Source organism: Micromonospora sp. NPDC048930, from assembly GCF_043197935.1.
In the GTDB taxonomy this organism is placed as follows: Bacteria; Actinomycetota; Actinomycetes; order Mycobacteriales; family Micromonosporaceae; genus Micromonospora.
The window spans coordinates 1-110,873 of the sequence record NZ_JBICUB010000011.1 but is presented as its reverse complement, the minus strand read 5'-3'; the positions used below and the strand labels follow the sequence as shown (position 1 = coordinate 110,873).

Genomic DNA, 110,873 nt, shown 5'->3' with positions numbered 1-110,873 from the left:
ACCTGCCGTACGAGATCTACCTGACCACCTTCCGCAAGTTCGAGTACGGCGAGGCCGCCGCGGCGGGGGTCGTGGTGGTGATCGGCACCATCGTCGTCGCCACCTTCGCGCTGCGGGTGATCTCCAGCCTGTTCCGGATGGAGGACACGCGATGACCACCCTGACCCGAGGCGCCTCCCGGCGGCGGCCGACCAGCCCGACCCGGCGGACGAGCGGCCCCACGGGGCTGGCCTGGACCCTGCTGGCCTGGTTGGCCGGGCTGCTGTTCTTCCTGCCGGTGCTCTGGATGGTGCTCACCGGCTTCAAGCGCGAGGTCGACGCCGCCAGCAACCCGCCGTCCTGGTTCTTCACCCCGGTGCTCGACGGCTACCGGCAGGTCTTCGACCGGGACCTCACGCCGTACCTGCTCAACTCCCTGATGGCCAGCCTACTGTCCACCCTGCTGGTGCTGCTGCTGGCCACCCCGGCCGCGTACGCGCTGTCGATCCGGCCGGTGGCCAAGTGGCGTGACGTGCTCTTCTTCTTCATCAGCACCAAGATGCTGCCCGCGGTCGCCGCGCTGCTGCCGATCTACCTGCTGGTCAAGGAGCTCGGCATGCTGGACAACGTCTGGACCATGGTCGTCCTCTACACCGCGATGAACCTCCCGCTCGCGGTCTGGATGATGCGGTCGTTCCTGCTGGAGGTCCCGTCCGCGCTGATCGAGGCGGCGGCGATGGACGGCGCGAGCCTGACCGTGACGATCCGGCGGGTCCTGCTGCCGATCGTCGCGCCCGGCCTGGCCGCCACGGCCCTGATCTGCTTCATCTTCAGCTGGAACGAGTTCTTCTTCGCGGTCAACCTCACCGCGACCCGGGCCGGCACCTCGCCGATCTTCCTGGTCGGCTTCATCACCTCCGAAGGGCTCTTCCTCGCCCGGCTCTGCGCGGCGGCGACCATCGTGTCGCTGCCGGTCGTGCTGGCCGGCTGGATCGCCCAGAAGCAACTCGTCCGAGGACTCTCCATGGGGGCGGTCAAATGAAGGCAGCGGTCATCGTCACGCCGGGTCAGATCTCAGTGGAGTCCCTGCCCGACCCCGCACCCGGGCCGCGCGAGGTGGTCGTCGAGGTCGCCGGCTGCGGGATCTGCGGCACCGACCTGCACATCATGGACGGCGAGTTCGCGCCCGCGTACCCGATCGTGCCGGGCCACGAGTTCGCCGGCACGGTGGTCGCGACGGGGTCCGACGTCACCGAGGTGCGGGTCGGCGACCCGGTGGCCGTCGACCCGTCGCTGCACTGCGGGGAGTGCTACCAGTGCCGGCGCGGCCGGGGCAACCTCTGCGAACGCTGGGCGGCCATCGGGGTCACCGTCTCCGGCGGCGCGGCCGAGTACGCGGTCGCGCCGGTGCGGAACTGCTTCCCGCTGCCGGAGTCCGTCGCGCCGGCCGACGCCGCGCTGATCGAGCCGCTCTCCTGCGCGGTACGCGGCTTCGACGTGCTGCCCCGCCGGCTCGGCGACCACTACCTGATCTACGGCGCCGGCACGATGGGGCTGATGATGCTGGAACTGGCGAAGCGTTGCGGCGCGGCGAGCGTGAGCGTGGTGGACCCGAATCCGGAGCGGCTGGCCACCGCGGTGACGCTGGGCTGCACGGCCAGCGGCGCGAGCGCGGACGACCTGACCCGCCCCCGCGGCTGGGACGTGGTCATCGACTGCACGGGCGTCCGGGCGGCGATCGACGACGGGCTCGGCCGGGTCGCCCCGGCCGGGACGTTCCTCCAGTTCGGGGTCGCCGAGTACCGCACCCGGGCGACCGTGGAGCCGTACCGGATCTACAACCAGGAGATCACCGTCACCGGGTCGATGGCGGTGCTGCACAGCTTCGAACGGGCGGGCGAGCTGTTCGCCGCGGGCGTGCTGGATCCGGAGGTGTTCATCAGCGACCGCTTCCCGCTCGACCGGTACGCCGAGGCGATGGCCCAGTTCCGGGCGGGCGTCGGCCGGAAGATCCAGATCGCGGGCTGACGAGGGTGGCCTGGTGGTCGCCGGCAAATCGGTGGTTAACCGGATAAATGTTCGCCTGCTGACTACGGTGGGGTGCGCAAGCGGTCAGCGGAAGCGGTCCGGTTCGGGTGGTCCGACGGTCCGCCGCACGGGCTGGCCGGGCAGGGCCGACCGCAGGAGGCGAATCCGGTGACGATGGAAGCAGAGCGCACCCTGCAGGACGAGGAACTCGCCCGGCTGGGTGACCTCGCCGCCCAGCTCCGGGTGGACTCGATCCGCTGCAGCACCAAGGCCGGAACCGGCCACCCGACCTCCAGCCTCTCCGCCGCCGACCTGATGGCGGTGCTGATCTCCCGGCACCTGCGCTACGACTGGCGGAACCCGCGCAACCCCGCCAACGACCACCTGATCTTCTCCAAGGGCCACGCCTCGCCCCTGCTCTACGCGGTCTTCAAGGCGGTCGGCGCGATCAGCGAGCAGGAGCTGATGGACACCTACCGTCAGTCCGGGTCGCGCCTGCAGGGACACCCCACCCCGGCCCTGCCCTGGGTGGACGTGGCGACCGGGTCGCTCGGCCAGGGACTGCCGGTCGGCGTGGGCATCGCGCTGGCCGGGCGGTACCTCGACCAGCGGCCGTACCACGTCTGGGTGCTCTGCGGCGACAGCGAGACCGCCGAGGGCTCCATCTGGGAGGCCCTGGACAAGGCCGGCCACTACGGGCTGCGCAACCTCACCGCGATCGTGGACGTGAACCGGTTGGGCCAGCGGGGGGCGACCGAACTGGAGTGGGACCTGGACACCTACCGCCGGCGGGTCGAGGCGTTCGGCTGCCACCCGCTGGTCGTCGACGGCCACGACCTGACCGCGATCGACGAGGCGTTCGCCCGGGCCCGGCAGGCGACCGGCCCCACGGTCGTGCTGGCCCGGACCGTCAAGGGCAAGGGGGTGCCCGAGGTCGAGAACAAGCCGGACTGGCACGGCAAGGCGCTCAAGGAGGACATGGCCGAACGGGCCGTCCAGGCCCTCGGCGGGGTCCGGCAGATCCGCGTCACCGGGCCGCACCCCGGCAGCTTCTCGCCCCCGGCCGCCCCCACCGTCGAGCCGCCGCAACTGCCCCGGTACGAGAAGGGGGCGAAGGTGGCCACCCGGAACGCGTACGGGGACGCGCTGCGCGCGCTCGGCGCCCGGCCGGACGTGGTGGCCCTCGACGGCGAGGTCAGCGACTCCACCCGCGCCGACAAGTTCGGCGAGGCGTACCCGGACCGGTTCTTCGAGATGTTCATCTCCGAGCAGCAACTGATCGCCGCCGCGGTGGGCCTGCAGGTACGCGGCTACCGGCCCTTCGCGGCGACCTTCGCCGCGTTCCTGTCCCGCGCGTACGACTTCATTCGCATGGCGGGCATCTCCCGGGCCGACATCGCCCTCTCCGGCTCGCACGCCGGCGTGGAGATCGGCCCGGACGGTCCCTCGCAGATGGGGCTGGAGGACCTGGCCGCGCTGCGGGCCGTGCAGGGGTCGACCGTCCTCTATCCCAGCGACGCCGTCTCCTGCGCCGCCCTCGTCGCGCAGATGGTCGACCGCAAGGGCGTCAGCTACCTGCGCACCACCCGCGGCAAGTACCCGGTGCTCTACGACAACGGGGAGGACTTCCCGGTCGGCGGCAGCAAGGTGGTCCGGGCCGGCGGCGACGTCGCGCTGATCGGCGCCGGGGTGACCGTGCACAACTGCCTCGCCGCCGCCGACGAGCTGGCGCGCGAGGGCATCGACGCCCGGGTCATCGACCTCTACTCGGTCAAGCCGGTCGACCGGCAGCGCCTGCTCGACGCGGTCCGGGACACCGGTGGTCGGCTGGTGGTGGTCGAGGACCACTACCCGGAGGGCGGGTTGGGCGCGGCCGTGCTCGAATCGCTGGCCGACCTCGCCGACCCGGTGCGGGTCAGCCACCTGGCCGTACGCGGGCTGCCCGGCTCCGGCACGCCCACCCAGCAGATGGACCGGGCGGGCATCGGGGTCAACGCCATCGTCTCGGCGGCCCGCGCCCTGGCCTGACCGCCGACCGTTTCACCCCCACGCGCGCGGGTACCCGCAGGTCCGGTCCGAGAGGGGGTCCCAGGTGAACTACACGGAGTTCATCCAGTCGGTGGCGTCGAAACCGAAGATGTCCCCGGCGCAGGCCGAGCCGATCACCCGCGCCACGCTCCAGACGCTGACCGAACGGATCACCGGCGGACAGGCGCGGGACCTCGCGTCGCAGCTTCCCCAGGAGCTGAAGGCGTCTGTCAGCATGGCCGGGGTGAATCCCGAGCCGTTCGGGCTGCCGGAGTTCCTCGAGCGGGTGCAGGCCCGGGCGGCGGTGGATCTCCAGGCGGCGACCGACGGCGCCCGTGCCGTGTTCGACACCCTGCGGGAGAAGATCAGCGCGAAGGAGTACGGGGACGTCGTCGACCAGCTGCCGCAGGACTTCTGGCAGCTCACCGGGCCGGCGTCCAGCCGGCTCGAGACCCGGCGGGTCGGCACGTAGTCCGCCCGGTCACCGCTGCAACCGGATCTCGGCCGGTTCGCGGTCGCTGCGGAGCCCCTTCCAGGACGGGTGCCGCAGCCGGCGGTCCGGGGTCCAGGACCGGAAGGTCACGTCCCCGACCAGCACCGGGTCGACCCAGACGGCGTGGCGGGCGTGCTCGCGCGGTACCGGCGCGCCGAAGGGCGGGTCCCGCCGGGCCAGCGGCGCCAGCCGTTGCTGGAGGTCGCGCAGCACCGTCTGGGTGAAGCCGGTGCCGACGTGCCCGATGTAGACCAGCCGGTCCTGCGGGTCGTACATGCCGAGCAACAGGGAGCCGATGGTGCCGGCCCGCCGGCCGGCGCCGGGCTTCCAGCCGCCCACGATGACCTCGACGGTGTCGTTGAGCGGCACCTTGACCCACGACGACGCGCGGCGACCCGGCTGGTACGTCCCGTCGAGCTGCTTGGCGACGACCCCTTCCAGGCCGAGTTCCGCCGCCGCCGTGGCCAGGTCCCGGCCGGCCTCGCCGGTCCAGTAGGGCGGCGTCTCGACGCTCTCGCCGCTGAGCCCCAGCTCCTCCAGCGCCGCACGGCGATCCGTGTACGGCAGCGACGTGGTGTCCCGGCCGTCCAGGTACAGCAGGTCGAACAGGTACAGCCGGACCGGAGTCGCGGTGACCAGCGCGGCGGCCGGGGCCCGGACGTGCATCCGGCGCTGCAGCGCCGCGAAGCTGGGCCGGCCCTCGCCGTCGAGGGCCACGATCTCCCCGTCGAGCACCGCCCGCCGCCCGGCCAGGAGCTGCGCCAGCTCCGTCAGCTCCGGGTACGCCCGGGTGACGTCCCGATCGTTGCGGCTGAGCAGCCGCAGCCCGGCGTCGACGTAGGCGACCGCGCGGACGCCGTCCCACTTGAACTCGTATCCCCAGCCGGACCCGGTCGGCAGCGCGCCGCTGGAGGCGAGCATCGGCGGTACGAGCTTGGGCATCCTGGCGGCCACACCCCGATCCTGGCCGTCGTCGCCCGGGGTGACGCCGATTTCCGCCCTTTTGCCCGCCCCGGCGGGTGCGATCGTTTGTCCGGGTCACCGGTGGGTAGCCACGCTGTCTCCGGGACGGGAAGGACGGAGCATGGCCGAGCTGGAGTTCTTCGAGAAGGTGGCCGCACGGGCTGGCGTCCCGGCGGAGACCGCACGATCCCTCACCGAGGCCACCCTGCGGACGCTCGCCGAGCGGATCAGCGGCGGCGAGGCGGCCGACCTGGCCGATCACGTGGCGCACCAGCTGCGCCCGCTGCTGACCCGGGCCCGCCCGGAGGAACCCGAGGCGTTCGGGTACGACGAGTTCCTGCGGCGGGTGGCGGAGCGCGCCGGGCAGGCGCCGGACCTCGCCGAGCGGGGCGCGCGGGCCGTGCTCCAGACGCTGCACCGCGTGGTGGGGGAGCGGGAGTTCGCACACGCGATGGCGCAGCTGCCGAAGGAGATCGGCGCGCTGGCCCAACCGGTGCCCCGCTCGGCCTGACCGGCTCCGGTGCCCTTCGGACGGCGCTCTCCGGATGGCGGTGAACGGGCAGGGAGGCGGCGGATGGCTGACGTGATCCAGGAGTTTCTCGACCGGCTGGGCCGGAACGAGGTCTCGACCACCGAGTTTCTGCCGCCCGCGGTACACGGCACGGTCCGTCTCGACATCGAGTGCGACAGCCGGACCGAGCAGTGGTTCGTCACGATGCAGAAGGGGAAGGTGCTCGTCGCGCGCGCGGGCAGAGAGCCGGAGGCGGTGATGCGGGGGAGCCGACCGGCGTTCGATCGGTTGGCCAGCGGTGCGGAAACCTTCGTGTCCCTGCTGTTCCGGAACGACGTCGTCGTCGAGGGGAACATTCAGTTGGTGGACCGCTTCTCGCGCCTCTTCCCCAGCCCCAGTTCCGCGCAGCATCCTCGCGAGTTCGCCCGCAGGGAGCGGCAGAGGCGTGAACGGTAGAACCGTCAGCATCCTGGACGGGAACATGTTCATCGTCACCGACGAGCGGGGCGACGTCGGTCCCTCGCCGGCCTTTCCGACCGGGCTTTTCTACTTCGACACCCGCTTCCTGTCGGTCTGGGGTCTCAGCCTCAACGGGCAGCGCCTGAATGCCCTGTCGAGGGACGAGGTGCAGTACTTCGAGACGCACTTCTTCCTCGTGCCCGGGGAGCCGACGCACTATATCGACGCGAAGGTGTCGGTCATCCGGGAGCAGGCGATCTCCGCCGACTTCACCGAGTCGCTGACCGTCCTGAATCACGACATCAAGCCGGCCCGCTTCACGTTGCGGCTTGACGTGAGCAGTGATTTCGCCGACCTGTTCGAGATCAAGGATGTTCGGCGGAAGAGTGGGTCGACGTCGGTGCACAAAGAAGACCGCCGCCTGCGCCTCTGCTACGAGCGAGAGAGGTTCCGGCGCGAGACGGTCGTTTCCAGCAGCGCGCCGGCACGGGTCGACGACGGTGGGATGTGCTTCGACATTCAGCTGGAGCCGCGGGGGGCGTGGCGCGCCGAGCTGCGTGTGCAGCCCATCATCCACGGGGCCCAGGGCGAGGTGGGAGGAGGCGTCTGGGGTGCCCACCGGAGGAGGCGGGTCGACCAGCAGTTGCGGCGGGGTCTGGAGCGCTGGCTCACGCGGGTACCACAGCTGGCCTGTGACTATGAGCCACTCCAGACGGCGTACGAGCGCAGCGTCGTCGATCTGGCCGCCATGCGGTTCACGACGTTGTCCGGTGGAATGCCCGTCCCCTGCGCCGGTCTGCCCTGGTTCATGACCATCTTCGGGCGGGACAGCATCTTCATCAGCCTGCAGGCGTTGCCGTTCGCGCCGCAGTTGGCTCCGCCCGTGCTGCGCCTGCTGGCCGCCCTGCAGGGCAGCCGGCTCAACGACTACCGGGAGGAGGAACCCGGGAAGATCCCGCATGAACTCCGGTACGGGGAAGCCGCCGCGTTCCAGGAGCAGCCACACAGCCCCTACTACGGGTCGGCGGACGCGACCCCGCTGTTCGTGATCCTGCTCGACGAGTACGAGCGGTGGACCGGGGACGCCAAACTGGTGCGGTTTCTCGAGCACGACGCCCGAGAGGCGTTGGACTGGATCGACGAGTACGGCGACCTGCTCGGCAACGGTTACCTCTCCTACTGGCGACGCAACAAGATCAACGGCCTGGAGAACCAGTGCTGGAAGGACTCCTGGGACTCGATCTCGTACCACGACGGCCGCCTGCCCCGCCCGCCGCGCGCCACCTGCGAGTTGCAGGGCTACGCCTACGACGCGAAGATCCGCGGCGCTCGTCTGGCCCGCCAGTTCTGGAACGACCCGGCCTACGCCGAGCGGCTCGAACGGGAAGCCGCCGAGCTCAAGGAGCGGTTCAACCGCGACTTCTGGATCCCGGACAAGGAGTACTACGCGCTGGCCCTCGACCCCGACGGCAAGCCCGTCGACGCCCTCGCCTCCAACATGGGCCACCTGCTGTGGAGCGGCATCGTCGAACCCGCTCGCGCGAAGAAGGTCGCCCAACACCTGATGAGCCCCGCCATGTTCTCCGGTTGGGGCGTGCGTACCCTCGCCGACACCGAAGCCCGCTACAACCCCGTCGGCTACCACGTCGGCACCGTCTGGCCGTTCGACAACTCCATCATCGCCTGGGGGCTGTGGCGCTACGGCTTCCGCGACGAGGCGGCCCGCATCGCCGAGGGCGTCATCCAGGCGTCAGCGGAGTTCCAGGGCCGCCTCCCCGAGGCGTTCGGTGGCTACGACCGCGCCCTGACCAACTACCCGGTCGAGTATCCGACCGCGTGCAGCCCGCAAGGCTGGTCGGCCGGGGCGACCCTGCTGTTCCTCCGCACCATGCTCGGCCTCGAACCCCACGAGAACCACCTCGCGAGCGACCCCGTCCTGCCGCCCTCCATCCAGCGCATCGAACTGCTGGACATCCCCGGCCGCTGGGGACGAGCCAACGCCTTCGGCCTCCGCACCGGTGGTACGAGACGACGACTGCCAACCAGTTGACGCGACGCGGCCGCCATGAGGTGGTCTCGCGGGAGCGGGTCGCGTTCGGCTGACGCGGCGCCGGCGGTCGGACGGCCGCCGACGCCACCATCGGCTCAGCCGGGCAGGTGCAGGAACGACCACTGGTGGCCGTCGAGGTCCCGGAACCCGCGCATGTACATGAACCCGAGGTCCTGCCCCCGGCCCAGCGACGTGCCGCCCGCGACGACCGCCCGGTCGACCAGGTCGTCCACCTGCTCGCGCCGGTCGACGCCGAGGCCGACGATCACCTCGCGGCTGGTCGCGGTGTCGCAGACCTCGGCCCCGGCGAAGGCGGCGAAAGCCGCCGGGGTGTGCAGGATCAGGTGGGTGGCCCCGCCGAGGGTGAGTTGGGCGCTCTCGCCGCCGGTCTGCCGTGGCCCCGCCGTGAAGCCCAGGGCGGTGAAGAATTCGATCGCCCGGTCCAGGTCCCGCACCGGCAGGTTGACGAAGGTCGCGGTGCTCATCGGGCCACCTCCGAGGTCTCCAGGAACTCCTTGAGGACGGCCAGCCGGTCCCGCCAGTACGCCTTGAGCCGGTCGGCCTCGGCGGCGTCGGTGAGCTTCTCGTGCAGCACGGCCACCCGCGCCTTCGTCCCGCTCACCGGGGTGAAGCCGACCGCGATCCGGCTCGGCCCGCCGGCCCAGTCGGCCCGGAAGGTCTTCGGCGCGGTGGCCGTACGGACCCGGATCGCCACGTCGGGGAGCCACCGCCGGCGCAGCGTCTCGTCGGCGAACGCGGCGAAGAGCGTGGTGACCGGTACGGCCACCGTCCGGCTGCCGGTGGCCTCGAAGCCGCCGCCGCGCCGCTGGCCGGGGGCCCGCAGCCCGCGCGCCTGCTCGTACCCGACGGTGATGGTCTGCGCCCACCAGCCGGGCACCTCGTGCGCGGTGACCAGCCGGCGGGCGATCTCGGTGTGGGTCCGTTCGGCCGCGCCCCAGGCGTCGAGCCGGGCGAACCACTCCGCCCAGTCGTGGCCGGTGCGCTCACGCAGCAGCGCGGCGGAGATCCGGTCGAGTTGGCTGCGGGCGGGGCCGGCCGGGGCGGCGGGGGCGGTGCTTTCGGCGGCGGGTGCCGGGGTTTCGACGGCGGCCTTGGCGAGCAGTTGCCGGCGGGCGGTCGTGTAGCTCTCGCCGGTGCGGGCCATCCGGGTCCGCACCCGGGACTTGAACGACTTGTGACTCGTCATCACATGCTCCCTGTCGGCGGCGCGGTCGCGGGGACTCACGCTCCCGTCGACCCCGCCGTGGGCATGTGGCGTGTCGGTGGGCCAGTCGGCACCGCGTCCCGAGGGCTCGGGGGCCCCCTTTGCCTCCGCGGGACCGGTGGCGTGAGCACCGGGATGGAGGTGGGGCGCGGGACTGCGCCGCGCCCAGTCTACGCCCGGATCCGCCGCCGGTGGGGGAGGTCAGCTCACCGGCCGGGCTCGGCCGTCTGCTCCCACATCGACTTCATCTCGTCGAACGCCTGCTCCATGATCTGCACCATGGCCCGGCGGGCCCGCTCGCCGTCGCGGTGCTGGAGCGCCTGGGCCACCTCGGCGTGCAGCTGCAACGCCTGCTGGTCGGGGTGGTGCGGCATCAGGTGGTAGTGGTGCCGGCCGGTGAGCACCTCGGCGACCAGTTCCTGGAGCTTCACGAACATCTCGTTGCCGGAGGCGGCCAGGACCCGCCGGTGGAAGTCGATGTCCAGGCGGAGGAACCGGTCCTCGTCGCCGGCCTCGCCGGCGGCCCACATCTTCGCGGCGATGCCGACCAGGTCGCTGGCCTCGTCGGGGGAGATCCGGCTCGCCGCCAGCCAGGCCGCGTGCGGCTCGATCGCGGTCCGCAGCTCGGTGATCGAACGCAGCTGCGCCATCCGCCCGGCGGAGGCGAGCCGCCAGCGGATCACCTGCGGATCGAAGACGTTCCACGCCGCGGCGGGCCGGATCAGCACGCCGACCCGGCGACGCGTCTCGATGAAGCCCATCGACGCGAGCACCCGCAGGACCTCGCGGATCACCGACCGGGAGACGGCGTACCGGTCCACCAGCTCGTCGATGTTGAGCACCGAGCCGGCGGCCAGCTCGCCGCCGCAGATGGCGGTGCCGAGATGGTCGAGGACGCGGGCGTGCAGCCCCGCCTCGGCGGGGCCGGACTGGGCGGGTGCGACCCCCGGGGAGGACTGATCCACGCGCTGGATCATATCAGTTAGGGATCACCCCTTGAATAAGTCAGATCTTTCGGCCTAGCATCCGGTCGTTAAGCGGACGTTACAGCGTTGTGGCGCTCTTCCCCCGGGGCGGCGACCACGAGAAAAGGAGAGATGACGTGCGACGTCGATCGATAATCGGTACGTCTCTGGCCGTGGTGGTCGCCATGGGCCTGGCCGCCTGCGGCGGCGGTGGCGACGACAGCGGCGCCTCCAAGACCGTCCACGTGACCCTGGCGAACCACGTGTGGACGGAGAACATCAAGAAGGCCCTGCCCGAGTTCGAGAAGCAGACCGGGCTCAAGGTCGAGATCACCCAGCTCGGCGAGGACCAGCTCTCCGACCAGTACAACGTCAAGCTCAACGCCGGGTCGTCCGACCTCGACGTGATGATGTACCGGCCCCTGCAGGAGGGGAAGCTCTTCGCCAAGAACAAGTACCTGGCCGACCTGTCCGACCAGGTCAAGTCCAGCAAGGACTGGGACTTCTCCGACTTCCAGTCCGGCCCGGTGGAGGCCACCACGTACGAGGGCAAGCCGGTGGGCGTCCCGATCATCACCGAGCAGGAGGTCCTGTACTACCGCAAGGACCTGCTCGCCAAGGCCGGCCTGAGCGCCCCGCCGAAGACCCTAGACGAGCTCAAGGCCGCCGCCGCCAAGATCAAGGCGACCACCCCCGGCGTCGCGGGCTTCGTCGCCCGGACCGGCAAGTCGCCGGCGGTCACCCAGTTCTCCAGCTTCCTCTACAGCTTCGGCGGTGACTTCGTCGACGGCAGCGGCAAGGCGACCGTCAACAGCGACGCCGCCAAGCAGGCGTACGCCTTCTACGGCGGGCTGATCAAGGACAGCGGCCCGGCCAACGTCAGCACCGACATGAGCTGGCCCGAGGCGATGGCCATCTTCACCCAGGGCAAGGCCGCCTTCTACACCGAGGCCAACTCGCTCTACAAGAACGCCACCGACCCGGCCAAGTCCAAGGTGTCCGACACCGTCGGCTTCGCGCCGTTCCCGGCCGGCCCGGCCGGCTCCAAGCCGTACAACATCCCCTCGTGGGCGCTGGGCATCAACGACGCCTCGAAGAACAAGAGCAACGCCTGGAAGTTCATCGAGTGGGCCACCGGCAAGGAGCAGACCCTGGCGCAGCAGAAGGCCGGCGTGCCGAGCGCCCGCACCTCGGTCTGGGCCAACCCGGAGGGCACCGCGAACTACCCGAAGGACCTGGTTGAGGCCATCAACGCCAGCACCCAGGGCGGCGTCGCCCACGACCGGCCCGTGGTGGTGAAGGTCGGCCAGGCCCGCGAGATCGTCGGCCAGCCGATCGTCGACGCGATCACCGGCAAGGACTCGGCGGCCGCGGCCGACACGGCCAACGACGCCTTCCAGAAGTTCCTGGACGACGAGGCCAAGTAAGCCGCGCGCGGGTGGTGGGGCGGACTGCCCCACCACCCGCGTACCCCTGTCGGTCCGCCTACCCCGGAGTTCTCATGGCAACCGTCACCACCCCCAGCCGCGCGCCCGGCGGCGCCGGCGTCATGCCCGACACGCCCGGCTGGGCGCGCTGGGCCAACGACCACCGCAAGTGGCTCTTCGCGGCCCCCGCGATGGCCTTCGTGGCCGCGCTGATCGTGATCCCGCTCGGCTGGACCGTCTGGCTCAGCCTCACCGACGCCGAGGGATCCGTCCGCGCCGAGAGCGAGTTCGTGGGCTTCCAGAACTACCTCGACGTGCTCTCGGACACCGACCGGTTCTGGCCGGCGGTCGGCCGCACCGCCGCCTTCACCGTGGTCGCGCTGGCCTTCGAGGTGGTCCTCGGCATGGCCATCGCGCTGTTGCTGTGGCGGCCGTTCAAGGGCCAGAAGTGGGTCCGGGTCGCCATCCTCATGCCGCTGGTCGCCACCCCGGTCGCGGTCGGCATGATGTGGCGGCTCATCTTCGACCCGAACATCGGCCTGGCCAACCAGGTGCTCGGCTGGGTCGGCATCGGCCCGCAGCCCTGGCTCGCCGGTCAGCACTCCGCCCTGCCCACCACGATCTTCATCGACGTGTGGCAGTGGACGCCGATGGTGGTGCTGATCCTGCTCGCCGGCCTGACCTCGCTCTCCGAGGAGCCCCAGGAGGCGGCGCGGATCGACGGCGCCAGCACCTGGCAGCGGTTCCGGCACGTCACCCTGCCCCTGCTGATGCCCACGGTCATCGTGGCGATCCTGCTGCGCGGCATCGACGCGCTGAAGACCTTCGACATCCTCTACGCCACCAAGGGCAAGGGCGGCGGTTCCTACCACGAGGTGGAGACCCTCAACGTGTACGCCTACGGGCTGAGCTTCGACTACAACGAGTACGGCGTCTCCTCCACCGTCCTCATCCTCTTCTTCCTGATCATCATCGGGTCGATGTGGGCCCTGACCGCGCGGCGCAAGGAGGCCAAGCGATGAAGGCCAGTCCCGCGTACCGGCTGTTCCGGGTGGTCGCGCTCGTCGTCGTGGTGTTGTCGCTGATCACGCCGCTGCTCTGGATGATCGCCGCGTCGTTCAAGACCAACGTCGACATCTACGACACCGGCAAGGCGCTGATCTTCTCGCCCACCCTGGACAACTACGCCAACGTCCTCAAGCAGTCGCACTACGTCCAGTTCATCGGCAACAGCCTCTGGGTGGCCTTCGCCGCCACCGTGCTGTCGCTGATCCTCGGCGTGCCGGCGGCGTACTCGATGAGCCGGTTCAACATGAAGAAGTCGGCCCTGGTGGTGCTGATGGCCCGGGTCATCCCCGGCGTCTCGCTGCTGGTGCCCTGGTACTACGTCTTCTCGAACCTGCAGATGGTCGGCGGCTTCACCGTGCTGATCCTCAGCCACATGTTCGTCTCGCTGCCGCTGATCGTCTACATCATGATGGGCTTCTTCGACGGCCTGCCCGAGGAGTTGGAGGAGGCGGCGCTGGTCGACGGGCTCACCCACATCGGCGCGTTCCGCCGGATCACCCTGCCGCTGTCCGTGCCGGGCATCGCGACCGCCGGGATCCTGTCCTTCATCTTCTCCTGGAACAACTTCATGTTCGCCCTGGTGCTCTCCGGCGCGGACACCAAGACCCTGCCCGTGGCGATCTTCGACTTCGTCGGATACGCCAGCATCGACTGGGGCGGCCTGATGGCTGCGGCCACCGTGGTCACCCTGCCGATCATGGTGATCGCCCTGTTCGTGCAGAAGTACGTGGTCTCCGGCCTCACCGCCGGTGCGACGAAGGGCTGAGCACCATGACCACCATCGCGCGTGTCGAGACCTTCCTCGTCGCCCCCCGCTGGCTCTTCGTCCGGGTTGAGACCGAGAGCGGGATCGTCGGCTGGGGCGAGGCCACCTGCGAGGGCCGCTCCGAGACCGTCCGCGCCGCCGTCGACCAGCTCGCCGAACTGCTGATCGGCCGGGACGCGCTGCGCATCGAGGACCACTGGCAGGTGGTGACCAAAGGGTCCTTCTACCGGGGCGGGCCGATTCTGGCCAGCGCCGTGGCCGGCCTCGACCAGGCGCTCTGGGACATCGCCGGCAAGCACTACGGCGCCCCGGTGCACCAGCTGCTCGGTGGCCCGGTCCGCGACCGGATCCGGGTGTACGGCTGGGTCGGCGGCGACGAGCCGAACGAGGTCCGCGACCACATCGCCGCCCAGGTCGAGGCGGGACTGACCGCGGTCAAGATGAACGCCTCCGGCCGGATGAGCCCGATCGCCTCGGTCGCCGAGCTGGACGGCGTGGTGGCCCGGGTGGCCGCCGCCCGCGAGGTGCTCGGCGAGCACCGGGACGTGGCCATCGACTTCCACGGCCGGTTCACCCTGGCCAACGCCCGCCGGGTGGCCCCGCTGCTGGAGCCGTTCCGGCCGTTCTTCCTCGAGGAGCCGGTCGTCCCGGAGAACTCCCACCTGATCGGCGACTTCGTCCGCTCCACCACCACCCCGGTCTCCACCGGGGAGCGGCTCTACAGCCGGCAGGAGTTCCTGCCGGTGTTCCAGGCCGGCATCGCGGTGGCGCAGCCGGACCTGTCGCACGCCGGCGGCATCACCGAGGTCCGCAAGATCGCCGCGCTGGCCGAGGTGTACGACGTCCAGCTCGCCCCGCACTGCCCGCTCGGCCCGATCGCCCTCGCGGCCTGCCTCCAGGTCGGCTTCGCCACGCCGAACTACCTGATCCAGGAGCAGAGCATCGGCATCCACTACAACCTCGGCGCCGAGGTGCTCGACTACTGCCTCGACAAGAAGCCGCTGACCTTCGTGGACGGACACGTCGAGCGGCTCACCGCGCCCGGCCTGGGCATCGACATCGACGAGCAGGCGGTGCGGGCGGCGGACAAGCGCGGCCACGCCTGGCGCAGCCCGATGTTCCGGCACCCCGACGGCTCCTACGCGGAATGGTGATCCCGATGACCCTCGACCTCACCGCCGAACTCGCCGCCACCCGCCTGCTGGCGGTCATCCGCGGCACCGACACGGCCGCCGCCGTGGCCACCGGCACCGCCCTGCTCGCCGAGGGCGTACGGGTGGTCGAGGTGGCCCTGACCACGCCCGGCGCGTGCGACGCCATCGCTGCCATCCGGGCCGCCGCGCCGCCCGGCGCCCTGGTCGGCGCCGGCACGGTGCTCACCCCGGACGACGTCGCCGACGTGGCCGCGGCCGGCGCCCAGTTCGTCGTCACCCCGGCGGTCGTCGACTCCATCGGCGCGGCGGCCGGCCGCGGGCTGCCGGTGGCCGCCGGGGCGTTCACCCCCACCGAGGCGTACGCCGCCGTCCGCGCCGGCGCCGCCGCGGTGAAGCTCTTCCCGGCGTCGGTGGGCGGGCCGGCGTACCTCAAGGCGCTGCGCGACCCCTTCCCGGACATCCCGTTCGTCGCGGTCGGCGGGGTCGGCCTGGCCGAGCTGCCCGGCTACCTCGCCGCCGGCGCGATCGCCGTCGGCGTGGGCGGCCCGCTGGTCGGCGACGCGGCCTCCGGCGGGGACCTGGACGCTCTGCGCGAGCGGGCCCGGGCCTACCTCGCCGCCGTCGCATGACCGGCGTGGACCTGCTCACCCTCGGCGAGGCCCTGGTCTCGCTGCGCTCGGCCGGCCCGCTCACGGCCGGCGGCCCGCTCACCCCGCACCTGGCCGGCGCGGAGTCCAACGTGGCGATCGGCGTGGCCCGGCTCGGTCACCGCGCCGCCTTCGCCGGCCGGGTCAGCGCGGACGAGCTGGGCGGCTTCCTGCTGCGCCAGCTGCGCGCCGAGGGGGTGAACGTCGACCACGTGGTGCGCGACCCGGAGCGACCCGCCGGGCTGATGTTCCTGGAGCGGCGGACCGCCGACCTGACCCGGGTGATCTACCAGCGGGCCGGCTCGGCCGGGTCGGCGCTGACCGTCGACGACCTGCGGCCCGCCCTGGCCGCCGGCACCCGGGTGCTGCACCTGACCGGGATCACCCCGGCGCTGTCCGACAGCGCCCGCGCGGCCGCCGGGTGGGCCGCGGAGACCGCCGCCCGGGCCGGGGCGCTGGTCTGCCTCGACGTCAACCACCGGGCGAAGCTGTGGCGCCGGGACGACGCCCGCGCGGTGCTCACCCCGCTCGCCGGCCACGCCTCGGTCGTGGTGGCCTCCGAGGACGAACTGGACCTGGTCGGCGAACCCGGCGCCGACGAGCGGACCGTGGTGGCCGGGCTGCTGGCCCGGGGCGTGTCGACCGTGCTGGTGAAGCTCGGCGGCGACGGCGCCCGCGCGTACACCCGGGACGGCTGCGTGGCGGCGGCGGCGCTGCCCGTGACGGCGGTGGACACCGTCGGCGCGGGGGATGCCTTCACCGCCGGCTACCTCTCCGGCCACCTGGACGGCCTCGACCTGGCCGGGCGGCTGCGCCGCGCGGTGACCCTCGGCGCGTTCGCCGTCGCCGGCCACGGCGACTGGGAGCCCCTGCCGCGCCGGGACGAGCTGTCCCTCCTGGACGGGCTGCAATCCGGCAGCACCCTCCGCTGAAACCACCCCGAGAAAGGCACCCGCGTGAAGATCGTCGCAGCGGACGTCATCGTCTCCAGCCCCGACCGCAACTTCGTCACCCTCAAGATCACCACGGACGAGGGGATCACCGGACTGGGGGACGGCACCCTCAACGGGCGTGAACTCTCCGTCGCGTCCTACCTGGCCGACCACGTCGTCCCCCTGCTGATCGGGCGGGACCCGCACCGCATCGAGGACACCTGGCAGTTCCTCTACCGGTCGGCGTACTGGCGGCGCGGGCCGGTCACCATGGCCGCCATCGCGGCCGTCGACGTCGCCCTGTGGGACATCAAGGCCAAGGCCGCCGGGATGCCGCTCTACCAGCTCCTCGGTGGCGCCTCCCGGACCGGGATCATGGCCTACGGGCACGCCTCCGGGCGGGACCTGCCGGAGCTGTTCGACTCGATCCGCCGCCACCTCGAACTGGGCTTCCGCTCCATCCGGGTGCAGACCTCCGTGCCGGGCATCAACGCCGTCTACGGCGTCGCCGCCCAGCCCAGCGTCGACGGCAAGCGCTACGACTACGAGCCGGCCCAGCGCACCCCGCTGCCCGCCGAGGAGGACTGGGACACCCGCTCCTACCTGCGCCACCTGCCCGGCGTCTTCGAGGCGGTCCGCAACGAGTTCGGCCCCGAGCTGCCGCTGCTGCACGACGGGCACCACCGGATGACCCCCATCCAGGCCGCGAAGCTCGGCAAGGCGCTCGAACCGTACGACCTGTTCTGGCTGGAGGACTGCACCCCGGCGGAGAACCAGGACGCGCTGCGGCTGGTCCGCCAGCACACCACCACCCCGCTGGCCATCGGCGAGATCTTCAACACCGTCTGGGACTACCAGACGCTGATCCGGGAACAGCTCATCGACTACGTCCGGTCCGCCGTCACCCACACCGGGGGCATCACGGCCATGCGGAAGCTGCTCGACTTCGCCGCCCAGTACCAGATCAAGTCCGGCATCCACGGCCCCACCGACATCTCGCCGGTCGGCATGGCCGCCGCGCTGCACCTGGACCTGGCGATCCACAACTTCGGCATCCAGGAGTACATGCAGCACGGCCCGCTGACCAACGAGGTGTTCCGGCAGTCGTTCAGCTTCACCGACGGCTACCTGCACCCGGGGGAGCAGCCCGGCCTCGGGGTGGAACTGGACGAGGAGGCCGCCGCCCGGTTCCCGTACCAGCCGGCGTACCTGCCGTTCAACCGGCTCAAGGACGGCACGGTCCATGACTGGTGAGCGGCCGCCCACCCGGCACGTCGTGGTGATGGGCGTCTCCGGGGCGGGCAAGACGACCGTGGCCCGGGGCGTCGCCGAGGTGACCGGGCTGCGGTTCGCCGAGGCGGACGAGTTCCACTCCGCGGCCAATGTGGCGCAGATGCGCTCCGGCATCCCGCTGGACGACGCGCAGCGTTGGCCCTGGCTGCGCGCCCTGGCCGCCTGGATGGCCGACCGGCACGCCGAGGGCGTGTCCACGATCCTCGCCTGCTCGGCCCTGAAGCGTGCCTACCGGGACGTGCTGCGGCAGGGGCTGCCCGACGTGGAGTTCGTCCACCTGGACGGTACGGCGGAGCTGATCCGGGACCGGATGACCCGGCGCGCCGGGCACTACATGCCGGCGAGCCTGCTCGACTCGCAGCGGGCCATCCTGGAACCCCTGGAACCGGACGAGTCCGGGATCGTGCTGGAGGTGGCGGCGTCGCCGGACGAACTCGTGGCGGCCGCGGTCGGCCGGCTCGGCCTGCCCCGGCGGGTGGCGGTCGGCGACCGCTGACCGGTCCGCCGGGCCACGCGGCGCCGTGGGGCCCGTGCGGTCGCCGGTCGGTGTCCCGGTGATCCGGGACGCCGGCCCGGCGGGCGGCTCAGTCGGGCAGGGCGTCCAGGTAGACCCAGCGGCCGTCCTCGCGGACGAACCGGCTGCGCTCCTCGATGGCGCCGGGCCGGCCGGCCTCCCGGTAGTGCGCCCGGAAGGACACCGTGCCGGTGGTGTCGAAGAGCCCACCCCGGTCGGTGCCGACGATCTCCAGCCGCGTCCACCGGGTGCCCGTGTGCAGCCGCAGCCGGGCCGGGCGGGTCGAGGAGTGCCAGCTGCGCAGCAGGTGGTCGGCGTCGCCCACAGCGAACGCGCTGTACCGGGAGCGCATCAGCGCCTCGGCGGTCGCCGCCGCCGCCGCGCCCCGGTGGATCGGGCCGCAGCAGTCCGCGTACGGCAGGCCGCTGCCGCACGGGCAGGGTTGGGTCTCCTCGGCCGCGCTCCGGCGGGCACCGCGTCTCGCCACGACCGCCATCCTGCCGTAGGCCGGTCCGGCCGACCGGCCCGGTGTCAGCGGGCGCTCGTCCGGGCCGTACGCCGGCTGCCGAACGTCTCCATGGTCGTCGCCTTCTTCGCCGGCCGCCGGGTCGCGGCGACGGTCCGGGCCTTGGCGGTCGCCGCGGCCTGCTTCGCCGTGGTCTTGCGGGCCGTGCCCTTCTTGACCGCCGCCTTCTTCGCGGGCGCCTTCTTCGCGGTGGCCCGCGTGGCGGGCGCCTTCTTCGCCGCGGCCTTGCCGGCCGGCGCCTTCTTCGCGACGGCTTTTTTCGCCGGGGCAGCCTTCTTCGCCGGGGCGGCCTTCTTCGCGGCGGTGGCCTTCTTCGCGGTGGTCGCCTTCTTCGCGGCGACCGCCTTGGCGGTCGGCCGCCGGGTCGGCGTGGCGGCGGTGGCCGTGGTGTCCTTCTTCCGCGCGGCGCGGCTGGTCGTCGGGGTCGGCTTCCCGCCCGGCGTCTTGGCCGCGGTCGCCGCGGTCGCCCGTTTGGTGGCGGTCGCGACCTTCTTCGCCGCGGCCTTGTTCGGCATCGGAGCCTTACGCGCCCCGGTGGCTTTCCGGGCGCTTCTCGGTCTGGTGGCCGCCTGGGCCATCGATCCTCCTCGCGGTCCCGCCGCGGCCGGACCGGTGGGTCGGCGTCCGGCGACCTCGGGCCGATCGGCCCGCGCGGCGGTCGTGTCTTCCCGCCGCGTCGGTGCTCAAACAACCCGGGTGGGCCGGGTTGCCGCGCGGTAGTGCAATGGCGACATGGGCACCGACATCGAGGAACGCCTCGCCGCCGCGGCCGAGGCGATGCGCGAGCACGATCTGGCCGGGGAGCGGATGCGCGAACTGGCGGTCCGGATCCGAGCGGCCCGGGCCACCGTCGCCGCCCTGTGCGAGCGGCTCGACACCGAGCAGGCCGACGTCGACCGGCTGGCGGGACTCACCCTGAGCGGGGTGATCGCCGCGCTGCGCGGCGATCGCGCCGACGCGCTGGCGCGGGAGCGCGCCGAGGTCGACGCCGTGCGGCTGCGGCTCGCCGAGGCCGAGCGGGTGCTCGCCGCCCTGCGCGACGAGTCGGCGCGTACGCAGTCGCGGCGGCGGCGCCTGGCCACCGCCCCGGGGGAGTACGCGGCTCTGCTCGACGAGCGGGAGCGGCTGCTCGCCGGCTCCGACGACCCGCGCCGGCCGCGCCTGCTGGAACTCGCCGACCTGCGCGGCCGGCTGACCGTGGAGCACCGCGAGCTGACCGACGCGGTACGCGCCGCCCGCAACGCCGAGTCGGCCCTGCACCACCTGCGCGAGCTGCTGAGCCGCGCCACGGACTGGTCGGCGTACGACGCGATGGGCGGCGGCCTGGTCACCAGCATGGTCAAGCACGAGATCCTCGACGAGGCGGCGGCTGCCTCCGCCCGGGTGGACCGGACCCTCGCGGTGCTGCGGACCGAACTGGCCGAGGTGCCCGGCGCGGGCCCGGCCGCGCCCGGGGTGGCGGTCGACGACCTGACCCGGTTCACCGACGTCTGGCTGGACAACGTGGTGGCCGACGTCCTCGTGCTGCGGCGGGTCGAGCGGTCCCTCGGCGAGGTCGCCCGGTCACTGGGCGAGGTGGCGTCGCTGCGCCGGCTGCTCGAGCTGCGGGCCGCCGACCTGGGCGCCCGGTTGGCCGCCCTGGAGGCGGAACGCGCCACGCTGCTGAGAGCGGCGTGACGGCGGAATTGGCCCACTGATCGGCGCGCGGATCGGCTCTCCTGATGGGCCGATCCGCGGCCTACCGTCGGTTCGTATCCGCTTTCGGAAGGGACCGAGACGACGATGACGACCGCCGACATGTGGTTCGACCCGCGCTGCCCGTGGGCCTGGAACGCCTCCCGCTGGCTGCTGGAGGTGACGCGGGTACGCGACGTGGAGGTCCGCTTCCACGTGATGAGCCTGTCCGTGCTCAACGAGGGGCGCGAGGGGCTGGAGGAGTGGTACCGGGAGTGGCTGAAGCCCGGCATGGGCCCGGTCCGGGTGTGCGTGGCCGCCGAGCAGAAGTACGGCACCGAGGTGCTGGGCGACCTCTACACCGCGCTGGGCAACCGGATCCACCACGAGCGGGCCCCGATCGGCCGGGAGCTGTACGTCGCGGCGCTGACCGAGGTGGGCCTGCCCGTGGAACTGGCCGACGCCGCCGACTCCACCGACCACGACGAGGCGCTGCTGGCCAGCCACCACGCCGGCCTGACCCCGGTGGGCGAGGACCTGGGCACGCCGACCATCCACGTCACCGACGCCGACGGGCGGGTCAACGCCTTCTTCGGGCCGGTGGTGGCGCCGTATCCGCGCGGCGAGGCCGCCGGCCGGCTCTGGGACGGGGTGCTGCTGGTGTCCGGCACCGACGGCTTCTTCGAGCTGAAGCGGGCGCGTACCCGCCGGCCGATCGAGCACTGACCCGTGTCCCGCCGCCTGCTGCCCGCCGCCGGACCGGCGCGCACCCTCGCGCTGGCCCACCTGGCCAACTCGGTCGGTGACGGCGCGTTCCTGGTCACCTCCGCGCTCTACTTCACCCAGGTGGTCGGCCTGACCCCCGGACAGGTCGGGCTCGGGCTCTCCGTCGGCTGGGCGGCGGGGCTGCTGGCCGGCGTACCGGCCGGGCACGCGGCCGACCGGCGGGACGCCCGGACGGTGGCGGTCCTGCTGGCCGCCGCCACCGCGCTGGCCGTCGCCGGTTTCCTGCTGGTCCGCCAGCCGGCCGGGTTCGTGCTGGTGGCCTGCGTCTACGCCGGCTGCCAGACCGGCCTGGCGGCGGTCCGCCAGGCGTTGCTGGCCCGGCTGGTCGAGCCGGAGCGGCGGACCGAGGTGCGGGCCCGGCTCCAGTCCGTGGTCAACGCCGGGCTCGGCCTCGGCGCGGCCCTCGGCGGGCTGGCGCTCTGGGCGCACACCGCCGGGGCGTACCGGTCGGTGCTGGTGCTCGACGCGGTGGCCTTCCTCGGCGCGGCGGCCCTGCTGTGGCGGCTCCCGGCGCGGCGCGGTGCGGTCGCCCGCCCCGCGGCGGACGGCCGCCGCCTGGCGGTGCTGCGGGATCGGCGGTACGTCCTGCTCACGGTGCTGAACGCGGTGATGATGCTGTACCTGCCGCTGCTCAGCCTGGTGCTGCCGCTCTGGGTGTCGCGGCGCACCGCCGCCCCGTCCTGGCTGGCCGCGGCGCTGCTGGTGGTGAACACCGGGGCGGTGATGCTGGCCCAGGTGCGGCTGGCCCGGCGGGTGGTGGATCCGCCCGGCGCGGTGCGGTCGCTGCGGCGCGCCGGAGCCGCCATGGTCGTCGCCTGCGGGCTCTTCGCGCTGTCCGCCGCCGCCACCGCGCCGTGGGCCGCGGCCGGGATCCTGCTGCTCGGCGCGGGCGCCCAGGTGTACGCCGAGATGGCGCACGGCGCCGGGGCGTGGCAGCTCAGCTTCGACCTGGCCCCGGCCGACCGGCACGGGCTGTACCAGGGCTTCTTCGGCAGCGGGGTGCCGGTGGCCCGGATGCTCGGTCCGGTGCTGCTGACCTGGCTGATCGTCGACGGGGGCGGGCTGGGCTGGCTGGCCTTCGCCGCGCTCTACGCGACCGCGGCGGGCGCCGCGGGGCTGGTGGTGCGGGGGACCGCGTGGCCCTCGGCGGCGCCAGCGGCCCTGCTGGCTCCCGGTCGCTGAACGGCGGCCGCGCCGGCCGGACCGCGCCGCGGGCGCGGCGGCCCCGGCAGGTCAGTCCGGCGGTAGCTCGACCGGCAGCGGCACGGGCCGCTTCGCCACCCGGTCGTCGCCGGAGGACCGGCCGCGCAGGTGCCGACCGAGCCAGGGCAGCAGGTGCCGCCGGGTCCAGGCCAGCTCCGCCCGGACCACCTCGTGGCGGGGCCGGCGGGCCGCCGCCGGCAGCGGGTGCGACCAGGAATCGTCGTAGCCGGGCAGACCGGCGGTGTGGGCGAGCGCGGCGGCGATCCGCGCGTGCCCGGCGGGGTTGGCGTGCAGCCGGTCGTCGCTCCACAGTCGAGGATCCGAGGCGACCGGATGCGCGCCGAGGTCCAGCAGGGTGGCCCCGGTCTCGGCGGTGACCGCGCGGACGGCGGCGTTGAGCGCCCGCACCCGGCCGCGCAACGGGCGGGCGATCGGCATGACGGGCGCCGGGTCGGGCAGCGTGAAGGTGAGGACCGTGGCGCCCTGGCCGACCAGTGCCCGCTGCATCGCGCCGACGTCCTCGGCCACCCGGTCGGCGTCGAACGACGGCCGGAGCACGTCGTTCATCCCGGCCACCACGGTGGCCAGGTCCGGGGCCAGGTCGAGGGCCACCGGCAGCTGCTCGGACCGGATCCGCCCGGTGGTACGGCCCCGGATCGCGAGGTTGGCGTACTCCAGGGCTCCCTGGGCGCGCGCCACGGCGAGGGCGAACCGGTCCGCCCAGCCCCGGTAGCCGCCGCCGTCCGGGTCGTCCAGTCCCTCCGTGGTGCTGTCGCCGATGGCCACGTACCGCCGCCACATCACGACCGCCAGCTTACGACCGGTCCGCTCCCACCAGCCGGCGGCGGGACATCGTGGCCCGGCGCGGGCCGCTAGCCTGGCGCGCGAGATGGACCTCACCGCGGGGACACTCACCGGCGTGACGCGGCAGGCCGGATGAGCCCCACCCAACGCCGCCTCGACCCGGACCGGGTCCGCCGCTACGTCGCCGCGTCCCTCGGCCCCACGCCCCGGGTCACCGAATGCGGACCGCTGACCGGCGGCGGCTTCGCCGCGGTCTGGTGGGTCACCCTGGACGACGGCCGGTCCGTGGTGCTCAAGGTGGGCCCGCCGCCCCAGGTGCCGCTGCTGCGGTACGAGCACGACATGATCGGCGCCGAGGCGCGCTACCTGCGCCTGGTCGCCGCGCGGGCGGCCGCGGTGCCCGTCCCGCCGCTGCTGCATCACGGCAGCGATCCGGAGCTGGGCGACTGGCTGCTCACCGGGCTGCTGCCCGGCCGCAGCCTGTGGGAGCTGAGCCAGGCCGGCGCCGACACCGACCAGGTCCGGGCCGAGTTCGGCCTCGCCCTCGCCGCGCTGCACGGCGTCACCGGCGACCGGTACGGCTACGACGGTGGCCGCGCCTGCGGGAGCACCTGGCGGGCGGCGTACACCGCGATCCTGGACGACCTGCTCGCCGACGCGGCGGACTGGCGGGTGCCGCTGCCGGTGCCGGCGGCCCGGATCCGGGAGCTGGTGGACCGGCACGCCGCCGTCCTGGACGCGGTACGCCGCCCGGCCCTGCTGCACTTCGACGGCTGGGCGGGCAACGTCCTCGCGGTCGACGGCCCGGGCGGGACGCCCCGGCTCAGCGGCCTGGTCGACGGCGAGCGCCACCTCTGGGGCGACCCGCTGATGGACCTGGTCTCGCCGCTGCTGTTCCGGCGCGTCGAGGACGAGCCGGACGACCCCTGCGTACGGGCCTACCGGAGTGTCGCGCCGTTCCCGCTGGACGACGGGGTCCGCCGCCGGCTGGGCCTCTACCGGCTGCACCTCTATCTGCTGATGACCGTGGAGATGCCCAGCCGCGGGATCACCGCCCAGTCCGACCCGTGGCGGGTGACCCGCCTCGCCGAGCTGCTCGACCAGGAACTGTCCGACCTCGACAAGCCCTGACGGCCTACAACCAGCCGGAGCGGCGGAACAGCCGGTGCAGGACGAGCGCGGCGGTCGCCATCAACGCCAGCGCTCCCGGATAGCCGTACCGCCAGCCCAGCTCCGGCATGTGGGCGAAGTTCATGCCGTAGATGCCGGCCACCGCGGTCTGCACGGCGGCGATCGCCGCCCACGCCGCGATCTTCCGCATGTCGTTGTTCTGCTCGACGGCGAGCTGCGCCAGCCGGGACTGGAGGATGGAGTTGAGCAGGTCGTCGTAGGAGCCGATCCGGTCCACCGCCCGGGTGAGCCGGCCCTCCACGTCGACGAACCAGCGGTGCAGCGCCGGGGGCGGGCCGTCGCCGCGCTGCTCCAACAGCGTCCGTAGCGGCGCCTGCAGCGGCAGCACCGCCCGCTTGAACTCCACCACCTCCCGCTTGAGCTGGTATATGTGCTGGATGTCGGCGCTGCGGTCGCGGGCGAAGACGCTCTCCTCGACCCGCTCCAGGTCCTTCTCCAGGTGCTCGGCGACCTCCAGGTAGAGGTCGACCATGCGGGCGCAGACCGCGTACCCGACGGCCCACGGGCCCTCCGCGAGTACCCCCGGGCGGGCCTGGATGTCCGCCCGGACCGGGGCGAGGGCGCCGGCCGCGCCGTGCCGCACGGTGATGACGAACCGGTCGCCGAGGAAGACCATCACGTCCCCGGTGTCGATCACCTCGGAGGTGTCGGTCAGCTCGGCGTGCTCCACGTAGCTCGCGGTGCGCAGCACCAACAGCGTCACCTCGCCGTGCCGCTGCACGGTGGGTCGGTGCCCGTCGGCGAGGGCCTGCGCGACGGTCAGCTCGTCGAGCCCGAAGGTGCGCCCGACCGCCGCCATCACCGCCGGGCCCGGCTCGTGCAGCCCCAGCCACACGAACGAGCGCCGGTGGCGTCGGGCTCGCGCGTACGCGTCGGCGTAGTGCGGCCGGCCCGGTTCCCGCCGGCCCGCCGAGTAGACCGCGCAGTCCACCACCGCGTCCGGGTTGGGCCGCCGCGGGGCGGGCACCGCCGCGCCGTCGTCGGCACGCCCCAGCAGCCGGGCGAGGAGGGACGGCAGCAGACGCCGACCCTCGGGAATCCGTACCGCCGAGCGGTCCACCGCGCACCTCCTTCGCAACTCCGGCTCGGCGCGTCCGGTGCCGCGCCGCGACCTGGAGCCGCCGTCGCCGGGAACTGACGGCCTACCGTACGGGGTGGGCGCGATCCCGTGGTGTCGGGCCCGCGTCAGCGGGTGGCGGTGGCGAAGACCACGATGTTGTCCGGGTAGCTGCCGGTGCGCGGGTTGAACCGGCCGCCGCAGGTGATCAGGCGCAGCCGCGCCTCGGCGCCGCCGCCGTACACCCGCTCGGTGGGGAAGCGGTCCTTCGGGTACGCCCCGAGACCGTCCACGGTGAACCGCGCGACCCGGCCGTCGGCGCGGGTGACCTGCACGGCGTCGCCGGGACGCAGCCGGCCCAGGTCGAAGAAGACCGCCGGCCCGTCCTGCGAGTCGACGTGCCCCACCAGCACCGCGTTGCCCGCCTCGCCCGGGGTGGGCCCGGGCCGGTACCAGCCGGCGATCTCCGCGTGGTCAAGCGGGGGCACCTCGAGGGTGCCGTCGTCGTCGGTGGCGACCGGGATGATGTCGGCGTCGACGCCGATGCGGGGGATGGTGACCCGGACGGGTTGGGAGCGGGGGAGCACCGGGGCGGGCGGCCCGCTGTGTTCGGCGGTCGGCGCCACCGAGGCCCCCGGCTGTGGCGGTCGTGCCGAGGTGGTGCCGAGACCGGCGGCGACCAGGCCGGCCCCGGTCGCCCCGGCGAGGATGACGGCGGCGACGACCGCCAGGGTGCGGGCCCGCGACGGGCCGCGCGCGGGGCTGTGCTGTGGCGACAGTGTCCCACCTCCGTCCGCTGTGGCGCGTGCCCGCCCCGGGGCGGTTCGCGCCCGGACCCGGCGTGGGCGGTGGTGCCGCGCCGGGTCGGTGTCTGCCGGGGTCCGGCGTGGGCGTGGTGCCCGCGCCGGCTTCCGCCGGCGCGGGCGTCCTCCGCCAAGGGATGGTGTGGCGGCGGTCTAGGCGACGGCGCTGCCCCGCCGACGGCGGCGCACCAGCACGTACGTGCCACCGGCGACCGCCGCGGCGGCCAGCGCGCCGCCGGCGACCAGGACACCGGTGTCACCGTCCTTGCCGCCGGAGCCGGCCTGGGCACCGCCGATCGGGGTGACGGTGAAGGTGGCCGAGCCGCCGCTGCTGCCGTCACCGCAGGTGGTGGTCACGGTGTACGTGCCGAGGGTGAACCCGGCCGTGAAGAGTTCGGCGCTGAGCCCGCCGCCGGCGGCGGCGGTCGTGGACCGCACGTTCTCGTCCCGGTTCGGACCGGTGACGCGGAAGATCGCGTCACCCACGTTCGGGTTGCAGGTCGTGGTGAGCACGACGGTCCCGCCGACCGGCGTGGTGGCTGGTGAGACCGTGGTGGTCTGCGCGAGCGCGGCGGCGGGGAGCAGGAGTGCGCCGAGGCCCACGCCGACCGCCGCCGATCCGAGAAATCTCTGTGCCTTCATCCGCGTCTTCCCTCACTTTTCGTCCGCTGACTGCCTGGGACGTCGTTCGGGTGGCCAACTCCGTGACTAGCACCGGTGTGGCCAACACTAGGAGGGTTGGGGCGGTCACTCGGCGTAATTGAGAAATCTTCGTTGCCGTCACGTGTTCCCGGTCGGGGCGCCGAGCGGTGGACATGCCGGACCAGTGCGCTCATCCCGGCGCCAAAACTCGTGCCCGGCCGCACGGAACATCCCGTCGGCGCCCGGCCGGCGATTCTGTCCCGTTTGTCCCGCCGCCACCTCGCTCGGGGCGCATCGTCCGCCGCGGCAACGCCGTTCCCGGGCGCCCGGTCTGCCGCTCGTCGTCGGGAAAGGACCGCTCGCCGCAGCCGACCGACCATTCCCGGTGGCTGTGCCGTCGCTCAGCTCGCGGCTGTGAGCAGGGAGAACTACAGTCGGCAGGAGCACCACCGGATAGATCGCCAGACATATCACGGTGAGGAGCGAGCGGATGACCAACCCTGCCGGCGTCGTGGTCACCGGCGCACGCCACCCCCGGTACGACGAGATCCTCACCCCCGACGCGCTGGCCTTCCTCGCCGAGCTGCACCGCACCTTCGACGCGCGCCGCCGGGAGCTGCTGGACCGCCGGCACCGGCGCGACGCCGCGCTGGCCGACGGCGCCGCCCTGGACTTCCTGCCCGAGACCCGGGAGGTCCGCGAGTCCGCGTGGCGGGTCGCCGAGCCGGCCCCCGGACTGGTGGACCGCCGGGTGGAGATCACCGGTCCGACCGACGCGAAGATGACCATCAACGCGCTCAACTCGGGGGCGAAGGTGTGGCTGGCCGACCTGGAGGACGCCAACACCCCGCTCTGGGAGAACGTCGTCGAGGGCCAGCTCAACCTGCGCGACGCCATCGACGGCAAGCTGGAGTTCACCTCGCCCGAGGGCAGGCGGTACGCGCTGCACGACGCCGACCTGGCCACCATCGTGGTCCGCCCGCGCGGCTGGCACCTCTCCGAGAAGCACCTCCTGGTCGACGGGGAACGCACCTCCGGCAGCCTGGTCGACTTCGGGCTCTACTTCTTCCACTGCGCCCGCCGGCAGCTCGACCGCGGCGCCGGGCCCTACTTCTACCTGCCGAAGATGGAGAGCCACCTCGAGGCGCGACTGTGGAACGACGTGTTCCGGCACGCCCAGGACCGGCTCGGCATCCCGCAGGGCACGATCCGGGCCACCGTGCTGATCGAGACCTTCCCGGCCGCGTTCGAGATGGACGAGATCCTCTACGAGCTGCGCGACCACTCCGCCGGACTGAACGCCGGCCGGTGGGACTACATGTTCAGCGTGATCAAGAAGTTCCGGACCCGGGGCGCGGACTTCCTGCTGCCCGACCGGAACGCGGTCACCATGACCGTGCCGTTCATGCGCGCGTACACCGAGCTGCTGGTGCGGACCTGCCACCGGCGCGGCGCCCACGCCATCGGCGGGATGGCCGCGTTCATCCCCAGCCGGCGCGACCCGCAGGTCAACGAGACCGCCCTGGCCAAGGTCCGGGACGACAAGACCCGCGAGGCCGGCGACGGCTTCGACGGCTCCTGGGTCGCCCACCCCGACCTGGTGCCGGTCTGCCGGGAGGTCTTCGACCGGGTCCTCGGCGACCGGCCGAACCAGCTGGACCGCACCCGCGACGAGGTCCGGGTGACCGCCGCCGAACTGCTCGACGTGCGGTCCACGCCCGGCGGGCACACCGAGGCGGGGCTGCGCAACGCGGTCAGCGTCGGCGTGCAGTACCTGGCCGCCTGGCTGCGCGGCTCCGGCGCGGTGGCCATCTTCAACCTGATGGAGGACGCCGCCACCGCCGAGATCTCCCGTAGCCAGGTGTGGCAGTGGCTGCACAACGACGTCACCCTCGACGACACCGGCGACCAGGTGACCCGCGAGCTGGTCGAGAAGATCGCCGACGAGGAGATCGGCAGGCTGCCCGGCGACGCGGGCGACTACGCCGAGGCGCGGGCGCTGTTCATGGAGGTCGCCGTCGCCGACGACTTCGCCGAGTTCCTCACCGTCCCGGCGTACGAGCGGATGCCCTAGACCGACGACCGGCGCGACGCGGAGGTGGGCGATGAGCACGACCCCGACGGACATCGAGGCTCTCGCCGCCGCCCTGCACGCCGCGATCGGCGCTGAGCGGGTGATCAGCGACCGGCAGGAGCTGCGCACCTACGAGTGTGACGGGCTGGCCCAGTACAAGGTGGTCCCGGCCCTCGTGGCGCTGCCCGAGGACGCCGGGCAGGTCGCCGCCGCGGTGCGCGCCTGCGTGGCCGCGGGCGCGCCATTCGTCGCCCGCGGCTCCGGCACCGGCCTCTCCGGCGGCGCGCTGCCGCACCCCGACGGCGTCCTGATCGTCACCTCCCGGATGCGGGAGATCGTCGAGGTGGCCCCCGACGACGAGCGGGCCGTGGTACAGCCCGGCGTGATCAACCTGGCGGTCAGCCGGGCCGCCCACCCGCACGGCTACTACTACGCGCCCGACCCGTCCAGCCAGCAGATCTGCTCCATCGGCGGCAACGTCGCGGAGAACTCCGGCGGCGCGCACTGCCTGAAGTACGGCTTCACCACCCACCATGTCACCGGCCTGGAGGTGGTCACCCCCGACGGCGAGCGGGTACGCCTCGGCGGCCGCGCCCCGGACACCCCCGGCTACGACCTGCTCGGCGCGTTCGTCGGCTCCGAGGGCACCCTCGGCATCGCCACCGAGGTGACCGTCCGGCTGACCCGGCTGCCGGAGTCCGTGCGGACCCTGCTGGCCGCGTTCGAGACCACCGACCAGGCCGGCGCGGCCACCTCGGCGATCATCGCGGCCGGGGTGGTGCCCGCCGCGGTGGAGATGATGGACGCGCTCGCCATCTCCGCCGCCGAGGCGGCCGTGCACTGTGGCTATCCGGCCGGCGCCGGGGCGGTGCTGATCGTCGAGCTGGACGGCCCGGCGCCGGAGGTCGACGCCCAGTTCGCCCAGGTGGAGGCGCTCTGCCGGGACAACCGGGCGTTCGAGATCCGGATCGCCGCCGACGACGCCGAACGGGCGCTGTTCTGGAAGGGCCGCAAGTCGGCGTTCGCCGCCGTCGGCCGGATCAGCCCCGACTACATCGTCCAGGACGGGGTGATCCCGCGGACCGCCCTGCCGGAGGTGCTGCGTCGGATCGGCGACCTGTCGGCCGAGCGGGGCATCCGGGTGGCGAACGTCTTCCACGCCGGCGACGGCAACCTGCACCCCCTCGTGCTGTTCGACGCCGCCGCCGAGGGCCAGGCCGAACGCGCCGAGGAGGTCTCCGGCGCGATCCTCGACCTCTGCGTACGCCACGGTGGCTCGATCACGGGCGAGCACGGCGTCGGCGTCGACAAGGCGAAGTACCTGCCGCGCATGTTCACCGACGACGACCTGGACACCATGCACCTGCTGCGCTGCGCCTTTGACCCGGCCGGCCTGGCCAACCCCGGCAAGGTCTTCCCGACGCCCCGGCTCTGCGGCGAGATCCCCGGCCCGCGCAAGGGCGCCCACCCGGCGCAGGAAGCCGGCCTGGCGGAGGTCTTCTGATGCCCGCCGACCGGATCCTCGACCGCCTCCGCGCCGCGTGCCGCACCGCCGAGCCCGGTCCCGCCGGGCCCGCACACGGCGACCCCGAGCACGCGGCGGGCCCGCCCGCGCCCGACGGCGCCGACCCGGTCCGGGCAGCGGGGGAGGGCGACGCCATCGCCGGCGTGCCCGCCCGCTACGTCGCCACCCCGCGCGACACCGCCCAGGCCGCCGCCGTGCTGCGCGCCGCCGCCGAGCTCGACCTCGCGGTGACCGTCCGGGGCGGTGGCACGAAACAGGACTGGGGGAGTCCACCCCGCCGGCTCGACCTCGTCCTCGACACCACCGCCCTGACCGGGGTGGTCGAGCACGCCGCCGGCGACCTGATCACCGTGGTCCGTGCCGGCACCCGGCTGGACACCCTCGCCGCCGCCCTGGCCGGCGCCGGGCAGCAGCTCGCCCTGGACGCGCCGCTGCCCGGCGGCACCGTCGGCGGGGCCGTCGCCACCAACACCGCCGGACCCCGGCGGCTGCTCTACGGCACCCCGCGCGACCTGCTCATCGGGGTCACCCTGGTCCGGGCCGACGGGGTGGTCGCGCACGCCGGCGGCAAGGTGGTCAAGAACGTGGCCGGCTACGACCTGGCCAAGCTGGTCGCCGGGGCGTACGGCACGTTGGGGCTGGTCACCGAGGCCGCCTTCCGGCTGCACCCGCTCCCGGCGGCGGTCGCGTACGTCTCCCGGCCGGCCGACGAGGCCGACGAGGCCGCCCGGCTGGCGGCCACCGTCCGCGCCGCGCAGCTCGTGCCCACCGCCCTGGAGGTGGCCGCCCCGCCGGACGGCCCGGCCACGGTCACCGTGCTGCTGGAGGGCACCCCGGCCGGGGTGGCCGCCCGGGCCGACGCCGCCCGCCGGCTGCTCGGCGCCGCCGCCACCGTCACCGACCAGCCGCCCGACGGCTGGGGCCGGCTGCCGTGGTGGGCCGGCGGCACCGGGCTGAAGCTGACCGCCGCGCTCTCCGGCGTACCCCGGCTGCTGGCCGACGCCCGCGCGGCGGCCGACCGGCACGGCCTGCCGCTCGCGCTGCGCGGCTCCGCCGGCGTCGGCGTCCTGTACGCCGGGCTGCCCGGCACCGCCGACCCGGAGCGGGTCGCCGCTCTGGTCGACGCGGTCCGGGCCACGACCACCGCCGCCGGCGGGCACACCGTGGTCGTCACCGCGCCGCCCGAGGTGCGGGACCGGGTCGACCTGTGGGGACCGGTCGACGGGCTGGCGCTGATGCGCCGGGTCAAGCAACGGTTCGACCCGGACGCCCGGCTGGCGCCCGGCCGGTTCGTCGGAGGGATCTGATGACCATCCCCCAGCAGCCCGGGCGTGACCCGGTCACCTCGCCCGGCGGCAGTCGGCCGGCCAGCGGCCCGTACGACGTGCTCGCCGCGGCCGCCCGCACCCCCGGCGAGGCCGCCTTCGACGCGCACCACCCACCCGCCGCCGAGCTGATCGCCGACTGCGTGCACTGCGGTTTCTGCCTGCCCACCTGCCCCACCTACGTGCTCTGGGGCGAGGAGATGGACTCGCCCCGGGGGCGGATCTACCTGATGAAGCAGGGCCTGGAGGGCGAGCCGCTGACCGACTCGATGGTCACCCACTTCGACCGCTGCCTCGGCTGCATGTCCTGCGTCACCGCCTGCCCGTCCGGGGTGCGCTACGACCGGCTCATCGAGGACACCCGGCAGCAGGTGGAACGCCGGCACCCCCGCGGCGCCCGGGAACGCGCCCTGCGGGCGGCCATCTTCGCGTTCTTCCCGTACCGGAGGCGGCTGCGGCTGCTGCGCGGGCCGCTGCGGGCGTACCAGGCCAGCGGGCTGGGCCGGCTGGTCCGGCGCAGCGGGCTGCTGGACCGGCTCGCGCCCACCCTGGCGGCGCTGGAGTCCCTCGCCCCGCCGCTGCGCCGGGCGCCCCGGCTGCCGGCCCGGCTGCCGGCGGTCGGTACCCGGCGGGCCGTGGTCGGCATGCTGACCGGCTGCGTGCAGGGCGCGTTCTTCCCCGAGGTCAACGCCGCCACCGCCCGGGTGCTCGCCGCCGAGGGCTGCGAGGTGCTGATCCTGCCCGCCAGGCAGGGCTGCTGCGGGGCGCTCAGCGTGCACAACGGACGCGACGAGGAGGCCCGCCGGTTCGCCCGGCGGCTGCTCGACACCTTCGCCGACGCCGGCGTCGACTGGTTCGTGGTCAACGCCGCCGGTTGCGGCTCCACCCTGAAGGAGTACGGCGACCTGCTCCGCGACGACCCCCGCTACGCCGCGCTGGCCGCCGACTTCGCGGCCCGGGTACGCGACCTGTCGGAGGTCCTCGACGAACTGGGCCCGGTCGCGCCCCGGCACCCGCTGCCGTTGACCGTCGCCTACCACGACGCCTGCCACCTCGGCCACGCCCAGGGCGTCCGCGAGCAGCCCCGGCGGCTGCTGCGCGGCATCCCCGGGCTGGAGCTGCGGGAGATCGCCGACCCGGAGCTGTGCTGCGGCTCGGCGGGCATCTGGAACCTGCTCCACCCCGGGCCGGCCGCCGAACTGGGCGACCGCAAGGCCCGGACCGTACTGGCCACCGGGGCGCGGCTGCTCGTCACCGCCAACCCCGGTTGCCTCATGCAGGTCGCCGCCTCGGTGACCCGCGCCGGCGGCCATGTCGCGCTGGCCCACACCGCCCAGGTCCTCGACGCGTCGATCCGCGAACAGGGCGTCGAGGAGTTGCTGCACCAGAAGCGTTGAGGTGACCCATGTTCGATCAGTTCACCGTCGTCACCGACCCGGTCGGTGACTCCGTCGCGCTCTCGGCGATCTTCGCGGTCCTGCCCCTGCTCACCCTCTTCGTCCTGCTCGGCGTGCTCAAGGTGCGGGCCTGGCTGGCCGGGCTGATCTCCCTCGCCGTCGCCCTGGTGGTGGCGGTCGCCGTCTACGCCATGCCGGTCGGGCAGGCGGTCCTCTCCGCCACCGAGGGCGCCGCGTTCGGCTTCTTCCCGATCCTGTGGATCGTCCTCAACGCGATCTGGGTCTACAACCTGACCGTCGAGAGCGGACACTTCGACGTGCTGCGCCGCTCCTTCGAGCGGGTCAGCCCCGACATGCGGATCCAGGCGATCATCATCGCGTTCTGCTTCGGCGCGCTGCTGGAGGCCCTCGCAGGCTTCGGCACCCCGGTGGCGATCACCGTGGTGATGCTGATGGCGCTGGGCTTCCGGCCCATCCACGCCGCCTCGGTGTCGCTGCTGGCCAACACCGCGCCGGTCGCCTTCGGCGCCCTCGCCACCCCGATCGTCACCCTGGCCAGCGTCACCAGCGGCGCCAACGACGACGCCCGGCTCACTGTGGACACCCTCGGCGCGATGGTCGGCCGGCAGACTCCGATCCTCGCGGTGGTCGTACCGTTGATGCTGGTCGCCCTGGTCGACGGGCGGCGCGGTATCCGGCAGACCTGGCCGGCCGCGCTCGTCGCCGGGGTCAGCTTCGGCCTGGCCCAGTTCGTCGCGGCCAACTACATCTCGGTGCCGCTGACCGACATCGTCGCCGCGCTCGTCTCCGCCGCCGCCGTGGTGCTGCTGATCCGGGTGTGGCACCCGCAGATCCCCGCCGACCTGGGCCGCGAGCCGGCCACCGTGCCGGCCGCCCGCGGGCCCGCCGAGGCCGAGCTGGCCGGCGGCGGCACTGTCCGCGCCGCCGCCGGCTCCCGTTCCGGTACGACCACCGCCGCGCCGGGCCTGGGTGGCACCGGCGGCGAGACGCCACCGGGCGACCCGCGGATCGACGAGAACGCCCCGGTCGGCCGGCACCGCTCCGACGGCGACGTCGAACCCCGTCCGGTCGACCAGCGCCCGGCCGCCGCCGGCCCCCGGCTCGCCGACACCCCCGCCGAGGTGTTCCGGGCGTACGCCCCGTACCTGATCATCATCGCGATCTTCTCGATCGCCAACCTGGGCCCGGTGAAGGACGCCCTGGCGAAGGAGCCGTGGACGGTCAAGTTCGGCTGGCCCGGCCTGGACATCCTCGCCGGCAACGGCAAGCCGCTCTCCTCGACCACGTTCACCCTGAACTGGCTGCCCGCCGCCGGCACGCTGATGATCCTGGCCGGTGTCCTCACCGCCCTGGTGCTGCGGCTCTCCGCCGGCCGGGCGCTGCGCGCGTACGGGCGCACCTACGTCGAGCTGCGCTACGCGATCGTCACCGTCATGGCGGTGCTCGCCCTGGCGTACGTGATGAACCAGTCCGGGCAGACCAACACCCTGGGCGCGTTCCTCGCGGCGGCGGGCGGGGCGTTCGTCTTCCTCTCCGCGATCCTCGGCTGGATCGGGGTGGCGGTGACCGGCTCGGACACCTCGGCGAACGCGCTTTTCGGCGCGCTGCAGGTGCAGACCGCGGCCCGGGCCGGGCTGGATCCGGTGCTGCTGGCCGCCGCCAACTCCTCCGGTGGCGTGCTCGGCAAGATGATCAGCCCGCAGAACCTGGCGATCGCCGCCGCCGCGGTCGGCATGGCCGGCCGGGAGGGGGAGATCTTCCGCAAGGTGTTCGGCTGGAGCCTGGTGCTGCTGCTGTTCATGTGCGTGCTGGTCGCGTTGCAGGGCTCGTCGGTGCTCGACTGGATGGTGCCCTGACCCGCCGACCCCGGGCGCCCGGTCCGGGTGCCCGGGGTCACCCCGCGGGTGGGACCAACGGCCCTGAACGGTGCCTCCCCGGCGCGGCACGGTGGGAGCATGAGCACCGGCACCCGCCCGTCCCGACCCGCGGCGGCCTGCCCGATCCGCCCGGGTGAGCCGTGCACCCTCTGCCAGGTCGACGTGACCGGCCCGCAGGACTGCGGCCTGGTGTGGCTGGTGATGGGCGACGACGAGCTGCGCGCGGGCGTGCACCGCACCCGCCTGGCCGCGCTCGGCCACCGACCGCGCCCGGCCCCCACCGACTCCTGAGATCCCGGTCCGTCCGGGCGCCCCGACGGAGCCGCCGGCCACCCGCGTGGCGTCCCCGCCGGATCCGTCCCGGCCCGGTCAGCCGGCCGGCTCCGGCAGCGGCTCGCCCGTCTCCAGCAGGCTCTTCAGGCTGGCCAGCAGCTCGGGCCAGCCGCCGCTGCCGTCGAGCTGGCCGCTGATCGCCCGGTGCATCTCGCTGTCCGGGGAGAAGTCGTCGTGGGTCACGGTCAGCCGGACCGTCTCGCCGTGCGGCACGAGGTCGAAGGTCACCTTCGACCGGCGTTCGCCGAGCCGGGCCGCCAGCTCCTCGTCCGACCAGCCGAAGTGGGCCGCGTGCTCGGGCTGGAAACCGTGCCAGCTGTAGGCGAGACGCCGGTACGGGTCGGACTCCAGGATCCGCTGGCCGAGGTCCTTCGGCTCGGCGTCGGGGGCGTCCTGCCAGAGCAGGGGTGAGCCGGGCCGCCAGTCGGAGACCAGGGTGACGCCGCCCCAGTAGCGGCGGGTGAACTCCGGCTCGGTCAGCGCCCGCCAGAGCCGCTCAGGCGTGGTCCGGATGTAGGTGGTGTAGACGAACGTGGGGTTCTCCATGGGCTCCCGCTCCAATGCTGTCTGCAGGTCGGCCAGGGCACGGGCCCGTTCCCGGTGGTACCGGCCGATCCACCGGTCGGCGACGGCGTTGATCGGGGCGGCGTTGAGGTGGTGCAGCTTCTCCCGGCCGCGCCGGGTGGTGGTGACCAGCCCGGCCGCCTCCAGCACCGCGAGGTGCTTGCTCACCGACTGCCGGGTCATGTCCAGCCCGGCGCAGAGCTCGCGCAGGCTCTGCCCGTTGCGGACGTTGAGGCTGTCCAGCAGCCGCCGCCGGCTGGCGTCGGCCAGGGCCCGGAACACCTCGTCCATCCCCGCACCGCCCTCCTGACAGGCAGCCATCCGGCTGCCTGTTTCGACAATAGGCAACCGTTCGGCTGCCTGTCCACTCAACTTGAGAGCTAGCCTCCTAGGACGCTCTAGCGGAGGTGGCCAACGCCGCTCGTCAGGGGAGGCCGAAGGGCTGGCCGGTCGCATCAGCGCCCCGGGCGATCGGGCGGGGACCTCGCCCTCGCCTCCTACGGTGGAGGTCGGCACTCTTCCAGGGAGGGGCTGTGCGCGCTGGCGATCGACGTCGACGGGCGGACGACGACTTTGCCGGGGACGTCGGGATCCCGGACCGGGTCCGGCTCACCCTGCGGGACCGCCTCATCCTGGGGCTGATGGCCGGTGCCGTCGCCGCCGCGATCGGCGTCGTGGCGGCTTGGGCGACCGGCGACACCAGCGGCATCGTGTCGGACAAGCGCGGTCCAGATCACCGAGTGCCACGACAGTTGCCGGCTCAAGACCTGCCGCCAGGTCACCTACGTCACCGACGACGGCCACCGGCGCAAGCTCTGCCTGCCGAAGGGCCGCTACGACCGGATCAACCTCGGCGACCGCATCTCGGGATAGCCGGGGCCCGGGTTGCCGCAGGTCGCGGTGTCAGCAGGCGCGGAGGCGCCGGATTGCCGCAACCGGAGCCGATCACGACCGGTCGGGGGAGCGGGGCCGCTTCATCGCGGCCCTAGGGGAGCAGTCCGGCCCGGCGGGCCGCGACCACGACTTCCAACCGGGTGTGCGCGCCGAGCTTGCGCATCGCCGAGCGCAGGTAGCTCTTCACCGTCTCCGGGCGCAACCCGAGCTGCTCGGCCACGTCGGCGTTGGTGCAGCCCAACGCGACGCAGGCCAGCACGTCGGTCTCGCGGGGCGACAGGGTCGCCGCCGACGGTGGCCGCTCGGGTCGGGCGACGGCGCCGGCGAGCCGGTCGGCGACGGCGTCCAGGCGGTCGCGCAGCTCCGGGTCGTCGATCCGGCGCAGCAGGCCGCGCAGCTCGGCGTGCGCCTGCCGGACCTGCTCCCACTCCGGCCCGGCCGGGTCGCTCCGGGCCGGCGCGGCGGGCAGGGCGGCCAGCGCGGCCCGGGCGGCGTCCCGGTCGACGAGGCGGCGTTCCAGGCCCCGGGCCACGTCCACGGCGGCGGCGACCAGCCGGTCGCCGAGGCTGAGCCGCTGGCGTACCGCGCCGTAGAGGACCGCGCGGACCTCCCGGTGCACCACCACCGGCACGGCGAGCACCGAGCGCAGTCCCTCGGCGCCGACCGGGCCGTCGTACTCGTGGCTGATCGAGCGGGCCAGGGGGTAGTCGTTCACCCGCAGCGGCAGGCCGAGGGCGAGGGCCTTGCCGCCGAGCCCGGCCCCGGCGTGGATGGCCAGCCCGCGCAGTGCGGCGGTGGTGGTGCCGGACAGCTCGGTGATGGTCATCCGGGGCGGGCCGCCGGCCTGGACCAGGCCGCCGAAGGCGACCGGCAGGCCGGTGCCCCGGCGCAGCGTGAGCAGCGCGCCGCGGAGCTGGTCGGCGTCGTCGCGCGGATACAGCTTCGGCACCGTCCCCACCTCCCCACCGGCCACCCCCGTCCGGGGGTGGTGAGACCTGCGTCACCCGATCGAGGATCAGGGTACTGCGTGCGGCGCCGTCCCCTCCTGGCCGCGCGCCTGGTGACAGGAAGGACACCCGATGGCCACCGCCGGCACCCAGGCATTCCGCGAGGCGCGCGACTTCCTGCTCGCGCACCGCGAGGACCACGAGACCGCGTACGAGAAGTTCCGCTGGCCACTGCTCACCGAGTTCAACTGGGCGCTGGACTGGTTCGACGTGCTCGCCGAGGGCAACGACGACCCGGCGCTCTGGATCGTCGAGGCGGACGGGGGCGAGGGGCGCTGGTCGTACGCGGAGCTGTCCCGCCGCTCGAACCAGGTGGCGAACTGGCTGCGCGCCCGGGGCGTACGGGCCGGGGACCGGCTGATCCTCATGCTCGGCAACCAGCTCGAACTGTGGGAGACCATCCTCGCCGCGATCAAGCTGCGCGCGGTGATCATCCCGGCCACGCCGCTGCTCGGCCCGGCCGACCTCGCCGACCGCCTGGCGCGGGGCGCGGCGAGGCACGTGGTGGTGGGGGCGGAGCACACCGGCAAGTTCGCCGAGGTGCCCGGCGACTACACCCGGATCGCGGTCGGCGACCCGGTCGACGGCTGGCACGGCTACGCCGACGCGTACGCCGAGGACGGCCGGTTCACCCCCGACGGGCCGACCCGGGCGGGCGACCCGCTGCTGCTCTACTTCACCTCCGGCACCACCGCGCGGCCGAAGCTGGTGGAGCACACCCACGCCTCCTACCCGGTGGGGCACCTGTCCACCATGTACTGGATCGGGCTGCGCCCCGGCGACGTGCATCTGAACATCTCCTCGCCGGGCTGGGCGAAGCACGCCTGGAGCAACGTCTTCGCGCCGTGGAACGCGGGCGCCACGGTCTTCGTCTACAACTACTCCCGCTTCGACCCGGCCGGGCTGATGGCGGCGATGGACCGGTGCGGGGTGACCAGCTTCTGCGCGCCGCCGACCGTGTGGCGGATGCTCATCCAGGCCGACCTGGGCCAGCTCAGGAAGCCGCCGCGCAGTGTGGTCGGGGCGGGGGAGCCGCTGAACCCGGAGGTGATCGAGCAGGTCGAGGCCGCGTGGGGGGTGACCGTCAGGGACGGGTACGGGCAGACCGAGACCACCGCGCAGATCGGCAACCCGCCCGGTGCGCCGGTGAAGCCCGGCTCGATGGGCCGTCCGCTGCCCGGGTACGTGGTGCGTCTCGTCGACCCGGTCACCGGCGAGGTCGGCGACGACGGGGAGGTGTGCCTGGACCTGGCGCACCGGCCCACCGCACTGATGGTCGGTTACCACGGTGACGAGGAGCTGACCGCCACGGCGATGCGCGACGGTTACTACCACACCGGGGACATCGCGTCCCGGGACGCCGACGGCTACCTGACGTACGTGGGGCGCACCGACGACGTGTTCAAGGCGTCGGACTACCGGGTGTCGCCGTTCGAGTTGGAGAGCGTGCTGCTGGAGCACGAGGCGGGTGCGGCGGTTGGAGTTCGCCGAGCTGCCGAAGACCATCTCCGGGAAGATCCGCCGGACCGAGCTGCGGGCCGCCGAGCGGGACAAGCACGCCGACGGCCGGCCGGCCGGCGAGTACCGCGAGGAGGACTTCCGGTGACCCTGCCCTCGTACGCCAGCGGCGTCTCCGACGCGCCGCTGCTCGGTGACACCATCGGCGGGAACCTGGCCCGCGCGGTCGAGGCGTACCCGGATCGGGAGGCGCTGGTCGACTGCCCGAGCGGCCGGCGGTGGACGTACGCGGAATTCGGCGCGGCGGTGGCCGAGCTGGCCCGCGGCCTGCTCGCGGCGGGGGTGGCCCGGGGTGACCGGGTGGGCATCTGGGCGCCCAACTGCCCCGAGTGGGTCCTCGTCCAGTACGCCACCGCGACCATCGGCGCGATCATGGTGAACATCAACCCGGCCTACCGGCGGCACGAGCTGGAGTACGTGCTGAACCAGTCGGGGGTGAGCCTGCTGGTCTCCTCGCCCGGCTACAAGAGCAGCGACTACCGGGGGATGGTGGAGGCGGTCCGCGCCGACTGCCCGGCACTGCGCGCGGTGGTCTACCTGGGGGAGTCCAGTTGGGACGACCTGGTGGCCGGCGGGGCGGCGGTGCCGGCGGAGCGGCTGGCCGCCCGGGCCGCGGAGCTGAGCTGCGACGACCCGATCAACATCCAGTACACCTCGGGCACCACGGGCTTCCCCAAGGGCGCGACGCTGTCGCACCACAACATCCTCAACAACGGCTACTTCGTCGGGGAACTGGTCCGCTACACCGAGCAGGACCGGATCTGCCTGCCGGTGCCGTTCTACCACTGCTTCGGCATGGTGATGGGGAACCTGGCGGCGACCAGCCACGGCGCCTGCATGGTCATCCCGGCGCCGACGTTCGACCCGGCGGCGACGCTGCGCGCGGTCGCCGCCGAGCGGGCCACCTCGCTGTACGGGGTGCCGACGATGTTCATCGCCGAGCTGGGCCTGGCCGACTTCGCCGGGTACGACCTGTCCTCGCTGCGGACCGGCATCATGGCCGGCTCGCCGTGCCCGGTCGAGGTGATGAAGCGGGTCATCGCTGAGATGCACATGGCCGAGGTGGCGATCTGCTACGGCATGACGGAGACCTCGCCGGTGTCCACCCAGACCCGGCACGACGACGACCTGGACCGGCGGACCGCCACGGTGGGTCGGGTGATGCCGCACGTCGAGGTGAAGGTGGTCGACCCGGCGACCGGCGTGACCGTGCCCCGGGGCGAGCCGGGGGAGCTGTGCACCCGCGGGTACTCGGTGATGCTCGGGTACTGGGACGAGCCGGAGCAGACGGCCGGGGCGATCGACTCGGCGCGCTGGATGCACACCGGCGACCTGGCGGTGATGCGCGAGGACGGCTACGTCACGATCGTCGGCCGGATCAAGGACATGATCATCCGGGGTGGGGAGAACGTCTACCCGCGGGAGATCGAGGAGTTCCTGTACCGGCATCCGAAGATCTCCGACGTGCAGGTGGTCGGCGTCCCCGACGAGCGGTACGGCGAGGAGATCCTGGCCTGCGTGATCCTGCGCGACGGGCACGACACCCTCACCGTCGAGGAGGTCGCCGAGTTCTGCCGGGACCGCCTCGCGCACTACAAGATCCCCCGCCATGTGCGGGTGATGGACGCCTTCCCGATGACGGTCAGCGGCAAGGTCCGCAAGGTGGAGCTGCGCCGGGCCGGTGTCGCCGGGTGATCGCTGCCTCCGCCGGCATGGACAAATCAGCAGCCGATCCGGGCCGTGCCGATCTAGGTTGGCCGGGTGGGTCAGACAGGTGTGGTGGTCGACCGGGTGCGGACCGGCCGGGGTGAGCTCGTGCTCCGGCGGTCCGGCGAGCACTTCGAGATCGTCAGCAACGGGGTGTTCCTGATGGACACCCGGGCCGGCACGTCGGAGCGACTGCTCGTGCGGGAGGCGTTGACGCTCGTGCGCCCGGCGGCGCGCGTGCTGATCGGCGGGCTGGGTGTCGGTTTCTCGCTGGCCGAGGCGGTGGCCTCCCGCGTGCCGGCGGAGATCGTGGTGCTGGAGATCGAGGAGGCGCTCATCGCGTGGCACCGCGGCCACCTGGCCGGGGTCAGCGGCGACGCGCTGCGCGACCCTCGGGTACGGGTCGTCAACCAGGACATCCTGAGCTGGTTGCGGAGCACCGATGAGGTCTTCGACGCGATCTGCCTGGACGTGGACAACGGCCCCGACTGGACCGTGTTCCAGGGCAACGCGGCGCTGTACGACCCGGACGGCACCGCGCTGCTGCGCGACCGGCTCGCCGACGGCGGCGTACTGGCCGTCTGGAGCGCCTCGGCCGCACCCGCGTACGCCGCCCGCCTGGCGGCGATGATCGGTCCGGTCAGCACGCACCTCGTCCCGGTGCCGCGTGGTGAACCGGACGTGGTCTACCTGGCCCGCCGCGCCGTGGCCGGTTCGGAGGGCAGCCTCGGCTGACCGGTCATCCGGACGGCCGGACCTGGCACTCGGTGCCGGCTGCCTCGACGTCCCAGCGCCGGCCGCCGGCGGCCACCCGCCGGATGCGGATCCGGCCCAGTTCGGCGGGCACGTGGGCGTCGGCGTGCAGCTCGCCGTTGCGGGGTTGCAGGCCGAGCAGGGTACGCAGGAACAGCAGTGGCGCCCCGCTGGCCCACGCCTGCGGGTTGCAGGCGGTCGGGTAGGGCACGGGCTCCCGGCCGAAGGAGCGGTCGTAGCCGGAGAACGCCTCCGGCAGCCGGTGCTGCGAGTAGCTGGCCGCCCGGAGCATAGCCAGGACGATCCGGTTGGCCTCGTCCCGGTAGCCGTACCGGGCCAGCCCGGCGGCGATGATCGAGTTGTCGTGCGGCCAGACGGTGCCGACGTGATAGCCGATGGGGTTGTATCCGGCGTCCGTGGTGGACAGCGTCCGGACGCCCCAGCCGGAGAACATGTCGTCGGACATCAGCTGCGCCGCCACCTGGCCGGCCCGGTCCTCGGGCACGATGCCGCTCCACAGCAGGTGACCCATGTTCGAGGTCATCGAGTCGATGCGGCGCTTGTCGCCGTCGAGGCCGACGGCGTAGTAGCCGCCCCGCTCGGGGATCCAGAAGTCCCGGTTGAACCGCTCGCGGAGTTGGGCCGCCTCGGCGCGCAGCCGCTGGGCCAGGGCCGGGTCCTGCCACGGGCCGTCGGCGAGTTCCGCCGCGCGCAGCTTCGCGTCGTAGGTGTAGCCCTGCGTCTCGCAGGTCGCGATGGGCAGGACCGGGATGGTGCCGTCGGCGAACTGCACGCCGTCGGGGGAGTCCCGCCAGCACTGGTTCCCCAGGCCCTGGGGGGACCGGGTGGCGTACTCGACGTAGCCGTCCCCGTCGCGGTCGCCGTACCGGTCGATCCATCGCAGGGCGGCCTCGGCGTTGCCGCGTAGCTGGCGGGGGAGTTCGTCGTCGCCGGTCCACCGCCAGTACTCCGAGAGCAGGATCAGCCACAGCGCGGTGGTGTCCGCGCCGCCGTAGTAGGGGCGGTACGGCTTCACTCCGAGCTGGGTCAGCTCGCCGGTGCGGTACTCGTGGAAGATCTTGCCCGGTTCCCGGTCGGTGAAGTCGTCGAACGTGGTCGACTGGTGGTCGGCCAGCACGAGCAGGGCACCCCGGGCCACCTCGCGACCGCAGGTCATGGTCTGGTAGGCGGTGATCAGGGTGTCCCGGCCGAACGCCGTCATGAACCAGGGCAGCCCGGCGGCGATCAGCACCACGGGCTGCCCGGCGATCCGCTTCTCGATGCGCATCGACACCAGGTCCGTCGCCGACCGGTGGTAGACGTCGTACAGCAGGTCCGCGTCGGCCTCCAGCTGCGGTTTCTCCTCCGCCCAGCGGGTCGACGGATCGTCCGGCCCGTGCTCGAAGACGTGCCCGAACTCCCGCACGGTGGGGCGGTAGATGTCCTTGCCGCAGCGCAACGGGACCCACAGCTGGCATCCCCACCGCTCGCCGCGCTCGAGGTGCAGGTCCCAGACCAGGGCGTCCCCGTCGAGGTGGTCGGCGGCAGGTTCGGCCTCGACCCGCACCATCGCCTCGTAGTCGCCGTTGCGGTAGAGGAAGCCCAGAGCTGAGCCGTCCGGCTCGTGGCGCCGGGCGATGTCGGGGGTGCGGTCCCGGCCCGATTCCTTGATCTCGAACAGATCGGCGAAGTCGGTGCCGACCGCCAGCCGGAGCCGGCACGAGACCGGTTCGATGCCGAAGTACCGCACCTCGATGCGCTCGTAGAGTCCGTCGCCGACGAACCGCTGCCGGCGGATCCCGATCCGGTTCGCGGGCAGCCCGGGCAGCTCCGGGTTGGCCAGGAAGAACGCCGCGGAGTGGAAGTCCACGGGTGCGGAGGACAACACCATCGGCGGCGCATCGTCGACGGTCAGCTCCCACTGGTCGAGGAACCGGGTGTCGTCGTGGACCAACCCGCCGATCGAGCTCCTGGGCACGTTCCCGGCGGCGTCGGAGAACATGAACGTGCGGCCCTGGAGCACGCCGACGGCGTCCGGTCCCAACTCCGGGGGCAGGTCCCGGCAGGCCCCGCTGGGCACCCGGTGCCGTCCCGGCACCTCAGGCATGGGGTCCGCAGGTGTCGGTCGTCGTGTCGTCGTCACGCGCACCTCCCCGGCTTCGTGGCGGACGCACCCGGACCCGGCGCCCGGCGACTACCCGTACCGCCCGCCGGTATGCCCTCCTGGACGAGAAACGCGGGCAGCACCCGCTGCCGCCCCATCTTCGGCGACGTGCCCGGGCCGGGCAGACGCGCGTGGTACGACTGCGGGGGTGGCGGAGACGGGCAACGGACCGGCGCGCGGAGGTCGCGCCGCGAGGCTGTTGCGCGAGGGCGGCGGGCCGAGCCGCGCCACGTTCCTGGAACTGTTCTTCGACCTGATCTTCGTCTTCGCGCTGGCCCGCGTCTCGGAGCGGCTGGTCGACGACTTCGTCACGGCGGGGCTGCCGGCGGCGGCCGGCCAGACGACGCTGCTGCTGTTGGCGATCTGGCTGGTGTGGTTGGTGGCCGCCTGGGTGACCAGCCGGTACGACCCCGAACAACCGGCCATCGAGCTGATCATCGTCGGCATCATGCTCGGCACCCTGCTCATGGCCGTCGCGACGCCCGAGGCGTTCGGGTCGCGGGCGCCGCTGTTCGCGGCCGCGTACGTCGGGGTGCAGGTCGGCCGCTCGCTCGTCCTGGTGATTCTGCTGCGGGGACACGAGCAGCAACGGGTTCCCGCCCGGCTCCTGTTCTGGTCCGCCGTGTCGGCCACGCCGTGGATCGCCGGCGCGGCTCTCGCCCCGGGCACGGCCACCGTGGCGCTGTGGACGTTCGCCGTGGCCCTGGACTACCTGGGCCTCCTCTTCGGCTGGCCCACGCCCGGGCTCGGCCGCGCGCGGATCGGGCAATGGCGGATCGCCGCCGAGCACCTGGCGGACCGGTACCAGCAGTTCCTGATCATCGCGCTCGGTGAGGCCTTCGCGCTCGTCGGCCTGGCCTTCAGCCGCGGTGCGCTGACCCTCGATCGCACCGTGGGTTTCCTCGTCGCGTTCGTCAGCACGGTGCTGTTGTGGCGGGTCTACTTCTTCCGCGCCGGGTTCCTGCTGCGCGAGGCGGTGGCGGTGGCCAGCCGTCCGGCCCGGCTCAGTCAGGTCGCCGCCTACAGCCACCTGGCGATGGTGGCGGGCATCCTGGCCACCGCCGTTGGGCACGAACTCGTCATCGACGAGCCCGGCCGGCACGTGGAGGCCGCCTGGCTGGCCGTCATCCTCGGCGGCCCCACCGTCTTCATCGCCGGTCGGGCCTGGCTCGAACACGACATCTTCGGCCGGGTGTCCCGGCCTCGCCTCGCCGGGCTGATCGCGCTGCCCGCCCTCGCGCCGGTGCTGGCCCACGCGCCACCCCTGGTCGCCACGTCGGTGGCCACCCTCGTCCTGGCGGGCGTGGCGCTCGCCGACGCCGTGCAGGAACGTAGGTGGCCCCGGGCCCGCCCGATGCCGCGCGGGTGACGGTCCACCCGGACCGAGCCGGGCCGGGGGGCGGCGTCCGACCAGGACCGGCGCCCGCCGGTCACTCCCCGGTGCGTCCGTCCACGAGCTCGCGGACGATGTCCAGGTGGCCGGCGTGCCGGGCGTACTCCTGCAGGACGTGGAAGAGGATCGCGGCGAGGGTGGGGCGGCGGGCCGGGTCGGTGAACCGGCCGCCCAGCGCGGCCGGGGTCGTCAGCGGCGTCGACTCCACGATCTCCCGGGTCCGTGCCCCGCCCCGGCGCAGCGCGGCCACCAGTCCGGCCACGGTCTCGTCCGGGCCGACGTGCCAGCGGTCGTCGGCGCGGTCGCCCCACGGGTCCGGCACCGGCTCCCCGAGGAAACCCCAGACGAACCAGCGCCGCTCCATGAAGGTCAGGTGCTTCACCAGCTCCACCGGCGTCCAGCCGGAGGGCACCCGGGCCGTGCGGGCCTGCGCGTCGGTCAGCCCGGCGAACCGGTCGGCGACGGTGTCCCGGTAGTAGTCGAGGTAGGTGAGGAAGGTCGCTGGCACGTCCGCGGACGGGCCGGGCTCCGGGAACGGCACGCGCATGCTCGGGAGTATGCCGGACGGTACCGCCGATCGGCCTATCGACCGGCGCGAATGCGAACGCCTATAGTCAGGTGGCTCAATGCTGTGACCTCGTGACACGGGGTGAATCGACGGGTCGGAAGCAGCGAGGAGAGACCTTCATGACAAGCAGGGTTCGCACCGTGCGCCGTGCCGCGTGCGCGGCCGTCGTCGCCGTCCTGGCCGCCGGCTCCCCGCTCGCGGTCGCGCCGTCGCCCGCTCAGGCGTCGGCCGGCGCCGCGTCGCCGGCCGCCGTCCTCACCTGGGACCGGCACGCCGAGACCGCGATCTGGGACGTCGCCCGCCAGGCCCCGCAGGTCCAGTCGCGCGGCGCCGCCATGGTGCACGGCGCCGTCTACGACGCGGTGAACGCCATCGCCGGCCGGCCCTACCAGCCGTACCTGGTCGCGCCGGCCGCCGACGGGTCCGAGTCCGTGGACGCCGCCGTCGCCGCCGCGGCGTACCGGGTGCTCGACGCGATCTTCCCGAGCCAGCACGACGCCCTCACCGCACGGTACGACGAGTCGCTGGCCGCGATTCCCGACGGTCGCGCCAAGCGACGGGGGATCGACGTCGGCGCGCAGGCCGCCGCCGCGATGATCGCCGCCCGACAGGACGACGGGGCGTTCGGACCGCAGACCTTCCCGGTGGGCACCGAGCCCGGCCAGTGGCGCCCCACGCCGCCGGCCTACGCCAACGACGGCGGCTGGGTCGGCCACATGACGCCGTTCGCGCTGCCCAGCGCGTCGGTCTTCCGCACCTCCGGTCCGCCGGCGCTGACCAGCGCCCAGTACACCCGGGACTACGACGAGATCAAGGCCGTCGGCTCGGCCACCAGCACCGTACGCACCGCCGACCAGACCGAGGCGGCGATCTGGTGGCACGACCGTCGGCTCGGCGAGTGGGAGATCAAGCGCCAGCTCGTGACCACCCAGCGGCTCAACGCCCTCCAGGCCGCCCGCATGTTCGCCATGGTGGACGTCGCCGAGGCGGACGCCGTCATCGCCTGCTTCAACGAGAAGGAGGCGTGGAACCGGTGGCGGCCGGTCACCGCGATCCGGCTCGGCGACACCGACGGCAACCCGGCCACCGCCGCCGATCCCGACTGGACGCCGCTGCTGGTCACGCCGCCGCACCCCGACTACACGTCCGGCCACACCTGCAACACCGGCGCCACCATGTCGGCGCTGGCGTACTTCTTCGGCCGGGACGACATCCCGTTCGACGCCTACAGCGCCGACTCCGGCACCCGACGGTACTTCCGCAGCTTCTCCCAGGCGCTCACCGAGGTGATCAACGCCCGGGTGTGGGGCGGCATCCACACCCGCACCGCCGACGTGCAGGGCGCGCGGATCGGCCTCCAGACGACCGCGTACGTGGTCGGGCACCACTTCCGCCCCCGAGCGTGAGGACTACCCTGAGCCGTCCGCTTCGGGGAGGTCGGCGTGGGGCACGTGTTCGTGAGGCTGGCCGGACATGGCACCCGGCTGGTGCCGTACTGGCCGTACCGCTTCGCCGGGTCGGCCGGGGCGTCGACGGTGGCGGTCACCGTCTTCTCCCAGGGTGGTGAGCGGCGGGCCGTCGCCGGGTCCGGTGCCGCGTCGGTGCCGGGGGTGGTCGACGTCGACGCGGGTCCGGCGGGGGAGTGGCGGCTGGAGGTGGGACCGTTCAGCCTCTGCTGGCCGGTGGACTTCGTCGTGGAGTCGCCCGCCGATCCGGCGGACGGGACGCCGTTCTACCTGCGCGGCCCGGACGAGGCGATGATCTTCCCGCAGGGGCCGGTGCCGCTGGCCCGGCTGGCCGGGCCGGACGCGCTGGTCGCCCCCGGACAGCGGGTCCTCGATCGGCGCGTGCTGGACGGCGACATCGACGTCGTGGAGCTGGCGTACGCGCACGACGGGGTGGCCTGGTGGCAGGCGCACTGGGCCATCCCGGTCGGCCGGGAACGCGCGCTGGTCCTCACCGGCCAGGCCCCGGAGGCGGGCGCGGCGGTGGTGCGTACCGCCGCCGACCGGATGGCCGTCACCCTCACCGGCGTCCCCGACCAGAGTGGGCGGTAGCCGCTGCCCCCGTGCGCCATCGCCTTCTGGGCAACGCCGGCCTGCGTGTCTCCGAGCTGTTGCTGGGGCACCGGCCCGATCAGGCCCGCCAGAACTGGCGGGGTGCGTACCCCTCCCGGCGCAGCCAGTGCTCGGTGTAGACGATCCGCTCCGCCGGCACCACCACGAGCGGCCCGGTCGGCGGCTCGTCGAGCGACCGGGACCGCTCCACCTGGTCGGACTGCCACCGGTACGCCGGCCAGTGGTGGTCGAAGTCCGGGTCGTCCGGCTGGAGCACTCGGGCTCGGCCGAACACCTGCGCGCCCCGGCTGCTGGCCTGGCCGACCAGCGGGGCGAATATCCCGACGGAGACCCGCGGGTCGGCGGCGAGGTTGCGCATCTTCGGTGAGCCGGCAACGGCGGTGAACATCAGGGTGAAGTCCAGGTGGAAGTAGCGCACCGGGGTGGCGAGCGGGCCGTCCGGGCCGGCGGTGGCCAGCACGCACATGTTCTGCGCGGAGAGCAGATTGAGGATCCGTTCCTCCAGCCGGGCCCGGTCGAGGCGGGCGGTGGGGGAGGGACCGGCGAGCCAGGGGTTCGTGACGGGCATGGGTGATCTTCGCATCCGGCCGGTCGATATCGGGCTGCGGGTCCGGCGCCCACCGGCCATTCTGATCCGATGAACCTCGACCGGCCCGCCCTCGATGGGGTCCATTGGGCGCAGCTCCGGGACGTGCTGCTGCTGGTGGACAGCGTGCTCGACGCGGACGTGCTCGGGGCGTACCTGCACGGGTCCGGGCTGTTCGGCGGGCTGCGGCCGGCCAGCGACGTGGACGTGTTCGTGGTGTCAAGCCGGCGTACCAGCGCCGCCCAGGTCCGCCCGCACGTCGACCACGTGCTCGCCGAGATCCGGCGGCTGGCGCCGACGGTGGTGGCCGGATGAGCGGCCAGGCGGCCCGTACGCCGCTGCCCGCCGCGTGGGGTGGCGGCTGGCACGGGCTCGCCCTCGACGTCGCCGCGCCCGCGTACCCCGGCCTGCGGGTGGAGGCGGCCGGTGCCCGCCGGTTCCTGATCCGCCAGGCGGAGCGGGTCGTCCTGCTGGCCCGGCAACACCCCCGGCACCACGGCGTCCACTACGCCCGACTCGGCGGCTACCGCTCGCCGATCCCGCCGATCACCGCCGCGCTCGCCCGCCAGGTCCTCGACAGCAGCGCCGACGACACCACCTGGGCGGCGCGCTGGGCGCACCGGTTCGCCACCTGGCTCGGCCAGGCCGTCGACGGCCCGCTGCACCGAGGCGCCTGGCTGCTCGCCGAGGGCATGCCGCACTGGGCTGTCGCCGGCCACTGGGACCGGCTGACCCGCGTCGACCCGGACCGCGGCCACATCACCTGGTTCGGCTACGGGCATCCCGACGACGATCAACGGGACGTCCTCCCGCTGCGGCGGCTCGACCCGGCCGGCGGCGACCGCGTCCGCGCCTGGCGCCGGCAGGCCCGCGACGGGGTGCTGCCGCCCGCGCTGCTCTGGTGGGTCAGCGGCCTGCACACGCTCACCGTTCTCGACGGCCACGACCGGATCGTCGCCGCCCTCGCCGAGGGGAAACCGCCCCCCGTCATCGTGCTCGCCCCGGCGGTCGACCCGACGTGGCGCGACGCCTGGCAGCGGCACGAACAGCGCGGGTACGAGGAGCGTATGGCCCACGTGGCGGACCGGGACGTGACGCCGGTGCGGCTCGCCGCCATGTCGCGTCAGTTCGCCGCCGCACTTTGCGACGCGGCGCGTACCGAGGGTCGGACCCGGGCCTGGCCGCTGCGCGGCGGAGCGGGCGAGTGGGATCGGCTGGCCGGCGGTCTGGCTCCCGGCTGGCGGCCGGACGACCGCCCCTGACCCTGCCCCACGCTCCGGCGATGGCCGCTCCGGACCAGCCGCCCGAGGGTACGCACACCGACCACCGGGCACGAGGTCCTGGCCCGCGCCCCGGCCGTGCGGAAGTGGCCGGGCACGGCGGCGTAAACCCGGTCGGCTGCCCCGCCGATCCCTGGTAGGTTCCCTCGCCGTGACGGGGGAACGGCTCGACGGGCGCTTCGCCCGGCTCTGGACGGCCAGCACCATGTCGGCGCTGGGCAGCGGGATGGCCACGGTCGCCGCGCCGCTGTACGTGGCGTCGCGGACCGACGATCCGCTGGTCGTGTCGGCGGGCTCCGCCGTGGCCTGGCTGCCGTGGCTGCTCTTCGCGCTGCCCGGCGGGGTCCTGGTCGACCGGGTCGACCGGCGCCGGCTGATGGTGGTCATCGACTGGGCCCGGGTGGTGGTGCTCGCGGTGCTGGCCGCCGCGATGGTCACCGGCCGCGCCGGCATCGCCCTGCTGTACGCGGTGCTGTTCGTGGTCAACACCGGCGAGGTGGTGTTCCGCACCGCCGCCCAGGCGGTGGTGCCGGCGGTGGTGCCCCGGTCCCGCCTGGAACGGGCCAACGGCTGGCTCGGCGGCGGCACCCAGGTCATGCAGAACATGGTGGCCGGCCCGCTCGGCGGGTTCCTCTTCCTGGTGGCCGCGGCCATCCCGTTCGCCGTCAACGCCGGCACGTACGCGCTCAGCGCCGTCCTGGTCGGGCTGCTCGCCGGGACGTACCGGGGCGCGGCGGACCCGGGCGGACGCCGCTCGGTGCGCGCGGAGGTCGCCGAGGGGTTCCGCTGGCTGCTGTCCCAGCGGCTGCTGCGCACCATGACCCTGCTGATCGGGCTGCTGAACGTCACCCTCACCGCCGCGCTGGCGGTGCTGGTGCTGCTGGCCACCGACCGGCTGGGCCTCGGCTCGGTCGGCTACGGCGCACTGTTCACCTGCATCGCGGTCGGCGGGCTGCTCGGCGCGGCCGTCGGGGACCGGCTGGTCGCCGCGATCACCGCCACCTGGACCGTGCGGATCGGCCTGCTGATCGAGGCCGGCCTGCACCTGGCCCTGGCCGCCTCGCGCAGCGCGGCGGTGGTCGGGGTGGCGCTGTTCGCCTTCGGGGTGCACTCCTCGCTGTGGAACATGGTGGCGAACTCGCTGCGCCAGCGGCTCACCCCGCCCGCCCTGCTGGGCCGGGTGGGCAGCACGAACCTGTTCCTCGCCGCCGGCGGCAACTGCGTCGGCGCGCTGCTCGGCGGGGTGGTCGCCGACCGGTTCGGGATCACCGCGCCCTACTGGGCGGGCTTCGTCGTCGCCCTGCTCGTCATCGCCGCCACCTGGCGGGTCTTCGACCGGGCCACGGTCGCCGCCGCGTACGCCGACCCGGCGCCCACCGACCGGACCAGTCCGGCGCCGGTCGCCTGAGGAGCCCGATGCCGTCGCGGTCCGCCCAGCCGACGGGCCGCAACGACCAGATGCAACCCTCAGCGCGGCGGCACCGGCAGCGTCACGCCCTGTTCGGCCGCCCGGTGGGCCAGCTCGATCAGCTCCACCACGGCAACCGCCTCGGCCGGGTCCACCGGCAGCGGCGCGCCGTCCCGCAGCGCCGCCACCAGCTGGGCGTAGAAGTCCTGGTAGCGACCCGCCTCGGTGGGCACCGGGCGCAGCTCGCCGTCGGCGCCCAGCTGGCCGTACCGGGCGGGGGTGACCTCGCCCCAGCCCGGGGTGCCCGGCCGGCCGCCCGCCCGCAGCGCCGCCTCCTGCGGATCCAGCCCGTACGTCGTGTACGCGGCCCGGTCGCCCAGCACCCGCAGCCGCGGCCCCAGCTGGGCGGCCACCGCGCTCATCCACAGGTGCGAGCGGACCCCGCCGGCGTGGGTCAACGCCACGAACGCGTCGTCGTCCACCTCGACGCCCGGCCGCCGCCGGTCCACCTCCGCGTACACCCGGGTCACCGGGCCGAAAAGCTGGACCGCCTGGTCGATCAGGTGGGCGCCCAGGTCGAACAGCGCCCCGCCGGCCTCGCCCGGGGCGCCGCTCTCCCGCCAGCCCGGCTTGACCGCCGGCCGCCAGCGCTCGAAGCGTGACTCGAACCGGCCCACCCGGCCCAGCTCGCCCGCCGCCACGAGCCGGCGGGCGGTCAGGAAGTCACCGTCCCACCGGCGGTTCTGGAACACGGTCAGCGGCACGCCCGCGGCGGCCGCCTCCGCGACCAGCGCCCGGCCCTCCGCCGCCGTCGGCGCGAGCGGCTTGTCCACCACCACCGGCAGTCCCGCCGCCACCGCCGCCCGGGCCATCGGCACGTGCTGCCGGTTCGGCGTCGCCACCACCACCAGGTCCAGGCCGTCCACGGCCCGCCACAGCTGGTCGGCGTCGTCGACCAGGCGGGCGTCCGGGTGCTCGGCTCGCACCTGCTCGCGGCGCTGCGGGTCGCGGGTCACCACGGCCTCCAGCCGCAGCCCTGGCGTCGCGGCGATCAGCGGGGCATGGAACACCCGCCCGGCCACCCCGTACCCCAGCAGCCCCACCCGCAGCGGCGCCAGCGCCATGCCGTCCCCCGGTCCTCCTCGGTGATCTCTCCCGAATCTACGCGCCGTGCCCGGCCCGGCGTCGGGGTCCTGGGCGGCGGCCGCCAGGCGTGTGACAGCGTGGGCGAGTGGACGCATCCCCGGTCGACGTCGACCTCGCGCTGGTCGGTGGTGGCGGCGCCGCCTCGCTGGTCCTGGCCGCGCTGGACCGGCACGACGTGACCGGCCTGCGGATCGCCGTGGTCGACCCGGTGCGTCGGCGCGGCCAGGACCGCACCTGGGCGTTCTGGGGCACCCCGGGCACCGGCCTCGACCCGCTGCTGAGCGCCAGCTGGTCGCGGGTCGACGTGGTCACGCCGGCCGGCCGCCGCGTCCTGTCGCTCGACCCGCTCCGGTACGCCATGCTCCGCTCGGGCCCGGTCTACGACCGGGCTGCCGCGGCCGAGCGGCGGCTGGGTGCCGTGCGGATCGCCGCCCCGGCGGGCGCGCTGCGCGACGACGGTCACCGGGTGACCGTCCACGACCCGGACGGGCGGCCCTTGGTGCGGGCCGGCTGGGTGCTCGACTCCCGCCCCCGCCCGCCGCGGCGGCCCGGGCGGACCAACTGGCTCCAGCACTTCCGCGGCTGGTGGCTGGCGGCCGAGCGGCCCACCTTCGACCCGGAACGCGCGGTGCTGATGGACTTCCGCACCCCGCAGCCCGCCCGGGGCGTCTCCTTCGGCTACGTGCTCCCGGTCAGCGACCGGTACGCCCTGGTCGAGTACACCGAGTTCTCACCCGCCCCGCTGGCGGACGGCGCGTACGACGCCGCGCTGCGCGGCTACACCGCCCTGCTCGGCCTGGAGCCGAGCGGGCTGCGGGTGCGCGAGGTGGAGCACGGCGTCATCCCGATGACCGACGGCCCGTTCGTGCCCCGCCCGTCGCCGCGGGTGGTCCGGCTCGGCACCGCCGGCGGCGCCACCCGCCCCGCCACCGGGTTCACCTTCTCCGCCATGCTGCGCCAGGCCGACCAGGTGGCCCGGGCGATCGCCGCCGGCCGCCCACCGGTGCCGGCGCCCGCGTACCCGCGCCGGCACCGGTGGCTGGACGCGGTGGCGCTGCGTGCCCTGGACCGGGGGCACGTCGATGGGGTGGACTTCTTCACGCGGCTCTTCGACCGCAACCCGGCCGAGCGGGTGCTGCGCTTCCTGGACGGGGCGACGACCCCGGCCGAGGAACTGGCGGTGATGCGGTCCAGCCCGCTGCTGCCGATGACCGGCGCGGTGCTCGGTGACGCCGCCGGCCGGGTGCGCGGCCGGCTGCGCCGCGACCCGACGGCAGCGCGCCGGTGAGGATCGTCCTGCGCCGGCTGCTGCCGCGGGTTCGGGGCCGGCCCGCTGCCGGCCCTCCACCCCTGCCGGGAACGGCTTCGATCTCAGCCGCCGCCCCTCATGACGTCGTGTCCAGCAGCAGTTGCGGGGGCGTGTCGGACTCGCGGCTGCCGTAGCTGCTGGACGAGGCGCCGCTGGATGTCAGCCCGACGGTGACCGTGCCGTTCCCGCTGACCAGGGGCGTGATGTCGAGGATCACCCAGGTGCCGCTCGTCGTCCGACCGCTGGCCGCCACCGACGTGCTGCCGATGGCGGGCGCGTTGTTCCAGTTCGTCGACGTCTCCGACCAGGTCGAGTCGGCGACCGGACGGACCACGAAGCCACTGGACGAGCCGGCCGCGACCCAGATCCGCAGCCGGGCGCGAAGCACCGAGCCGGTCTGCCCGGACACCGTGAACTTCAGGTACGCGTTGGTGACCGGATCCCCGTCGACCCGCACCACCGGGGTGCTGCCGTAGTTGCTGGTCGGACTGGACGCCTTGACGTAGGTGTCCGCCACCGCCACAAGCGGGGTGGCCGCCGGCGTGGTGACCAGGGCCGGCGTGCTCGGGCCCGACGAGTTGCCCGCCGCGTCGAAGGCGGCGACCGCGTAGGAATAGGAGGTCTCCGACAGCGCGGTGGTGTCGGTGAAGGACAGGCCGGTCGCGGTGCCGATGGCCGTGCCGTCGCGGTACACCCGGTATCCCGCCACGCCGGAGTCGTCCGTCGCGGCGTCCCAGGACAGGTCGACCCGGTTCGGCCCGGCGGCCGAGGCCCGCAGGTCGGCGGGGGTGGTGGGTGGGGTGGCGTCGGCGGTCGTGACGGTCACCGGGTTGCTCGGCGCGGAAGCGTTCCCCGCAGCGTCGACCGCCGCCACCACATAGGTGTACGACGTGCGGGCGGTGCCCACCGTGTCGTCGACGAAGGTCCGGGCCGACGTCTCCGCCAGCAGGCCGCCGTCCCGGAACACCCGGTACCGCGCGACGCCGACGTTGTCGCTCGCCGCGTCCCAGGCGAGGCCGACCGCGCCGGGTGCCACGCCGTCGACCCGCAGGTTCGGTGGGGCGGTCGGTGCCAGGGTGTCCCGCACCGCGCTGACCGGGTCGGATTCGGCGCTGGTGTTCGCGGCCGAGTCCACCGCGCGCACGGTCCACACGTGCACCTCGTTCGCCGGCACGTCGCCGTCGACGTACGTGGTGCCCGGTGCCGTCGCCACCACCACGCCGTCGCGGAGCACCTCGTACCCCGTGACGCCGACGTTGTCGCTCGCGGCCGACCAGGTCAGGGTCACCGCGTCGGGGGAGGCCACGGCGGCCAACCCGCCCGGAACGGTGGGGGGCGTGGTGTCCGGGCCGGGGGCGGTCACCACGACCGGCGGGCTGCCGGCGGACCGGTTCCCGGCCGCGTCCACCGCGTCCACGACGTACTCGTACCGGGTCGCGCCGGCGACGGCGGTGTCCGTCCAGGCGGTCGCGCTCGCCGGCAGGTCGGCCACCGCGCTGCCGTCGCGGTAGACGCGGTAGCCGGTCACGCCGTAGTTGTCGGTGGCCGGGGACCAGCCGAGGGTCACCGACGGGGCCGGGTTCAGGGTCGCGGTCACGCCGGTGGGTGTGGTCGGCGCCAGCCCGTCCGCGCCCTTGCAGGACACCGTGGACGAGTCGACCAGCGTGGTGCCCGTGGCGCCGGCCGCGTGGTACTGCAGTTCCGCGCGGTTGCCGAAGAGTTCCATGCGCATCGCGCCGTAGCTCTTGTTCGTCCTCACCACCCGGGGGTCCGAGCTGGCGAAGCCCTGACTCGAGTGGCCCCCGCCGCCCACCACCAGTTCGACGATGCCGTCGGCGACGGGCACCCCGCCCGCGCCCATCGGCGTCCAACGCTGGTAGTTGTGGTCGTGCGCGCTGGCCAGCAGCGTGACGTGGTGTGCGGCCATGAGGTCCCACATGGCCTGCATCCGCGGCGCCGGGTCCTCGGAGCCGACGCTGAACAGGGGGTGGTGCCAGAACACCATCGTGCACGGGCTGCGGTTGGCGGCCAGGTCCGCCGCGAGCCACTCGTACTGCGGGGTGCCCGGGGCGACCTTGTTGTAGTTGCTGGTCGAGTCGATGGCGATGAAGTGCCAGCCGTTGGCGTCGTAGCTGTAGTAGTGCGGGATGTTGTCCCAGAAGTGGAAGTAGCCGTCGGCCCGGTTGCCGTCGTACTCGTGGTTGCCGACGACCGGGGTGGTGACCCCGCGCAGCCGCCCGAAGAACGCGGCCGACCCGCCGTACCAGTTCTTGAACTCGGTCAGCGTGCCCTCCTCGTACACGTCGCCGAGGTAGAGGAACAGGTCCGGGTTCCACCCGACGAGCGCGTTGCTGACGTTCACCGCGTTGGTCTCGCCGCCGGCGCCGTCGCCGACGGCCGCCACGACGAAGGGTTCCTGCGGACCGCGTGCCTGGATGGGCGGGACCGACCACTGCCCGGTGTTCGGCGGGGCGGTGGCGTTGCCGTTGGCGAAGGTGACGGCGAGGGTGGTCTCCGGGCTGGCGTACCCGTCGCGCATCCTCGCCGAGACGCCGAGCGTGTGCGCGCCGTCCGCGAAGTCCGCGGAGGAGAGGGTGAACTGGTGCGGCGACTGGAAGTCCGTGAGCAGGTGCTGGCCGTCCAGGGACCACTCGGTCTTGGCCACCCCGGGGCTCGTGCCGGTGGTGACGTTGACGGTCGCCGTCACGACGGTGTCGCCGGCGATCGTGCTGCCGCTCCCCGGTTGCGTGACACAGACCAGCACGGTGTAGAGGCCGCTCGCCGCGGTCGACGTGCGGCAGGTGGCGGAGGCGCTGACCGCGCGGCCGCTCGCGGTCAGGGTCAGTCCGGCGGCGACGACCAGCGCGATGGCTGCTGACGCGACCCGTGGCGGGGTCGCTCTGCCTGAACTCATGGGTGGACCTCCAGCTTGTGTGCGGAACGGGAACCGCGGCCTCCCCAGGAGCGGATGGGCATCACCGGTCGCCGGCGTCGTTCACGTCGGCCGGCCGGCCGTGCGGGACACCGGCCGGCGCGCGACGTCGCCGGACGAGCATCCCCAGCGGTAACGCCACCGCCGCCGCGCCGGTGACGAGCAGGGCCCCCCAGGCGCTCAGCCCCCAGTGGTCCCCGTCGCCCGGCTCGCTGCTGTCCACCGGTGCGGCCACGTCGACGCGGACGCCGAGCAGGTCGGCGAGCACGTTGATGTCGGCCGCGCCGAAACGTTCGCTCGGCTCGATGTGGGTGTTCTCGCTGAACTCGTTCCAACTGATCACCCCGAGCGCGTCCGGGTCGGAGAGGCGCGCCGCGGCGAAGGAGGCCCGCAGCGTGTCACCCGCACGGCGCGGGACCTCCCGCTTGCCGCCGACCAGCCGCGCGTCGAACCCGGGCGTCACCGGGGCGATCCACAATCCGCCCCGCTGGTGCACCGCGCGGGACATCTCCGCCAGCTTCTTCCCGCTGGTGCCGGCCACCGGGTCCACGGAGGACCAGTAGTAGGCCTGACCGTCCAGCACGCCCTGGCTCGTCTCGACGTCCTCGAGGCTCTTGGCGTTGCCGAGGACCAGCAGTTTCCCGCGTACGTCACCGACCGTGGCCTGGATCTGCGCCGCCGTGAAGCGGTCGCTGCCGGTCCAGACCACCACCGGTCGGCCGAAGATGTCGAAGACCGGGTCGGTGGCGTAGCGGGTGGCGAAGTACGACAGGTCCGTACGGACGGTGTCGAAGGCCAGCGGGGTACGGGCGAAGTCCAGCCCCTGGTACACGATGCCCAGGCGGAAGTGTTCCTCCCGGGCCACCTCGACGAGCTTGGCCAGGCGCTCGTCGAGTTGCGGGGTGTGTTTCCAGGACACCAGGAACCCGTTGATGCCGGCGGTCTTCGCCATCCGTACGTGCCGCCGCATGATCTCGACGTCGTCGCTGGAGTAGCGCCCGAGCAGCGGATAGTCGATCTTCGCGCGGTTCCAGGACGTCGGGTTGAACCAGATGTAGTAGTAGGCGAGGACCGGGACGGGAGCCGCCGACGGGCGCGGGGTGTCCGACCGGTGAGCGACGTCGGCCCGCGCGATGCCGGGCGGCAGGAGCGGGACGGCCAGCGCGGCCAGCAGCACCACCAGCGTGATCCCGGCCCGCAGCGGCGCCGGCGCCTGGTCCTCCTCGACCGGCTCCGGTGTCGCGCCCGCCCGAGCCGGCCACCACGGTCGGCGGTGCCTCGGTCCCGGGCGTGGCCGCACCCGGTTCCGGGTGGTCAGGGCGCGGCCGGCCCGGCGCAGCCGGGCGAGCAGGTGCGGCCGGCCGAGCAGCACCAGGCCCACCGCGACGCCCAGGACGGCGAGGGTCACCAGGGTCAGGTCGGCCGGGCTGATGACGGTGAGGGTCACCTCCTGGTCCTTGCTGATGCTGACCGGACGTCCGAACGACACGCCGCCGCCGAAGACGGTGATGGTGTACGTGCCGCGCGGCAGGTCGGGCACCACCGCCGTGCCGTCACGGCCGAACCGCAGCCGCTCGATGCCGCCGTCGGCGCGGGTGAGTTCGATGCCGTCGCCGACCTGCCGGGTGAAGAACATGTCGGTCGCGGTGAACGCGACGCGGAAGAAGAGCAGCTGCACCACCCACGCCTGCTGCTCCCACGGCACGAACCGCTGCCCGGCCCGGTTGACCACCGAGGTGCCGTCGACCATCGCGCTGTCGACCACGTAGTAGAGCTGCTTGGACACCAGTCCCTGCGGGCCCTGCTGGGTGCGGCTCTCGGCGACCCAGAGCGGCCGGGTCAACTCGGCGCCCGCCAGGTCGTGGATCTCGCCGGTGTTGCTGCGCAGTCGCATGGCGGTGACCCGGTCCGTCGGCACCGCGTTGCCGAACCGGTCGAGGTAACTCCACGACACCAGCCGGGCGGTACGCAGACCCAGCTCCACGGTCCTGCCGCGCGCCCCGGCGTCGACGTCGCCCCGGAACCGGTCGAAGACGACCTTGCGATCCGGGCCGATCCGCGTCTCCGGGACGACGAGGCGCTTCGCCAGGTCGACGAAGTTGCGGACCCGGACCTGGAGCCGGCCCCTGGCGTCGGACCGGGCCGACTGCCCGTCCACCCGCACCACCACGCCGGGCAGCGGCGGCACCGTCTGCAGGTGCAGGATTCCGGGTCGCGTCGAGGCGGGTCCGGCGCTCGCGGCCGTGGGCAGCACGACGACCGTCAGCACAGCCGCGGCCAGTGACAGCAGGGCCGCCCGGGCGATCCGCCGGGTCACGTCCATCGCCGCCGCCGCAGCGCCGCGGCGCACACCAGCGCCGTCACCAGGCTGCCCGTCACCGCGTACGAGGCGTACACCGGGACCGGGTCCGGTCTGCGCACCACCGCGGGTGTCCGCTCGGTGCTGAGGAACACCGCCGGCCGTGGTGGTCGGTCGAAGTCGAAGGCGTCGAGGAAGGTGTTCGCCTTGCGGTCCCGGTCGGCCAGCGGTTTCAGTCGCCAGTTGACCTCGATGAACTTCAACGCCGAGGTGAAGTCGAGGGTGGTGTGGTCGACGTGTCCGCGCTTCGCGTACGGGCTCACCAGCAGGGCGGGCACCCGGAAGCCGTATCCGTAGGCGTCGACCTGCGGCGGCCGCACGTGGTCGTACCAGCCGCCCCAGTCGTCGTACGACCACAGGAACGCCGACGAGTCCCAGTCCGGTGAGCGCATGAGCTGGGTCAGCAGGGTCCGGACGAGGTTCTGGCCGGCCCGGATGCTGCCCGGCGGGTGCTCGCTGTCCCCGGCCGGCGCGATGAAGGAGACGGCGGGCAACCGGCCCTTGGCGGCGTCGTCGTAGTACTGGTCCAGGTCCACGATCCTGCTGAACAGCCGGGGATCGTCGACGTAGCGCGCGTAGCCGAGCAGGGGCACCCAGATCACCTGCGCTCCCCGGTCGACGTCCTCCGCGCTGGTGCGGGAGCGGAAGGTGATCGTGGGGTCGTAGTTCTCCACGTAGAACTTCCAGCTGATCCCGGCGGCCTCCAACCGGTCGAAGATCGTCGGAATGTCGCCCCAGCCCTGCGCCGGGATCGACTCCGACGGCCCGGTGGCCCCCGGGCTGCCGGTCACCCGGAACATGTGGTTGCGGATGCTGCCCGAGTTGGACGAGCTGAAGAAGCGGTCGAAGAGCACGTACTCGTCGGCGATGTTCCAGTAGTACGGCAGGTCGCGGTCGTCGTAGTAGGCCATCGCCAGCTTGCCGTCCTTGCCCTGTGTGCTCACCCCCTCGACGAAGCCGTCCATCCGGCCGCCGTTGTACTGGACCCGGAACGCCTCGGCGGTGTGGTCGAGGTCCAGGCTGCCCAGCTCGCCCAGGTGGAACGGCTTGACGCAGGGCTCGGCCCGACCCCGGCGCACCGGCATGCAGGTGTCCGGGGGGATCCCGTCGACCCCCGGCCGGGTGCCGAAGTAGTTGTCGAAGGTGTGGTTCTCCTGCATCAGGAAGACGAAGTGGTCGATCGGGGTGGTGGGGCCCACCGGGGCCGCCGCCCGGGGTGCGGCGTGCGCGGCCGCGGCCGGGTTCGCGAGCACCAGCAGGCCGACGGCGAGCAGCGCCCGGGTCGCCAGGCGACCGACGCGGCGGCGGGGGCGGGTGGGGTCGGTCATGGGCGTACCTCGTAGATGATGACCACGGGAACCGGGACCGGTGCCCCCGTGGGGTCGGTCCCGTCGACGTATTCGGTGTGCACGACCCGGCCGTGGTAACGGCGGATCAGGACCATCAACCGCTCGGCGAAGAACGCCGAGCGCCCGGCCGAGAACGAGTCCCAGACGACGTAGTGCAGGTCGTTGTGGCGCAGCCACCAGTCGGGGTTGGGCAGCGGCTCGTACGACGGGTTGCGCCGCAGGGGGTTCGGGCTCACCGAGAGCCCGTAGCTACGGCGATGGCCGTAGTACTGGATGATGTTGGCCATCGAGGGGCCGAGGGTCAGCACCACCGACCCCGCGGGTGTGTTCGCGGCCACCCACCGGCCGGCCTCCCGGCCGCCCGGCACCCCGCCCGACCCGGCGAGGAAGGTGGCGTTGTCGGCCCGGTTGACCGCGTTCCAGCTGGGCACCAGCAGGCTCAGGGTGACCACCGCGAGCACGGCCGCCCGCACGGTGGGCAGCATCCGGGCCGGCCCGGCGCCCGGTGACCGGCCGGCCCGGCGGAACAGGCGGCCGAGCCGCTGCGGCAGCGGCATCCCGGTCAACGCCCGCGCGGCGAGCACCGCGACGGGGGCCACGGCGGGCAGCAGGTACTGGAAGCCCTTGACCGGCCACAGTTGGAAGAACAGCACCGGCGCGGCGAGCCAGGACAGCAGCAGCGTCTCCCGCCAGGACCGGTGCCGGCGCAGCCACCAGAGGCCACCCGCGGCCGCCGCGACCACGAGCAGCCCCATCGCCGGCGGCACCGTCTCCAGGTAGAAGCTCATCGAGTGGTTGGGCCGCCGGAAGAGCTGCCACACCAGATAGCTCTTACCGGTCCGGCTGTGCCCGGCCAGCGCCTGCGAGACCGGGTGGGTGGCGAAGACCACCGCCGTCGCGGCGACGGCCAGCAGTGACAGCCGCACCGGCCGCCGCACCGTCGGGGTCAGCGCCAGGAACGCGTAGACGCCGCCGGCCAGGACGACGCTCGTCTCCTTGGTCAGCATCGTCAGGCCCAGCATGCCGCCGGCCGCGACGTACCAGAGCGCCTGCTGGCTCTGCACGAACCGCACCAGGCAGTACAGGGTGAGCGTCGCGAACAGGACCATCGGCCCGTCGAGGAGGACCTGCCGGGTGACGATCACGTGGTACGGCATGACCGCGACGAGCAGCGCCGCGACCAGTCCGACCGGCCGTCCGTAGAGCCGGGCGCCGAGCAGGTGGACGGCGAGCACCGTCGCCACGCCGAGCACGGCCACCACCACCCGCCCGGCCACGTCCGCCTCGCCGGTCCGGAAGAACGGCGACAGGAGGGCCTGGAAGAGCATCGGGTGGGCGCGGAACACCGGGAAGAACGGCGTGTAGTTCGGGTTCCCGGCGAGCGAGGCCGCCTGCCCCGCGTAGACGGCCTCGTCGCTGTTGAAGCCGAGGGCGTCCAGCCGCCACACCCTGATCAGCAGCGCGAGCGCCGCGATGGCCACGAGGGCGGACGGCACCGCCCACCGGCGCTGCCGCTGCCCCTCGCCGCTGCCGTCCGGGCCCGACCTCGGCCCGGCCGACGGGGACGTGGCGGGGTGGAGCACGACCGTCGTGGGGTCGTGCTCCACCTCCTCCACCGAGGATCCGGTGACGCTCACGCACCAGCTCCGCTCGGCGCCAACGTCCCACTCCACCGCGGCCAGGCCGGCAGGATCACCTGCTGCGGGGCCGGCAGGTCGCCGCGTTCGGCCCGCAACAGGTCCGGGATCTCATCGGCCCAGCCGAACCGGTCGGAGGCCAGCACCCGACTGCGTACGTGGGACAGGAACCCGGCGAGGATCTCCCGCTCCCGCTGGCGCAGCTCCGCGTACCCGTGCCCGTCGATGGTGATCGCCGGCGCCAGGTAGCGGAACGGCGGGAACCCGTAGGCGTCGTCGGTGTTCTGGATCATCCGCTCCAGCGTCTCGTCCTTGCCGAGTTCGCTGAGCCGCGGCGTGCCGCGTTCGATGATGAACAGCTCCTCCACCCGGGTGCTGGTGCCGATGCGGCAGGGGACCAGCCGGTCGACGCTGTACTTCGGTGGCGGGACGAGCCGCTGGGTGATGGCGTTGATGCCCATGATCGGCACGTTGAACCGGCTCAGGGTCAGCGCCAGCGAGCGGCCGCCCTTGGAGTGCAGCCGGCTCTGGAACTGCAGCCGGCGCCACTCGGCCGGGGTCAGGTCCTGGGCCTGCACCGCGCGCAGGGTGTGCGCGCTGATGGTCAGCGGCTTGGGGAAGCACGTCGCCACGCCGTCGGGGCCGATCAGCGTCATGTCGTCGGAGAGGAACAGCCCGCCGTGGTCGCGCAGCAGGCGCAGCACGGTGGCGGTCTTGCCCGTGTCGGTGAGGGCGGAGAGCATCACCCCGACGCCGTTCAGGTTGACGCACGCCGAGTGCAGGAGCATGTGCCCCCGCGAGACGAGCACGAACCGCAGCAGCGCCTCGATGATGTTGGTGTAGACCACGTGCGGCGACCGGGCGAGCAGCGGCCCGACCTGGATGTCGATCGGCGAGCCGAGCCGGATCCGGAAGTTCGCCCCCAGCCGGCCCAGGTGCTCCTCGTACCGCAGGACCGACTCGTCCGCGTACTCGGTCATGGCGGCCCGGCGCCGTGGCCCCCGACCGCCCACGTCACTGACCCGCACCGCGATGTCGACGTCCGAGTCGGCGACCCACTGGGCGCGGAAGAACTCCAGCTCCGGCAGCATGATCTGGGAGCCGATGGAGACCACCCCGGCCACGTCGTACCGGTACTTCAGGTACTGGTACCGCTTGCGCGAGGGAGCGGCGACGGCCTCGGGAGCCTTCAGGTTGACCAGCATCCGGACCGGATCGCGCCGGCCGGTGCTGCCCGGGGAGTAGATGACCCGGTCGTTGATCAGGAACCGGACGAGGAAGAACGCGACCAGGCTGAGCGCGTTCGCGGTCAGGATCCCGACGCCGGCCCAGATCAGCGCCTGCAGAGCCGGCAGCCGCAGCAGCAGCAGGGCGTTGTTCAGCAGGAAGAAGCGGCCCGCCCGCCCGGCCCGGGAGCCCTGCCGGTTGCGCCGGTAGACGAGCAGGTCGACGAGGACGAAGTTCCACGCCGTCGACAGCTGGGTCGCCAGCGTGGCGCCCAGCAGGTGGTGCAGGTTGGCCGGCTCGTAGAAGAACCACAGGGCGGCCGTGTTCACCGCCATGCCGGACAACCCGACCAGCCCGAACGCGACCAGCCTGATCAGCTCCGACAGGCGGTCGCGGGCGGCGGCCGGGCGCTCCCGCATCTGGCCGACCAGCCGCCGGCTGCGCAGCCGGGACAGGTGCCGCAGGAAGGTGAGCCCCTCCCGGAGCGACGCCTTGGACCGGCCGGCGTGCCGGTGCGCCATCTCGTAGGCGACCTCCGCGATCCGGGCGCCGGGGTGGCGGACCAGCAGTTCCAACAGCACCTTGAAGCCGATGGGGTTCATCCGGTCCAGGTCGACGGCCGACCGGCGGAAGGCGAACAGGCCGCTCATCGGATCGCTGATGGTCGTCAGGCGTCGCGGGAACAGGCTCTTCGCGAGGCGGGTGGCCCACGACGAGGTGGCCTCGCGGGCGGCGCCGCCCAGCCCTTCGTGGGAGCCCTCCCCGGCGTAGCGGGTGCCGATCACCACGTCCACGTCGTGCCGCATCGCGATGGCCGCCAGCCTGCCCGCCGACTCCGGCGGGTGCTGCAGGTCCGCGTCCATCACCATGACCCATTCGCCGTGGGCGTGCCGCGCGCCACTCAGCACGGCGCCGCTCAGCCCGCCGGCACGGGCGTTCGGTGGCCGGTGCAGCAGGCGTACGGCGACCGGAGTGTCGGCCGCGTGTCGGGTCAGGACGTCCACCGTGTCGTCGTCGCTGTCGTCCACAAAGATGATCTCCGCGGACAACGGTGCGAGGGCCTGGCCCAGGCGGGCCAGCAGCGTGGGAATGTTCTCCGCCTCGTTGCGGGTCGGTACGACGACGCTCAGCCGAACCTGCCGGTCCGACGCGGGCCGGTGCAGGTGGCGCGGCGTCAGGTCCGAGTCGGGCCGGTGCCGAGGTCGTCGCTGCTTGCCGTCCGGATTCCCGGCTTCGCCGTCGTCCGTACCGGCCGAGGGTGCGTGTGCAACTTCGGTCATTCGACCCTCCATCAGGTGCACTTCAGGCAGTGCTGAGCCGCCGGATATCCGGCTCGGAAACAGCGCAGAAGCCAGCCGGAAAAATGCGCGAAACGGTGTTCCGGCTTGCTTTTGGCGCGATGGATATTGGCGGGGTGACCGCGGTGTCGTCAGAGAGTACGAAGGCCAAACACGAGGTGTCTAACAGTCAAACAGTCGTGAAGGTGACACCTGCTCGCGCGCCGTCCCGCCCGGGAAATCACACCTGCGCCCGGCGTGGCGGAGGGTTAGGTAAACCTCTCGTAGCCCTGAGTGACAGATCAATCTACGTCGCACGGAGCCGTCGTGGCGGGTCTTCAGCGCACCGGAAAGCGTTTCCCGTAACGGTGTGCGGCACCACCACTAATAGCGGGCCGAGCCGACAACGCCGGGATTTTCCTTCACCTACAGCTACCGCCCGGAATTGTTTCGGGTGACGTCGCTGTGGCCATTCGGCTGAGTGTTTGCTGCGTAAAGTATCGGCCGGTGTCCACCGGGCCACCCGAGGATTTCCCCGAACGGTGTGGCCGGTTTACCGGTTCGCTGTCGCCCCTGCTGACCGAGCAGGCCAGTGCCGTCCGACCCGCTCGGCGCGGCCGGGACAGCTGATTGGTGGGTCAGGCCATCTTGTTCGGTGTGCCGGTCCGGCCGAGACGGCGATGAGCGCGGCACGCGTGACGCGGGGACCGGCCACGTCGGAAGCCCACCGGCGCGAGCCTCAGGCGGCCCCGGCGACCACCGCGTCGCGGACGAGCGTCCGCAGACCCTCCATCGGGTCGCCGTCGCCCGCGCCGAGCCGGTTGCGCACCGCCGCCACCGTCAGCCCCAGCTCCGGGTACGCGAAGGCGAGGCTGCCGCCGCTGCCCGCCGTGCCGAACGACCCGTCGTCGTCCACCGCGTACCCGAGGCCGAAGGCGGTCTCCTGGCCGAACACCCACTCCGGCGCGCGGACCGCCATCGTGGACACCTCGGCGAGGCGCTCCGGCGAGATGAGCCGTACGCCGTCGACCGGGCCGAGCAGCGCCGCGTACATCCGGGCGACCGCCCGGGCGCTCATGGTGCCCACCGCCGGCACGTCCGCGCGCAGCACGTCGGGCCGGCTGCCGATCGTCGCGTCCGGACGGACGGCGGGCGGGGCCACCGCGTCGAAGTTCGGCAGGTTCGCCCCGGCCCAGGTCATCAGCGCGGCCAGGCCGGCGTCCTCCAGCCGGGCCAGCCGGGGCAGTTCCGACTCCGGCACGCCGAGGAACAGCTCCCCGGCCACCCCGAGCGGCCCGGCCACCTCTTCCGCGAGGACCTGCGAGATCGGCCGGCCGGTGACCCGTCGGACCACCTCCCCGACGAGCCAGCCGAACGTCCAGGCGTGGTACGCCAGCCGCTCGCCGGGCCCCCAGAGCGGCTCGGCGTCGGCGAGCATCGCGCACATCCGGTCCCAGCCGGTGAAGTCCTCCGGGGTGACGTCGGCGGGCAGCGCCGGCAGCCCGGCGGTGTGGGTCAGCGCGTGCCGCAGGGTGATGCCGTCCTTGCCGTGCCGGGCGAACTCCGGCCACACCTCGGCGATCCGCAGGTCGAGGTCGAGGCGCCCCTGCTCGGCCAGCACGTGCACCACGGTGCTGGTCAGTCCCTTGCCAGTGGAGACCGCGTGGATCGGGGTGTCGGCGGTGAGTGGGCGGCCGGTGGTGGTGTCGGCGAGGCCGGCCTGCTCCTCGACGATCGGCACACCGTCCAGGTAGGCGGCCACCTGCACCCCGGCCTCCCGGCCGGAGGAGACCAGCTCGCCGATCGTCGCGCGTACCTCGGCCCGCAACCCGTTCCAGCGTCCGTCCATGATCGGGAACCCTGCCAGACCGGTTCCCGGTTGTCGCGGGATTTCACCGGGGTGGGTGGGGTGGGCGCGGGCGGGTCGGACGGTCGCGCCCCCGGGTGGACCGGGTAGGTTGCCGGGCATGGCGGAGGAGGCGACCGGCAGGGTCGTGGAGATCTGGACCGACGGGGCGTGCAGCGGTAACCCCGGTCCCGGCGGCTGGGGCGCGGTGCTGCGCTGGGGCGGGCACGAACGGGAGCTGTGCGGCGGCGAGGCGACGCCGACCACCAACAACCGGATGGAGCTGACGGCCGCGATCCGCGCCCTGGAGAGCCTGACCCGGCCGGTCACCGTACGCCTGCACACCGACAGCACGTACGTCCGCAACGGCATCACCGGCTGGCTGGCGGGCTGGAAGCGCAACGGTTGGGTGACCGCGGCGAAGCAGCCGGTCAAGAACGCCGACCTGTGGCAGCGGCTGGAGGCGGCCTGTGCCCGGCACGAGGTGACCTGGCTGTGGGTGAAGGGCCACAACGGGCACCCGGAGAACGAGCGGGCCGACGCCCTCGCGAACCGGGGGATGGCCGAGGCGCGGGCCGGGGTCGTCGCCGCCCGCTGACCGGGCGGGTTGTGTCGAAGCTGGTCGATCGGTAACGTACCGGATCGACGTCGTCACGGAAAGTCGCCCCTCGGAGGTGGTCACGTGACCGTTGCATCCGTCGCCGAGTTGCCGCTCTGGCCGCCGGTCAACCTGGACCGCGACCCGCTCGTCCCCCTGGACGCCGAGGAACGGCGACGCTTCGCCGGCCCGGTCACCCGGGTCCGGCTGCCCACCGGCGCGAGCGCGTGGCTGGTCACCCGGCACGCCGACGTCCGGCAACTGCTGCGCCATCCCGGCTTCAGCGCCGAGATGTCCCGCCCCGGCTACCCGCTGCTGCGCCCGCTGCCCTCGGACGCCTTCCGCAACCCGCCGGGCGGCTTCATCCGGATGGACGGGGCGGAGCACGCCTGGTTGCGCCGGATGCTCACCGCCGAATTCATGATCAAGAACGTCCGGCGGATCGAGCCGCTGATCCGGCAGACCGTCGACCGGGCTCTGGACGACCTGCGCGACGCCGGCCCGCCCGCCGACCTGGTCGCCCACTTCGCCCTGCCGGTGCCCTCGATGGTGATCTGCCACCTGCTCGGCGTCCCGTACGCCGACCACGCCTTCTTCCAGGAACGCAGCCGCACCCTCATCGACCGGGCGGCCCCGCCGGACCGGGTGCAGCGGCACGTGGTGGAGCTGCGGGGCTACCTGCACCACCTGGTCGAGACGAAGGTGGCCGCCGGCGACCGGACCGACGACCTGCTCAGCCGGCTGGCCCGGGACCGGGTGGACACCGGCGAGCTGGCCGTCGAGGAACTCGTCGGCATGGCGGTGCTGCTGCTGATCGCCGGCCACGAGACCACCGCCAACATGATCGGCCTCAGCGTCCTGCTGCTGCTGCGCCACCCCGCCCGGTACGCCGCCCTCCGCGCCGACCAGGGGATGGCCGACACCCTCGTCGACGAGCTGTTGCGCCACCTCAGCGTCGTGCGTACCGGGCTGGCCCGGCTCGCCACCGAGGACGTCGAGATCGGCGGGCAGCTGATCCGGGCCGGGGAAGGGGTGATCGCGGTGCTCGCCCTGGCCAACCGCGACTCCGACGTCTTCGACCGGCCGGACGAGTTCGACCCGTACCGGGCGGCGCAGCAGCACCTCGCGTTCGGGTTCGGGGTGCACCAGTGCATCGGCCAACCCCTCGCCCGCGCGGAGCTGCGGATCGCCCTGGTGGAGCTCGCCCGGCGGTTCCCGGGGCTGCGCCCCGCCGTCGCCGCCGGCCGGCCGCCGACCCGGGACACGTCGGTCGTCTTCGGCCTCGACGAACTGCTGGTGGCCTGGTGACCCGGGAGGCGGACGTGCGGATACGGGTGGACCGGGACCGCTGCTGCGGATCGGGCAACTGCGTGCTGACCGCCCCGGAGGTGTTCGACCAGGACGACGCCGACGGGCTCGTGCTGCTCCGCCGCACCGAGCCGGCGCCGGACGTGCTCGACCGCGTCCGGCGTGCCGTCGACCTGTGCCCGAGCGGGGCGCTCCGCCTCGACGCGCCGACCCCGGGTCACTCCTCGGCGGTCGGGTACCCCTCGACGGCCGGGTCGCCGGTGCCGGACACGTCGTCGACGTCGTAACCGGCCCGGCTCGTCTCGCGGGCCGGCCGGGCCTCCTCGGCCGGCAGGTCGGCGAAGTCGTCGCCGGTGTCGTCGGTGGTGCGCAGGGACTCGCCCGGCGGGCGCAGCGACGCCTCGTACGCGGTCGCCCCGTCCGGCTCGTCGGTGGCCGCGCGGCCGAACGACTGTTCACTCGTCATGTCGCACTCCTGCCCACCCGCGCCGGGAGCAAACGCCCGCTCAGCGAGGGGCGTCCGGGTGGGTTGGCATGGTCGAGCCCCCGGAACTGCTGCCCGAGGCCCCGCCGGCCACCCCCGACCCGTCGTCCTGGGTCACCTCGTCCGGCTTCGGCGCCCCCGGCTCCGGGGGCGGCACGTCGGTGTCCGCGTCGACCTGCACCAGCCGAGCCTGGCCGGCCTCGTCCTCCGCGTGCGCCGGATCCATCGGTTGCTCGCCCTGCCGTGTCCGATATCCCACCCGTCCGCCTCCCGTCCGTGCCCCGCCGCCTACCCGGGCCGGCCGCCGCGAAACGTGTGAGCAGGTGATCGACCCCCGGGCTGCGCCATCTCGGGCTGTCCACCCGTCCCGGACACCGCGGCTTGCCGCACGGTGAGTCGAGCACCCGTCCGGGCGGCACGGCTGCCGTGGCGGCGGGCGTCAGCGCCGGCGGCGGCCCGCGGACCGGCCGTGGGGTGGCCGTCCGGCCGAGGACCGCCCGCCGCTGGACCGGCCACCCGAGGAAGCGTCGGCGGGGGAGCGGGCCGGGGTGATCGCCAGCGACCAGTGGGCCGGGCGGCGCAGCCGGGGCGGCAGGACGGTGCGCTGGTCGCCGCGGGCCGCGTCGAGCTGGGACTGGTGCACGAACAGGCACCGCCCGAGGTCGGCCCCGCGCAGGTCGGCCCCGCGCAGGTCCGCGCCGGTCAGGTCGGCGGCGCCGAGGTCCACCCCGCGCAGGTCCGCCCCGATCAGGCAGGCCCCCCGCAGGTTCGCCCCGGACAGGCCGGCCCGGCGCAGGTCCGCCCCGATCAGCACCGCCCCGCGCCGGTCCACGCCCGATCGGCCGGCCCGGGCCTGCTCGCTGGCCTGGGAGAGCAGCCGGTTGACCCGGTCCCGCTGCGCGTCGACGTCGACGGCGAGCAGCTCGTCCGGGGTGCCCTCGGTGAGCCGCGCGGTCTGCGCCAGGGCGGCGGCCAGGTCGTCCCGGAGCGGGCCGGCCGGGGTCAGCGCGAGCGCCTCGGTCAGGTACCAGAGCAGCTCGTGCAGCGGGCGCATCACCGCGAAGGAGTCGAACATCCGCCGTGCGGTGGCCGGATCCTCGCGCCAGTCCCGCCCGCCGAAGGTCCCCTGGGCCAGGTGCTGCCCGGCGCCGAAGCAGTCGAAGACCGTGCAGCCGGGAAAGCCCCGCTGCCGCAGGTCGCGATGGATGCCGCAGCGGGAGTCGGGGCCCAGGTTCGGGCAGGGCCGCCCGGCGGGCTTGTCGATCGCGAAGTCGGCGGAGGCGGCGAACGCCGGCGCGACGCAGCAGATCCCGAAACAGCGGGAGCAGTCGGCCGCCAGCTCGTGACCGGTATCGGCCACCGGCCGTTCCTCCACCGCCTCCGACACGCCGAACCCCCGTCGCCGCCACCCGGCGCCCACCTGACGCCCACCGTCATTCTCCGCCCCACCGGAACGCCCCGTCCCGCGGGTGCGCCGGTGCCCCGCGTTGGTCTACTCCAGGCCACCGAAAGGGCCTGGGCGACCGCGAGATCCGCCGGTGGCGTCGCTGAGCAGGCGTCGAGGCGGCAGGGCGACGGGCCGGTGGGCCGGCGGGTCCGGTGTTCGGGCCCGGTGACGGTGCCGGGCTTCGTATGGTGACGGTGACCGGAGGGGGCGCGGGATGGACGAGGACGCGCGGGAGCAGGGCCTGCTCACCGCCCTCACCACGGAGCACTTCGTGCTCCAGACCTCGCGCAGCGCCACCATCAGCGAGTCGGTGGGACGGGCGACGATCTTCATGTCCATGCTCTCCGCCGCGCTGATCGGGTTGGGCTTCGTCTCCACCAGCGGGGACCTGCTCCGGCCGTACCTCGGCGCGGTGCTGCCGACCCTGGTGATCACCGGGCTGCTGACCTTCGCCCGGCTGGTGCAGAACATGGTGGAGAACGAGGTGGACCTGCAGCGGATCCAGCGCATCCGCCTCTGGTACCACCGGCGGTTCGCCGGCGACCAGGACTTCTTCGCCGACGCCCTGACGCAGGGGGGCGGCATGCGGGCGGAGTGGGCGGCAGTGGGTAGCCGGCCGGGCCGTTGGCACATGCTGCTGACCGCGGCCGCGTTGGTCGGCGCGGTCAACGCGCTGCTACTCGGGCTCGGTGTGACCCTGCTTACGGGGCTGTTCGGCGTCTCGCCCGGTCCGGCGATCGCGGTCGGCGTGGCGGTGGCGCTGGCGGCCTTCGCCGTGCAGGTCGCGTACATCACCCGGGCCTCCGTCTCCCTGAACCGCTGAGCCGGGGCGCGGCGCCCGCCGGGCGCGGGCGCCGCGCCCGGTCTCAGAAGTCGAACAGTGCGCCCGTGCCGCGGCGCAGCAGGCAGCCGTTGTCGAAGGTCTTGACGTACGTCACCGGCCGGTCCTGCCAGAAGCCGACCGCCCGGGCGGTCAGCGGCGCGTACTCCCGGGTGCACAGGTCGGGGTCCACGGCCAGGGCGTCGAGGTCGCCGTCCACCCGGGCGACCAGGCGGCAGGCGGCCGCCGGCTCGGGGTGCAGTCCGCCAACCGGGCCGCAGATCAGCACGGTGGAGCGCAGGTCGGCGGCTCCGTCGTCGACGGTGAGCAGCAGGACCGACGGCGTCTCCGGTCCGGGGCGGGGGGCGGCCCCGGCGGCCTGCGGGGCGGTCACGCCGGCGAGCCCACCGAGGGCGCCGGCCACGGCCAGCGCGGCGGTACGTCGGGCGAAGGGCATGCTGGTGTCCTTCCGTCGGGGCCCCGGGTCGGGGCCGGTGGTGGCCCGCACGTCGTGCGAGCGAGCCGCCCAGAACCCTAGGTCGACGGTGTGAACACGCTGGGTCACCCGGTGTTACGCCGATGAACCCCGAGGTCACCCTGACTGTCAGATGGTGCGCCAGTCGTCGGAGCGCAACGCGTTGGCCTGCGGCCCCATCAGCAGCATCCCCCCGTCCACCGGCCACGACGCCCCGGTCACGTACGCGGCCGCCGGCGTGGCCAGCAGCGCCACCACCGCGGCGATCTCCCGGGCGTCCCCGGGCCGGCCCACCGGCACCCCGGGGCGCTCCTCGGTGAACGGATCGACGTCCTCCTGCCCGGTCATCGGCGTGGCGATCTCCCCGGGGGCGACCGCGTTGACGGTGATGCCGTCGGCGGCCAACTCCTGCGCCATCACCTTGGTGAGCAGCCCCAGCCCACCCTTGGCGGCGCAGTACGCCGACGAGCCGACCCGGGGCGCGTGCTCGTGCACGCTCGTGATGCTGATGATCCGGCCACCCCGGCCGGCCGCCCGCATCCGCCGGGCGGCACGCTGCGCGCAGAGGAACGGGCCGTCCAGGTCGACCGAGAGAACCTCCCGCCACTGCTCCCAGGACACCTCCACGAAGGGCGTGGCCAGGCCCGTGCCGGCGTTGTTCACCAGCACGCCGAGCCCGCCGAGCCGGTCGGCCAGGTCGTCGACCACCGCGGCGGCCTCGGGCAGCCGGGTCAGGTCGTGCTCGGCGACCTCGCAGCGGCGGCCGGTGCCGCGCACCTCGGCGGCGGTACGGTCGGCGCCGTCCGGGTCGCCGTACCAGGTGATGCCGACGTCGAACCCGGCCTCGGCGAGCGCCACCGCGCACGCCTTGCCGATGCCGGAGTCCGCGCCCGTGACGATCGCGACCCGGTCGTAGTTCTCGTATCGCTGGGGCATGCTGCCGCACTACCCGGATCGGGCGAGCTGAACCAGAGCGGGTGTAACCGCCCCGGACCGGGGTAGCCGGGCGGGCATGGATCTGGTCGAGGAGTCGCCGTACCGGTTCCGGATCGACCGGCACGACCCGATGCGGGTGCCCGGCGTGGTGTTCGCCTCCCGGTCGCTGCTGCCGGACGCCGACGCGGACCGGTCCCTGGACCAGGTCGCGAACGTCGCCACGCTGCCCGGCATCGTCGACGCCTCGTACGCCATGCCGGACGTGCACTGGGGCTACGGATTCCCGATCGGCGGGGTGGCGGCCACGGACATCGAGGACGGGGGAGTGGTCTCGCCCGGCGGGGTCGGCTTCGACATCTCCTGCGGGGTGCGCCTGCTCGCCGCCGACCTGGACCGGGACGCGCTGCGCCCGCGCCTCGACGCGGTGATGGACGGCCTCGGCGAGTCCACCCCGCGCGGCATGGGCAAAGGCGCGGTGTGGCACCTGGGCGACCGCGCCGAGCTCGACGCGGTGCTGCGCGGCGGCTCCCGGTACGCCGTCGAGCGCGGCTACGGCGTCCAGCGGGACCTGGACCGCTGCGAGGACTACGGCGCGGTCGACGACGCGAACCCGGCTCAGGTGAGCGAGCGGGCGGTGGAACGCGGCGCGCGCCAGGTCGGCAGCCTCGGCTCGGGGAACCACTTCCTCGAGGTGCAGGCCGTCGAGGAGGTCTACGACGAGGCGGTGGCGTCGGCGTTCGGGCTGCGGGCCGGCCAGGTCTGCGTGATGATCCACTGCGGCTCGCGCGGCCTGGGCCACCAGATCTGCACGGACTACGTGCGCGAGATGGAGAAGGCGATGGTCGGCTACGGGATCCACGTGCCCGACCGGCAGCTGGCCTGCGCGCCGGTGTCGTCCCACGAGGGCCGGGCGTACCTGGGGGCGATGGCGGCCGCCGCCAACTACGCCCGGGCCAACCGGCAACTGCTCACCCACTCGGCCCGGCAGGTCTTCACCCGGGTCACCGGCTGCGACCTCGACCTCGTGTACGACATCTCGCACAACCTCGCCAAGATCGAGACGCACCACGTGGACGGGACGCCGCGCCGACTCTGCGTGCACCGCAAGGGCGCCACCCGGGCCCTGCCGCCCGGGCACCCCGACCTGCCGGAGGACCTGAGCCCGGTCGGGCAGCCGGTGCTCATCCCCGGCTCGATGGGCACCGGCTCGTACGTCCTCACCGGCGTCCCCGGCTCACCGGCCTGGGCCTCCACCTGCCACGGCGCCGGCCGGGTGCAGAGCCGCAAGCAGGCCACCAAGGCGGTACGCGGGCACGACCCGCGCCGCGAGCTGGAGGCGCAGGACATCGCGGTGCGCGGCGCGTCCCGCCGTGGGCTGGCCGAGGAGATGCCGGCCGCGTACAAGGACATCACCGCCGTGGTGGCGGCGGCCGAGGGGGCGGGCCTGTGCCGGCGGGTGGCCCGGCTGGTGCCGCTCGGCGTGGTGAAGGGCTGACCCGAGCCTCACACGTCCAGCGTCACCGCGCAGGACCAGCCCGCCTCGTCCGGGCCGAAGCGCAGCTCGTGCAGGGACACCGCCTTCGGGACCGCGCCCACCGCCTCCACCGCGTCCGCGCCGACCACCTGCCAGCGCACCAGCAGGCCGCCGTCCTCGGCCGGCCGCACCTCGGTCTCCAGTGGCACGTCACCCCGCGTGTCCAACCGGAAGATCACCTCGTCGAGGACACCGACCAGCAGATCCGCGTCGTCGCCGGGCGGCACCCGGTGCTCCGTCTCCGCCTCGGCGGCCACGCCGGTGGCGTCCACGAAGCCGTCCACCATCGCGGCGACCGCCTCCGCCACGCAGCCCTCCCGATCCGGCGCCCACGCCTCGATCCGGACGTCGGCGGTGTGCGGGACGTTCCGGTGCCCCCTGGGCGGTCGTCGCTCCATGCCCCGATCATGCCGGCCCCGCCCGGGTGCCCCCGCGGGTTTTGTCGCATCGGCTCGTTAGGGTGCAGGCATGATCGCCGATGATTCCGACGCCGTCACCGTCACCTTCCTCAGCATGATGCGTGCCGTCCTGCGCGCCGAGCAGGTCGACGGGGGCAGCCTCGGCCGCACGGTCGAGCTGGCCCGGCGGTGGTGGGGCACCGCCGACGTGCAGCTCGCCGTGGCGTTGCGCGAGCTGCACGGCGAGCCGGTCGACACCGACGATCCGCGGCGGGTCGCCGACGAGGCGACCGCCCTCGGAGTGGAGAACGGCCTGCTGACGCCGCCAGACCCGCGCGGCGCGGCGATCGCCCGGTTCGCCGCCAACGCCCGCCGGCTGCGCACCGGCGAGATCACCCCGGCCGAATTCGACGAGATCATGGACGCCGGCGACGAGGACCATCGGCGGGGCGACGGCTGACGGGGATCCCCGGGGCGCCGTGTCCCGGCTAGGTTGACCGGGTGAAGATCACAAAGTGGACCCACGCGTGCGTCCGGCTCGAACACGAGGGTCGCGTCCTGGTCGTCGACCCGGGGGTGTGGAGTGAGCCGGCCGCCCTGGTCGGGGCGGACGCGGTGCTGCTCACCCACGAGCACGCCGACCACGTCGACGTGCTGCGGCTGGCCGGCCTCGGCGTGCCGGTCTTCGCGCCGGACGGGGCCCGGCTGCCCGACCTCGCGCCGCTGGCGGTGAACCGGGTGGCCGCAGGCGACCGCTTCACCGCCGCGGGTTTCGCCGTCACCGCCGTGGGCGGCCGGCACGCCGTCATCCACGACGGACAGCCGGACTGTGCCAACCTCGGCTACCTCGTCGACGACGCGGTCTACCATCCGGGGGATTCGCTGGCGTTGCCCGGCGCCCCGGTGGAGACGCTGCTGGTGCCGGCGCAGGGGTCCTGGTTGAAACTGACCGAGGCGATCACCTTCGCCACGACGGTCGGCGCCCGCCAGGCCTTCCCGATCCACGATGCCCAGCTCAACGACCGGGGCCTGGCCAGCGTCAACGGCTGGTTCGGCGAGACCGTCCCGGGCTACCGGCACCTGGCGACGGGCGAGACCGCCTGACCGGCGCAGGCCGTCAGCCTGCCCGCGCCGCCGTCACCAGGAACTCCGGCGCGTCGGCGGTGAGCACCGCCGTCCGGGCCGGCGCCACCAGCACGGTGGTCAGCTCCGCCAGCATCCGTCGCACCGTCTCCGCCCCACCGTCGTGCATCGCCTCGATCACCACCAGCACCTCGCCGGTGCCGTCGCGGACCGCCGACCAGCCGCTCTGCCGGTGGGTCCAGCGCCGGGAGTGGGCTCGGCCGGCAGTGTCCGCGAAGATCAGCTCGTCCGGTTCGGGATGCTCCGGGTCGCCGCCGAGGGTCAGGTACGTCTCCGCTCCGGTGGCCGGGCGTACCGTCAGGTCGCCGGCGATCCGGTCGACGTCGAGGACCGCGACCGGCACGGCGTACCCGATGGACAGGGCGTTGCCGAGGTCCACCAGCGGGTGCAGCCGGGGCAGTTCGCCGTCGCGGCGGAACCGGCGCAGCAGCGACTCGGCGGCACACCGGTAGCGGGTCGGCGGCAGCCCCATCCGGGCGAAGGCCCGCCGCCACGCCTGGATCTCCGGGAAGCCGCCCTCCGGCCCGGCGGCGAGGCGGGCCCGGGCCGCGGCGGCCTGGCGGGCGAGGAACGATCCGACGTCGACGGTGGGGTCGACCCCGGCGGCGTGCAGCACGCCGCAGCTCAGTTCGGGGAAGGTCGACCAGACCTGCGGGGAGTGGCGGAATCGCACGAGGGCTCCTTATCGGGCGGTCAGGGCCAGGCCGAGGCCGAGGGCGAGGAAGCTGCCGGCGAAGCCGTGCCGCAGCAGCGCGGTCAGCCGGGGCCGGGCCAGGACCCGGCGGCGCAGCGTGCCGGCCAGCACCCCGAACCCGGCGAAGACGACGAGCGTGGCCAGCATGAAGACCAGGCCGTGCAGCAGCATCCGGCTGGTGGCCGACGGCGCGTCCGGCGGGACGAACTGCGGCAGGAACGCCACGAAGAACACGGTCACCTTGGGGTTGAGCAGGTTCACCAGCACGCCGTCGCGGACCACCCGGGCGGTCGGCCGGGGCGGGCGGCCGTCGTCGACGAGCAGCGGCGCCCGGTCGCGCAGCGCGGACCAGGCCATCCAGAGCAGGTACGCCACCCCCAGCCAGGTCACCACCCGGAACGCCGGGGTGCCGGCGCGCAGCACGGCGGCCAGGCCGGTCACGGCGGCGGCCAGGTGCGGTACGAGGCTGACCGTGCAGCCGACCGCGGCGGCGAGACCGGCGCGTCGGCCGGAGGCGAGGGCGGTCGCGAGCGTGTACACCACGCCGGTGCCCGGGGTGAGCACCACGACCAGCGTGGTCAACAGGAAGGCGATGGTCATGCCGTCCAGCCTGCGGCCATAATGGCCCGGTGGACAGGGCCAAACCAACCGAGGCTGAGGAGTCCATAACAGCCGGTGCCGACTTCCTCCAGCTCGACGTGGGGGAGGCCCCGCCCGGCGGGCGCGCCGAGTGGCTGGCCGGGCGGCTGCGGGCCGCCATCTCCGACGGGCGGGTGCCGGTCGGCGCGCGGCTGCCGGCCAGCCGGGTCCTCGCCGCCGAGCTGGGGGTCTCCCGGGGCGTGGTGACCGAGGCGTATCAGCGGCTGACCGAGGACGGCCACGTGGTCGGCCGGGGCCGCGCCGGCACCGTCGTGGTGGCCACCCCCGCCGCGGTGGTGACCCGGCTGCCGGCGCCGCCCGCGCCGGTGGAGGTGTTCGCCGCCCGTCCCGGCGCCGACGTCTTCGACGCGCTGCGGACCGCCCCGGCGGAGCTGGACCTGACGCCCGGCGTACCCGATCTGGCCGCCTTTCCTCGCGCGGCCTGGCTGCGGGCCGAACGCGCGGTGCTGCACCGCCTCGCGCCCGCCGACTTCGGGTACGGCGACCCGACCGGCACCCCCGCCCTGCGCCTCGCGGTGGCCACCTGGCTGGCCCGTAACCGGGGCATCCGGGTCGACCCGGCCGAGGTGGTGATCGTCGCCGGGGTGTCCCAGGCCCTCGGCCTGCTCGCCCAGGTGCTGCACGACGTCGACGTGCACACCGTCGCGGTGGAGGATCCCGGTTCCCTCGGCGTACGCCAGCACCTGCGCAACTGGCGGCTGGACACCCCGCCGGTGCCGGTCGACGCCCGCGGGCTGCGCGTCGACCGGCTGGCGGCCACCGGCGCGCCGGCGGTGATGCTCACCCCGGCACACCAGTTCCCGACCGGCGTGGTGCTCGACGGGGACCGGCGCCGCCGGCTGCTGCGCTGGGCCGAGCGGGGTGGCCTGGTCATCGAGGACGACTACGACGCCGAACACCGCTACGACCGGCCGCCGGTGCCGGCCCTGCACGGCATGCTGCCCGACCAGGTCTGCTACACCGGCAGCGTCTCCAAACTGCTCGCCCCGGCGCTGCGGATCGGCTGGGTGCTCGTGCCGCCCCGGCACCATGCCGCCCTGGTGGCCGCCAAGCGGATGGCCGACCTCGGCACCGCGGCCCTGCCCCAGCTGGTGCTGGCCGAGCTGATGGACTCCGGCGCGCTCGAACGCCACCTGCGGCTGCTGCGCCGCCGGCACGTACGCCGCCGCGACGCGATGCTCCGGGCGATTCGCGATCACCTGCCCGGGGCGGTGGTGCACGGCGCCGCCGCCGGCCTGCACCTGCTGATCACCCTGCCCGGCGACGTGGACGACGTGGCGGTGGCCGCCGCGGCGCTGCGCCGGGGCGTCAAGGTGCAGCCGCTGTCCTGGCACGGGCAGCACCCCCAGCCGCCCGGCCTGGTCCTCGGCTACGCCGCCAACCCCGCCGGCGACATCGACCGTGGCATCGCCACCGTCGCCGCCGCCCTCCGCGACCTCCCCTGACCCCGCCCCGCACCGCGCGCCGCACCCCTGCCGAGTCTGTTGATCAAGGACTTGGCGTCGCCGAGGAGAGGCACCGACGCAAACTCCTTGATCAACCGGATGCCTGTGCCTGGCGGCGTGCGGGGAGCGGCGGAGCCTGACGGTGGTAGAGGGCGGCGAGCGCGGCGGCGGTGTCGGCGAGCCGGTCGCGCAGCGCGGCGGGGGAGAGGACCTCCACCTCGGCGCCGAGCCGCAGCAGGTCACCGTGTGCGTGGGTGAGCGACTCGATCGGTACGGCGGCCCGCACCCACCCGTCGTCGTCGGGCGGCCCGGCGGTGGCGTCCACCGCGGCGACCACCGCGTCGCTGGCGATCTCCTGCAGCCGTTCCCGGCCGCGCGGGGACAGCCGGATGGTGGCCTCGTCCCGGTGCAGCCGGGCCCGGAACTCCACCACGTGCGCCCGCCACCAGCCGGGCAGGTCGAACTCGGGCCGGTCGAACGACTCGTCCAGCGGCGCCAGGTCGAGGATCTGGTTGACCCGGTAGGTGGCCGGCTCGGGGCGGTCCGGCCGGGCGGCCACCACGTACCAGCGGCCGCCCTTGAGCACCAGCCCGTACGGTTCGAGCACCCGGGTCACCTCGCCAGTCCAGCTGCGGTAGCGCACCCGGATCCGGTGCTGGCGCCACACCGCCTCGGCCGTCGGCGCCAGGTACGGCGACGGGTCGCCGTCCGAGTACCAGCCCGGGGTGTCCAGGTGGAAGCGCTGCTGGAGCTGGGCGGCCCGGTCGGCGAGCGGCGGCGGCAGCGCGGCCCGCAGCTTGAGTTGCAGGGTGGCGACGACCGACTGGTAGCCCAGCTCGGCGGCCGGCCCGGGCAGTCCGGCGAAGAGCAGCCGGTCGGCCTCCTCGGCGGTGAGCCCGGTCAGCCGGGTCCGCCAGCCGTCGACCAACTGGTACCCGCCGGCGTGGCCGGCCTCGCCGTACAGCGGGATGCCGGCGGCGTGCAGCGCCTCGACGTCCCGGTAGACGGTGCGGACCGAGACCTCCAGGCGGCGCGCCAGCTCGGCTGCGGTGAGCCGGCCGTGGGACTGGAGCAGAAGCAGGATGGACAGGAGACGACTGGCCCGCATTCCACTGACATTAGCTGTCAGGGGAGGGGCCCTACCGTCCCGGCATGGCCTTCCACGACAAGGAACTGACCGTGCCGGGGACCGTCGAGGTCGCCGGCCGGCACGTCAAGCGCTACCACATCGACCAGCCCGACCGCCGCCTCGAACCGGCCGTGGTCGAGGCCGCGTACGCGTACCTGCCGAAGCTGCTGCCCGAACCGGACGGCGGCACGCCCCCGGCGACCTGGGTGGTGCTGCACCGGGGCGCGGACACCGGCGCGTACCTGCTGGCGTACAGCTGGTTCTGGGACAACGTGGTGGAGTGCCGGACCGCGATCGCCGGCCAGCCCGCGCTGGACTGCCCGGACGACGACCCCGCGCACTTCGTCCCCCTGGACCGGCCCGGCGTGGGCTGCGTCTGGGAACTGGGCGTGCTGGAGCACGAGCGGGCCGCCTGGGTCCGGCACGTGCTCGCGCCGGACGAGCCCGATCTGGCCGGCTACCTGGCCGACACGCGCGCCGAGGGGCCGGTGGGCTTCTGATGGGCGACTTCGACTTCTTCGTCGGCACCTGGGACGTCACCAACCGGCGGCTGACCAAGCGGCACGTGGGCAGCGACGACTGGGACGAGTTCCCCGGCACGTCGGTGGCGCACTCGTTCTTCGACGGCGCCGGCAGCTTCGACGAGATCCGCTTCCCGACCCGCGGCTTCTCCGGCTCGACGGTCCGCATCCGCGACGCGGAGACCGGGCTCTGGTCGATCTACTGGATGAACAGCCGGCGGGGCGTGCTGGAACTGCCGCCGGTGGTGGGCCGGTTCGTCGACGGGGTCGGCACCTTCTACGGCGACGACACCGACGAGGGGCGGCCGATCCGCTGCCGGTTCATCTGGTCGCGGATCACGCCCACCTCCTGCCGCTGGGAGCAGGCGTTCTCCACCGACGGCGAGCGCACCTGGGAGACAAACTGGATCATGGACTTCGTCCGTACCGGGTGAGCGTCAGGCCGGGGGTGGCGTGGTGGTGCGGTAGATCGCGGTCAGCCAGACGTCGAGCAGCACGTCGACCACGTCCCGCTCGGCCACCGCCGGCCCGTCCCCGGCGAAGGTGGCGTACCAGACCCGTTCGTTCATCGAGTTCAGCGCGATGGCGAGGTCCCGGGCGGGCAGCCCGTCCGGGGCCGCGCCGCGCCGGCGCTCGCCCTCGATGGCCGCCTCGACCGCGCGGACCCAGCGTTCGAGGACCTCGGCCCAGAGCCGGCGTACCTCGGCGTTGGTGCCGCGCACCTGGGCGCAGGCCAGCACCACGGCGCGGTGCCCGCCGAAGGCGGCGTGGAACCGGGCGATCAGCTCCCGCCACCGGGCGCGCGGGTCCTCGGCGAGCCGCTCCAACACGTCGCCCGCCGCGGCGTTCGCCTCCTCGGTGACCCGGTCGAGCAGGGTGAGCAGCACGGCGTCCTTGGACGGGAAGTAGAAGTAGAAGGTCGGCCGGGAGATGCCGGCGCCCTTGGCCAGGTCATCGATGGAGATGTCGCCGAAGGCGCGCTGTTCCAGCAGCCGCTCGGCGGTGGCGAGGATGGCCAGCTCCCGGTCGTCGCCGGTGGAGCGGCCCGGTCGCCGTCGGCGCGTCGACGCGACCGCGCTCGGCGTACGGGCGGTGGTCATGTCGGCTGATGCTACACCCGCTCGACACCGTGTCGATTGAACTCGACAGGGTGTTGACTGGCGTCGACGGCGGTGGATAGGGTCCGGTCGACCGCCGCCCGAACGGGAGTGAGCCATGGCCTCCGACCACGTCGACGTCCTCATCGTCGGTGCCGGGCTGTCCGGCGTCGGCGCCGCCGTCCACCTGCAACGCGAGTGCCCCGGCAAGACGTACGCGGTGCTCGAGGCCCGGGGCGCCATCGGCGGCACCTGGGACCTGTTCCGTTACCCGGGCATCCGCTCGGACTCCGACATGTACACCCTCGGCTACTCCTTCAAGCCGTGGACCAATCCGAAGGCGATCGCCGACGGCGACGCCATCCGGGAGTACGTGCGGGAGACCGCCCGGGAGTACGGCGTCGAGGAGCACATCCGCTTCCACCACCGGGTGGTCCGGGCCGAGTGGGACAGCGCCACCGCCCGCTGGACCGTGCACGCCCACCGCGACGACACCGGCGAGGACATCGTCCTCACCTGCGCCTTCCTGTTCACCTGCTCCGGCTACTACCGCTACGACGAGGGCTACACCCCCGAGTTCCCGGGTGTGCAGCGGTACGCCGGCCGCCTCGTGCACCCGCAGCACTGGCCCGAGGACCTCGACTACGCCGGCAAGCGGGTGGTGGTGATCGGCAGCGGCGCCACCGCGGTCACCCTGGTCCCGGCGATGGCCGAGCGGGCCGGCCACGTCACCATGCTCCAGCGCTCACCCACGTACGTCATCTCGCTGCCCTCGCGCGACGCGATCGCCGACGCGCTGCGGCGCCGCCTGCCCGCGAAGGCCGCGTACGCCGTGGTGCGCTGGAAGAACGTGGCCCTCGGGGTGGCCAACTTCCAGCTCAGCCGGCGCGCCCCCGGGCTGGTGAAGAAGTTCCTGCGCCGGGCCGCCAAGGGCCAGTTGCCGGTCGGGTACGACCTCGACCGGCACTTCTCGCCCCGCTACAACCCGTGGGACCAGCGGCTCTGCGTGGTACCCGACGGGGACCTGTTCCGGGCGGTCAGCGAGGGGCGGGCCGCGGTCGTCACCGACACCATCGACACCTTCACCGAGCACGGGATCCGGCTCACCTCCGGCACGGAGCTGCCGGCCGACATCGTGGTCACCGCCACCGGCCTCAACCTGCTCGCCCTCGGCGGCATGACCGTCGCGGTCGACGGCGCCGAGGTCGACCTGGCGAGCACCGTCGCCTACAAGGGCATGATGCTCTCCGGCGTGCCGAACTTCGCCATGACCATCGGCTACACCAACGCCTCGTGGACGCTCAAGGCCGACCTGGTCGCCACCTACGTCTGCCGGCTGCTGCGCCACCTCGACGCGACCGGCCAGCAGGTCGTGACCCCGCTCGCCCCCGACACCGGCGACCTCGAACCGATCATCGACCTGAAGTCCGGGTACGTGCTGCGTGCCGTCCACCAGCTGCCCAAGCAGGGCCCGAAGTCCCCCTGGCGGCTGCGCCAGAACTACCCGCGGGACGTGCTGATGATGCGGCACGGCCGGCTCGCCGACGAGGGCGTCCGGTTCTCCCGGGCCGGTGCGCCCGTCCCCGAGTCGCCGGCTCCCGTCGCCTGAGCAGGAGGAAACGCCATGCGTGACTTCGTCTTCCCCGGCGCCACGGCGGTGCTGACCGGTGCGGCCAGCGGCATCGGCGAGGCGCTGGCCCACGGTCTGGCCCGGCGCGGCGCCGATCTGGTCCTGCTCGACCGGGACGCCGAACGGCTCGACGGCGTGGTGGCGGCGATCCGCGCCGCCCATCCCGACCGACGGATCGAGACCCACCTGGTCGACCTCGCCGACGCCGAGGCCACCGACCGGGTGGCCGCCGAGATCAGCCGTGCGCATCCCCGGACCCGGTTGCTGGTCAACAACGCCGGGGTGGCCCTGGGCGGCCGGTTCGACCAGGTCACCCTGGAGGAGTTCCTCTGGGTCATCGACATCAACTTCCGGGCGGTGGTCCGGCTGACCCACGCGCTGCTACCCACCCTCAAGGCCGAGCCCGGCGCCCACCTGGTCAACATCTCCAGCCTCTTCGGGATCATCGCGCCCGCCGGCCAGGCCGCCTACTCGGCCAGCAAGTTCGCCGTGCGCGGCTTCACCGAGGCGCTCCGGCACGAGCTGGTCGAGGACGGCGTCGGGGTCACCTGCGTGCACCCGGGCGGCATCCGTACCCGGATCGCGGCCAGCGCCCGGGTGGGCAGCGGCGTCTCCCGGGAGGAGTACGAGGTCGGCCGGCAGCAGTTCGAGAAGCTGCTCTCCATCGACCCGGCCAGGGCCGCCGAGGTGATCCTGCGCGGTGTCGAGCGGCGCCGGGGCCGGGTGCTGATCGGCTGGTCGGCGAAGCTGCCCGACCTGCTGGCCCGGGTCGCCCCCGCCTCGTACGGGAAGCTGCTCGCGCTGGGCATGCGGCCGAACCGGGCCCCGGTGCCCGCCCCGCGGCCCGCCCCGGACGCCACGCCCGCCGGTGCCGAGCCGGGAGGGCCGGCATGAGCCTCGCGCCGGCCGACGAGCTGAGCGTGGCCGGCCGGCGGGTCCGCTGCCGGGTCTCCGGCGACGGGCCGCCGGTGGTGCTGCTGCACGGCATTGGCCGGACCCTCGACGACTTCGCCGACCAGCACGAGGGGCTGGCCCGCGACCACCGGGTGGTCAGCGTGGACCTGCCCGGCCACGGCGGCTCGGCGCCGCTGGACGTACCGCACAGCCTGCCCGCCCTCGCGTCGGCCGTCGCCGAGGTCCTGGACGCGGTCGGGATGACCGGCCCGGCGCACCTGGTCGGCAACTCCCTCGGCGGCGCGTTGGCGATGCGCCTGGCCGTCGACGATCCGTCCCGGGCGGCGAGCCTCGTGCTGGTCAACAGCGCCGGCTTCGGCAAGGAGGTCACCTTCGCGCTACGGCTGCTCGCCCTGCCGTTCGCCCGGCTGCTGCTGCGTCCGCACCCGGCGATCGCCCGCCGCACCGAGCGGGCCATCTTCCACGACCCGGCGTACGTCACCGAGGCCCGGATCGCCACCGCCCTCGCGGCGGCCCGGCAGCCGCACGCCGCCCGGGTGATGCTGGAGCTGGTCCGCAGCCTCGGCACCTGGCGGGGCGTCCGCCCGCAGTGGCGTGCCGAGCTGCTGGACGCGGTGGGCGCGCTCGGCCTGCCCACCCTGGTGGTCTGGGGCGACCGCGACCTGATCCTGCCCATCCGGCACCTGGCCAACGCCCGCGTCCGGTTCCCGCACGCCCGGACCCACCTCTTCCCGGACTGCGGGCACATGCCGCAGATCGAACGGGCCGCCGAGTTCGAGGCCCTGGTCAGGCGGTTCTGGTCGGAGCCCGGTGCCGCTGCAGGAGCGTGACGGCCACCAGCACGAGCAGCACCCCGGCGATCACGTCGACCGGAGCGGGCAGCCAGGGCGCCACCAGCACCAGCAGCGCCCCGGCGGGGAACAGCGCCCGGCCGAGCCCGCGCTTGGCCCGCAGGTGCAGCGCCCACGAGGTGAGCAGGTAGACGGCGACCGGGACAGCCGTGGCGTAGCCGGCGACCCGGCCGGAGACGTGCGCGGCGTGCAGGTCGTGGTCGACCGCCACGGCCAGCCCCGCGCCCACCGCGGCGATCGCCGCGAAGATCAGATAGTGGCCGTAGCCCCAGAACAGCGCGCCCCGCAGCGACAGCGGCGGCACCGGACCGGGCCGGTCGAAGTAGAGCCACCAGATGGCGAAGACGATCACCAGGCCGGCCGCGGCCAGGGACCACAGTCCCGGGTTGCCGGCGTCGACCCCGCCCTGGATGGCCACCGAGGTGGAGAGCACCACCTCGCCGAGCACGATCAGGGTGAACAGCTGGTACCGCTCGGCGATGTGGTGCGGGTGCCAGGTGGTCATCCCGTGCCGCTCGGCCACCGCCGGCACCAGCAGGTCGGCGAGGGCCAGCACCAGGAACACCGGCAGGCCACCCTCGTGCGGCAGGAGCAAGCGGAGCAGCCAGCCGAGCTGCACCACGGCGACCCCGATCGCGTACGTGACGGTGGTGCGCCGGCGTTCGGGGTCGCCGGCCGCGGCGCGCAGCCAGTTCAGCACCGCGGCCAGCCGCATCACCACGTACCCGAAGGTGATCGTGGTGAAGTCGGCCTCGGTGAACGCGCGGGGCACCCCGGCGGCGAGGATCAACGCTCCGGCGATCTGCACCAGCGTGGTCAGCCGGTAGACGTCGTCCTCGGTGTCGTACGCGGAGGCGAACCAGGTGAAGTTCATCCAGGCCCACCAGATCGCGAAGAACACGGTCAGGTAGCTGACCAGGCCGTGTCCGAGGTGCCCGGCCGCGAGGTCGTGATGCAGCCCGCCGGCCGCCTGGGCCACCGCGACCACGAAGCAGAGGTCGAAGAAGAGCTCCAGCGGAGTCGCCGTCCGGTGCGCCTCCTGCGGGTGGCGGGCGCGCATCGGTCGGTGCCAGGCCCGGACGGGCGTGTCACTGGTCAAGACGTGCTCCTCGCCGGCGGCGGGTCGACTGCCCGCACACGATAACCAGCTCAGCCGGCCAGCGACGGCGCAGTCGGCGACACGCCGCCGGGAACGGCGTCGCCCCGGGCCAGCACGGTCAGCGCGGCCTCGACGCCGGCCGGGAGTCGCCGCCGGTGCCGGAGCACCCAACGCAGCTCGCGCGCCGCGTCGTAGACCCCGGCCCGCCCGGCCGGATCCCGCCAGGCGTCCGCGACCACCGCCCGGACCACCGCGGCGGGTCGGCGCAGCGCCGCGGTCAGCACCCGGTTGCGCGCCTCGACCCGGTGCCGGGCCCGGGGATCCCGCCCGGTCGGCGCCGGCAGGTGGTGGGCCACCAGCTCCGGCACGTACGCGAGCTGCCAGCCCGCCGCGGCCAGGTCCATCGCCAGCAGGGCCTCCTCGCCGTACGTGCCGAGCCGTTCGGCGAAGCCGCCGACCTGCTCGTACGCCGCGCGGCGCAGCACCACCGCGCAGGCCAGGAAGCCCAGCACCGACGGACCGGGTGCGCCCGGGGCGGTGCCCAGCGGCGCGCGGGCCTGCGCGGCGGAAACCGGGTCGCGCCGCCCCTGCGGGCCGACCCGCACCTCCCCGGTGAGCAGCCCGGTACGCGGATGCCGCCGCAGCAGTGCGGCCGCCCGGTCCAGCGCCCCCGGCGCCCAGTACGAGTCGTCGTCGGCGAACGCCACGAACGGCGTGTCGGCGAGCGCCACGCCGACGTTGCGGGCCGCCCCGGCGCCGGCGTTCCGTCCCAACGCCACCACCCGCACCTCCGGGAACGCCCGCGCCACTGCGGCCGGGGTGCCGTCCGCCGAGCCGTTGTCGACCACGATCACCGGGCCGGTGTGCCGGGGGAGCAGGTCCAGCAGCTGCTCCCGCCGGTCGCGGGTGGCCACCACGATCGTCACGTCCGTCGTCATGGCGGCCCTGGTACCCCGCCCCGGGAGCGCCCACGCGTGCCGGGTTCCCGGCGGCGATCAGGTGCGACCCGGCCGAGCGCGGGAACACCTCCCTCATGGCCGAGGTGACCCTCTTCCTCGCCGGGGACGTGATGACCGGCCGAGGCGTCGACCAGATCCTGCCCCACCCGGGGCCGCCCGCGCTGCGCGAGCAGGCCGTCACCGACGCCCGCCGCTACGTCGAGCTGGCCGAGTCGGTCGCCGGCCCGGTGCCGCGCCCCGCCCCGCCGGAGTGGCCGTGGGGCGACGCGCTACGGCTGCTCGAGGCGGAGCGGCCGGACGTGCGGATCGTCAACCTGGAGACGGCGGTGACCGCCCGGGGCGAGTACGCCGCGGGCAAGGGCATCCACTACCGGATGCACCCGGCGAACCTGCCGTGCCTGACCGCCGCCCGGCTGGACGTCTGCGCGCTGGCCAACAACCACATCCTCGACTTCGGCCCGACCGGGCTCGCCGACACCCTGGACGCCCTGCACACCGCCGGCCTCCGGACCGCCGGCGCGGGGCGGGACGCCGACGAGGCGTGGGAGCCCGCCGCGGTGCGGCTGGACGGCGGGGGGCGGCTGCTGGTCTGGTCGGTGGGGGCGCCCTCCAGCGGCGTGTTCCCGCAGTGGGCCGCGACCGACGGGCGGCCCGGGGTGGCGTACCTGCCGGAGGCGTCCGTGGCCTCGGCGGAGGCGCTCGCCGACCGGATCGCCCGCCGGTCCGGGCCGGCCGACCTGGTGGTGGTCTCGGTGCACTGGGGCTCGAACTGGGGCCACGAGGTCCCGGACGAGCACGTCGCGTTCGCGCACGCCCTGGTCGATGCCGGGGTGCATGTGGTCCACGGGCACTCGTCCCACCATCCCCGCCGGATCGAACGCTACCGGGGACGGCTGATCCTGTACGGCTGTGGCGACCTGATCGACGACTACGAGGGGATCGGCGGGCAGGAGGAGTACCGGCCGGAACTGCGCCTGCTACACCTGCCCACCCTCGACGCGGCCACCGGCGAGCTGCGCCGGCTGCGCCTCGTCCCGGTACGCATGCGCCGCATGCGCCTGAACCCCGCCACCCCGGACGAGGCCCGCTGGCTCACCGACCTCCTCAACGACCTCAGCACCCCCCACCACACCCGCTTCACCCTCACCGACACCACCCTGACCCTCGCCCCGTAGCCCCGGCGCCACGCGCGCCGGCGATCTTGCAGGTGCGGTGAGGGAAACGCCCGCCTTCCGCCATGTTCGTCGGCACCCGAAGTGCAAGATCGCCGGGGAGTGGGGCGTGGTGTGGGCCACGTTGGGAGAGGGCTGGGAGGGGTGGGGTGGGTTACCCGCGCATCATAGATACATGACGCATCCCACGGCGGCGCGAACGGCGGCGCCCTCTGCGGCCGAGCGGGCGTACCAGCACCTCAAGCGGGCCATCCTGGAGCAGGTCTACCCGGGTGGCCTGCTGGTCAGCGAGGGCGAGATCGCCGAGGCGACCGGGGTCTCCCGCACCCCGGTCCGGGAGGCGCTGCTGCGCCTGGAAGCCGAGGGCCTCGTCAAGCTCTACCCGAAGCGCGGCGCGCTGATCCGGCCGGTCTCGGCCCGCGAGATCGCCGACGTCATCGAGGCCCGCCGCCTGGTGGAGCTGCACGCCGCCGAACGGGTCTGGCCGCGCCGCGCCGGACTCCGCGACGACCTGGCCCGCTGGCTGGACGAGATGCGCCGGGCCCACGGTGCCGGGGACGTCACCGCGCTGATGGCCGCCGACCGGGCGTTCCACGCCACCGTGGTGGAGGCGGCCGGCAACGAGATCCTCGCCGAGCTGTACCACCGGCTGCGCGACCGGCAGATCCGGATGGGGGAGGCCGGCTTCCGGCTCTCGCCCGGCTGGGCCGAGGTCGTCCTCGCCGAACACGCCGCCCAGCTCGCCGCCCTCGACGGCGACGACCCGCAGGTCTTCCTCGACGCGGTCGCCGCGCACATCGACAACGCCGCGACCGTGCTGCGGACGCTGCGGTGACCGCCGCCGCCCCGCGCCGGTCCGCCGCCCTGGTCTACGCCGTCGCGGTCACCGCGTACGTGGCCGCCGTCTTCCACCGCAGCTCGCTCGGCGTCACCGGGGTCGACGCCGCGGACCGGTTCCACATCAACGCCTCGGCCCTGGCCACCTTCTCCGTCGCCCAGCTCGCCGTGTACGCGGCCATGCAGGTGCCGGTCGGGGTCCTGCTGGACCGGTTCGGCTCCCGCCGGCTGCTGCTGGCCGGCGGCGCGCTCATGGTCGCCGGCCAGCTCTGCTTCGCCGTCGCCACCGACGTCCGGCTCGCCGTCGCCGCCCGGGTACTGGTCGGCCTCGGCGACGCGATGACCTTCATCAGCGTGCTGCGCATCGTGGCGTTCTGGTTCCCCGGGCGGCGCAACCCGCTGCTGGTGCAGCTCACCGGCACCATCGGCCAGCTCGGCGCGGTGCTCGGCGCCGTACCCCTGGTGGCACTGCTGCACGCCGCCGGCTGGACGCCGGCGTTCCTCACCGCCGCGGCGCTCGGCGCGACCGTGCTGCTGCTCGTCCTCGTGGCCGTGCGGGACACCCCGCACGCCGAGCACACCACCGCCGTCGCGGCCGACCTGGCGACCGTACGCCGGCAGCTCGCCGACGCGTGGGCCCAGCCGGGCACCCGCCTCGGCCTGTGGACCCACTTCGTCACGCAGTTCTCCGGGTCGGTCTTCGCGCTGCTCTGGGGTTACCCGTTCCTGGTGCAGGGCCAGGGCTTCTCGCCCACCGCGGCGGCGTCGCTGCTCACCCTGATGACCCTGGTGACCCTGGTCTGCGGGCCGGTGATCGCGCACCTGTGCGCCCGGCACCCGTTCCACCGCTCGGTGCTGGTCTTCACCATCACCGCCGGCACCGCTGCGGTCTGGGCGGCCGTGCTGGCCTGGCCGGGACGCGCGCCGCACTGGTTGCTGGTGGCCCTCGTCGTGGTCCTGGCGGTCAACGGCCCCGGCTCGGTGATCGGCTTCGACTACGCGCGCACCTTCAACCCGGTGCACCGGATCGGCAGCGCCACCGGCATCGTCAACGTCGGCGGGTTCGTCGCCTCGATCCTGCTGATCCTGGCCGTCGGCGTGGTGCTCGACCTGGCCACCCCGGCCGGGCGGGGCACCCCGACGCTGGCCGCGTTCCGCTGGGCCTTCGCCGTGCAGTACCTGCTCTGGGCCCTCGGCGCGGTCCAGGTGCTGCGCTACCGCAACGCCGCCCGCCGCCGGTACGCCGCCGAGCGCGAGACGGTCGCGGTCCCCGCTGCGGCCTGACCCGGTCAGGTCAGCCGCGGCGGTGGGTCAGCGAGTCCAGCATCAGGGTCAGCCCGGCGCCGACCAGCCACGAGTCCTTGGCCAGCCCGATGCCGGCCTGGCTGGGCCGGAGGCTGTTCCCCTCCCGCATCCCCGGCGTCTTCAGGTAGAGCTGCACCAGCCCGGCGGCGAACGCGGTCAGCGCCGCGCCAGCCAGCAGCGACGGCACGAACGGGGCGAGCAGTGCGGTGCCCAGCGCGATCTCGCTCCGGGACAGCAGCTTGGCGAACCGGTCCGGCGCGAACTGCTTCAGCTGCGGGACCGCCCCGACGGCCATGGCGTGCATCCCGGCGGCGGCCTCGCCCTCCAGGGTCCGCTTGCTCAGCCCGGAATTCAGGATGTACGCGCCGATGCTGACCCGCAGCGGCGCATGCGTCAGTTTCATGATCACTCCCGTCGGACGGCGGAGAACCGGGCCCCGCGTACCCCGAGACGGGCCGGATAACCGCCGCGTCGCGGTGGGTCGTCGCCGATGATCGGCGGTAGGTTCGCGGAGGGAAGGGACACCGCCGGGTGGCGGGCGGCCCGGTGCGCGGAGCGAGCCGGGCCTGCGCGCGCCGCGGTCGCGAACGAGGGAGACGTGGTGAGCCAGGAAGTCCGGGGAGTCGTGTCGCGGCGCAAGGGCGCGCCCGTGGAGGTCACCACGATCGTGGTGCCCGACCCGGGGCCCGGGGAGGCGGTGGTCCGCGTCCAGTCGTGCGGGGTGTGCCACACCGACCTGCACTACCGCGAGGGCGGGATCACCGACGACTACCCGTTCCTGCTCGGCCACGAGGCCGCGGGCGTCGTCGAGCAGGTCGGGGACGGGGTCACCGACGTCGCCCCCGGCGACTTCGTGGTGCTCAACTGGCGGGCGGTGTGCGGCCAGTGCCGGGCCTGCCGCCGGGGCCGCCCCTGGTACTGCTTCAACACGCACAACGCCGCCCAGAAGATGACCCTCACCGACGGCACCGAGCTCAGCCCGGCCCTGGGCATCGGCGCGTTCGCCGAGAAGACGCTGGTCCACGCCGGCCAGTGCACCAAGGTCGATCCGGCGGCCCGGCCGGCCGCCGTCGGCCTGCTCGGCTGCGGCGTGATGGCGGGGCTCGGCGCGGCCATGAACACCGGCCAGGTCGGCCGGGGCGACTCCGTCGCGGTGATCGGCTGCGGCGGCGTCGGCGACGCCGCGGTGGCCGGCGCGTTCCTGGCCGGCGCGACGACGATCATCGCGGTGGACACCGACTCCCGCAAGCTCGACTGGGCCCGGAAGTTCGGCGCCACGCACACCGTCAACGCCTCCGAGGACGACCCGGTCGCGGCCATCCGCGCCGCCACCGGCGGCTTCGGCGCCGACGTGGTCATCGACGCGGTGGGCCGCCCGGAGACCTGGAAGCAGGCGTTCTACGCCCGGGACCTGGCCGGCACCGTGGTGCTGGTGGGCGTACCGACGCCGGAGATGAAGATCGAGTTGCCGCTGCTGGACGTGTTCGGCCGCGGTGGCGCGCTCAAGTCCAGCTGGTACGGCGACTGCCTGCCCAGCCGCGACTTCCCGATGCTCACCGAGCTCTACCGGCAGGGCCGCCTCGATCTCGACGCGTTCGTCACCGAGGAGATCGCCCTCGACCAGGTCGAGGAGGCCTTCACCCGGATGCACCACGGTGACGTGCTCCGGTCGGTGGTGGTCTTCCCGTGACCACCCGCGTCGACCACACCGTCACCTCCGGGACGTTCTCCCTGGACGGGCAGACCTTCGACGTCGACAACAACGTCTGGGTGATCGGCGACGACAGCGAGTGCGTCGTCGTCGACGCGCCGCACGACGTGGCCGCCATCCGCAAGCTGGTCGGCGACCGCCGGGTGGTGGCGATCCTCGCCACCCACGCCCACGACGACCACGTCCGGGTCGCCCCCGAGCTGGCCCGGGACACCGGCGCGCCGGTGCTGCTGCACCCGGCCGACCGGGTGCTCTGGGACCTGGTCCACCCGGACACCCCGCCGGACGGGGAGCTGGCCGACGGCCAGGCTGTCGAGGTGGGCGGCACCACCCTGCGGGTGCTGCACACCCCCGGGCACAGCCCCGGCGCGTGCAGCCTGTACGCCCCCGACCTCGGCGCGGTGTTCACCGGCGATACGCTGTTCGCCGGCGGGCCCGGCGCCACCGGCCGCTCGTACAGCGACTTCGGCACCGTCATCACGTCGATCCGGGACCGGCTGCTCACCCTGCCGCCGGAGACCGTCGTCCACACCGGACACGGCGACGACACCACCATCGGCGCGGAGGCGACCCACCTCGACGAGTGGATCGCCCGCGGGCACTGAGCCGAGCCGCCCTGGCCGGGTCACGGCCCCGCCGGGCGCGGCGGCGTCAGCGCTCGCCGTCGAGCACCGGCTTGACGTCCAGCACGGGGGTGCCGTCCACCGCCTCCAGGTCGGCCACCCGCACCCGTACGCCGTCGACCTGCAGGATCCGGACCCGGTGCAGGCCGACCGGGTTCGGCCGGTGCGGGGAGCGGGTGGCGAACACGCCGGTCTCCGGGCGGGACCGGTCACCGCGCGGGTGCACCACCAGCACGTCCCGGTCGGCCCGGTCCAGCCAGGTCAGCACCAGCACGTCCACGCCGGGCCGCAGGCCGTGCAGCGCCGATGCGTACGCCTCGGCGAAGACCAGCCACGCCTCCGGCGCTCCCTCGTCGCCCTGCTTGGGCGCCGCCGCCGGATCGGTCAGCGGGGACTCGACGCGGCCGACCGGCCGCAGCAGCGGTTGTGGACCGCTCATCGCACCTCCCGGAGCATGTGCGCTGAGACGGAGACCGACGGCGGCGAAGCGGCCGACAACGTCGAGAGCCTCGCTCTCGTCGTCGTGCGTCCAACAGACGTGGTCTCCGAGGCGGATCCGGTCGACCACCGTCGCAGCAGTCACGGTGTCGCCTTCCCGATCGACGCGTCTCAGACTCTAACGCCGGCCGGGGCCCCGACCTAACCGACTTGTCCCGCGCTGACCTGCTTGCCGATCCCGCCTTGCCGGGGTTAGCCTGCGGGTGGACCCGGATGCCGGCGCTCGGCGCCACCCGGGGTCCCGCTCACCGCACCGAGGATCGGCGCATGGCCGCCCGATCGCGGGCCATTCCACCGACGGTCCTGCCACCCGCCGCCGCGCCGCGTCGGGGCCGGGCCGTTCCTCCCCGCCAGGGCGCTCCCGCCCGGCCACCTCCGCACCGTTCTCCGCCCGCCGCGTCGGCGGCTTCCACCGTACGAAAGGCACCCGATGAACCCTGACCCCACCGCACCGGTCCCGGTGACCGGCATCGTGGACACCCGCGACGACCACGCCCTGCTCCGGGTGGACGGCTACCTGCCGTCCGCCGCCGACGTCCACGTCACCACCGCCCAGCTGCGCCGGCACGGCCTGTGCCGCGGCGACCTGGTGACCGGCGCGGCCGCCGCGCCGCGCCGTGGCCGGCACGCCGCACTGGTCCGGCTGGACACCGTCAACGGTCTGACGCCGGAGGAGGCGCGACGCCGCCGGCAGTTCCACCAGCTCACCGCGGTGTACCCGCGGGAACGGCTGCGGCTGGAGACCGAGCCGCACATCCTGACCACCCGGGTCATCGACCTGGTGATGCCGATCGGCAAGGGGCAGCGCGCGCTGATCGTGTCGCCGCCGAAGGCCGGTAAGACCATGGTGCTGCAGGCGATCGCGAACGCGATCACCCGCAACAACCCGGAGTGCCACCTGATGGTGGTGCTGGTCGACGAGCGGCCGGAAGAGGTCACCGACTTTTCCCGGTCGGTGAAGGGGGAGGTCGTCGCGGCCACGTTCGACCGTCCGCCGCAGGACCACACAGGAGTGGCGGAGCTGGCGATCGAGCGGGCGAAGCGCCTGGTCGAGTTGGGCCACGACGTGGTCGTGCTGCTCGACTCATTGACCCGGCTGGGCCGCGCCTACAACCTCTCCGTCCGGTCGGCCGGACGTACGCTCTCCGGCGGCGTGGACGTGGCCGCGCTGACCCCGCCGAAGCACCTGCTCGCCGCCGCCCGCGCGGTCGAGGAGGGCGGGTCGCTGACCATCCTCGCCTCGGCGCTGGTGGAGACCGGTTCGGCCGCCGACACGCTCATCTACGAGGAGTTCAAGAGCACCGGCAACGCCGAGCTCAAGCTGGACCGGTCGCTGGCCGACCGGCGTACGTTCCCCGCCGTCGACGTGCGGACCTCCGGCACCCGGCGGGAGGAACTGCTGCTCACCGCCGTGGAACGGCAGGGCCTGCGGGGCCTGCGATCCGCACTGTCCCAGGTGGACCGCCAGGCGGCCCTGGACCAGTTGCTGCGCCAGCTCATCGCCACGCCGGACAACGCGCGCTTCCTGGCCCGGCTGGCTGGCGCCGCGCCCGGCTACCATCGGGAACCGTGACCGAACAGCGGAACGACCCGCCACCGACCGTACGGCAGCTGCGCCTGGTGGTGGAGGCCGAGGACTACGACGCGGCGGTCGCCTTCTTCCGTGACGCCCTCGGCCTGCCAGAGCAGGCGGCGTACTCCGGTGGTGACGGCGCGCGGGTGGTGATCCTGGAGGCGGGCCGGGCCACGCTGGAACTGGCCAACCCGGCGCAGAAGCGCATGATCGACGAGGTGGAGGTCGGCCGGCAGGTCGCGCCGCGGCTGCGGGTGGCGTTCGAGGTGGACGACAGCCGCGCGGTGACCGACCGGCTGGTCGCCGCGGGCGCCACCGAGGTCGCCCCGCCCACCGTCACGCCGTGGCAGTCGCTGAACGCCCGCCTCGACGCCCCGGCGGGCCTGCATCTCACCGTGTTCCAGGAACTGCGTACCTCGAAGGAACGGCAGGCCCTGGACGGCTTCGGCACCGGCGCCTGACAAATGCGGTTGGCGTCCCGCCGCCGGGCCCGGCGATACTGTGGCGCGTGTACGAGCCGACGTTGACCCCCGCCCAGGCCGCCGCGCTCCGCTACGTCCGCGACCTCGCGCTGCGGGACCGGCCGGCGGCGGTGGCCGTCATCGACCGGCACCTGGCCGGTTCGGGCGCCGGGTACCGGTCGGAGGAGCTGGTCGGGGCGGTCGCCCGGTACGGGCGGTTGACCCTCAACTTCCACCCGGACCGGCTGCTGCGGGACGGCCGAACCGTCGCGGAGGCGCTGGACCAGGAGGGCGTCTACCGCAGCCAGTTCGAGACGGGCATCTCCAACGGCGGCCTGACCGCGTTTCCCGGCGGCGACCGCGACCGGTGGGAGGAGAAGCTGTTCGGCGGGGCGTACCAGCGGCCCGGCGTGCTTCCGGTCGAACGTCCCAAGTACGGCGGTCTGAACCTGCTGGACCACCCGGACGGCGCCTGCCCGCGGTTCGGCTCCTGCCACCTGCGGCTACGTCCCGAGGTGCTGTCCCGGGCCACCTTCAGCTTCGGCGACACCCACACCGAGCCCACCGAGTTCGGTACGGTCGACGTCTTCGAGCCGGTGCTCGCCGCGCTGCTCACCGCCACCGCCGAGACCGGCGTCAGTCTCGGCGTGGCCGGCATGGACACCGACATGCTGCTGCGTACCCTGCTGCGCCGCCGGGAGCGGGAGTCCTGCGTCGCCGGCCGCGCCCTGGACGACTACATCGAGGCGCAGGTCCACGGCGAGCTGAGCCTCGCCCGCGACGTCGAGGCGCTCGTGGTCGACCCGTCGTTCCGGGGCACGGACGTCGCCCGGATCCTCGCCGGCGTCGCCGACCGGCACGGCTTCCCGCTGACCTGGCACGGCGGCTTCGAGCTGCCGGTCGATGCCATCGACCCCGACTTCCGGGGACCCGCGATCCCGCCCCTGGCCGCGCGGGTGCACGCGGAGTTCGCCCGGCCAGGGGAACCGGTGCACGCCGCCCTGATCGGCCGGGCCGCCGCGTCGGTGGTCACCGAGCCGGAACGCTGGGCCGACCGGGGACCGACCTCGGTCACCCTCCAGCACCTCAAGCAGCTCTGGCACGTCCTGGTCTGGTTCGGGACCCCGGCCCACTGACCCCTCGCGCTGGTTTCGCCCTCGCCGCGCGCCTCGTCCCGGCCCGTCCGATTCCCGTCGTGACCTGGGCCGCAGCGTGGCGCCACTCCGCCATTTCCGGAATGACCGACACGTCGGGCTGGTTGTGTCCCCCGTACCGCCGGAACGCAAACCCCGTACCGGCCAGTAGTTCCCCCGAGGGGCGCTCACCCCGGAGCGCGTCGTAACGATCGAAAGGGCAACCATCGTGAAGCAGGACTTCACTCGATGGCTCCCCGCCATCGCGAAGACCGCCGTGGCGAAGACCGCCGTCGCGAAGACCGCCATCGCACAGACTCCGAACCGCAAGCTCGCGCTGACCGTCGCGGGCGTGGCCGCCCTGGGCGGGCTGGCGCTCGGCCCCACCGCCGTCGCCGCCCCGGTGACCAGCGGCCCGCACGCCGGCGCTGTCGCCGCCATCGACCTGGCCACCGGAAAGAAGACGGACATCGACCCGGCCACCGGCGAGAAGACCACCACCGTCGAGTCCGGCCTGACCACCGGCACCGACAAGGCCCCGGTCAACGCCAACCAGCCGAGCCGCGAAAAGCTCATCCCGCACGGCGTCGAGGGCGCGCAGTCGCGCATCCCGCTCGACGACGCGCAGCTCGCCAACGCCAAGGCCATCGTCAAGGCGGCCAAGGATACCGGCGTGGGGGAGCGGGGCGCCGTGATCGGCGTCGCCACCTCGCTGCAGGAGTCGAAGCTGTACAACCTCGGCCACCTCGGCGCGTACAACGACCACGACTCGGAGGGCCTGTTCCAGCAGCGCCCGTCGTCCGGTTGGGGCACGCCCGAGCAGATCACCGACCCCGACTACGCCAGCAAGGCGTTCTTCAACGCCCTGAAGAACGTCGGCGGCTGGCAGGGCCTGCCGCTGACCGCCGCCGCGCAGACGGTCCAGGTGTCGGCCTACCCCTACGCGTACGCGCAGTGGGAGGAGCAGGCCGCGGACATCGTCCAGCAGCTCTGGTAAGTCTCTCTTCGTGACCGGCCGGCCCCTGGGCACAGGGGCCGGCCGGTTTCGTCTGTCCCGGTGTGTCTCCGCCCCCGTTGACCGAGTCGGCCTGCGGCACGTCGCGCTGTCCGGCCTGTCGGATACGCCGCTGTGCGCCGTTTCGAGTCGATCCAACCCGCCGTGGCCGAAGCGCTGGTGGGTTATGGGTTGGTTGTCCGGTTGCGGGGTCGAAGTCGGGCCCTGGGTGGAACGCCATGGAGGTCTCCCGGCTCCGGTGACGTCCATGGCGTTCCACTGACCGCGCCGGGCGCTGGGCTCCGTGCCCCGGTGCTGGTGCTGACCGTGCCGAGTGGCTGGGCTGGGAGCCGTGCCGAGGCTGCACGTGCCGGTCAGGGATGGGTGGTGTGTCCGGTTCGGGGTGTGGCCGGCGGCATCCCGGGGGCGGAATCGTCGGGGGGCCGGGGGCGTTGAATCCCCGTGAACGGCCGAGGAAGAGCGCCCCGCACGGCGGGGTGGCGGGCCCGCGGGAATGGTGGTGGGTCGCCGGTCGTTACACATGGTCCCGGCGCCGCGAAGAGGCCCCGCCCCGCGAGCCGAAACCCCCCAAGACTTTTCCCCCTTTATTGAGCGCCTGACGGTGCTTGCGCACACCGAAGCCGACCCCCATCGGCGCATGTGTGCGCCAACCCCCGAATGGAGCTTTCCCATGAACACGATCTTCCGTAAGAGCGTTCTTGGTGTTGCTGGTCTGGCCTTCGCCGGTGGTGTGTTCGCCGGTCCGATCGCCGCTCACGCCGACGCCCCGGCGGTGGCCGGGAAGCCCGTGGCCGCCGTGCAGGCCGACAAGCCTGGCGTCGACAAGGCGAAGCTGATTCCGCATGGTGTGCAGGGCGCGCAGTCGCGGATCGACCTGAACGACGAGCAGGTCGCGAACGCGAAGGCGATCATCGCCGCCACGAAGAAGGCGGGTCTGCCGGAGCGGGCCGCGGTGATCTCGATCGCCACCAGCCTGCAGGAGTCGAAGCTGGAGAACCTGGGCCACCTCGGCGACAAGAACGACCACGACTCGCTGGGCCTGTTCCAGCAGCGGCCGTCCTCGGGTTGGGGCACTCCGGAGCAGATCACTGACCCCGAGTACTCGACCCTGGCGTTCGAGAAGGGTCTGAAGCAGGTCGACGGGTGGCAGGACATGCCGCTGACCGAGGCCGCCCAGACCGTGCAGGTCTCGGCCTACCCGGACGCCTACGCCCAGTGGGAGCAGCAGGCCGCCGACATCGTCGCCCAGCACTGGAACAGCTGACCCACACAGCACACGAAAGCCGCTGGCCGGCACCCCGAGACAGGGGTGCCGGCCAGCGGCGTCTCTGGGTCCGGAGACCCGTCACCCTTGCTCCCGGCCGGCACACCACCGGACGATCGCCCGGGTCACCGCCGGGTCGACCGGCTCGCGGACCTCCCGCCGGTACGCCCCGAGCGACGGCGGTCCAGGCTGGCGGCGCAGCACGTGCGTGACGTCGGGCAGCACGTGGGTCTCCACGGGGCCGCCCGCGCTGGCTGCGATGAGCGGCAGGTCCTGGGGATCGGTCTGCAGGTCCTTGCTGCCGGTGAGGGCGAGGATCGGCGCCCGCACGCGGGCGAGGTCGTGCCGCGGGTCGTAGCGCAGGAACTCCCGCATCCACTTCGCGTTGAGCCGCTGCCCACCGATCCACGCCACGTCCTCGGTGCTGGCCAGGATCTTCTGGTGGTTGCGGGCCACCTTCGCCACCAGGTCGGTACGGGTCAGGCGAAGCAGCAGGCGTACCGGGGCCGGCAGGGTGGGCAACAGCCGGGCGGCCTGCCACCGCAGCACCTCGGCGCCGGGCCGGCCGGTGCCGGCGAGCAGGACCAGCCCGGCCACCGGGACGCCGCGGCCGGCGACGGCGGTCGCGGTCAGCGCCCCCTCGCTGTGCCCGACGAGGAACAGCTTCCCGGCGTCCACCTCGGCCGTCGCGCCGAGCGCCGCGAGCGCCGCCTGCGCGTCGTCGACGTTGTCGTGGAAACCGGTACGCAGGAAGCGGCCGGAACTGGCCCCCAGGTGCCGACCTTGCGCCGCCCCGGAACGCCCAGCCCCGGGGCCCGCATGCCGCGCGTGGCATGCAGGCCGTCCGGCTCGACGGTCACCGCGCGGACGGCGTCGCGCGGAAAGGACAGGTCGCCCCGCAGGGCCCAGAGCTTCTCCGCGGGGGTCAGCCGCACCCGGATCCGGTCGTTGTCGAACGCGATGGTGGCCATGCAGGGCTCCTCGGGAATCGCTATACTCTCACTGGCGAGAACGTTATCACCGGCGATAATGAAAGTGAGGGTGGGTGTGGCGGTCGACACCGCGGAGCTGCTCCTGCACCCGGTCCGGTTGCGGATCGTCCAGGCGTTCCTGGGCGGCCGTACGCTGACCACCGCCGACCTGCGCGCGGAGCTGCCCGAGGTCCCCCCGGCGACGCTGTACCGGCAGGTCGCCACGCTGGCCGAGCACGGTGTCCTGCGTACGACGGGGGAGCGGCGGGTTCGGGGCGCGGTCGAGCGCAGCTACCGGCTGGACGAGACGGCGGCGTCGGTGGACGCGGACACGGCCCGGGCGATGAGCCCGGAGCAGCATCGGCGGGCCCTTCTCACCTTCGTCGCGGGCCTGCTCGCCGACTTCGACCGTTACCTCGACGCCGGCGGCGGTGACCTGGGCCGTGACGTGGCGGGCTACCGGCAGAACGCCTTCCACGCCACGGACGCGGAGGCGGCGGAGTTCGTCACCCGGTTCCGCGCCCTGTTCGCCGAGTACGCGGCGCTCGGCCCGGGTCCCGGCCGGACCCGCCGGCTGCTCACCACGGTCCTGCTGCCGGCCCCCGCGGCGCGGGGCGAGGACCCGGCTCAGGAGGCGTCGGACCGGGAGTGACCGGCGACGATGTCGACCATGGCGGCAGCGAGCGCCACCGCGATGATCCCGGTGGCCAGCAGCAGCGAGTGCCGGAACGCGGCGGCCCAGTCGCCGCGGGAACTGGCCAGCGTCGAGAAGAACAGCGCGCCGACCCCGGCGATGCCCGCGGCGGAGCCGATCCGCTGTCCGGTCTGGAGCATGCCCGCCCCGCTGCCGGCCTGCGGCACCGGCACCTCCGACAGGGTGAGGGTCTGGTTCGGCGCGATGACCAGGCCGCTGCCGATCCCGGCGATCAGCAGCGGCACCGCGGTGCGCAACGGCACCGAGCCGTGCGGTGTGCCGTGCAGCACCAGGTCCGTCGCGACCAGGCCGATCGCCACCACGAGCAGCCCGATGGCGACCAGCGGCCGGCCGTACCGGGTGACCACCCGGCCGCCCAGCGCCGAGGCGGCCGCCGAGCCGAGCGCGAACGGCGTGATCGCCAGACCGGCGACCAGCGCGCTGTAACCCAGACCGATCTGCAGGTAGAGCGTGAAGATGAAGAAGATCGCCGTGAAGCCGGCGAAGTAGACCAGGCCGATCAGGGTGCCGAGGGTGTACGAGCGCAGCCCGAACAGCCGCAGGTCGAACAGGGGCGGGTGGCGGCGGGCGTAGTGCCGCTCCCAGAGCCCGAAGACGAGCAGGAAGAGCAGCCCGGCCGGGATGAGGGTCCACTTCGCCGGGCCGTGCCACTGCTGCCGCTGCACCAGGGGCAGCAGCACCAGGGTCACCCCGACGCCGAGCAGCAGCACCCCGAGCGGGTCGAGGCGATGCCGGTCCGGCTGCCCGGTGGGGCCGGTCGGCAGCAGCCGCCAGCCCAGCAGGACGGCGACGATGCCGACCGGGATGTTCACGAAGAACACCCACCGCCAGCCGTGCTGCTCGCCGCCGAGCTGGATGAGCAGCCCGCCGAGCAGCGGGCCGACTGCGGTGGAGATGCCGATGGTGGCACCCAGCAGCCCGAACGCGCGGCCCCGCTCGGCGCCCCGGAACAGCTGCTGGATCATGCCGCTCACCTGGGGGTTGACCACGCCGGCGGCGGCGCCCTGGACGAGTCGGGCGGCGATCAGCCACTCCGGCGAACGGGCCAGCCCGGCGATGGTGCTGGTCAGCGTGAACAGGGCCACCCCGACCACGAAAGCGGTCCGGCGGCCGCGGGCGTCGCCGAACCGTCCGGCCGGCACCAGCACCAGGCCGAACGTGAGCGCGTACCCGGACAGCACCCACTGCAGGTCGCTGGGGGTGGCGTGGATGGCCCGGTCGATCGACGGGACGGCGACGTTGACGATGCTGACGTCCAGCAGGGTCATGAACGCGGCGACCAGACCGACGCCGAGCGCCTGCCAACGCCGCCGGTCGTCGTACCCGGCGGCGTGCTGCGCCGGCGGCGACGACCGGTCTGCGCTCATGGTGCCCCCTGAAGACCGTCGATCACGCATCCCCGATCGCTACCCGGCCCTCCGTGGGGCAAACGGTCGATATCACGCCATCTGGCGCGCGCACCACCGCGGACCGAAGTCCAGCCCCGCCAGCGGGGAGTCCTCCCGGTGCAGCAGCCCCCGCTCGGTGAGCAGGTGCAGCGGCTCGCGCAGCTCCTCCTCGGTCATCCCCGTCTCCTGGGCGATCAGGTCAGGGTAGGGGACGTGCCCCCGCACCTCCAGCGCGGTCACCGCCTGGTACACCCGTTCCTCGACCTCAGACAGCTGTACCTGCTGCATCTTTCCTCCTCGGCGTGATCCGCCCGACCGGCGGGCGGTCTGCGCCCGGCGCTTACCCCTCCGCCGTCCGATGATGCCCACCCGATCGGGGTCTCCCGCCGGCGCGTGCGGGGCCCTGCCGCCGTACCGTGCCCTAGGCTGCACCGGTGATCATCTGGGATCTCGTCGTGGTCGGCGGTGGACCCGCCGGCCTCTCCGCCGCCCACGCCGCGGCCCGTGCCGGCGTCCGCACGCTGGTGATCGAGCGGGCCACCCATCCCCGCTACAAGACCTGTGGCGGCGGCCTGATCGGGATCTCCCTGGCCGAGATCGCCGACCGGATCGAGGTGCCCGCCCACGACCGGGTCCACCGGGTGACCGTCACCCGGGACGGGCGACGCGAGTTCACCCGCCGGCACTCCGCGCCGCTGCTCGCCATGGTCCGCCGGGAGGAGTTCGACGACCGGCTCCGGGCGGCCGCGGTCGCCGCCGGGGCCGAGGTCCGCGAGGGGGTCGCGGTCCGCGCCGTCGAGCAGGACCCCGACGAGGTACGCCTGCGGTTGGCCGACGGCGAGGTGGTCCGCGCCCGCACGGTCGTCGGCGCCGACGGCTCCTCCGGGATCACCGCCCGGCACGTCGGCGTGGCGTTCCGCCAGGTCGACCTGGGGCTGGAGCTGGAACTGCCGGTCCCGCCCGCCGAGCAGGAGCGCTGGCGCGGCCGGCTGCTGCTGGACTGGGGGCCGGTCCCCGGGTCGTACGGCTGGGTCTTCCCGAAGGGGGACCGGCTCACCGTCGGCGTGATCGCCACCCGGGGTGAGGGTGAGCGGACCCGGGCCTACCTGCGCGATTTCGTGGCCCGGCTGGGCCTGTCCGGGGTGACCCCGGAGCACGACTCCGGCCACCTGACCCGCTGCCGGGCGGCGGACTCACCGCTGCGTCACGGGCGGGTGCTGGTCGCCGGCGACGCGGCGGGGCTGCTGGAACCGTGGACCCGGGAGGGGATCAGCTACGCCCTGCGCTCCGGCCGGCTGGCCGGCGAGGCCGTCGCGGGCGGCGACCTGGACGCGTACCCGCGCGAGATCGACCGCCGGCTGGTGCCGGAGATGCGGGCGGGGCGCCGGCTGCTGGAGGTCTTCGAGCGGCGGCCCGACGTGTTCCACGCGCTGCTCGCCACCCCACCCGGCTGGCGGATGTTCGTCCGCTTCTGCCAGGGCCGGACCAGCTTCGAGGAGACCCTCGGCCGGCGCCCGGTCCGGGCCGGACTCGCCCTGCTGGACCGGCTCCCGCCGCGGCGTGGTGCGGCCGCCGCCTGAGCCGGGTGGTCAGGGCACGATGACCGCCCGGCCGTGGATCTCCCCCCGGCGCAGCGCCTCGTACGCCTCGGGCGCCTGGGCCAGCGGGAAGGTCTGCACATCGGCCTGGAGCTGCCCGAGCCGGGCTAGGGCGATGACCTCCTGGAGTTCCGCCCGGGTGCCCCAGAACGGCACCTGGACGCCGGTCTCCAGCGGCAGGGGCGGCGGCTCGTCGGCGACCGGGCGCACCGGCAGCGTGCCGCCGGCCAGGCCCACCAGCAGCAGCTGACCGCCGGTGGCGACCACCTGCCGCGCGGTGTCCAGGGTGGGTTGCGCCCCGACGAAGTCGAGCACCACGTCCGCCCCGTCCGGCGGCGGGCCGACGATCGCCCGGATCTTGTCGACGCTGTCCGGGCCGGCCTGCACCACGTCGTGGGCACCCATCCGGCTGGCCAGGTCGAGGGCGGCCACGCTGGTGTCCACCGCGACGATCCGCACCGCGGTGGTGGCCACCAGGATCTGCACGGCCATGTGACCCAGCCCGCCGATACCGATCACCACGCAGGTCGTGCCGGGCCGCAGCCGTTCCCGGGCCAGCTCGACGGCGTGGTACGGGGTCAGCCCCGCGTCGGTCAGCGGCGCCGCCTGGGTCAGGTCCATGTCGCCCAGGTGCAGCAGCCGGGACGCCGGCACCACCACGTGCTCGGCCAGCCCACCGTCGCGGCTGAGCCCGACACCGCCGACGGGGACGACCCGGCACTGGTTCTCCAGGCCGCGCAGGCAGGCCCGGCAGCGGCCGCAGCCGATGATCCCGTACACCGCGGCCCGGTCCCCGGCCGACCAGCCGGTCACCCCTGGGCCGACCCCGTCGACCGTGCCGGCGATCTCGTGCCCGAGGGTCATCGGGGTGGGGTAGAGCCCCGGTGGGGAGTCGAGGATGTGCAGGTCGGAGTGGCAGGCGCCGACCGCCCCCACGCGCAGCAGCACCTCGCCCGGGCCCGCCGTCGGAGTGGGCACGTCCACCTGCTCGAGCACTCCGGGAGCGGTCATCCGCACCGCGCGCATCGTCGTCCTCCACCTCATCGCCGGCAGTCGTCGGGGCGGCTTACCCCTGCCGTCCCGGTTGATGCGGACGGTGGACCGGCGGACGCACAATGCGGTCATGAGCGAGCCGAGCGAGTCGTTCACCGACGAGGAGTACGCGTTCCTGCGGCACGCACGCTTCGGCGAACTGCCGCCCCGGGTCCGTCCGGAGGACCGGACGGAGTCGACGGAGACCGAGCCTCGCCGGGACCGGCCGGAGCCGGCCGTGGGCCAGTACGAGCAGGACCTGCGGGCGGGCGGCTGACGGGCCCCGGACAGGCGGCGGGCCCCGGGTGCGTCACCCGGGGCCCGCCGTCAGGTGCCACGGATCAGAAGACCGGCACGCCCTCGCGGACCAGCTTCCAGTTCGGCACGTAGAAGTCGGCCGGGTCGATGACGCCCTTGGCCTGCGCCCAGTCGATCAGCAGCTGGCGGATCTCCTGCTGCTGGTTGTAGACCTGGGTCTTCACGATGCCGGGGAAGTTGCCGCCACCGCTGCGCCGGTAGTTGTTCACCGCGATGACGAACTGGGCGTCCGCGGCCACCGGGGTGTCGGTGCCCGGCAGGACCAGGCGGGTGATCCGCTGGCCGACCGGCTTCGAGATGTCGATGTCGTAGTCGACACCCGAGATCACGTCGTAGTTGTAGTCCGGCACGGCCGGGTCGCTGATGGTGTCCGGGTTGACGGCGGCGCCGACCGGCAGCGTCAGGAAGTACTTCGCCGAGTACTCCAGGTACGCCTTCACCTCGGCACCGGTCAGCACGACCGCCTCCAGGGTGTTGTCGTACACGTAGAGGCCGGCGACGTCGCGGATCCGCACGTCACCCTGGGGGAAGATCGCGCTGCGGCTGAACGGCGCCGCGATCGACAGCACCGGCAGGCCGGCGTACGCGGTGCCGGTGAGGGCGGCGGTGACCACCTCGGTCTGGACCTGGTTGATGAAGTCCAGGATCGGGGTGTCCTTGTAGCGCGACTCGGCGGCGGACAGCTCCACGCTGGACTGCGCCACGACCTTGTTGACGTAGTCGACGGTCTTGGTGTGCTGGCCACGCACGGCCGCAAGGACCGCCGGGTCCTCGACCACGGTGTTGGTGTTCAGCATGGTGGCGGACTTGCTGACCACCGTCCACCGGCCCTTGACCTTCTGGACGGTGAAGTCCATCCGGGTCAGGCGCTGGCCCCACTTCGACGGCTCCGAGGTCAGCACCTGCTCGCCGGTCTCGAGGTTGGTGACGAACTTCTGCGGCACCTCGTTGTGGGCGTGTCCGAAGAGGATCGCGTCGATGCCCGGCACCTGCTGCGCGATGAGCGCGACCGGGTTCTCGTTCGGCAGCTCCGGGCCGTAGCTGGAGGTGCCGCTGTCGCCGCCGTGGGCCGAGATGATGACCAGGTCGGCGCCGCGCTCCCGCATGATCGGCACCCACTTGGCGGCGGTGGCGATCATGTCGGCGAAGACCAGCTTGCCCTCGACGTTGGCCTTGTCCCAGATGGCCACACCCGGGTTGGTCAGGCCGAGGATGCCGACGTTGATGGTCGGGGAGTCGTCGCCGCCGAGCGAGACCTTCTTGATCACGTACGGCAGGAAGGCCGGCTTGCCGGTGGCCTCGTTGATGGCGTTCGCGGCCAGGGCCGGGAAGCCGAGCTGGCCGATCCACTGGGCCAGCAGCGGCAGGCCATAGTTGAACTCGTGGTTGCCCAGCGTGACCGCGTCGTACTTCAGGACGTTCATGGCATTCGCCATCGGGTGCGTCTCACCGGTGACGGTGATCGGCTCCTGCTTGGCGTAGTAGGTGGCCAGCGGGGTGCCCTGGATGGTGTCCCCGGCGTCCAGCACCAGCGTCGGCTTGACGCCGCGCTCGGCCCGGATCTGGTTGACCAGGGTGGCCAGCTTCGCGACGCCGACGTCGTTGTGCTTGCTGTCGTCGTACTCGGCGTCCTTGTAGTAGTCCCAGTTGTAGACGTTGCCGTGGGTGTCCGACGTGCCCAGGACGGTCAGATCCCAGGTCTTCGGGCCCTTGCCCTCGGCGGCGCGGGCGGGAGCGCCGGCGAGCAGGGGAGCGGTCGCGGCGGCGGCCGCGACGGCCAGCACCTGGCGGCGCGTGGCGCCGGAGGAGGAGGTCATTCGGTGCCTTTCCATGGGGGTGGACGCGCCTCGTGGGCGCCGTTGCGCACCATAACGACCGGCTGTCACTCATGCCACATCGCCCCGAGGTGTTTCACCACACCAGCGTCACCGGCCGTCATCGCGTAACACCACGGTCACCCACCGGTCGTTTCCGTCCCCGGTCGCGGGGTAGGGCGGAAACGGAACGGACCGGACCGGACCGCAGGCACGAGGGAGACCCGGTGAGCGAGGACCAGTACACCCAGCAGAACCCCACCGAACAGTACGGCCAGCAGCAGGGCCAACCGGCCCAGCAGCAGTCCGCGCCCGGGACCGAGCAGCAGATGGGCCCGAAGCCGGACCACGGCGAGCAGTCGTACCGGGGCAGCGACCGTCTCTCCGGCAAGCGCGCGCTGATCACCGGCGGTGACTCCGGGATCGGCCGGGCCGTCGCCATCGCCTTCGCCCGGGAGGGCGCCGACGTGCTGATCTCCTACCTCGGCGATGAGGAGGAGGCCGACGCCCGCGACACCGTGCGCCTGGTCGAGGCGGCCGGCCGCAAGGGCGCGGCGATCCGGTGCGACGTACGGGAGGAGGCGAACTGCCGGAACCTGGTCGACCGGACCCTGTCCGAGCTGGGCGGCATCGACATCCTGGTGAACAACGCCGCCTTCCAGATGTCCCAGGACAAGGGCCTCCACGACATCACCACCGAGCAGTTCGACCGGGTCTTCAAGACCAACGTTTACGCCATGTTCTGGCTCTGCAAGATGGCCGTGCCGCACATGCCCGAGGGGTCCGCGATCATCAACACCTCCTCGATCCAGGCGTTCAACCCGTCGCCGCAGTTGCTCGACTACGCCACCACCAAGGCAGCCATCGCCAACTTCACCAAGGCGCTCGCGTTGAACCTGGCCGACCAGGGCATCCGGGTGAACGCGGTGGCGCCCGGACCAATCTGGACCCCGCTGATCCCGGCCACCATGCCGCAGGAGAAGGTCAAGCAGTTCGGCACCGAGACTCCGCTGGGCCGCCCCGGCCAGCCCGCCGAGCTGGCCCCGGCGTACGTCTTCTTCGCCTCCCAGGAGTCCAGCTACGTCACCGGCGAGATCCTCGGCGTCACCGGCGGCAAGCTGACGAGGTGAGCACGCCCGGCCCTGCCCGGCGGGCCGGGCGTTGCGCCTGCGCTGCGCGGGCGGCCCGGTCCGGGCGCGACTTCGGTGGCCGGGCCGGGGCGAACCGGGGCGGGTGCGCGGCTGCGCGCCGCCTCGGCCTGCGGCGATCAGCGCGGCCAGACCGACATGCGCCGGCGTACCTCGGCGATCTGCGCCGCGTCCAGGCCGTACCGGGTGAACCGGCGGTCCGGCACCCGGTCCAGGTAACGCCCCGCCGCCCGGACGTCCTCGTGGTCCAGTGCCGGGTCCACCTGGCGGGCCAGCTCCAGCAGCTCCGCCACCTCGTACCGGTCCAGGGCGGCGGACACGTCGATGTAGTCGCGCACCTCCCGCCGGTTGACCAGCGCGGCGGTCTTGTTGGCGATCAGGTCGCGGACGTCCATCACCGGGCCGAGGTCCATCACCACCGGGCTGCGGTACCGGTCGAGCCGGGCCAGGCTGAGCCGGATCTGCCGGCCGTCCCGGCTCACCACGAAGTCCCGCATGTCCCGGTCGAACCCGTCGAACAGCTCACCGAGGTCGCTGTCCGGGTCCGCGTCCACCACCCGGTACCCGGCCTGCTCCAACGCGGCCCGGACCCCGGCCGCCGCCGCGGCGGCCGCCCCCTCCACGTCGGCGAAGAGGTCCACGTCCTCGGTGGGGCGGACGACCAGGCCGTGCGCGGCCCAGGCCACCCCGCCGCCCAGCACGAACCGGTGCGGGCCGGCGGCGGCCAGCGCCACCCGGGCCACGTCCCGGTAGAAGTCGTGCAGATGGCTCACGCGGTACGCAGGCCCCGGTGCCGGCTCTCCCACGCCAGGCGTACGCCCCGGGGCAGGTTCAGCCGCCGCCACACCCGGCGCAGCGTGCGCCCGTTGATCAGGGCCCGCAGGTCGTCGACGCGGGTCGTCTCGCGCAGCACGTTCTCGTACATCCAGAGCAGGTCGTCCGGGTCCGCCAGGTCGAAGGTGCGCTCGCGGCTCCACATCAGGCGTACCGGCAGCTCGACGACGCCCCGGGTGGGGCCGGCGAGTTCCGCCAGGGTACGAGCCACCACGGCGGGACGCCCGGGGCGGGCGAGGTACGCGCTGGTGACGGCCGGCATGGTGTCAGGGTAGCGCCTGTCCGTCGCTTTGCCGCCGCGCGATTCGTCGGTTGTCGCCCTTGTCGGTTGTCGCCCTTGTCGGGTGCCGTAGCTTTCGGTCCGTGGTGGTTGCGGTTTCGGGTGTGGCCGCTCCTTGCCTGCCGGCTCACGGTTCGTCGTGGTTGCGGTTTCGGGTGTGGCCCGCCGTGCCCGGCTCCGGGCGGTCAGGCTTGATCCCTGCGCCGGTCACGGCGGGCCACACCCGCGTCGTGGTCGGCCGCCGTCCCGGTGTGCGGCCTGCGTGGCCCGGGTCTGGTGTACGTCGGGCCGTGCGGCTCCGCCCGTCCGCGAGATCGACTCGGGTTGCGGCATGTCGTCCGTGTCCGGGCTGTCGGACAGGCCGCCGTGCGGCGTCGTGTCGAGTGGATCAAGGCAGCTGTGGTCCAACCGCTAGCGAGTTGTGCGCGCGTTGTCCGGTTGTCGCATCACGTCGCCACGTCGGCTCGATGGGTGGAACGTCATGGAGGTCTCCGGGCTCCGGTGACGTCCATGGTGTTCCACTGACCGCCCCGGCGCTGGGCTGACGGCGCTGGGTGGTGGGCTGACCGCGCCGGGTGGTGGCCTGGTGGCGGGTGGGTGGTGTGTCCGGTTTCGGGGTGTGGTCGGCGGCATCCCGGGGCCGGAATGGTGGGCGGCCGGGGGTCGTTGAACACGGGTGAACGGCCGAGGAAGACCGCCCCCGCACGGCGGGGTGACGGACCCGGAATGATGCTGGGTCGCCGGTCGTTACACATGGTCCCGGCGCCGCGAAGAGGCCAAGCCCCGCGAGCCGGATGACCCCCGAGACTTTCCCCCCTTTTTGAGCGCCTGACGGTGCTTGCGCACACCGCGAAGCCGACCCCCATCGGCGCGTGTGTGCGCCAACCCCCAAACGGAGCTTTCCCATGAACACGATCATTCGTAAGAGCGTTCTTGGTATTGCTGGTCTGGCCTTCGCCGGTGGTGTGTTCGCCGGTCCGATCGCCGCTCACGCCGACGCCCGCCCCGTCGAGGGCAAGCCGGTCACCGCGGTGGCCGTGCAGGCCGACAAGCCTGGCGTCGACAAGGCGAAGCTGATCCCGCACGGTGTGCAGGGCGCGCAGTCGCGGATCGACCTGAACAACGAGCAGGTCGCGAACGCGAAGGCGATCATCGCCGCGACGAAGAAGGCCGGTCTGCCCGAGCGGGCCGCGGTGATCTCGATCGCCACCAGCCTGCAGGAGTCGAAGCTGGAGAACCTGGGCCACCTCGGCGACCGTAATGACCACGACTCGCTGGGCCTGTTCCAGCAGCGCCCGAGCTCGGGTTGGGGCACGCCGGAGCAGATCACCGACCCCGAGTACGCGACCCTGGCGTTCGAGAAGGGTCTGAAGCAGGTCGACGGGTGGCAGGACATGCCGCTGACCGAGGCCGCCCAGACCGTGCAGGTCTCCGCGTACCCGGACGCCTACGCCCAGTGGGAGCAGCAGGCCGCCGACATCGTCGCCCAGCACTGGAACAGCTGAGCCCACAACGCTGACCAGCTGACCCCACAGAAGAGCTAACGCCGCTGGCCGGCACCCCGAGAGACAGGGGGTGCCGGCCAGCGGCGTCTTCGCAGCCAGACGTACCCGAGCGGAACGGTGACGCCCGGACGGACCACGCCCACGACGAGGCTGGGGGCGAGGGTGACCGGCGTAGGGATCAAGCCTGACCGCCCGGAGCCGATCACCCTCGCCCCCCAGCCCACCAGCGCAACCACGCCGGAGCCAGCCGACCGGCCAAGAGCCCAGCCGCCCACCCCGGAGCCCAGCCGATCAGACCCGGGACCCCGGAAACAGCCGGTGACCGCCGTCACGGAAACCAGCGGAAGAACCGCCGGGCCCGTACCGTTGTGCAGAGCGTCGGTGTGTCCAGTGTCCCCGGGCCTCACCTAAATTGCCTTCGCGGAATACCGTCCGGCTGGAGCCGCGTCGCGCCACTCGCCGAGAGGCGACCTGCACACCGACGCCCAGCAGCGCCCGGCCATCCGGCCGGGGCGCCGCTGTTTTCCGCGTACCCCGTCCGGCCGGACCGGCGGGGGCGACCGTCGCCGCGACGGCGCGCCGACGTGCGAACGTGGGACCTGATCCTCCACTCGGCTCGCGGGCACGCGGCGGCTGGCCTAATGTTCAGAAGGTCAGCTTCCGTCGGCGGGGAGGGGGTGTTCCGGGATGGGTGTGCTGACCTTCATCCAGGGCTGGCCGGTGTATCGGCAGCTCACCGGGACTGACCCGCTCGGTCGGGGTGCGGCGGCGCAGTCGGCCCGTTCGGCCGCGC

105 protein-coding genes and 2 pseudogenes (1 of these 107 running past the window's edge) are annotated in these 110,873 nt (G+C 73.6%); 63 read left to right on the top strand and 44 right to left on the bottom strand.

The window, feature by feature from the left end; genetic code table 11:
* From ACGFI9_RS26325 to ACGFI9_RS26305, 5 genes are all read left to right on the top strand, one after another.
* Nucleotides 1-155, top strand: the final stretch of a protein-coding gene (locus tag ACGFI9_RS26325) for a carbohydrate ABC transporter permease (protein WP_393181949.1). The gene continues 778 nt to the left of window position 1, outside the view; the window shows 155 of its 933 coding nt (coding positions 779-933); its start codon lies beyond the left edge, outside the window; its stop codon occupies nt 153-155.
* Nucleotides 152-1,021, top strand: a complete 870-nt coding sequence (locus tag ACGFI9_RS26320) for a carbohydrate ABC transporter permease (RefSeq protein ID WP_393181947.1) — start codon at nt 152-154, stop codon at nt 1,019-1,021. The genes ACGFI9_RS26325 and ACGFI9_RS26320 overlap by 4 nt, the downstream gene beginning before the upstream one ends.
* Nucleotides 1,018-2,007 carry a zinc-dependent alcohol dehydrogenase family protein gene (locus ACGFI9_RS26315; protein ID WP_393181945.1) on the top strand — a complete coding sequence of 330 codons (990 nt, stop codon included), beginning with the start codon at nt 1,018-1,020 and terminating at the stop codon, nt 2,005-2,007. Before ACGFI9_RS26320 ends, ACGFI9_RS26315 begins: the two co-directional genes overlap by 4 nt.
* A gap of 174 nt (nt 2,008-2,181) precedes the next feature.
* Nucleotides 2,182-4,035: a transketolase gene (locus ACGFI9_RS26310; protein ID WP_393182144.1), complete on the top strand. Its 1,854-nt coding sequence runs from the start codon at nt 2,182-2,184 to the stop codon at nt 4,033-4,035.
* Nucleotides 4,036-4,099: 64 nt separating this feature from the next.
* A complete protein-coding gene (locus ACGFI9_RS26305) occupies nt 4,100-4,507 on the top strand; it encodes a DUF2267 domain-containing protein (protein ID WP_393181943.1) in 408 nt (135 codons plus the stop codon).
* Nucleotides 4,508-4,516: 9 nt separating this feature from the next.
* Here ACGFI9_RS26305 and ligD read toward each other — a convergent pair whose 3' ends face one another.
* Nucleotides 4,517-5,470: a non-homologous end-joining DNA ligase gene (gene ligD, locus ACGFI9_RS26300; RefSeq protein WP_393181941.1), complete on the bottom strand. Its 954-nt coding sequence runs from the start codon at nt 5,468-5,470 to the stop codon at nt 4,517-4,519.
* A gap of 142 nt (nt 5,471-5,612) precedes the next feature.
* Here ligD and ACGFI9_RS26295 point away from each other — a divergent pair, with 142 nt between their 5' ends.
* The 3 genes from ACGFI9_RS26295 (at nt 5,613) to ACGFI9_RS26285 (ending at nt 8,511) form a co-directional block, all read left to right on the top strand.
* Nucleotides 5,613-6,002 (top strand): DUF2267 domain-containing protein, encoded by a 390-nt coding sequence (locus ACGFI9_RS26295; RefSeq protein WP_393181939.1) that lies wholly within the window; start codon nt 5,613-5,615, stop codon nt 6,000-6,002.
* 63 nt (nt 6,003-6,065) lie between these two features.
* Nucleotides 6,066-6,458: an SCP2 sterol-binding domain-containing protein gene (locus ACGFI9_RS26290; RefSeq protein ID WP_393181937.1), complete on the top strand. Its 393-nt coding sequence runs from the start codon at nt 6,066-6,068 to the stop codon at nt 6,456-6,458.
* A 25-nt stretch (nt 6,459-6,483) separates the two neighbouring features.
* A complete protein-coding gene (locus ACGFI9_RS26285) occupies nt 6,484-8,511 on the top strand; it encodes a glycogen debranching N-terminal domain-containing protein (protein WP_393182142.1) in 2,028 nt (675 codons plus the stop codon).
* 95 nt (nt 8,512-8,606) lie between these two features.
* On the opposite strand, the gene ACGFI9_RS26280 is transcribed toward ACGFI9_RS26285, so the two are convergent.
* The 3 genes from ACGFI9_RS26280 to ACGFI9_RS26270 all read right to left on the bottom strand — a co-directional run bounded on the left by ACGFI9_RS26280 (nt 8,607) and on the right by ACGFI9_RS26270 (nt 10,701).
* A complete protein-coding gene (locus ACGFI9_RS26280; protein WP_393181935.1) occupies nt 8,607-8,996 on the bottom strand; it encodes a VOC family protein in 390 nt (129 codons plus the stop codon).
* On the bottom strand, nt 8,993-9,718 hold the full coding sequence (locus ACGFI9_RS26275; protein ID WP_393181933.1) for a hypothetical protein: 726 nt from the start codon (nt 9,716-9,718) through the stop codon (nt 8,993-8,995). The genes ACGFI9_RS26280 and ACGFI9_RS26275 overlap by 4 nt, the downstream gene beginning before the upstream one ends.
* A 224-nt stretch (nt 9,719-9,942) precedes the next feature.
* Nucleotides 9,943-10,701: a FadR/GntR family transcriptional regulator gene (locus tag ACGFI9_RS26270; protein ID WP_393181931.1), complete on the bottom strand. Its 759-nt coding sequence runs from the start codon at nt 10,699-10,701 to the stop codon at nt 9,943-9,945.
* A gap of 137 nt (nt 10,702-10,838) precedes the next feature.
* Here ACGFI9_RS26270 and ACGFI9_RS26265 point away from each other — a divergent pair, with 137 nt between their 5' ends.
* From ACGFI9_RS26265 to ACGFI9_RS26230, 8 genes are all read left to right on the top strand, one after another.
* Entirely contained in the window at nt 10,839-12,128 is a 1,290-nt protein-coding gene (locus ACGFI9_RS26265; protein WP_393181929.1) for an ABC transporter substrate-binding protein, read from the top strand.
* A 74-nt stretch (nt 12,129-12,202) separates the two neighbouring features.
* Nucleotides 12,203-13,150, top strand: coding sequence for a carbohydrate ABC transporter permease (locus tag ACGFI9_RS26260; protein WP_393181927.1), 948 nt, complete (start codon nt 12,203-12,205; stop codon nt 13,148-13,150).
* A complete protein-coding gene (locus ACGFI9_RS26255) occupies nt 13,147-13,962 on the top strand; it encodes a carbohydrate ABC transporter permease (protein ID WP_393181925.1) in 816 nt (271 codons plus the stop codon). Before ACGFI9_RS26260 ends, ACGFI9_RS26255 begins: the two co-directional genes overlap by 4 nt.
* A gap of 5 nt (nt 13,963-13,967) precedes the next feature.
* The gene (gene dgoD / locus ACGFI9_RS26250) at nt 13,968-15,116 is read left to right on the top strand and encodes a galactonate dehydratase (protein WP_393181923.1); all 1,149 of its coding nucleotides are present in this window, start codon (nt 13,968-13,970) and stop codon (nt 15,114-15,116) included.
* Nucleotides 15,117-15,121: 5 nt separating this feature from the next.
* Entirely contained in the window at nt 15,122-15,745 is a 624-nt protein-coding gene (locus ACGFI9_RS26245; RefSeq protein WP_393181921.1) for a bifunctional 4-hydroxy-2-oxoglutarate aldolase/2-dehydro-3-deoxy-phosphogluconate aldolase, read from the top strand.
* Nucleotides 15,742-16,695: a sugar kinase gene (locus tag ACGFI9_RS26240; RefSeq protein ID WP_393181920.1), complete on the top strand. Its 954-nt coding sequence runs from the start codon at nt 15,742-15,744 to the stop codon at nt 16,693-16,695. The genes ACGFI9_RS26245 and ACGFI9_RS26240 overlap by 4 nt, the downstream gene beginning before the upstream one ends.
* Nucleotides 16,696-16,719: 24 nt before the next feature.
* Entirely contained in the window at nt 16,720-17,949 is a 1,230-nt protein-coding gene (gene manD / locus ACGFI9_RS26235; RefSeq protein WP_393181918.1) for a D-mannonate dehydratase ManD, read from the top strand.
* Entirely contained in the window at nt 17,939-18,484 is a 546-nt protein-coding gene (locus tag ACGFI9_RS26230) for a gluconokinase (RefSeq protein WP_393181917.1), read from the top strand. The genes manD and ACGFI9_RS26230 overlap by 11 nt, the downstream gene beginning before the upstream one ends.
* Nucleotides 18,485-18,572: 88 nt before the next feature.
* Here ACGFI9_RS26230 and ACGFI9_RS26225 read toward each other — a convergent pair whose 3' ends face one another.
* Entirely contained in the window at nt 18,573-18,998 is a 426-nt protein-coding gene (locus ACGFI9_RS26225) for a YchJ family protein (RefSeq protein ID WP_393181916.1), read from the bottom strand.
* A 35-nt stretch (nt 18,999-19,033) separates the two neighbouring features.
* Entirely contained in the window at nt 19,034-19,543 is a 510-nt protein-coding gene (locus ACGFI9_RS26220; RefSeq protein ID WP_393181915.1) for a hypothetical protein, read from the bottom strand.
* 217 nt (nt 19,544-19,760) lie between these two features.
* On the opposite strand from ACGFI9_RS26220, the gene ACGFI9_RS26215 reads away from it, so the two are divergent.
* The 3 genes from ACGFI9_RS26215 to ACGFI9_RS26205 all read left to right on the top strand — a co-directional run bounded on the left by ACGFI9_RS26215 (nt 19,761) and on the right by ACGFI9_RS26205 (nt 22,670).
* The gene (locus ACGFI9_RS26215) at nt 19,761-20,705 is read left to right on the top strand and encodes a hypothetical protein (RefSeq protein ID WP_393181913.1); all 945 of its coding nucleotides are present in this window, start codon (nt 19,761-19,763) and stop codon (nt 20,703-20,705) included.
* Nucleotides 20,706-20,810: 105 nt separating this feature from the next.
* Entirely contained in the window at nt 20,811-21,428 is a 618-nt protein-coding gene (locus ACGFI9_RS26210) for a disulfide bond formation protein DsbA (protein ID WP_393181911.1), read from the top strand.
* 3 nt (nt 21,429-21,431) lie between these two features.
* On the top strand, nt 21,432-22,670 hold the full coding sequence (locus tag ACGFI9_RS26205) for an MFS transporter (RefSeq protein ID WP_393181909.1): 1,239 nt from the start codon (nt 21,432-21,434) through the stop codon (nt 22,668-22,670).
* 51 nt (nt 22,671-22,721) lie between these two features.
* On the opposite strand, the gene ACGFI9_RS26200 is transcribed toward ACGFI9_RS26205, so the two are convergent.
* On the bottom strand, nt 22,722-23,492 hold the full coding sequence (locus ACGFI9_RS26200; protein WP_393182140.1) for an SGNH/GDSL hydrolase family protein: 771 nt from the start codon (nt 23,490-23,492) through the stop codon (nt 22,722-22,724).
* 135 nt (nt 23,493-23,627) lie between these two features.
* Between ACGFI9_RS26200 and ACGFI9_RS26195 the strand changes: the two genes are divergently transcribed.
* Nucleotides 23,628-24,626 (top strand): phosphotransferase family protein, encoded by a 999-nt coding sequence (locus ACGFI9_RS26195; RefSeq protein ID WP_393181907.1) that lies wholly within the window; start codon nt 23,628-23,630, stop codon nt 24,624-24,626.
* A gap of 4 nt (nt 24,627-24,630) precedes the next feature.
* Here ACGFI9_RS26195 and ACGFI9_RS26190 read toward each other — a convergent pair whose 3' ends face one another.
* The 3 genes from ACGFI9_RS26190 to ACGFI9_RS26180 form a co-directional block, all read right to left on the bottom strand.
* Nucleotides 24,631-25,746, bottom strand: coding sequence for a magnesium and cobalt transport protein CorA (locus ACGFI9_RS26190; RefSeq protein ID WP_393181905.1), 1,116 nt, complete (start codon nt 25,744-25,746; stop codon nt 24,631-24,633).
* A gap of 125 nt (nt 25,747-25,871) precedes the next feature.
* Nucleotides 25,872-26,369, bottom strand: a complete 498-nt coding sequence (locus tag ACGFI9_RS26185) for a class F sortase (protein WP_393181903.1) — start codon at nt 26,367-26,369, stop codon at nt 25,872-25,874.
* Nucleotides 26,370-26,699: 330 nt separating this feature from the next.
* Nucleotides 26,700-27,188: a hypothetical protein gene (locus tag ACGFI9_RS26180; RefSeq protein ID WP_393181902.1), complete on the bottom strand. Its 489-nt coding sequence runs from the start codon at nt 27,186-27,188 to the stop codon at nt 26,700-26,702.
* Between the two features lie 490 nt (nt 27,189-27,678).
* Between ACGFI9_RS26180 and aceB the strand changes: the two genes are divergently transcribed.
* The 6 genes from aceB to ACGFI9_RS26150 all read left to right on the top strand — a co-directional run bounded on the left by aceB (nt 27,679) and on the right by ACGFI9_RS26150 (nt 35,698).
* A complete protein-coding gene (gene aceB / locus ACGFI9_RS26175) occupies nt 27,679-29,262 on the top strand; it encodes a malate synthase A (RefSeq protein ID WP_393181900.1) in 1,584 nt (527 codons plus the stop codon).
* Between the two features lie 31 nt (nt 29,263-29,293).
* Entirely contained in the window at nt 29,294-30,766 is a 1,473-nt protein-coding gene (locus ACGFI9_RS26170) for an FAD-linked oxidase C-terminal domain-containing protein (protein WP_393181898.1), read from the top strand.
* Complete coding sequence (locus tag ACGFI9_RS26165) at nt 30,766-32,094, top strand: FAD-binding oxidoreductase (protein ID WP_393181896.1); 1,329 nt, start codon at nt 30,766-30,768, stop codon at nt 32,092-32,094. The genes ACGFI9_RS26170 and ACGFI9_RS26165 overlap by 1 nt, the downstream gene beginning before the upstream one ends.
* On the top strand, nt 32,094-33,509 hold the full coding sequence (locus tag ACGFI9_RS26160; RefSeq protein WP_393181894.1) for a (Fe-S)-binding protein: 1,416 nt from the start codon (nt 32,094-32,096) through the stop codon (nt 33,507-33,509). Before ACGFI9_RS26165 ends, ACGFI9_RS26160 begins: the two co-directional genes overlap by 1 nt.
* Nucleotides 33,510-33,517: 8 nt before the next feature.
* Nucleotides 33,518-35,386: an L-lactate permease gene (locus ACGFI9_RS26155; RefSeq protein ID WP_393181892.1), complete on the top strand. Its 1,869-nt coding sequence runs from the start codon at nt 33,518-33,520 to the stop codon at nt 35,384-35,386.
* A 99-nt stretch (nt 35,387-35,485) separates the two neighbouring features.
* Nucleotides 35,486-35,698 (top strand): DUF6767 domain-containing protein, encoded by a 213-nt coding sequence (locus ACGFI9_RS26150; RefSeq protein WP_393181890.1) that lies wholly within the window; start codon nt 35,486-35,488, stop codon nt 35,696-35,698.
* 78 nt (nt 35,699-35,776) lie between these two features.
* Here ACGFI9_RS26150 and ACGFI9_RS26145 read toward each other — a convergent pair whose 3' ends face one another.
* Both ACGFI9_RS26145 and ACGFI9_RS26140 read right to left on the bottom strand, forming a co-directional pair.
* Nucleotides 35,777-36,595, bottom strand: a complete 819-nt coding sequence (locus ACGFI9_RS26145; protein ID WP_393181889.1) for an ArsR/SmtB family transcription factor — start codon at nt 36,593-36,595, stop codon at nt 35,777-35,779.
* A gap of 694 nt (nt 36,596-37,289) precedes the next feature.
* Nucleotides 37,290-38,147, bottom strand: a complete 858-nt coding sequence (locus ACGFI9_RS26140; RefSeq protein ID WP_393181887.1) for a LuxR C-terminal-related transcriptional regulator — start codon at nt 38,145-38,147, stop codon at nt 37,290-37,292.
* A gap of 130 nt (nt 38,148-38,277) precedes the next feature.
* On the opposite strand from ACGFI9_RS26140, the gene ACGFI9_RS26135 reads away from it, so the two are divergent.
* Together ACGFI9_RS26135 and ACGFI9_RS26130 are read left to right on the top strand one after the other, a co-directional pair.
* Nucleotides 38,278-41,418 (top strand): AMP-binding protein, encoded by a 3,141-nt coding sequence (locus ACGFI9_RS26135; RefSeq protein ID WP_393181885.1) that lies wholly within the window; start codon nt 38,278-38,280, stop codon nt 41,416-41,418.
* A 66-nt stretch (nt 41,419-41,484) separates the two neighbouring features.
* Complete coding sequence (locus ACGFI9_RS26130; protein ID WP_393181883.1) at nt 41,485-42,165, top strand: spermidine synthase; 681 nt, start codon at nt 41,485-41,487, stop codon at nt 42,163-42,165.
* A gap of 4 nt (nt 42,166-42,169) precedes the next feature.
* On the opposite strand, the gene ACGFI9_RS26125 is transcribed toward ACGFI9_RS26130, so the two are convergent.
* Nucleotides 42,170-44,290 carry a glycogen debranching N-terminal domain-containing protein gene (locus ACGFI9_RS26125; protein ID WP_393181881.1) on the bottom strand — a complete coding sequence of 707 codons (2,121 nt, stop codon included), beginning with the start codon at nt 44,288-44,290 and terminating at the stop codon, nt 42,170-42,172.
* Between the two features lie 205 nt (nt 44,291-44,495).
* Between ACGFI9_RS26125 and ACGFI9_RS26120 the strand changes: the two genes are divergently transcribed.
* On the top strand, nt 44,496-45,716 hold the full coding sequence (locus ACGFI9_RS26120; protein WP_393181879.1) for a low temperature requirement protein A: 1,221 nt from the start codon (nt 44,496-44,498) through the stop codon (nt 45,714-45,716).
* 61 nt (nt 45,717-45,777) lie between these two features.
* Here the strand turns inward: ACGFI9_RS26120 and ACGFI9_RS26115 are convergent, their stop codons facing one another.
* Nucleotides 45,778-46,287, bottom strand: coding sequence for a DinB family protein (locus ACGFI9_RS26115; RefSeq protein ID WP_393181878.1), 510 nt, complete (start codon nt 46,285-46,287; stop codon nt 45,778-45,780).
* A 140-nt stretch (nt 46,288-46,427) separates the two neighbouring features.
* Between ACGFI9_RS26115 and ACGFI9_RS26110 the strand changes: the two genes are divergently transcribed.
* Together ACGFI9_RS26110 and ACGFI9_RS26105 are read left to right on the top strand one after the other, a co-directional pair.
* On the top strand, nt 46,428-47,714 hold the full coding sequence (locus ACGFI9_RS26110) for a vanadium-dependent haloperoxidase (RefSeq protein WP_393181876.1): 1,287 nt from the start codon (nt 46,428-46,430) through the stop codon (nt 47,712-47,714).
* Between the two features lie 36 nt (nt 47,715-47,750).
* Nucleotides 47,751-48,365: a hypothetical protein gene (locus tag ACGFI9_RS26105; protein ID WP_393181874.1), complete on the top strand. Its 615-nt coding sequence runs from the start codon at nt 47,751-47,753 to the stop codon at nt 48,363-48,365.
* Between the two features lie 79 nt (nt 48,366-48,444).
* Here ACGFI9_RS26105 and ACGFI9_RS26100 read toward each other — a convergent pair whose 3' ends face one another.
* On the bottom strand, nt 48,445-48,954 hold the full coding sequence (locus ACGFI9_RS26100) for a pyridoxamine 5'-phosphate oxidase family protein (RefSeq protein ID WP_393181872.1): 510 nt from the start codon (nt 48,952-48,954) through the stop codon (nt 48,445-48,447).
* Between the two features lie 69 nt (nt 48,955-49,023).
* Between ACGFI9_RS26100 and ACGFI9_RS26095 the strand changes: the two genes are divergently transcribed.
* From ACGFI9_RS26095 to ACGFI9_RS26085, 3 genes are all read left to right on the top strand, one after another.
* Nucleotides 49,024-49,287, top strand: a complete 264-nt coding sequence (locus ACGFI9_RS26095) for a nucleotidyltransferase domain-containing protein (protein WP_393181870.1) — start codon at nt 49,024-49,026, stop codon at nt 49,285-49,287.
* On the top strand, nt 49,284-50,234 hold the full coding sequence (locus ACGFI9_RS26090; RefSeq protein WP_393181868.1) for a hypothetical protein: 951 nt from the start codon (nt 49,284-49,286) through the stop codon (nt 50,232-50,234). The genes ACGFI9_RS26095 and ACGFI9_RS26090 overlap by 4 nt, the downstream gene beginning before the upstream one ends.
* 169 nt (nt 50,235-50,403) lie before the next feature.
* The gene (locus ACGFI9_RS26085) at nt 50,404-51,660 is read left to right on the top strand and encodes an MFS transporter (RefSeq protein ID WP_393181866.1); all 1,257 of its coding nucleotides are present in this window, start codon (nt 50,404-50,406) and stop codon (nt 51,658-51,660) included.
* A gap of 59 nt (nt 51,661-51,719) precedes the next feature.
* Here ACGFI9_RS26085 and ACGFI9_RS26080 read toward each other — a convergent pair whose 3' ends face one another.
* Nucleotides 51,720-52,784, bottom strand: a complete 1,065-nt coding sequence (locus ACGFI9_RS26080; RefSeq protein WP_393181863.1) for a Gfo/Idh/MocA family oxidoreductase — start codon at nt 52,782-52,784, stop codon at nt 51,720-51,722.
* A gap of 107 nt (nt 52,785-52,891) precedes the next feature.
* Here ACGFI9_RS26080 and ACGFI9_RS26075 point away from each other — a divergent pair, with 107 nt between their 5' ends.
* A complete protein-coding gene (locus tag ACGFI9_RS26075) occupies nt 52,892-54,094 on the top strand; it encodes a lycopene cyclase family protein (RefSeq protein WP_393181860.1) in 1,203 nt (400 codons plus the stop codon).
* Nucleotides 54,095-54,191: 97 nt separating this feature from the next.
* Here the strand turns inward: ACGFI9_RS26075 and ACGFI9_RS26070 are convergent, their stop codons facing one another.
* From ACGFI9_RS26070 to ACGFI9_RS26045, 6 genes are all read right to left on the bottom strand, one after another.
* A complete protein-coding gene (locus tag ACGFI9_RS26070; RefSeq protein ID WP_393181858.1) occupies nt 54,192-57,029 on the bottom strand; it encodes a DNRLRE domain-containing protein in 2,838 nt (945 codons plus the stop codon).
* Nucleotides 57,030-57,090: 61 nt separating this feature from the next.
* Nucleotides 57,091-59,370, bottom strand: a complete 2,280-nt coding sequence (locus tag ACGFI9_RS26065) for a hypothetical protein (RefSeq protein ID WP_393181855.1) — start codon at nt 59,368-59,370, stop codon at nt 57,091-57,093.
* Nucleotides 59,361-60,734 (bottom strand): alkaline phosphatase family protein, encoded by a 1,374-nt coding sequence (locus ACGFI9_RS26060; RefSeq protein WP_393181852.1) that lies wholly within the window; start codon nt 60,732-60,734, stop codon nt 59,361-59,363. Before ACGFI9_RS26060 ends, ACGFI9_RS26065 begins: the two co-directional genes overlap by 10 nt.
* A complete protein-coding gene (locus ACGFI9_RS26055) occupies nt 60,731-62,392 on the bottom strand; it encodes an ArnT family glycosyltransferase (protein WP_393181850.1) in 1,662 nt (553 codons plus the stop codon). Before ACGFI9_RS26055 ends, ACGFI9_RS26060 begins: the two co-directional genes overlap by 4 nt.
* On the bottom strand, nt 62,389-64,899 hold the full coding sequence (locus tag ACGFI9_RS26050; RefSeq protein WP_393181847.1) for a glycosyltransferase: 2,511 nt from the start codon (nt 64,897-64,899) through the stop codon (nt 62,389-62,391). Before ACGFI9_RS26050 ends, ACGFI9_RS26055 begins: the two co-directional genes overlap by 4 nt.
* A gap of 736 nt (nt 64,900-65,635) precedes the next feature.
* Entirely contained in the window at nt 65,636-66,745 is a 1,110-nt protein-coding gene (locus ACGFI9_RS26045; protein ID WP_393181844.1) for a serine hydrolase domain-containing protein, read from the bottom strand.
* 118 nt (nt 66,746-66,863) lie between these two features.
* Between ACGFI9_RS26045 and rnhA the strand changes: the two genes are divergently transcribed.
* The 3 genes from rnhA to ACGFI9_RS26030 all read left to right on the top strand — a co-directional run bounded on the left by rnhA (nt 66,864) and on the right by ACGFI9_RS26030 (nt 68,935).
* A complete protein-coding gene (gene rnhA / locus ACGFI9_RS26040; RefSeq protein ID WP_393181841.1) occupies nt 66,864-67,340 on the top strand; it encodes a ribonuclease HI in 477 nt (158 codons plus the stop codon).
* Between the two features lie 84 nt (nt 67,341-67,424).
* Nucleotides 67,425-68,648, top strand: coding sequence for a cytochrome P450 (locus ACGFI9_RS26035; protein ID WP_393181838.1), 1,224 nt, complete (start codon nt 67,425-67,427; stop codon nt 68,646-68,648).
* Entirely contained in the window at nt 68,645-68,935 is a 291-nt protein-coding gene (locus ACGFI9_RS26030) for a ferredoxin (protein WP_393181835.1), read from the top strand. Before ACGFI9_RS26035 ends, ACGFI9_RS26030 begins: the two co-directional genes overlap by 4 nt.
* On the opposite strand, the gene ACGFI9_RS26025 is transcribed toward ACGFI9_RS26030, so the two are convergent.
* The 3 genes from ACGFI9_RS26025 to ACGFI9_RS26015 form a co-directional block, all read right to left on the bottom strand.
* Nucleotides 68,866-69,114, bottom strand: a complete 249-nt coding sequence (locus ACGFI9_RS26025; protein WP_393181834.1) for a hypothetical protein — start codon at nt 69,112-69,114, stop codon at nt 68,866-68,868. The genes ACGFI9_RS26030 and ACGFI9_RS26025 overlap by 70 nt on opposite strands.
* Nucleotides 69,115-69,154: 40 nt before the next feature.
* On the bottom strand, nt 69,155-69,358 hold the full coding sequence (locus tag ACGFI9_RS26020; RefSeq protein WP_393181832.1) for a preprotein translocase YidC: 204 nt from the start codon (nt 69,356-69,358) through the stop codon (nt 69,155-69,157).
* Nucleotides 69,359-69,571: 213 nt separating this feature from the next.
* Complete coding sequence (locus ACGFI9_RS26015; protein WP_393181829.1) at nt 69,572-70,492, bottom strand: pentapeptide repeat-containing protein; 921 nt, start codon at nt 70,490-70,492, stop codon at nt 69,572-69,574.
* A 301-nt stretch (nt 70,493-70,793) separates the two neighbouring features.
* Here ACGFI9_RS26015 and ACGFI9_RS26010 point away from each other — a divergent pair, with 301 nt between their 5' ends.
* Complete coding sequence (locus tag ACGFI9_RS26010) at nt 70,794-71,402, top strand: hypothetical protein (RefSeq protein ID WP_393181827.1); 609 nt, start codon at nt 70,794-70,796, stop codon at nt 71,400-71,402.
* 43 nt (nt 71,403-71,445) lie between these two features.
* On the opposite strand, the gene ACGFI9_RS26005 is transcribed toward ACGFI9_RS26010, so the two are convergent.
* Together ACGFI9_RS26005 and ACGFI9_RS26000 are read right to left on the bottom strand one after the other, a co-directional pair.
* Nucleotides 71,446-71,856 carry an SSI family serine proteinase inhibitor gene (locus ACGFI9_RS26005; RefSeq protein ID WP_393181824.1) on the bottom strand — a complete coding sequence of 137 codons (411 nt, stop codon included), beginning with the start codon at nt 71,854-71,856 and terminating at the stop codon, nt 71,446-71,448.
* A gap of 147 nt (nt 71,857-72,003) precedes the next feature.
* Nucleotides 72,004-72,810, bottom strand: a complete 807-nt coding sequence (locus tag ACGFI9_RS26000; RefSeq protein WP_393181822.1) for an SDR family oxidoreductase — start codon at nt 72,808-72,810, stop codon at nt 72,004-72,006.
* A gap of 76 nt (nt 72,811-72,886) precedes the next feature.
* Here ACGFI9_RS26000 and ACGFI9_RS25995 point away from each other — a divergent pair, with 76 nt between their 5' ends.
* Nucleotides 72,887-74,305, top strand: a complete 1,419-nt coding sequence (locus ACGFI9_RS25995) for an RtcB family protein (protein ID WP_393181821.1) — start codon at nt 72,887-72,889, stop codon at nt 74,303-74,305.
* An 8-nt stretch (nt 74,306-74,313) separates the two neighbouring features.
* Here the strand turns inward: ACGFI9_RS25995 and ACGFI9_RS25990 are convergent, their stop codons facing one another.
* Entirely contained in the window at nt 74,314-74,742 is a 429-nt protein-coding gene (locus tag ACGFI9_RS25990; protein ID WP_393181819.1) for an archease, read from the bottom strand.
* A 70-nt stretch (nt 74,743-74,812) separates the two neighbouring features.
* Here ACGFI9_RS25990 and ACGFI9_RS25985 point away from each other — a divergent pair, with 70 nt between their 5' ends.
* Entirely contained in the window at nt 74,813-75,202 is a 390-nt protein-coding gene (locus ACGFI9_RS25985) for a hypothetical protein (protein WP_393181817.1), read from the top strand.
* Between the two features lie 41 nt (nt 75,203-75,243).
* On the top strand, nt 75,244-75,846 hold the full coding sequence (locus ACGFI9_RS25980) for an MBL fold metallo-hydrolase (RefSeq protein ID WP_393181815.1): 603 nt from the start codon (nt 75,244-75,246) through the stop codon (nt 75,844-75,846).
* A 13-nt stretch (nt 75,847-75,859) separates the two neighbouring features.
* Here ACGFI9_RS25980 and ACGFI9_RS25975 read toward each other — a convergent pair whose 3' ends face one another.
* The gene (locus tag ACGFI9_RS25975; protein ID WP_393181813.1) at nt 75,860-76,558 is read right to left on the bottom strand and encodes a B3/4 domain-containing protein; all 699 of its coding nucleotides are present in this window, start codon (nt 76,556-76,558) and stop codon (nt 75,860-75,862) included.
* 9 nt (nt 76,559-76,567) lie between these two features.
* Nucleotides 76,568-77,179 carry a LysE family translocator gene (locus ACGFI9_RS25970; protein ID WP_393181811.1) on the bottom strand — a complete coding sequence of 204 codons (612 nt, stop codon included), beginning with the start codon at nt 77,177-77,179 and terminating at the stop codon, nt 76,568-76,570.
* A gap of 29 nt (nt 77,180-77,208) precedes the next feature.
* On the opposite strand from ACGFI9_RS25970, the gene ACGFI9_RS25965 reads away from it, so the two are divergent.
* Nucleotides 77,209-78,684: a PLP-dependent aminotransferase family protein gene (locus ACGFI9_RS25965; RefSeq protein WP_393181809.1), complete on the top strand. Its 1,476-nt coding sequence runs from the start codon at nt 77,209-77,211 to the stop codon at nt 78,682-78,684.
* 91 nt (nt 78,685-78,775) lie between these two features.
* Here ACGFI9_RS25965 and ACGFI9_RS25960 read toward each other — a convergent pair whose 3' ends face one another.
* A complete protein-coding gene (locus ACGFI9_RS25960; RefSeq protein WP_393181808.1) occupies nt 78,776-79,792 on the bottom strand; it encodes a helix-turn-helix transcriptional regulator in 1,017 nt (338 codons plus the stop codon).
* A gap of 44 nt (nt 79,793-79,836) precedes the next feature.
* On the opposite strand from ACGFI9_RS25960, the gene ACGFI9_RS25955 reads away from it, so the two are divergent.
* Nucleotides 79,837-80,313: a hypothetical protein gene (locus ACGFI9_RS25955; RefSeq protein WP_393181806.1), complete on the top strand. Its 477-nt coding sequence runs from the start codon at nt 79,837-79,839 to the stop codon at nt 80,311-80,313.
* Nucleotides 80,313-80,768 (top strand): hypothetical protein, encoded by a 456-nt coding sequence (locus tag ACGFI9_RS25950; RefSeq protein WP_393181804.1) that lies wholly within the window; start codon nt 80,313-80,315, stop codon nt 80,766-80,768. Before ACGFI9_RS25955 ends, ACGFI9_RS25950 begins: the two co-directional genes overlap by 1 nt.
* Before the next feature lie 3 nt (nt 80,769-80,771).
* Here ACGFI9_RS25950 and ACGFI9_RS25945 read toward each other — a convergent pair whose 3' ends face one another.
* Complete coding sequence (locus tag ACGFI9_RS25945; protein ID WP_393181802.1) at nt 80,772-81,434, bottom strand: TetR/AcrR family transcriptional regulator; 663 nt, start codon at nt 81,432-81,434, stop codon at nt 80,772-80,774.
* 115 nt (nt 81,435-81,549) lie between these two features.
* On the opposite strand from ACGFI9_RS25945, the gene ACGFI9_RS25940 reads away from it, so the two are divergent.
* The 3 genes from ACGFI9_RS25940 to ACGFI9_RS25930 are packed head-to-tail and all read left to right on the top strand — an operon-like array spanning nt 81,550 to nt 84,806.
* Nucleotides 81,550-83,040 (top strand): flavin-containing monooxygenase, encoded by a 1,491-nt coding sequence (locus ACGFI9_RS25940; protein ID WP_393181800.1) that lies wholly within the window; start codon nt 81,550-81,552, stop codon nt 83,038-83,040.
* A 15-nt stretch (nt 83,041-83,055) separates the two neighbouring features.
* Nucleotides 83,056-83,955 carry an SDR family NAD(P)-dependent oxidoreductase gene (locus tag ACGFI9_RS25935; RefSeq protein ID WP_393181798.1) on the top strand — a complete coding sequence of 300 codons (900 nt, stop codon included), beginning with the start codon at nt 83,056-83,058 and terminating at the stop codon, nt 83,953-83,955.
* Complete coding sequence (locus ACGFI9_RS25930) at nt 83,952-84,806, top strand: alpha/beta fold hydrolase (protein WP_393181797.1); 855 nt, start codon at nt 83,952-83,954, stop codon at nt 84,804-84,806. Before ACGFI9_RS25935 ends, ACGFI9_RS25930 begins: the two co-directional genes overlap by 4 nt.
* Here the strand turns inward: ACGFI9_RS25930 and ACGFI9_RS25925 are convergent.
* Nucleotides 84,763-85,926, bottom strand: coding sequence for a low temperature requirement protein A (locus tag ACGFI9_RS25925; RefSeq protein ID WP_393181795.1), 1,164 nt, complete (start codon nt 85,924-85,926; stop codon nt 84,763-84,765). The two genes, ACGFI9_RS25930 and ACGFI9_RS25925, sit on opposite strands and share 44 nt — an antisense overlap.
* Before the next feature lie 50 nt (nt 85,927-85,976).
* The gene (locus ACGFI9_RS25920) at nt 85,977-86,864 is read right to left on the bottom strand and encodes a glycosyltransferase family 2 protein (protein WP_393181793.1); all 888 of its coding nucleotides are present in this window, start codon (nt 86,862-86,864) and stop codon (nt 85,977-85,979) included.
* 95 nt (nt 86,865-86,959) lie between these two features.
* On the opposite strand from ACGFI9_RS25920, the gene ACGFI9_RS25915 reads away from it, so the two are divergent.
* The 3 genes from ACGFI9_RS25915 to ACGFI9_RS25905 all read left to right on the top strand — a co-directional run bounded on the left by ACGFI9_RS25915 (nt 86,960) and on the right by ACGFI9_RS25905 (nt 90,178).
* Nucleotides 86,960-88,060 carry a CapA family protein gene (locus ACGFI9_RS25915; protein ID WP_393181791.1) on the top strand — a complete coding sequence of 367 codons (1,101 nt, stop codon included), beginning with the start codon at nt 86,960-86,962 and terminating at the stop codon, nt 88,058-88,060.
* 172 nt (nt 88,061-88,232) lie between these two features.
* Nucleotides 88,233-88,892 (top strand): GntR family transcriptional regulator, encoded by a 660-nt coding sequence (locus tag ACGFI9_RS25910; protein ID WP_393181790.1) that lies wholly within the window; start codon nt 88,233-88,235, stop codon nt 88,890-88,892.
* Nucleotides 88,889-90,178 carry a nitrate/nitrite transporter gene (locus tag ACGFI9_RS25905; RefSeq protein ID WP_393181788.1) on the top strand — a complete coding sequence of 430 codons (1,290 nt, stop codon included), beginning with the start codon at nt 88,889-88,891 and terminating at the stop codon, nt 90,176-90,178. The genes ACGFI9_RS25910 and ACGFI9_RS25905 overlap by 4 nt, the downstream gene beginning before the upstream one ends.
* 10 nt (nt 90,179-90,188) lie before the next feature.
* On the opposite strand, the gene ACGFI9_RS25900 is transcribed toward ACGFI9_RS25905, so the two are convergent.
* Nucleotides 90,189-90,602 carry a hypothetical protein gene (locus tag ACGFI9_RS25900; RefSeq protein WP_393181786.1) on the bottom strand — a complete coding sequence of 138 codons (414 nt, stop codon included), beginning with the start codon at nt 90,600-90,602 and terminating at the stop codon, nt 90,189-90,191.
* Nucleotides 90,603-90,800: 198 nt separating this feature from the next.
* Between ACGFI9_RS25900 and ACGFI9_RS25895 the strand changes: the two genes are divergently transcribed.
* Nucleotides 90,801-91,889 (top strand): S-(hydroxymethyl)mycothiol dehydrogenase, encoded by a 1,089-nt coding sequence (locus ACGFI9_RS25895; protein ID WP_393181784.1) that lies wholly within the window; start codon nt 90,801-90,803, stop codon nt 91,887-91,889.
* Nucleotides 91,886-92,515 carry an MBL fold metallo-hydrolase gene (locus tag ACGFI9_RS25890; RefSeq protein WP_393181782.1) on the top strand — a complete coding sequence of 210 codons (630 nt, stop codon included), beginning with the start codon at nt 91,886-91,888 and terminating at the stop codon, nt 92,513-92,515. The genes ACGFI9_RS25895 and ACGFI9_RS25890 overlap by 4 nt, the downstream gene beginning before the upstream one ends.
* Nucleotides 92,516-92,561: 46 nt before the next feature.
* Here ACGFI9_RS25890 and tsaA read toward each other — a convergent pair whose 3' ends face one another.
* Entirely contained in the window at nt 92,562-92,972 is a 411-nt protein-coding gene (tsaA, locus tag ACGFI9_RS25885) for a tRNA (N6-threonylcarbamoyladenosine(37)-N6)-methyltransferase TrmO (protein ID WP_393181780.1), read from the bottom strand.
* 480 nt (nt 92,973-93,452) lie between these two features.
* Here tsaA and rho point away from each other — a divergent pair.
* The 5 genes and pseudogenes from rho to ACGFI9_RS25860 form a co-directional block, all read left to right on the top strand.
* Nucleotides 93,453-94,604, top strand: a pseudogene (gene rho, locus ACGFI9_RS25880) (transcription termination factor Rho); the annotation flags it as partial.
* Entirely contained in the window at nt 94,601-95,065 is a 465-nt protein-coding gene (locus ACGFI9_RS25875; protein ID WP_393181778.1) for a VOC family protein, read from the top strand. The pseudogene rho and the gene ACGFI9_RS25875, both read left to right, overlap by 4 nt.
* 47 nt (nt 95,066-95,112) lie before the next feature.
* Nucleotides 95,113-96,201, top strand: a complete 1,089-nt coding sequence (locus tag ACGFI9_RS25870) for a DUF3626 domain-containing protein (protein WP_393181776.1) — start codon at nt 95,113-95,115, stop codon at nt 96,199-96,201.
* A gap of 226 nt (nt 96,202-96,427) precedes the next feature.
* Entirely contained in the window at nt 96,428-97,195 is a 768-nt protein-coding gene (locus ACGFI9_RS25865) for a hypothetical protein (RefSeq protein ID WP_393181775.1), read from the top strand.
* 688 nt (nt 97,196-97,883) lie between these two features.
* Nucleotides 97,884-98,477 carry a hypothetical protein gene (locus ACGFI9_RS25860; RefSeq protein ID WP_393181773.1) on the top strand — a complete coding sequence of 198 codons (594 nt, stop codon included), beginning with the start codon at nt 97,884-97,886 and terminating at the stop codon, nt 98,475-98,477.
* 81 nt (nt 98,478-98,558) lie between these two features.
* Here the strand turns inward: ACGFI9_RS25860 and ACGFI9_RS25855 are convergent.
* Nucleotides 98,559-99,188: pseudogene (locus ACGFI9_RS25855) on the bottom strand (alpha/beta fold hydrolase); the annotation flags it as partial.
* A complete protein-coding gene (locus ACGFI9_RS25850; RefSeq protein ID WP_393181771.1) occupies nt 99,107-99,448 on the bottom strand; it encodes a hypothetical protein in 342 nt (113 codons plus the stop codon). The gene ACGFI9_RS25850 and the pseudogene ACGFI9_RS25855, both read right to left, overlap by 82 nt.
* Before the next feature lie 58 nt (nt 99,449-99,506).
* Between ACGFI9_RS25850 and ACGFI9_RS25845 the strand changes: the two genes are divergently transcribed.
* The gene (locus ACGFI9_RS25845; protein ID WP_393181769.1) at nt 99,507-100,100 is read left to right on the top strand and encodes a helix-turn-helix domain-containing protein; all 594 of its coding nucleotides are present in this window, start codon (nt 99,507-99,509) and stop codon (nt 100,098-100,100) included.
* Here ACGFI9_RS25845 and ACGFI9_RS25840 read toward each other — a convergent pair.
* Together ACGFI9_RS25840 and ACGFI9_RS25835 are read right to left on the bottom strand one after the other, a co-directional pair.
* Complete coding sequence (locus ACGFI9_RS25840; protein WP_393181768.1) at nt 100,076-101,530, bottom strand: MFS transporter; 1,455 nt, start codon at nt 101,528-101,530, stop codon at nt 100,076-100,078. The two genes, ACGFI9_RS25845 and ACGFI9_RS25840, sit on opposite strands and share 25 nt — an antisense overlap.
* A 72-nt stretch (nt 101,531-101,602) precedes the next feature.
* Nucleotides 101,603-101,839 carry a hypothetical protein gene (locus ACGFI9_RS25835; RefSeq protein WP_393181767.1) on the bottom strand — a complete coding sequence of 79 codons (237 nt, stop codon included), beginning with the start codon at nt 101,837-101,839 and terminating at the stop codon, nt 101,603-101,605.
* A gap of 146 nt (nt 101,840-101,985) precedes the next feature.
* Between ACGFI9_RS25835 and ACGFI9_RS25830 the strand changes: the two genes are divergently transcribed.
* Entirely contained in the window at nt 101,986-103,131 is a 1,146-nt protein-coding gene (locus tag ACGFI9_RS25830) for a geranylgeranyl reductase family protein (RefSeq protein ID WP_393181765.1), read from the top strand.
* A gap of 9 nt (nt 103,132-103,140) precedes the next feature.
* Here ACGFI9_RS25830 and ACGFI9_RS25825 read toward each other — a convergent pair whose 3' ends face one another.
* Entirely contained in the window at nt 103,141-104,160 is a 1,020-nt protein-coding gene (locus ACGFI9_RS25825) for an NAD(P)-dependent alcohol dehydrogenase (protein ID WP_393181763.1), read from the bottom strand.
* Nucleotides 104,161-104,272: 112 nt separating this feature from the next.
* Here ACGFI9_RS25825 and ACGFI9_RS25820 point away from each other — a divergent pair, with 112 nt between their 5' ends.
* Nucleotides 104,273-104,458: a hypothetical protein gene (locus ACGFI9_RS25820; protein WP_393181762.1), complete on the top strand. Its 186-nt coding sequence runs from the start codon at nt 104,273-104,275 to the stop codon at nt 104,456-104,458.
* Nucleotides 104,459-104,522: 64 nt separating this feature from the next.
* Here the strand turns inward: ACGFI9_RS25820 and ACGFI9_RS25815 are convergent, their stop codons facing one another.
* Nucleotides 104,523-106,316 carry a bifunctional metallophosphatase/5'-nucleotidase gene (locus ACGFI9_RS25815; protein WP_393181760.1) on the bottom strand — a complete coding sequence of 598 codons (1,794 nt, stop codon included), beginning with the start codon at nt 106,314-106,316 and terminating at the stop codon, nt 104,523-104,525.
* Between the two features lie 224 nt (nt 106,317-106,540).
* Here ACGFI9_RS25815 and ACGFI9_RS25810 point away from each other — a divergent pair, with 224 nt between their 5' ends.
* Nucleotides 106,541-107,443 carry an SDR family oxidoreductase gene (locus ACGFI9_RS25810; protein ID WP_393181758.1) on the top strand — a complete coding sequence of 301 codons (903 nt, stop codon included), beginning with the start codon at nt 106,541-106,543 and terminating at the stop codon, nt 107,441-107,443.
* A gap of 137 nt (nt 107,444-107,580) precedes the next feature.
* Here the strand turns inward: ACGFI9_RS25810 and ACGFI9_RS25805 are convergent, their stop codons facing one another.
* Together ACGFI9_RS25805 and ACGFI9_RS25800 are read right to left on the bottom strand one after the other, a co-directional pair.
* Nucleotides 107,581-108,234 carry a nucleotidyl transferase AbiEii/AbiGii toxin family protein gene (locus ACGFI9_RS25805; protein ID WP_393181756.1) on the bottom strand — a complete coding sequence of 218 codons (654 nt, stop codon included), beginning with the start codon at nt 108,232-108,234 and terminating at the stop codon, nt 107,581-107,583.
* Nucleotides 108,231-108,557 (bottom strand): hypothetical protein, encoded by a 327-nt coding sequence (locus ACGFI9_RS25800; protein ID WP_393181755.1) that lies wholly within the window; start codon nt 108,555-108,557, stop codon nt 108,231-108,233. The genes ACGFI9_RS25805 and ACGFI9_RS25800 overlap by 4 nt, the downstream gene beginning before the upstream one ends.
* Before the next feature lie 923 nt (nt 108,558-109,480).
* On the opposite strand from ACGFI9_RS25800, the gene ACGFI9_RS25795 reads away from it, so the two are divergent.
* Nucleotides 109,481-110,080 (top strand): hypothetical protein, encoded by a 600-nt coding sequence (locus tag ACGFI9_RS25795; RefSeq protein WP_393181753.1) that lies wholly within the window; start codon nt 109,481-109,483, stop codon nt 110,078-110,080.
* The last annotated feature ends 793 nt before the right edge of the window (nt 110,081-110,873 follow it).

Bases quoted from the DNA above. Each gene is read 5' to 3' on its own strand.
- ACGFI9_RS26320 (WP_393181947.1), top strand. From the start codon at position 152: ATGACCACCCTGACCCGAGGCGCCTCCCGGCGGCGGCCGACCAGCCCG.
- ACGFI9_RS26315 (WP_393181945.1), top strand. From the start codon at position 1,018: ATGAAGGCAGCGGTCATCGTCACGCCGGGTCAGATCTCAGTGGAGTCC.
- ACGFI9_RS26310 (WP_393182144.1), top strand. From the start codon at position 2,182: ATGGAAGCAGAGCGCACCCTGCAGGACGAGGAACTCGCCCGGCTGGGT.
- ligD (WP_393181941.1), bottom strand. From the start codon at position 5,470: ATGCCCAAGCTCGTACCGCCGATGCTCGCCTCCAGCGGCGCGCTGCCG.
- ACGFI9_RS26295 (WP_393181939.1), top strand. From the start codon at position 5,613: ATGGCCGAGCTGGAGTTCTTCGAGAAGGTGGCCGCACGGGCTGGCGTC.
- ACGFI9_RS26290 (WP_393181937.1), top strand. From the start codon at position 6,066: ATGGCTGACGTGATCCAGGAGTTTCTCGACCGGCTGGGCCGGAACGAG.
- ACGFI9_RS26285 (WP_393182142.1), top strand. From the start codon at position 6,484: ATGTTCATCGTCACCGACGAGCGGGGCGACGTCGGTCCCTCGCCGGCC.
- ACGFI9_RS26280 (WP_393181935.1), bottom strand. From the start codon at position 8,996: ATGAGCACCGCGACCTTCGTCAACCTGCCGGTGCGGGACCTGGACCGG.
- ACGFI9_RS26275 (WP_393181933.1), bottom strand. From the start codon at position 9,718: ATGACGAGTCACAAGTCGTTCAAGTCCCGGGTGCGGACCCGGATGGCC.
- ACGFI9_RS26260 (WP_393181927.1), top strand. From the start codon at position 12,203: ATGGCAACCGTCACCACCCCCAGCCGCGCGCCCGGCGGCGCCGGCGTC.
- ACGFI9_RS26255 (WP_393181925.1), top strand. From the start codon at position 13,147: ATGAAGGCCAGTCCCGCGTACCGGCTGTTCCGGGTGGTCGCGCTCGTC.
- dgoD (WP_393181923.1), top strand. From the start codon at position 13,968: ATGACCACCATCGCGCGTGTCGAGACCTTCCTCGTCGCCCCCCGCTGG.
- ACGFI9_RS26245 (WP_393181921.1), top strand. From the start codon at position 15,122: ATGACCCTCGACCTCACCGCCGAACTCGCCGCCACCCGCCTGCTGGCG.
- ACGFI9_RS26240 (WP_393181920.1), top strand. From the start codon at position 15,742: ATGACCGGCGTGGACCTGCTCACCCTCGGCGAGGCCCTGGTCTCGCTG.
- ACGFI9_RS26230 (WP_393181917.1), top strand. From the start codon at position 17,939: ATGACTGGTGAGCGGCCGCCCACCCGGCACGTCGTGGTGATGGGCGTC.
- ACGFI9_RS26225 (WP_393181916.1), bottom strand. From the start codon at position 18,998: ATGGCGGTCGTGGCGAGACGCGGTGCCCGCCGGAGCGCGGCCGAGGAG.
- ACGFI9_RS26220 (WP_393181915.1), bottom strand. From the start codon at position 19,543: ATGCCGAACAAGGCCGCGGCGAAGAAGGTCGCGACCGCCACCAAACGG.
- ACGFI9_RS26215 (WP_393181913.1), top strand. From the start codon at position 19,761: ATGGGCACCGACATCGAGGAACGCCTCGCCGCCGCGGCCGAGGCGATG.
- ACGFI9_RS26210 (WP_393181911.1), top strand. From the start codon at position 20,811: ATGACGACCGCCGACATGTGGTTCGACCCGCGCTGCCCGTGGGCCTGG.
- ACGFI9_RS26200 (WP_393182140.1), bottom strand. From the start codon at position 23,492: ATGTGGCGGCGGTACGTGGCCATCGGCGACAGCACCACGGAGGGACTG.
- ACGFI9_RS26195 (WP_393181907.1), top strand. From the start codon at position 23,628: ATGAGCCCCACCCAACGCCGCCTCGACCCGGACCGGGTCCGCCGCTAC.
- ACGFI9_RS26180 (WP_393181902.1), bottom strand. From the start codon at position 27,188: ATGAAGGCACAGAGATTTCTCGGATCGGCGGCGGTCGGCGTGGGCCTC.
- aceB (WP_393181900.1), top strand. From the start codon at position 27,679: ATGACCAACCCTGCCGGCGTCGTGGTCACCGGCGCACGCCACCCCCGG.
- ACGFI9_RS26170 (WP_393181898.1), top strand. From the start codon at position 29,294: ATGAGCACGACCCCGACGGACATCGAGGCTCTCGCCGCCGCCCTGCAC.
- ACGFI9_RS26165 (WP_393181896.1), top strand. From the start codon at position 30,766: ATGCCCGCCGACCGGATCCTCGACCGCCTCCGCGCCGCGTGCCGCACC.
- ACGFI9_RS26160 (WP_393181894.1), top strand. From the start codon at position 32,094: ATGACCATCCCCCAGCAGCCCGGGCGTGACCCGGTCACCTCGCCCGGC.
- ACGFI9_RS26155 (WP_393181892.1), top strand. From the start codon at position 33,518: ATGTTCGATCAGTTCACCGTCGTCACCGACCCGGTCGGTGACTCCGTC.
- ACGFI9_RS26150 (WP_393181890.1), top strand. From the start codon at position 35,486: ATGAGCACCGGCACCCGCCCGTCCCGACCCGCGGCGGCCTGCCCGATC.
- ACGFI9_RS26145 (WP_393181889.1), bottom strand. From the start codon at position 36,595: ATGGACGAGGTGTTCCGGGCCCTGGCCGACGCCAGCCGGCGGCGGCTG.
- ACGFI9_RS26135 (WP_393181885.1), top strand. From the start codon at position 38,278: ATGGCCACCGCCGGCACCCAGGCATTCCGCGAGGCGCGCGACTTCCTG.
- ACGFI9_RS26125 (WP_393181881.1), bottom strand. From the start codon at position 44,290: ATGCCTGAGGTGCCGGGACGGCACCGGGTGCCCAGCGGGGCCTGCCGG.
- ACGFI9_RS26115 (WP_393181878.1), bottom strand. From the start codon at position 46,287: ATGCGCGTGCCGTTCCCGGAGCCCGGCCCGTCCGCGGACGTGCCAGCG.
- ACGFI9_RS26110 (WP_393181876.1), top strand. From the start codon at position 46,428: ATGACAAGCAGGGTTCGCACCGTGCGCCGTGCCGCGTGCGCGGCCGTC.
- ACGFI9_RS26100 (WP_393181872.1), bottom strand. From the start codon at position 48,954: ATGCCCGTCACGAACCCCTGGCTCGCCGGTCCCTCCCCCACCGCCCGC.
- ACGFI9_RS26095 (WP_393181870.1), top strand. From the start codon at position 49,024: ATGAACCTCGACCGGCCCGCCCTCGATGGGGTCCATTGGGCGCAGCTC.
- ACGFI9_RS26090 (WP_393181868.1), top strand. From the start codon at position 49,284: ATGAGCGGCCAGGCGGCCCGTACGCCGCTGCCCGCCGCGTGGGGTGGC.
- ACGFI9_RS26080 (WP_393181863.1), bottom strand. From the start codon at position 52,784: ATGGCGCTGGCGCCGCTGCGGGTGGGGCTGCTGGGGTACGGGGTGGCC.
- ACGFI9_RS26070 (WP_393181858.1), bottom strand. From the start codon at position 57,029: ATGAGTTCAGGCAGAGCGACCCCGCCACGGGTCGCGTCAGCAGCCATC.
- ACGFI9_RS26065 (WP_393181855.1), bottom strand. From the start codon at position 59,370: ATGGACGTGACCCGGCGGATCGCCCGGGCGGCCCTGCTGTCACTGGCC.
- ACGFI9_RS26060 (WP_393181852.1), bottom strand. From the start codon at position 60,734: ATGACCGACCCCACCCGCCCCCGCCGCCGCGTCGGTCGCCTGGCGACC.
- ACGFI9_RS26050 (WP_393181847.1), bottom strand. From the start codon at position 64,899: ATGACCGAAGTTGCACACGCACCCTCGGCCGGTACGGACGACGGCGAA.
- ACGFI9_RS26045 (WP_393181844.1), bottom strand. From the start codon at position 66,745: ATGGACGGACGCTGGAACGGGTTGCGGGCCGAGGTACGCGCGACGATC.
- rnhA (WP_393181841.1), top strand. From the start codon at position 66,864: ATGGCGGAGGAGGCGACCGGCAGGGTCGTGGAGATCTGGACCGACGGG.
- ACGFI9_RS26025 (WP_393181834.1), bottom strand. From the start codon at position 69,114: ATGACGAGTGAACAGTCGTTCGGCCGCGCGGCCACCGACGAGCCGGAC.
- ACGFI9_RS26020 (WP_393181832.1), bottom strand. From the start codon at position 69,358: ATGGATCCGGCGCACGCGGAGGACGAGGCCGGCCAGGCTCGGCTGGTG.
- ACGFI9_RS26010 (WP_393181827.1), top strand. From the start codon at position 70,794: ATGGACGAGGACGCGCGGGAGCAGGGCCTGCTCACCGCCCTCACCACG.
- ACGFI9_RS26005 (WP_393181824.1), bottom strand. From the start codon at position 71,856: ATGCCCTTCGCCCGACGTACCGCCGCGCTGGCCGTGGCCGGCGCCCTC.
- ACGFI9_RS26000 (WP_393181822.1), bottom strand. From the start codon at position 72,810: ATGCCCCAGCGATACGAGAACTACGACCGGGTCGCGATCGTCACGGGC.
- ACGFI9_RS25995 (WP_393181821.1), top strand. From the start codon at position 72,887: ATGGATCTGGTCGAGGAGTCGCCGTACCGGTTCCGGATCGACCGGCAC.
- ACGFI9_RS25990 (WP_393181819.1), bottom strand. From the start codon at position 74,742: ATGGAGCGACGACCGCCCAGGGGGCACCGGAACGTCCCGCACACCGCC.
- ACGFI9_RS25985 (WP_393181817.1), top strand. From the start codon at position 74,813: ATGATCGCCGATGATTCCGACGCCGTCACCGTCACCTTCCTCAGCATG.
- ACGFI9_RS25970 (WP_393181811.1), bottom strand. From the start codon at position 77,179: ATGACCATCGCCTTCCTGTTGACCACGCTGGTCGTGGTGCTCACCCCG.
- ACGFI9_RS25960 (WP_393181808.1), bottom strand. From the start codon at position 79,792: ATGCGGGCCAGTCGTCTCCTGTCCATCCTGCTTCTGCTCCAGTCCCAC.
- ACGFI9_RS25955 (WP_393181806.1), top strand. From the start codon at position 79,837: ATGGCCTTCCACGACAAGGAACTGACCGTGCCGGGGACCGTCGAGGTC.
- ACGFI9_RS25950 (WP_393181804.1), top strand. From the start codon at position 80,313: ATGGGCGACTTCGACTTCTTCGTCGGCACCTGGGACGTCACCAACCGG.
- ACGFI9_RS25945 (WP_393181802.1), bottom strand. From the start codon at position 81,434: ATGACCACCGCCCGTACGCCGAGCGCGGTCGCGTCGACGCGCCGACGG.
- ACGFI9_RS25940 (WP_393181800.1), top strand. From the start codon at position 81,550: ATGGCCTCCGACCACGTCGACGTCCTCATCGTCGGTGCCGGGCTGTCC.
- ACGFI9_RS25935 (WP_393181798.1), top strand. From the start codon at position 83,056: ATGCGTGACTTCGTCTTCCCCGGCGCCACGGCGGTGCTGACCGGTGCG.
- ACGFI9_RS25930 (WP_393181797.1), top strand. From the start codon at position 83,952: ATGAGCCTCGCGCCGGCCGACGAGCTGAGCGTGGCCGGCCGGCGGGTC.
- ACGFI9_RS25920 (WP_393181793.1), bottom strand. From the start codon at position 86,864: ATGACGACGGACGTGACGATCGTGGTGGCCACCCGCGACCGGCGGGAG.
- ACGFI9_RS25915 (WP_393181791.1), top strand. From the start codon at position 86,960: ATGGCCGAGGTGACCCTCTTCCTCGCCGGGGACGTGATGACCGGCCGA.
- ACGFI9_RS25910 (WP_393181790.1), top strand. From the start codon at position 88,233: ATGACGCATCCCACGGCGGCGCGAACGGCGGCGCCCTCTGCGGCCGAG.
- ACGFI9_RS25900 (WP_393181786.1), bottom strand. From the start codon at position 90,602: ATGAAACTGACGCATGCGCCGCTGCGGGTCAGCATCGGCGCGTACATC.
- tsaA (WP_393181780.1), bottom strand. From the start codon at position 92,972: ATGAGCGGTCCACAACCGCTGCTGCGGCCGGTCGGCCGCGTCGAGTCC.
- ACGFI9_RS25860 (WP_393181773.1), top strand. From the start codon at position 97,884: ATGAACACGATCTTCCGTAAGAGCGTTCTTGGTGTTGCTGGTCTGGCC.
- ACGFI9_RS25850 (WP_393181771.1), bottom strand. From the start codon at position 99,448: ATGGCCACCATCGCGTTCGACAACGACCGGATCCGGGTGCGGCTGACC.
- ACGFI9_RS25845 (WP_393181769.1), top strand. From the start codon at position 99,507: ATGAAAGTGAGGGTGGGTGTGGCGGTCGACACCGCGGAGCTGCTCCTG.
- ACGFI9_RS25840 (WP_393181768.1), bottom strand. From the start codon at position 101,530: ATGAGCGCAGACCGGTCGTCGCCGCCGGCGCAGCACGCCGCCGGGTAC.
- ACGFI9_RS25835 (WP_393181767.1), bottom strand. From the start codon at position 101,839: ATGCAGCAGGTACAGCTGTCTGAGGTCGAGGAACGGGTGTACCAGGCG.
- ACGFI9_RS25825 (WP_393181763.1), bottom strand. From the start codon at position 104,160: ATGACCGCTCCCGGAGTGCTCGAGCAGGTGGACGTGCCCACTCCGACG.
- ACGFI9_RS25820 (WP_393181762.1), top strand. From the start codon at position 104,273: ATGAGCGAGCCGAGCGAGTCGTTCACCGACGAGGAGTACGCGTTCCTG.
- ACGFI9_RS25815 (WP_393181760.1), bottom strand. From the start codon at position 106,316: ATGACCTCCTCCTCCGGCGCCACGCGCCGCCAGGTGCTGGCCGTCGCG.
- ACGFI9_RS25800 (WP_393181755.1), bottom strand. From the start codon at position 108,557: ATGCCGGCCGTCACCAGCGCGTACCTCGCCCGCCCCGGGCGTCCCGCC.
- ACGFI9_RS25795 (WP_393181753.1), top strand. From the start codon at position 109,481: ATGAACACGATCATTCGTAAGAGCGTTCTTGGTATTGCTGGTCTGGCC.